Source organism: Megasphaera sp. An286 (assembly GCF_002163455.1).
GTDB classification, from domain to species: domain Bacteria; phylum Bacillota; class Negativicutes; order Veillonellales; family Megasphaeraceae; genus Megasphaera; species Megasphaera stantonii.
In genome coordinates this window covers 1-98,696 of the sequence record NZ_NFIY01000007.1, presented here as the reverse complement: position 1 = coordinate 98,696, position 98,696 = coordinate 1, and the positions used below count along the sequence as shown (strand labels likewise).

General features: G+C 52.8%; 94 protein-coding genes, 5 tRNA genes and 1 other RNA gene. 5 read left to right on the top strand and 95 right to left on the bottom strand.

What is annotated here, in order from left to right; translation table 11 throughout:
* Positions 1-315 precede the first annotated feature (315 nt).
* From B5F80_RS05085 to B5F80_RS05050, 8 genes are all read right to left on the bottom strand, one after another.
* Positions 316-570, bottom strand: coding sequence for a hypothetical protein (locus tag B5F80_RS05085; protein ID WP_087477735.1), 255 nt, complete (start codon positions 568-570; stop codon positions 316-318).
* A 227-nt stretch (positions 571-797) separates the two neighbouring features.
* Positions 798-1,073 carry a hypothetical protein gene (locus tag B5F80_RS05080; protein ID WP_087477734.1) on the bottom strand — a complete coding sequence of 92 codons (276 nt, stop codon included), beginning with the start codon at positions 1,071-1,073 and terminating at the stop codon, positions 798-800.
* An 18-nt stretch (positions 1,074-1,091) separates the two neighbouring features.
* A complete protein-coding gene (locus B5F80_RS05075; RefSeq protein WP_087477733.1) occupies positions 1,092-1,655 on the bottom strand; it encodes a DNA-3-methyladenine glycosylase I in 564 nt (187 codons plus the stop codon).
* 32 nt (positions 1,656-1,687) lie between these two features.
* On the bottom strand, positions 1,688-3,472 hold the full coding sequence (locus B5F80_RS05070) for a DUF262 domain-containing protein (protein ID WP_087477732.1): 1,785 nt from the start codon (positions 3,470-3,472) through the stop codon (positions 1,688-1,690).
* A 29-nt stretch (positions 3,473-3,501) separates the two neighbouring features.
* Positions 3,502-6,594 carry a type I restriction endonuclease subunit R gene (locus B5F80_RS05065; protein ID WP_087477731.1) on the bottom strand — a complete coding sequence of 1,031 codons (3,093 nt, stop codon included), beginning with the start codon at positions 6,592-6,594 and terminating at the stop codon, positions 3,502-3,504.
* Between the two features lie 112 nt (positions 6,595-6,706).
* Positions 6,707-7,903, bottom strand: coding sequence for a restriction endonuclease subunit S (locus tag B5F80_RS11260; protein WP_239386307.1), 1,197 nt, complete (start codon positions 7,901-7,903; stop codon positions 6,707-6,709).
* 15 nt (positions 7,904-7,918) lie between these two features.
* Positions 7,919-8,902, bottom strand: coding sequence for a site-specific tyrosine recombinase/integron integrase (gene xerA, locus B5F80_RS05055; protein ID WP_087477730.1), 984 nt, complete (start codon positions 8,900-8,902; stop codon positions 7,919-7,921).
* Between the two features lie 88 nt (positions 8,903-8,990).
* Positions 8,991-9,257, bottom strand: a complete 267-nt coding sequence (locus B5F80_RS05050; RefSeq protein WP_087477729.1) for a cytoplasmic protein — start codon at positions 9,255-9,257, stop codon at positions 8,991-8,993.
* Positions 9,258-9,328: 71 nt separating this feature from the next.
* Here B5F80_RS05050 and B5F80_RS05045 point away from each other — a divergent pair, with 71 nt between their 5' ends.
* Positions 9,329-9,874 carry a restriction endonuclease subunit S gene (locus B5F80_RS05045; protein WP_087477728.1) on the top strand — a complete coding sequence of 182 codons (546 nt, stop codon included), beginning with the start codon at positions 9,329-9,331 and terminating at the stop codon, positions 9,872-9,874.
* Here B5F80_RS05045 and B5F80_RS05040 read toward each other — a convergent pair.
* On the bottom strand, positions 9,871-10,401 hold the full coding sequence (locus tag B5F80_RS05040; protein ID WP_087477727.1) for a restriction endonuclease subunit S: 531 nt from the start codon (positions 10,399-10,401) through the stop codon (positions 9,871-9,873). The genes B5F80_RS05045 and B5F80_RS05040 overlap by 4 nt on opposite strands.
* A gap of 45 nt (positions 10,402-10,446) precedes the next feature.
* Entirely contained in the window at positions 10,447-11,952 is a 1,506-nt protein-coding gene (locus B5F80_RS05035; protein ID WP_087477726.1) for a class I SAM-dependent DNA methyltransferase, read from the bottom strand.
* A 168-nt stretch (positions 11,953-12,120) separates the two neighbouring features.
* Here B5F80_RS05035 and B5F80_RS05030 point away from each other — a divergent pair, with 168 nt between their 5' ends.
* A complete protein-coding gene (locus tag B5F80_RS05030; RefSeq protein ID WP_087477725.1) occupies positions 12,121-12,930 on the top strand; it encodes a helix-turn-helix domain-containing protein in 810 nt (269 codons plus the stop codon).
* Between the two features lie 61 nt (positions 12,931-12,991).
* On the opposite strand, the gene nhaC is transcribed toward B5F80_RS05030, so the two are convergent.
* From nhaC to B5F80_RS05015, 3 genes are all read right to left on the bottom strand, one after another.
* Positions 12,992-14,386: a Na+/H+ antiporter NhaC gene (gene nhaC / locus B5F80_RS05025; RefSeq protein ID WP_087477724.1), complete on the bottom strand. Its 1,395-nt coding sequence runs from the start codon at positions 14,384-14,386 to the stop codon at positions 12,992-12,994.
* Between the two features lie 20 nt (positions 14,387-14,406).
* A complete protein-coding gene (locus tag B5F80_RS05020; protein WP_087477723.1) occupies positions 14,407-15,591 on the bottom strand; it encodes an aminotransferase class I/II-fold pyridoxal phosphate-dependent enzyme in 1,185 nt (394 codons plus the stop codon).
* Positions 15,592-15,892: 301 nt separating this feature from the next.
* The gene (locus B5F80_RS05015) at positions 15,893-17,269 is read right to left on the bottom strand and encodes a pyruvate carboxylase subunit B (RefSeq protein WP_087477722.1); all 1,377 of its coding nucleotides are present in this window, start codon (positions 17,267-17,269) and stop codon (positions 15,893-15,895) included.
* Between the two features lie 287 nt (positions 17,270-17,556).
* Between B5F80_RS05015 and B5F80_RS05010 the strand changes: the two genes are divergently transcribed.
* Complete coding sequence (locus B5F80_RS05010; RefSeq protein ID WP_087477721.1) at positions 17,557-18,372, top strand: EFR1 family ferrodoxin; 816 nt, start codon at positions 17,557-17,559, stop codon at positions 18,370-18,372.
* Between the two features lie 85 nt (positions 18,373-18,457).
* Here B5F80_RS05010 and B5F80_RS05005 read toward each other — a convergent pair whose 3' ends face one another.
* From B5F80_RS05005 to lpxC, 31 genes are all read right to left on the bottom strand, one after another.
* On the bottom strand, positions 18,458-19,525 hold the full coding sequence (locus B5F80_RS05005; RefSeq protein ID WP_239386306.1) for a radical SAM protein: 1,068 nt from the start codon (positions 19,523-19,525) through the stop codon (positions 18,458-18,460).
* Between the two features lie 45 nt (positions 19,526-19,570).
* The gene (gene rnc, locus B5F80_RS05000) at positions 19,571-20,281 is read right to left on the bottom strand and encodes a ribonuclease III (RefSeq protein ID WP_087477720.1); all 711 of its coding nucleotides are present in this window, start codon (positions 20,279-20,281) and stop codon (positions 19,571-19,573) included.
* Between the two features lie 45 nt (positions 20,282-20,326).
* Positions 20,327-21,580, bottom strand: a complete 1,254-nt coding sequence (gene fabF / locus B5F80_RS04995) for a beta-ketoacyl-ACP synthase II (protein WP_087477719.1) — start codon at positions 21,578-21,580, stop codon at positions 20,327-20,329.
* Positions 21,581-21,615: 35 nt separating this feature from the next.
* Complete coding sequence (locus B5F80_RS04990; RefSeq protein WP_198643463.1) at positions 21,616-22,572, bottom strand: nitronate monooxygenase; 957 nt, start codon at positions 22,570-22,572, stop codon at positions 21,616-21,618.
* A 70-nt stretch (positions 22,573-22,642) separates the two neighbouring features.
* Positions 22,643-22,888, bottom strand: coding sequence for an acyl carrier protein (locus B5F80_RS04985; protein ID WP_059076793.1), 246 nt, complete (start codon positions 22,886-22,888; stop codon positions 22,643-22,645).
* A gap of 34 nt (positions 22,889-22,922) precedes the next feature.
* Positions 22,923-23,666 (bottom strand): 3-oxoacyl-[acyl-carrier-protein] reductase, encoded by a 744-nt coding sequence (gene fabG, locus B5F80_RS04980; RefSeq protein WP_087477717.1) that lies wholly within the window; start codon positions 23,664-23,666, stop codon positions 22,923-22,925.
* Between the two features lies 1 nt (position 23,667).
* Positions 23,668-24,609 carry an ACP S-malonyltransferase gene (gene fabD / locus B5F80_RS04975; RefSeq protein WP_087477716.1) on the bottom strand — a complete coding sequence of 314 codons (942 nt, stop codon included), beginning with the start codon at positions 24,607-24,609 and terminating at the stop codon, positions 23,668-23,670.
* 18 nt (positions 24,610-24,627) lie between these two features.
* Positions 24,628-25,629, bottom strand: coding sequence for a beta-ketoacyl-ACP synthase III (locus tag B5F80_RS04970; RefSeq protein ID WP_087477715.1), 1,002 nt, complete (start codon positions 25,627-25,629; stop codon positions 24,628-24,630).
* Positions 25,613-26,638, bottom strand: a complete 1,026-nt coding sequence (gene plsX / locus B5F80_RS04965; protein WP_087477714.1) for a phosphate acyltransferase PlsX — start codon at positions 26,636-26,638, stop codon at positions 25,613-25,615. Before plsX ends, B5F80_RS04970 begins: the two co-directional genes overlap by 17 nt.
* A gap of 12 nt (positions 26,639-26,650) precedes the next feature.
* Positions 26,651-27,193: a transcription factor FapR gene (fapR, locus tag B5F80_RS04960; RefSeq protein ID WP_087477713.1), complete on the bottom strand. Its 543-nt coding sequence runs from the start codon at positions 27,191-27,193 to the stop codon at positions 26,651-26,653.
* A 154-nt stretch (positions 27,194-27,347) separates the two neighbouring features.
* Positions 27,348-27,578 (bottom strand): PC4/YdbC family ssDNA-binding protein, encoded by a 231-nt coding sequence (locus B5F80_RS04955; protein ID WP_087477712.1) that lies wholly within the window; start codon positions 27,576-27,578, stop codon positions 27,348-27,350.
* 189 nt (positions 27,579-27,767) lie between these two features.
* Entirely contained in the window at positions 27,768-28,607 is an 840-nt protein-coding gene (locus tag B5F80_RS04950) for a YitT family protein (protein ID WP_087477711.1), read from the bottom strand.
* Position 28,608: 1 nt separating this feature from the next.
* Positions 28,609-29,025, bottom strand: a complete 417-nt coding sequence (locus tag B5F80_RS04945) for a hypothetical protein (RefSeq protein WP_087477710.1) — start codon at positions 29,023-29,025, stop codon at positions 28,609-28,611.
* A 15-nt stretch (positions 29,026-29,040) separates the two neighbouring features.
* Positions 29,041-30,303 (bottom strand): DUF3084 domain-containing protein, encoded by a 1,263-nt coding sequence (locus tag B5F80_RS04940; RefSeq protein ID WP_087477709.1) that lies wholly within the window; start codon positions 30,301-30,303, stop codon positions 29,041-29,043.
* Between the two features lie 131 nt (positions 30,304-30,434).
* On the bottom strand, positions 30,435-31,523 hold the full coding sequence (locus tag B5F80_RS04935) for an LptF/LptG family permease (RefSeq protein WP_087477708.1): 1,089 nt from the start codon (positions 31,521-31,523) through the stop codon (positions 30,435-30,437).
* A gap of 16 nt (positions 31,524-31,539) precedes the next feature.
* Positions 31,540-32,259 carry an LPS export ABC transporter ATP-binding protein gene (gene lptB, locus B5F80_RS04930; RefSeq protein WP_087477707.1) on the bottom strand — a complete coding sequence of 240 codons (720 nt, stop codon included), beginning with the start codon at positions 32,257-32,259 and terminating at the stop codon, positions 31,540-31,542.
* A 22-nt stretch (positions 32,260-32,281) separates the two neighbouring features.
* The gene (locus B5F80_RS04925) at positions 32,282-33,013 is read right to left on the bottom strand and encodes an LptA/OstA family protein (RefSeq protein ID WP_204246349.1); all 732 of its coding nucleotides are present in this window, start codon (positions 33,011-33,013) and stop codon (positions 32,282-32,284) included.
* 3 nt (positions 33,014-33,016) lie between these two features.
* Positions 33,017-33,571, bottom strand: coding sequence for an LPS export ABC transporter periplasmic protein LptC (gene lptC / locus B5F80_RS04920; RefSeq protein WP_087477706.1), 555 nt, complete (start codon positions 33,569-33,571; stop codon positions 33,017-33,019).
* Positions 33,543-34,484, bottom strand: coding sequence for a lysophospholipid acyltransferase family protein (locus tag B5F80_RS04915; protein WP_087477705.1), 942 nt, complete (start codon positions 34,482-34,484; stop codon positions 33,543-33,545). Before B5F80_RS04915 ends, lptC begins: the two co-directional genes overlap by 29 nt.
* A 20-nt stretch (positions 34,485-34,504) precedes the next feature.
* Positions 34,505-35,038 (bottom strand): HAD family hydrolase, encoded by a 534-nt coding sequence (locus B5F80_RS04910; RefSeq protein ID WP_087477704.1) that lies wholly within the window; start codon positions 35,036-35,038, stop codon positions 34,505-34,507.
* Positions 35,038-36,009 carry a KpsF/GutQ family sugar-phosphate isomerase gene (locus B5F80_RS04905; protein WP_087477703.1) on the bottom strand — a complete coding sequence of 324 codons (972 nt, stop codon included), beginning with the start codon at positions 36,007-36,009 and terminating at the stop codon, positions 35,038-35,040. Before B5F80_RS04905 ends, B5F80_RS04910 begins: the two co-directional genes overlap by 1 nt.
* Positions 36,010-36,029: 20 nt before the next feature.
* On the bottom strand, positions 36,030-36,875 hold the full coding sequence (gene kdsA / locus B5F80_RS04900) for a 3-deoxy-8-phosphooctulonate synthase (RefSeq protein WP_087477741.1): 846 nt from the start codon (positions 36,873-36,875) through the stop codon (positions 36,030-36,032).
* Between the two features lie 8 nt (positions 36,876-36,883).
* A complete protein-coding gene (gene kdsB / locus B5F80_RS04895) occupies positions 36,884-37,621 on the bottom strand; it encodes a 3-deoxy-manno-octulosonate cytidylyltransferase (RefSeq protein WP_087477702.1) in 738 nt (245 codons plus the stop codon).
* A 3-nt stretch (positions 37,622-37,624) separates the two neighbouring features.
* A complete protein-coding gene (gene lpxK / locus B5F80_RS04890) occupies positions 37,625-38,761 on the bottom strand; it encodes a tetraacyldisaccharide 4'-kinase (RefSeq protein ID WP_087477701.1) in 1,137 nt (378 codons plus the stop codon).
* 17 nt (positions 38,762-38,778) lie between these two features.
* The gene (locus B5F80_RS04885) at positions 38,779-40,134 is read right to left on the bottom strand and encodes a glycosyltransferase N-terminal domain-containing protein (protein ID WP_087477700.1); all 1,356 of its coding nucleotides are present in this window, start codon (positions 40,132-40,134) and stop codon (positions 38,779-38,781) included.
* 5 nt (positions 40,135-40,139) lie between these two features.
* The gene (gene msbA / locus B5F80_RS04880; RefSeq protein ID WP_087477699.1) at positions 40,140-41,891 is read right to left on the bottom strand and encodes a lipid A export permease/ATP-binding protein MsbA; all 1,752 of its coding nucleotides are present in this window, start codon (positions 41,889-41,891) and stop codon (positions 40,140-40,142) included.
* On the bottom strand, positions 41,878-43,032 hold the full coding sequence (gene lpxB / locus B5F80_RS04875; protein ID WP_087477698.1) for a lipid-A-disaccharide synthase: 1,155 nt from the start codon (positions 43,030-43,032) through the stop codon (positions 41,878-41,880). The genes msbA and lpxB overlap by 14 nt, the downstream gene beginning before the upstream one ends.
* A 13-nt stretch (positions 43,033-43,045) precedes the next feature.
* Positions 43,046-43,861, bottom strand: a complete 816-nt coding sequence (lpxI, locus tag B5F80_RS04870; RefSeq protein WP_087477697.1) for a UDP-2,3-diacylglucosamine diphosphatase LpxI — start codon at positions 43,859-43,861, stop codon at positions 43,046-43,048.
* Positions 43,862-43,997: 136 nt separating this feature from the next.
* Positions 43,998-44,810: an acyl-ACP--UDP-N-acetylglucosamine O-acyltransferase gene (gene lpxA, locus B5F80_RS04865; protein WP_087477696.1), complete on the bottom strand. Its 813-nt coding sequence runs from the start codon at positions 44,808-44,810 to the stop codon at positions 43,998-44,000.
* Between the two features lie 190 nt (positions 44,811-45,000).
* Positions 45,001-45,447: a 3-hydroxyacyl-ACP dehydratase FabZ gene (gene fabZ / locus B5F80_RS04860; RefSeq protein WP_087477695.1), complete on the bottom strand. Its 447-nt coding sequence runs from the start codon at positions 45,445-45,447 to the stop codon at positions 45,001-45,003.
* 12 nt (positions 45,448-45,459) lie between these two features.
* Positions 45,460-46,293: a UDP-3-O-acyl-N-acetylglucosamine deacetylase gene (gene lpxC / locus B5F80_RS04855; RefSeq protein WP_087477694.1), complete on the bottom strand. Its 834-nt coding sequence runs from the start codon at positions 46,291-46,293 to the stop codon at positions 45,460-45,462.
* Positions 46,294-46,486: 193 nt separating this feature from the next.
* Here lpxC and B5F80_RS04850 point away from each other — a divergent pair, with 193 nt between their 5' ends.
* Positions 46,487-47,293 carry a biosynthetic peptidoglycan transglycosylase gene (locus B5F80_RS04850; RefSeq protein ID WP_087477693.1) on the top strand — a complete coding sequence of 269 codons (807 nt, stop codon included), beginning with the start codon at positions 46,487-46,489 and terminating at the stop codon, positions 47,291-47,293.
* Positions 47,294-47,353: 60 nt separating this feature from the next.
* On the opposite strand, the gene B5F80_RS04845 is transcribed toward B5F80_RS04850, so the two are convergent.
* From B5F80_RS04845 to tkt, 44 genes are all read right to left on the bottom strand, one after another.
* On the bottom strand, positions 47,354-47,992 hold the full coding sequence (locus B5F80_RS04845; RefSeq protein ID WP_087477692.1) for a redox-sensing transcriptional repressor Rex: 639 nt from the start codon (positions 47,990-47,992) through the stop codon (positions 47,354-47,356).
* Between the two features lie 87 nt (positions 47,993-48,079).
* Positions 48,080-49,360, bottom strand: coding sequence for an O-antigen ligase family protein (locus tag B5F80_RS04840; RefSeq protein ID WP_239386305.1), 1,281 nt, complete (start codon positions 49,358-49,360; stop codon positions 48,080-48,082).
* Between the two features lie 85 nt (positions 49,361-49,445).
* Positions 49,446-50,750, bottom strand: a complete 1,305-nt coding sequence (locus B5F80_RS04835) for a folylpolyglutamate synthase/dihydrofolate synthase family protein (RefSeq protein ID WP_204246348.1) — start codon at positions 50,748-50,750, stop codon at positions 49,446-49,448.
* Positions 50,751-50,763: 13 nt separating this feature from the next.
* Entirely contained in the window at positions 50,764-53,427 is a 2,664-nt protein-coding gene (locus B5F80_RS04830; protein ID WP_087477691.1) for a valine--tRNA ligase, read from the bottom strand.
* 528 nt (positions 53,428-53,955) lie between these two features.
* Positions 53,956-54,648: a hypothetical protein gene (locus B5F80_RS04825; RefSeq protein ID WP_087477690.1), complete on the bottom strand. Its 693-nt coding sequence runs from the start codon at positions 54,646-54,648 to the stop codon at positions 53,956-53,958.
* Positions 54,649-55,024: 376 nt separating this feature from the next.
* Positions 55,025-55,855: an NAD(+) diphosphatase gene (gene nudC / locus B5F80_RS04820; RefSeq protein WP_087477689.1), complete on the bottom strand. Its 831-nt coding sequence runs from the start codon at positions 55,853-55,855 to the stop codon at positions 55,025-55,027.
* The gene (gene thrB, locus B5F80_RS04815; RefSeq protein WP_087477688.1) at positions 55,852-56,769 is read right to left on the bottom strand and encodes a homoserine kinase; all 918 of its coding nucleotides are present in this window, start codon (positions 56,767-56,769) and stop codon (positions 55,852-55,854) included. Before thrB ends, nudC begins: the two co-directional genes overlap by 4 nt.
* A gap of 2 nt (positions 56,770-56,771) precedes the next feature.
* Positions 56,772-58,058: a homoserine dehydrogenase gene (locus B5F80_RS04810; RefSeq protein WP_087477687.1), complete on the bottom strand. Its 1,287-nt coding sequence runs from the start codon at positions 58,056-58,058 to the stop codon at positions 56,772-56,774.
* 32 nt (positions 58,059-58,090) lie between these two features.
* Complete coding sequence (locus tag B5F80_RS04805) at positions 58,091-58,540, bottom strand: ACT domain-containing protein (RefSeq protein WP_087477686.1); 450 nt, start codon at positions 58,538-58,540, stop codon at positions 58,091-58,093.
* Complete coding sequence (locus B5F80_RS04800; protein ID WP_087477685.1) at positions 58,537-59,466, bottom strand: NAD-dependent epimerase/dehydratase family protein; 930 nt, start codon at positions 59,464-59,466, stop codon at positions 58,537-58,539. The genes B5F80_RS04805 and B5F80_RS04800 overlap by 4 nt, the downstream gene beginning before the upstream one ends.
* A 24-nt stretch (positions 59,467-59,490) precedes the next feature.
* Positions 59,491-60,339, bottom strand: coding sequence for a ChbG/HpnK family deacetylase (locus B5F80_RS04795; RefSeq protein ID WP_087477684.1), 849 nt, complete (start codon positions 60,337-60,339; stop codon positions 59,491-59,493).
* Positions 60,340-60,345: 6 nt separating this feature from the next.
* Positions 60,346-61,281, bottom strand: coding sequence for a ribonuclease HIII (locus B5F80_RS04790; RefSeq protein WP_087477683.1), 936 nt, complete (start codon positions 61,279-61,281; stop codon positions 60,346-60,348).
* A complete protein-coding gene (gene larC, locus B5F80_RS04785; protein ID WP_087477682.1) occupies positions 61,253-61,717 on the bottom strand; it encodes a nickel insertion protein in 465 nt (154 codons plus the stop codon). The genes B5F80_RS04790 and larC overlap by 29 nt, the downstream gene beginning before the upstream one ends.
* A 4-nt stretch (positions 61,718-61,721) precedes the next feature.
* The gene (gene larB, locus B5F80_RS04780) at positions 61,722-62,474 is read right to left on the bottom strand and encodes a nickel pincer cofactor biosynthesis protein LarB (RefSeq protein ID WP_162609100.1); all 753 of its coding nucleotides are present in this window, start codon (positions 62,472-62,474) and stop codon (positions 61,722-61,724) included.
* Between the two features lie 4 nt (positions 62,475-62,478).
* The gene (locus B5F80_RS04775; protein ID WP_239386304.1) at positions 62,479-63,312 is read right to left on the bottom strand and encodes an RNA methyltransferase; all 834 of its coding nucleotides are present in this window, start codon (positions 63,310-63,312) and stop codon (positions 62,479-62,481) included.
* Between the two features lie 74 nt (positions 63,313-63,386).
* The gene (locus tag B5F80_RS04770) at positions 63,387-63,851 is read right to left on the bottom strand and encodes an ATPase (protein WP_087477681.1); all 465 of its coding nucleotides are present in this window, start codon (positions 63,849-63,851) and stop codon (positions 63,387-63,389) included.
* An 11-nt stretch (positions 63,852-63,862) separates the two neighbouring features.
* Complete coding sequence (gene coaD, locus B5F80_RS04765; RefSeq protein WP_087477680.1) at positions 63,863-64,354, bottom strand: pantetheine-phosphate adenylyltransferase; 492 nt, start codon at positions 64,352-64,354, stop codon at positions 63,863-63,865.
* A complete protein-coding gene (rsmD, locus tag B5F80_RS04760; RefSeq protein ID WP_087477679.1) occupies positions 64,351-64,911 on the bottom strand; it encodes a 16S rRNA (guanine(966)-N(2))-methyltransferase RsmD in 561 nt (186 codons plus the stop codon). Before rsmD ends, coaD begins: the two co-directional genes overlap by 4 nt.
* Before the next feature lie 88 nt (positions 64,912-64,999).
* Entirely contained in the window at positions 65,000-65,623 is a 624-nt protein-coding gene (plsY, locus tag B5F80_RS04755) for a glycerol-3-phosphate 1-O-acyltransferase PlsY (RefSeq protein WP_087477678.1), read from the bottom strand.
* A complete protein-coding gene (gene der / locus B5F80_RS04750) occupies positions 65,620-66,951 on the bottom strand; it encodes a ribosome biogenesis GTPase Der (protein ID WP_087477677.1) in 1,332 nt (443 codons plus the stop codon). The genes plsY and der overlap by 4 nt, the downstream gene beginning before the upstream one ends.
* Positions 66,952-67,026: 75 nt before the next feature.
* The gene (locus tag B5F80_RS04745) at positions 67,027-69,003 is read right to left on the bottom strand and encodes a bifunctional 4-hydroxy-3-methylbut-2-enyl diphosphate reductase/30S ribosomal protein S1 (protein WP_087477676.1); all 1,977 of its coding nucleotides are present in this window, start codon (positions 69,001-69,003) and stop codon (positions 67,027-67,029) included.
* A complete protein-coding gene (locus B5F80_RS04740) occupies positions 69,000-69,614 on the bottom strand; it encodes a lysophospholipid acyltransferase family protein (protein ID WP_087477675.1) in 615 nt (204 codons plus the stop codon). The genes B5F80_RS04745 and B5F80_RS04740 overlap by 4 nt, the downstream gene beginning before the upstream one ends.
* Positions 69,611-70,282: a (d)CMP kinase gene (cmk, locus tag B5F80_RS04735; RefSeq protein WP_087477674.1), complete on the bottom strand. Its 672-nt coding sequence runs from the start codon at positions 70,280-70,282 to the stop codon at positions 69,611-69,613. The genes B5F80_RS04740 and cmk overlap by 4 nt, the downstream gene beginning before the upstream one ends.
* A 3-nt stretch (positions 70,283-70,285) precedes the next feature.
* Entirely contained in the window at positions 70,286-71,521 is a 1,236-nt protein-coding gene (locus tag B5F80_RS04730; RefSeq protein WP_087477673.1) for an NAD(P)/FAD-dependent oxidoreductase, read from the bottom strand.
* A gap of 17 nt (positions 71,522-71,538) precedes the next feature.
* A complete protein-coding gene (locus B5F80_RS04725; protein ID WP_087477672.1) occupies positions 71,539-72,255 on the bottom strand; it encodes a pseudouridine synthase in 717 nt (238 codons plus the stop codon).
* On the bottom strand, positions 72,227-72,829 hold the full coding sequence (gene scpB, locus B5F80_RS04720) for an SMC-Scp complex subunit ScpB (protein ID WP_087477737.1): 603 nt from the start codon (positions 72,827-72,829) through the stop codon (positions 72,227-72,229). Before scpB ends, B5F80_RS04725 begins: the two co-directional genes overlap by 29 nt.
* A complete protein-coding gene (locus tag B5F80_RS04715) occupies positions 72,786-73,514 on the bottom strand; it encodes a segregation/condensation protein A (RefSeq protein ID WP_087477671.1) in 729 nt (242 codons plus the stop codon). Before B5F80_RS04715 ends, scpB begins: the two co-directional genes overlap by 44 nt.
* A gap of 140 nt (positions 73,515-73,654) precedes the next feature.
* Positions 73,655-73,743: transfer RNA gene (locus B5F80_RS04710), tRNA-Leu, on the bottom strand.
* A 13-nt stretch (positions 73,744-73,756) separates the two neighbouring features.
* A tRNA-Cys gene (locus B5F80_RS04705) sits at positions 73,757-73,830 on the bottom strand.
* A 6-nt stretch (positions 73,831-73,836) separates the two neighbouring features.
* A tRNA-Gly gene (locus B5F80_RS04700) sits at positions 73,837-73,911 on the bottom strand.
* Positions 73,912-73,918: 7 nt separating this feature from the next.
* A tRNA-Phe gene (locus B5F80_RS04695) sits at positions 73,919-73,994 on the bottom strand.
* A gap of 6 nt (positions 73,995-74,000) precedes the next feature.
* A tRNA-Asp gene (locus B5F80_RS04690) sits at positions 74,001-74,077 on the bottom strand.
* A gap of 188 nt (positions 74,078-74,265) precedes the next feature.
* Complete coding sequence (gene rny / locus B5F80_RS04685; protein WP_087477670.1) at positions 74,266-75,801, bottom strand: ribonuclease Y; 1,536 nt, start codon at positions 75,799-75,801, stop codon at positions 74,266-74,268.
* A 163-nt stretch (positions 75,802-75,964) separates the two neighbouring features.
* Complete coding sequence (locus B5F80_RS04680; protein WP_087477669.1) at positions 75,965-76,384, bottom strand: regulatory protein RecX; 420 nt, start codon at positions 76,382-76,384, stop codon at positions 75,965-75,967.
* A gap of 2 nt (positions 76,385-76,386) precedes the next feature.
* The gene (recA, locus tag B5F80_RS04675) at positions 76,387-77,457 is read right to left on the bottom strand and encodes a recombinase RecA (RefSeq protein ID WP_087477668.1); all 1,071 of its coding nucleotides are present in this window, start codon (positions 77,455-77,457) and stop codon (positions 76,387-76,389) included.
* A gap of 11 nt (positions 77,458-77,468) precedes the next feature.
* A complete protein-coding gene (locus B5F80_RS04670; RefSeq protein WP_087477667.1) occupies positions 77,469-78,722 on the bottom strand; it encodes a competence/damage-inducible protein A in 1,254 nt (417 codons plus the stop codon).
* Between the two features lie 16 nt (positions 78,723-78,738).
* The gene (rimO, locus tag B5F80_RS04665) at positions 78,739-80,070 is read right to left on the bottom strand and encodes a 30S ribosomal protein S12 methylthiotransferase RimO (RefSeq protein WP_087477666.1); all 1,332 of its coding nucleotides are present in this window, start codon (positions 80,068-80,070) and stop codon (positions 78,739-78,741) included.
* Positions 80,071-81,117, bottom strand: coding sequence for an extracellular solute-binding protein (locus B5F80_RS04660; RefSeq protein ID WP_087477665.1), 1,047 nt, complete (start codon positions 81,115-81,117; stop codon positions 80,071-80,073).
* Positions 81,114-83,006: a YgiQ family radical SAM protein gene (locus B5F80_RS04655; protein ID WP_087477664.1), complete on the bottom strand. Its 1,893-nt coding sequence runs from the start codon at positions 83,004-83,006 to the stop codon at positions 81,114-81,116. The genes B5F80_RS04660 and B5F80_RS04655 overlap by 4 nt, the downstream gene beginning before the upstream one ends.
* A gap of 10 nt (positions 83,007-83,016) precedes the next feature.
* A complete protein-coding gene (locus B5F80_RS04650) occupies positions 83,017-83,424 on the bottom strand; it encodes a helix-turn-helix domain-containing protein (protein WP_239386303.1) in 408 nt (135 codons plus the stop codon).
* A 65-nt stretch (positions 83,425-83,489) separates the two neighbouring features.
* A complete protein-coding gene (locus B5F80_RS04645; RefSeq protein WP_087477662.1) occupies positions 83,490-85,955 on the bottom strand; it encodes a DNA translocase FtsK in 2,466 nt (821 codons plus the stop codon).
* Positions 85,956-85,974: 19 nt separating this feature from the next.
* A complete protein-coding gene (locus B5F80_RS04640) occupies positions 85,975-87,294 on the bottom strand; it encodes a replication-associated recombination protein A (protein WP_087477661.1) in 1,320 nt (439 codons plus the stop codon).
* An 86-nt stretch (positions 87,295-87,380) separates the two neighbouring features.
* Positions 87,381-87,558: non-coding RNA, 6S RNA (ssrS, locus tag B5F80_RS04635), on the bottom strand.
* Between the two features lie 214 nt (positions 87,559-87,772).
* On the bottom strand, positions 87,773-89,761 hold the full coding sequence (gene tkt, locus B5F80_RS04630) for a transketolase (protein WP_087477660.1): 1,989 nt from the start codon (positions 89,759-89,761) through the stop codon (positions 87,773-87,775).
* 184 nt (positions 89,762-89,945) lie between these two features.
* Here tkt and B5F80_RS04625 point away from each other — a divergent pair, with 184 nt between their 5' ends.
* Complete coding sequence (locus B5F80_RS04625; protein ID WP_087477659.1) at positions 89,946-90,707, top strand: HAD hydrolase family protein; 762 nt, start codon at positions 89,946-89,948, stop codon at positions 90,705-90,707.
* Positions 90,708-90,782: 75 nt separating this feature from the next.
* Here the strand turns inward: B5F80_RS04625 and B5F80_RS04620 are convergent, their stop codons facing one another.
* The 7 genes from B5F80_RS04620 to glpX form a co-directional block, all read right to left on the bottom strand.
* Positions 90,783-92,777: a SpoIVB peptidase S55 domain-containing protein gene (locus B5F80_RS04620; RefSeq protein WP_087477658.1), complete on the bottom strand. Its 1,995-nt coding sequence runs from the start codon at positions 92,775-92,777 to the stop codon at positions 90,783-90,785.
* 16 nt (positions 92,778-92,793) lie between these two features.
* A complete protein-coding gene (locus B5F80_RS04615; protein WP_087477657.1) occupies positions 92,794-93,081 on the bottom strand; it encodes a hypothetical protein in 288 nt (95 codons plus the stop codon).
* A 25-nt stretch (positions 93,082-93,106) separates the two neighbouring features.
* Positions 93,107-94,201 carry a rod shape-determining protein gene (locus B5F80_RS04610; RefSeq protein WP_275533089.1) on the bottom strand — a complete coding sequence of 365 codons (1,095 nt, stop codon included), beginning with the start codon at positions 94,199-94,201 and terminating at the stop codon, positions 93,107-93,109.
* A complete protein-coding gene (gene murA / locus B5F80_RS04605) occupies positions 94,158-95,432 on the bottom strand; it encodes a UDP-N-acetylglucosamine 1-carboxyvinyltransferase (protein WP_087477655.1) in 1,275 nt (424 codons plus the stop codon). The genes B5F80_RS04610 and murA overlap by 44 nt, the downstream gene beginning before the upstream one ends.
* 352 nt (positions 95,433-95,784) lie before the next feature.
* Complete coding sequence (locus B5F80_RS04600) at positions 95,785-96,117, bottom strand: type II toxin-antitoxin system PemK/MazF family toxin (RefSeq protein WP_087477654.1); 333 nt, start codon at positions 96,115-96,117, stop codon at positions 95,785-95,787.
* A complete protein-coding gene (locus B5F80_RS04595; RefSeq protein ID WP_087477736.1) occupies positions 96,111-96,353 on the bottom strand; it encodes an AbrB/MazE/SpoVT family DNA-binding domain-containing protein in 243 nt (80 codons plus the stop codon). The genes B5F80_RS04600 and B5F80_RS04595 overlap by 7 nt, the downstream gene beginning before the upstream one ends.
* Before the next feature lie 276 nt (positions 96,354-96,629).
* On the bottom strand, positions 96,630-97,595 hold the full coding sequence (glpX, locus tag B5F80_RS04590; RefSeq protein WP_087477653.1) for a class II fructose-bisphosphatase: 966 nt from the start codon (positions 97,593-97,595) through the stop codon (positions 96,630-96,632).
* Between the last annotated feature and the right edge of the window lie 1,101 nt (positions 97,596-98,696).

Below are 98,696 nucleotides of genomic sequence, written 5' to 3'. Positions count from 1 at the left end.
ATGTACCGGTTTCTTTTCTCTTGCCATGATACTAAGCCTCCTATGATTTAGATTGTATCATAGAAGACCTATACCTAGCAGTTATTTACAGAAAAAGCTTCACATAGTCGAACAACCAGAACAATCAACAATAACAACGTTATGTTCGTTTCGTTCATGGGCATCACCCCCATTCATTCGAAATGGATAGGGGCGATATAACCGCCTGCCGTTGTGTGTGTAATGCCTACGGCAACATCATATACGAACATATGATGTCATGTCAATATAGTTTACTATCTAACGCAAAGATATACGCTGCAAGAAGCTCAGGTCTTAATCCTCCCATCGGTCGTCGTCCCAATCGTCGTCATCGTCATCTTCCCAACGATCGTCATCCCAGTAGTCATCGTCATCGTCTTCCCAGCGGTCGTCGTCCCAGTAATCATCATCGTCAAAGGACTCCAACGCCGGCATGCCGCTTCCCCAAGTGGGCGATGATCCTATCCCCAAAGGCGACGTCATGGCAAAGGAAAGATTGCCCATCAGAAACCATACGGCGCACATCATCATCACTAACCAACGCTTCATAGTTCTTCACCTCTCTGTCAAAAAATAACAAGCCGCGTTATCTCAACATGGTACAGCCCATGTTGAATATCCCTTTCATCTCCTGTATATTACACATTGTACCATAAGAAAATAGCAAAAAAGAAGAATTATGCAATTTTCAAATGTAAAATTACAGTAAAATAACCTATTTCTTAATACAACAGCCTCGGAGTTCTTCATGAAGCTCCGAGGCTGTTGTATATTATTTACCATTCATCACTATCACCGTCATCGTATTCATCGGCAGAATAGCCATCGTCATGAGCCGCATCCAATTCGTCACGCCGTTCTCCCTGCCCATCGGCATAGCCGATTTTAAAATCTTCTGAGCCGTAATCCGGCCACTCGTCCCACAAGCCCATACAGGCATCTTCATAGCCCTTCGCATACCCTGCATCGTATTCCTCGTATGTCGCCTGTGACACCGCACTGCCGCAAATCCAGACGCATAAACATACTACCATCAATAACAATAGCTTCATATGCTGCACCTTCTTTATTTAATACGCCCCATCGCCGCAAGGACAAGACGCAATATGGTCGTTCAGCACGCCGGCGGCCTGCAAAAAGGAATACATAATCACCGGCCCGACGAAAGACGCGCCCCGCTTCTTTAAATCCCTGCTGATGCGCTCCGACAATTCCGACTGAGCCGGTATGTCCTTCTGCTCGTTCCAAGCGTTGCGAATCGGCTTCCCTTCCGTAAAATGCCAGACATAGGCATCGAAGGAACCGAACTCCTGCTGAATCTCCTGTACGACGCGGGCATTCTTCCGCACTGAAGCGATTTTCAGGCGGTTGCGAATCACATCGCCGTGAAGACGAATCTCCTCTAGCTCGTCGTCGGTCAGCGCCGCGCAGGCCGGTATCGAAAAATTCCGAAACGCCTTACGATACCCCTCGCGCCGCTTCAAAATCGTCAGCCACGACAACCCGGCCTGCGCCCCTTCGAGACACAGCAGTTCAAACAACATCGTATCATCATGACAAGGCACGCCCCATTCCGTATCGTGATACCCCCGCAGCAACGGGTCGCCTAAGGCCCATGGACAAATTGAATTCATGAGAAACTCCTTTTTCACTATAAAATTTGATATCACATATTCTTTTTTAATTCTAAATACGCTTTTTTGATGATTTGAGCCATTAAGGCTCGTCTTTGTTTTAAAAAGTCTGTATATTCTAAATATTCAAAATTTTTCGGCAGAGCATTTTGTTGGCAAGTAAGATTATATTTTTCTTCTCCCAATTTTTCACGATACTCCGTTACGTACTCTTGTGGATCCTTATCTGAAATATTAATGTTGGTGGCATAATCAACATAAGTAAAGTTAGCAATTTGATTTTTATCTCTATCGTACTTATAACCAATTTTATCCAAATAATTTTTAGGAAAGATATGATGTTTATCTATGATATTCTTATTTCCGCTCATTCCAATCGAAAAATACTTTGACAATGGAGTGGTACTAAATAACATAGGCGTCCCTAAAATATTCAAAGCAGCGACATACCCAAACCAAGTAGGAGAATTGGCGGAAGAGCTATTTAAATCTTCTGGCAAAGTATAAGTAAAATAGTCATCAGTAAATCTTGTATCTATTACTTGTTGCAAATACTGTACAAATTCTTCCGAACTTCGGATACTTCTTAAGTCAGCAAATTGCTTTTCAACTTCTGATTCCGTAGATCCAGTATAGAATCCAGTTACCATAGCCATAAATATCCATTCTTTAATAATGTGATGTAATACAATAACAGGTACCTTATATTCATATTTTCCAATCAAATATAATACATAAGAAAATACTATGGCGTTAGACGATGAAACAATAGTATCTTTTAAATACCCTGCGGAAAGAACTAAGTTAATGAAGTCATGCCAGTTATTTAAATCCGTAACTTGTTGTAATGCCTTTTTAAATAATTCCAAATTTTCATTTTGTTTTTCTACACTAAATTCACCTGTTTTTAAATTTTTCCCACGTAAAAGCATATATGCATATCGTAATCTAGCTCGGCTAAAACCTACCCCTACAACAGCCCGAATAATATGAGAAGGATCTAATTTTAAAATAGGATTATAGGATGTTCCATCTGCAGGAATCCACGAATCCGCACAAAATTTATTTATAGTATCATGTACTTCACTATCATATACAGACAATAAAGTTTCTATAAAATTTTTTTCCGTTAAATTTTGTCCACCAGAATTTACTCGAACAAAAATATCCGCAACATCTTCTTCGCTAGCATTGGCACTGATTTCTAAAGTAGGCAATGGAAATTTTAATAAATCTAAGATCCCGTTAATTCTTTCTTCTATTAAATCTTCTTCCTCATCAGTCAGACTATCTTTGCCATTTTTTCGATGCTTTTCATTAACATTCTTTATATATGATCTGCGGAATTTGGAAATGGTATGTTTTTGATCTGCCTCAAAAATATCACTTATGGCAGATATCCACTCTGCATCTTGTTCCTTAGGCTGAGTCCATACAGCAAACTCATTATTTAAAGGATTATAAGAAATCTTGATATTACGAGTTCTATACTTTTTATCTTTTACAGCAATACCATAAATCGCAGCTAAAAGCGCAGTTAAACGCTGCTGACCATCTATGACCAAATCTGCCGGCCTTTTAAATGCTTTTTCATTATCACCAATGTGATTAATTGCATCATAATTCTCAGGTGATTTCCAAAGCATAATATATCCAATAGGATATCCTTTGAGCATCGAATCTAATAAATTTCTTACCTTACTGTCAGTCCAAACAAATGGGCGTTGCAAATCTGGTAAACCAATTCTTCCATTTTTTACGTCATTCAATAAGTGGTCTACTGAGCTAGGTATATTTCTGAATAATTCTGCATTCATAATAATACTACTCCAATCCTAAATATACTTTAAAAATTCGTATGATCCGTCCATAACTCGCACTGCAGCATGACAGTCTTTACAGCGTCTTCTCTTCCTTCCGGCGGATATCCATATTTTTTCAGAAGGCGTTTCACCATCTTCCGCATACCGGCTCTTGCACTTTCTTTTTTCTGCCAATCAATGGTCCGATTTTTCCGTAAAAGTTCCGTCAGTTCTTTTGTGAGAGCAATTAATTGATCATGCTCATAAAAATCTTTTATCGCTTGCGGCTTAGTCAACGCATCATAAAACGCCATTTCATCGGCATTTAAATGTAATTCTTCCCCTTCCTTCTGCGCATTTTGTATGTTTCTAGCCAAATTTAACAACTCTTGTATTACTTCTTCATTAGTCAACATGCCGTTCAAATATCTTCGCATCGTACTCTGGATAATTTCAGAAAATTTTTCTGATTTTACCACATTAGTCTTACGATATACAGATACTTGTTCAGAAATCAAGCGTTTCAATAATTCAACCGCTAAATTTTTCTCTTTCATCTTTCCTACTTCTTCCAAAAATTTAGGGTCAAATAATGAAAACTCCGTATCTATATCTGAAAAAAGATTTATGACGCCGTCGCTTTTTATACTTTCTTTCAGCAAAGCATTTATTTTATTATTTAATTCAGGAAGAGTAATCTTTTCCCCTGTTCCTCTCGCGGCCAAACGCACAAGCATTACACGAACGGCTTCAAAATATGCCGCTTCCAAGCGCATCTTCTTATCGACAAGGCTACTGCACAAAGACAATGCCTGTTTTAATAATAACGCTTCCTTTATATAAACATATTGCACTCGTTCTTTTTCTGGTACATCACTCTCTTTTTGACTTTTGCCTAAGATAAAATTCACTCCGCCTGTAATAGCTTTTGCTTTCTCCAAATCATCGCCGGTCATGAACATTAAATAATTAAAGCCATGGAAGAAATCTCTGCATACAGATAATTTTTCAAGAAATCGCGGATATGCTACTTTGCTAATATCCGTATTACCGTAATTTTTTCTATCTCGTACCGTATAATCATTCATCGCCTGTTTCAAGGCCGATGCAATCCCCACGTAATCTACAATTAAACCGCCTTCTTTATCTTTAAACACTCGATTCACACGAGCAATCGCCTGCATAAGGTTATGCCCTTTCATGGGTTTGTATATATACATCGTTGCTAAAGACGGCACATCAAATCCAGTAAGCCACATATCGACGACGATAGCAATTTTCATAGAAGAATCATCATTTTTAAACTGTTTTGCCAGCTCATCTCTATACGATTTATTTCCAATAACGTCTCGCCACTCTTCAGGATCATTATTTCCTTGTGTCATGACTACATGTACTTTTTCTTTCCAGTCCGGCCTCATGGCTAATATTTGCCGGTATATCTTCATAGCAATAGGTCGAGAATAAGCGACTATCATCGCTTTCCCAGTCAATAACTGTGCGCGATTCTCTTCATAATGGGTAATCATATCGCTGACCAGAGAATGTATTGTTTGATCAGCCCCTAATATAGCGTCCATTTGACTTAATTCTTTTTTACTTCTTTCTACTACATAAGGGGAAGCCGTTTCCGCTACCCTATCGTATTCATCATCAATCATTTTTAAAATTTTTTCATCTAAATTTAGATGAATGACGCGGCTTTCGTAATAAACAGGCCTGGTTGCCCCATCTTCTACGGCTTGGGTCATATCGTAAACATCGATATAATCGCCAAAAACTTCGCGCGTATTCCTATCTTTTGCCGATATCGGCGTACCGGTAAAGCCAATATATGTAGCATTCGGTAAATTGTCCCTAATAATTCTAGCAGTTCCAATAATTGTTTTGGCAATGATATTTCCCGTATCATCTTGACGGGCAATAACTTTTTCATTCAACCCATACTGTCCGCGATGGGCCTCGTCTACCATGACAATGATATTTTTTCGCTCAGAAAGGGCGCTTCCGCTTTCTGTAAATTTCTGCATAGTCGTAAAAATAATACCGTTAGCTTGCCTGTCTTTGAGCAAAGCTTTCAAGTCATCCCTACTTGTTGCCTGCACAGGAGTCTGTCGGAGAAAATGGCGACATCGAATAAATTGACCATATAATTGATCGTCAAGATCATTACGGTCAGTAATGACTACAATCGTCGGGCTGTTCAATGCTTTCTGCAAATACTGAGCATAAAAGACCATGGACAACGATTTCCCGCTTCCCTGAGTATGCCAAAATACGCCGCCTTTTCCATCTGTCGCCACGGCTTTTTTAGTAGATTCAATAGCTTTTTTTACAGCAAAATATTGATGATATCCCGCTAAAATTTTAAACGTTTTCTTCTCTTCTTCATTTTCATTAAAACAAATAAAATTCTGTATAATATCCAGCAATCGATTTTTTTCAAACATCCCTTCAAAGAATACTTCAAAGGACACATACTGCGTATTCGTATAATTACCGTCGATGGTTTTCCATTCCATAAAACGCTCTTCATCAGACGTAATCGTTCCCGCTTTTGATACGGTCATATCACTCATGACACAGATAGCGTTATACACAAATAAAGACGGAATTTCATGCATATAATTGCGCAGCTGCCGATATGCCGCCGACGCGTCGGTTTCTTCCCTTGTCGGGGATTTTAATTCAATGACTACCAAAGGCAATCCATTGACAAATAATATGACGTCGATTCTTTTCGTAGAATACTCTACGACAGTCCATTGATTGGCAACGACAAAATCATTATTAGCAAGATGTTCGAAATCAAGGAGAATAACTAACGTAGATATTTCTTCTCCGTCGGCAAAATATGTCACAGGAACACCGTTTTGCAAATAATTCATAAAAAGAATATTTTTTTGCAGTAAGGTACCATTTTCAATGTTCCTAACTTTAGTAATAGCCTCATGTATAGCACACTCTGGTAAGTAACGATTAATCCGCTGCAATGCAGGCCATAACCTATCTTCATATAAAGGAGACTCGTACTCCCGCTCTACATCTGGTCCATAGACATACGTATACTCTAGCTGTTCGCTTAGTAATTGCAGCACTGCATTTTCATAGTTTGATTCCGTATAATATCCTGCCATGGCCATCACTCCTGCATTCCTTTAGATTGAAATAAATTCTTTATAAAGTATGGTTTCTATATTAAGTGCGCAATATCCTACTAAAACAAGAGAAAAACGATAATTTAGTGGCTTAGAGCTGAACGGCAGAGACATCAATCTTGCCAGACATGAGCCTTGGTAAGAGAGCGTCTCGCATGGCTTCAAGTCTCTGATTTTCTTGAATATTTAGTGCAATCTTTTTTCTGTATGCAATCATAACATCGGCGATATCAGATTGAGCTTGCATATCAGGTAATGAAAACTTTAGCTTTTTGAAGTCTTTCAACACTATGCGAGGTAGAGCAGATCCGGACACATAATTATCTCGTACCTCCTGCAACACATGCGGACTCTTCAAAAAGGCAAGTAGTATTTCAGTGTAGATGACTTCTGGATTTGGACGAAAAATTGCAATAGACGAGAGAACGGCAAGTTTTCTCCTCTCGTTGCAGACAAAAATCTCTTTCAGATAGCTGCCGTCTTTTGCAACAAGAATATCATTTACTTTTGGAACACAATCATTAGCTTCCATTTTTTGATAATCTTCTTCGCTTATGTGCTTACACGAGGTAAAGTTAAAATCATACTCATTCATATCTTTGACTGAAAGCATGGGAATGGAGGAAGTAGGATCATCTTTAGGACTAAAATGTGAACCATCAGTTACTTTGATACATACTTCGTCTAAAGTAACTTCTCTGGATGATGTGGCATATGTTTCAAGCCAATCCGAAAATATAGCGGCAGATTGCTGCTCTAAATTATCGTTTATCTCTGCGTTGCATTCAATTTTGCCGTCTAATCTATCAAGGATAGCCGAAATTCTTTTTTGATCTTCAATCTTACGAGGAATATAAACTCGAATAGATTTCATTGTTTTTCCAGAAATTTCCTTAAAGGTTGTCCCACTTCCCATTGATTCAATTCGATCTTTATTGTATTTCAAAAGATAATATAAAAATAACGGGTCAATACATTCATAAGGGATGATACTTTTGAATCCTTGATTCGTACAAAGACTTTGCTTAGCAATGGCAATATAACCGATGGGAGCTCGTGAAGTAAATAGAATTGTATTAGACGGCACCATTTGTGCAGAGCAAGAAGCAAGCCCTTTTTCCGTAATACTTCTTTCACCAAATGAAATATATCTACCTTTAAATGAGGATAGATCTTTAGGAGTAATCCACGCTATTTTTCCTCCATAATATTCCTCATGCTTAGTCGGTGGCGTTGCTCCTCCTACAACTTTTCCAATATCACCTAGAGTTGTCTCTATCCATTCCATCAAGTATTCACCTTCCTACCCAATATACTTTCTATGTGCTAGTTTTACATTCTGTTGTTTCACCATAGCATAATGCAACGTCGTATCAATTTTCTGATGTCCTAGCAAGTGTTGTACTTGCTCTATTGGCATACCTTTATCTATCGCTGTCGTCGCAAAGGTACGCCGGAATTTATGAGGATGTACCTTTGTAAGGTGTATTCGTTGTCCTAATCGTCTCAAGCAGGCTTCTACGCCGCCAATCATAAGGCGACTATGAGGTATTTTCAAAGACACAAATAATGCAGGATTCTCATCTGTGCGACTTTGTAAATAATTTTGCAAATGAATTTTCGTCCTAGCGTCAAAATACACCAGCCGTTCTTTATTTCCCTTTCCGCAAACGACACATTCCCGCTCATTAAAATCTATATCATCCCTATTTAGCAACACCAACTCGCCTACGCGCATTCCTGACGAAGCCAATAAATCGACAAGAGCTAAATCCCGCAGATTCGTACAGTTATCACGCATAAGCTCCAGCGCTTCATCGCTATACGTGTCTTTGACAATTTTTGCCGTTTTCACCTTATGAATCCGTCGGATAGGGCTTTTGATTATATAATCTTCGTCTTCAAGCCACGAAAAAAAGCTTGATAAAATACGGCGAATATTGTCAATCGTGACCTTACTGGAACCTCGCTCTACTTGATATGCAATCAAATATTTTCGCAAATCTTCTGTCGTTATTTGCTGCACTGTTTTGCCGATAGTTTCCAGCATAACGTCAATTGTCTTGCTATAATACGTCAATGTTTTTTCCGAACATCCTTCAATGCGTTTAGCTGAAACAAATAATTCTACGGTATTGAATTCGTCTACTGCCGCTCTTATTTCTTCTGCATTGACGGTTACCCCGTAAAATGCTTGATTCAGCACAATTTTTAGCTGAAGTAGTTGTTCGTTATTAAGATAGGGCAACATCTTCTGCTGGATCTCACAAATCAATTGTTCTTTCATCGTCATATCTCCTTTCAGTGATAAGAGAACGACGAGCAGCGGCAGTTCTTTTACTAATTCTCTCACCGCTGTTGAGAGATTTTTTACATCAAAACCACTTATTGTGCATTTTTTCTAAAAACGTTTTAGTAATAGGTAGTCCAGAACTTTCTCCAATAACAGCATCCACACCGCAATAAGGGCATATAGCTGTACCTATACTGTTATCATCAGCATACCTAGTAATTTCAATGGGAGAAAAAATTTTTAAACAATGGTAACAGCCACATCTACTATCATGTAAAAGATAAGGTTTATTTTGAAATGCATATTTATGGGCATTTGAAATATCTAGTTCACTATTGGGGAATTTCATCTTAACTCCTTTTACCATAATGTAAGATTAACGATAATTTACAACAACAGGCCCAAACAATATATTCATCCATGTTTATTACTAATGCTGATCCGTTATGGAAAATTGGACATCTTTCTGACCTTGTTTCAATTAAATATGGTAAAGATCATAAAAAATTAACTGATGGACGATTTCCAGTATATGGTTCTGGAGGTATAATGCGTCATGTAGAACGGCCTCTCTATAATAAAGAATCAGTTCTAATACCGAGAAAAGGTACACTCAATAATGTCATCTATGTCAGTCAGCCGTTTTGGTCTGTTGATACTATGTTCTATACTGAAATGCGCTTACCCAATGTTGCAAAGTATGTCTACCATTTTGTCAAATCAAAAGATCTTACCTCTATGAACGCTGGTTCTGCTGTTCCGAGCATGACGACCGCTATCCTTAATGCAATGGAGGTTGTCATTCCAACTGATTCAGCTCTTAAAGCATTTGAAGAAATTGTTTCTCCAATGTATAACGAAATACAGAAAAATGATGAACAATCTAGGACATTGTGTAGTATACGCGATGCTTTGCTACCACGGCTGATGTCTGGCGAGATTGATATCTCTAACATTCAGTTCTAAGCTGTTAAATTATCGTTTATGTTTTTCTTTACATTTATTGTTTCATCAATAGATCTCAAAAACTTACCTATTCTCTTTTGTTTTTCTAAATCAGGCAAATCTATTGCAAGTTCTTCAATATCTGATGGTTTAATTGCAGGATACGTTGAAGTACTTTGTTCTGCAATATTTTGCAAATATTCTATAACTTGCGCTTGTGTAAGAAAATAATAAATAAAATAAGGATCAGCTATATTTTCATTCACAGTAATTACAGCAAATCCTGTTGAAACCAGAAAATTTTCTTTCTCTGATTGAATGATCCCATAATGGTGTTGATTTGGTCTTACCATTGAATACAGAATGTCATTTTTACTCACTTTGCGTTTTGCCCGACTTGGCATTTTTTCCCATTCCGTATTATATCTCTTTACTTCATTAATTTGACCTTTATTAATATTTTGGGTATCAAGGTAATAAATTACTGGCCATTTTCCCTTAACAGAATATGTTTTTTTATTTATTTCACAAATATCTTTTAATCGCAAAATATTATCTCCTTATTTTTTATACTACAGTCTATTCACAAAAAATCATATATCATATCCAATCGTTCCTAATTGTTTCTTAATCTCTTCCTCTAATCTATGGGACTCTTTAAATAATTCAGACAATTCCTTCGTAAGCCGTGCCATTTTTTTTTCAAAAGGTTCTGTATCTTCTTCCAGCTCTTTAATCCCCACATACCGTCCGGGTGTCAAAATATAATCTTGCTCCGCAATATCCTCCGTCGTTACGACAGCACAAAAGCCTTTCTCATCCTTCAACGTACCGTCGACAAAGGCATGATACGTATCGGCAATCTTTTTGATATCCTTGGTATCGTCCAATTCCCGAAGTTTTCTCGTAACTAAGCTCCCCATGTCTCTGGCATCGATAAACAGCGTTTTCCCTTTTTGCTTCTTGTTTTTAGATAGAAACCATAGAGATACGGGAATCTGCGTCGTATAAAACAGCTGCCCCGGCATGGCGACTATACAATCTACTAAGTCGTCTTCAATGATCCGTTTCCGGATTTCTCCTTCGCCGCCAGATTGAGAGGATAACGAGCCGTTTGCCAATACCATGCCGATACGGCCGTTAGGCGCTAAATGCCAAATCATGTGCTGAAGCCAGGCAAAGTTAGCGTTTCCTGCCGGCGGTACGCCGTATTTCCAACGAACGTCGTCGCGCAATTTATCAACGCCCCAATCAGAAAGATTAAAGGGAGGATTTGCCATTATAAAATCCGCTTTTAACTGCGGGTGGCAGTCGTTAAAAAACGTATCTGCACTAAATCTCCCCAAATCCGCTTCAATACCGCGAATAGCCAAGTTCATCTGCGCCATTTTCCACGTTGTCGGATTAGAATCCTGTCCATAGACAGATATTTTATTAATATTTCCGCCATGATTTTCGATAAATTTTGCCGATTGGACAAACATGCCGCCCGAACCGCAGCAAGGATCGTACACTCGTCCGTTAAAAGGCTGTAGTACTTCGACCAATGTTTTGACCACACAGGCCGGCGTATAAAACTCCCCGGCTAGTTTCCCTTCTTGTTCTGCAAACTTAGCTAGGCAATATTCGTACGTCCTGCCTAAAATATCTTTTTCATTTCCAGAATCTACCATTTTTACATTGGAAAATAAATCTACTACGTCGCCTAAACGCCTTTTATCTAATTCAGGACGGGCAAAATTCTTAGGCAATATGCCTTTTAACTTCTTATTCTCTTTTTCTATGCTTTTCATGGCTTCGTCTATAACGACGCCGATTGTTTCCTTGTGGGCTGCCGCAGAAATGACGTTCCAACGAGCGTTTTCAGGAACAAAGAAGATATTTTCCGAAATATATTCATCTCTGTCTTCTTCAAATCCCGCACCTTCTTCGACCAATTCATTATATTTTTTCTCAAAACAATCAGAAATATATTTCAAAAAAATAAGCCCTAATACGACAGATTTATATTCCGACGCGTCAATATTACCGCGCAATACGCAAGCTGCGTTCCAAATTTTTTCTTCAAATCCAATATTTGCGCTATTTTTATTAGCCATAGTCATTCCTCTTTCATTTCAAATTATACATTCTGGTAATCCATGATACTTATAGTATACACATTATTCCTTTTTAATGCATTAGTTTCTCGCATAACACATGTATCTATACAATTCTTCTTACATTTTCTATAATAAAATCAACGATTGTAAAGGACGGAGCTATCTATGAAAGAAAAATACTATTATATCGGCGAGGTGTCATCTCTTCTCGATATTTCTACGCAGACCTTGCGGTATTACGACAAGATAGGTCTTTGCCGGCCGGCGAAGGTCAACGAGCAGAACGGGTATCGCCAGTATACGTACGACCAGATTCATTACATCGAGCGCATTAAGTACCTGCAAAAGCTGGGTCTGCCTCTGACGGAAATCCGCACAGCCTTGGACGGCGGCGGCACGGAACGGCTGACAGTGCTGCTGACGCAGCATAAAGAAAAGCTGCAGCGAAAAATTGCAGCGTTGCAGGACACAGTCGATACGATAGACTGGTACGTGTCGTATTACAATTATTTAAAGGAAAATGCCTTTCCCGATATTCCCTTCAAAAAGACCATGGAAACCCGCTATGTTCTCGCCGCGCCGATTTATCCGGGAGAGCCTATATACGGCGCGGCAGGCTACAGGCTGACGGAGGCGCAGAGCAAGGAGCCCTTCAAGCAGCTTGCCATGCTCCGCCAAAACGGCTACATCTTGGACTTTCATCGGCTACTGCAGAATGAAATATCCGCCTTGTATTACTTTATGTACATCAAAGAAAAGCCAGACTTTTCCCATCCCTATATTCAGGAAATACCGGGCGGGGAATATTTCTGCTTCCGCGTCAGGCTTTTGTCGGAAACTTGCAGCAATACCTGGTTCAAGACGTATTTCGAAGGCAACCCTTCTTCCCACCTAGTCGTCGCCGATGAATACGAAGACAATTTTTATGAATTTCAGCATTGTACCTACGAGGTACAGGTGCGTATCTCACCATAAGGAAACAGCCCCGCATATCCGACAGCATAGTCAGATATGCGGGGCTTCTTTCCTATCAGTATTAAGACTCAGGCTGCGCCGGCGGGATGCGTTCGATCGTAAAGCCGATGAAGCCGATAATAATGGAAATAATAGGCGTCAAATAGCACGAGAAGGCAAAGGGCGCGTAGGATAAGGTCGCGACGCCCAGCGTCGCCGCCATGAAAGCGCCGCAGTTGCTCCACGGCACGAGGGGGCTGACGGTACAGCCGGAGTTGACGACGCAGCGGGACAGATTTTTCGGAGCCAGGCCCTTTTCGGCGTAGCGATCCTTATACATACTGCCCGTTACGATGACCGACAGATACTGGCTTCCCATGAGCATTTCGGCGATGACGCCGGTCAGCACAGTCGCGCAAATGAGGCCGCCTACACCCTTGGCAATGGTCAGAACCTTATCCAGCAGCAGGGGCAGCATCCCCGACTTCTGGATGATGCCGCCGAAGCCCATGGCTACGAGGACCAAGGCGATGATAGAGCCCATGCTGACCATGCCGCCGCGGCTCAGCAGGCTGTCGATGACTTCCGAGCCGGAATGGGATTCGTAGCCGGAAAAGGCCACGCTGATGACGTCGGACAGGCTGGCGCCTTGTATGCCCATAGCCAGCAGGGCCGCAATAAAGGCGCTGATGAACAGGCCGGGAATAGCCGGCATTTTCTTGATCACCGACACGATGACGACGAGAGGCGGAATGAGCATGATGGGATTGATGACGAAGATACGGGATAATCCGTTCAAAATTGCATCGATGCCTTCGTTGTCAATGCTTGCGCCGCCGTATTGAAAGCCCAGGACGGCATAGAGGACCAAGGTGATGATAAAGCTGGGAACGAGGGGATAGACGACGTGCTTGATGTGCTCGAAGAGCTGGGCCCCGCTGATAGCCGCGCCGAGATTGGTCGTATCGGACAGGGGCGACATCTTATCGCCGAAATAGGCTCCGGCAACGACGGTCCCAGCGACCATTTCCAAGGGGATATTCATGGCCTGGCCGATGCCGACCAGGGCAATGCCGACGGTGCCGGCGGTGCTCCACGAGCTCCCCGTGGCAAAGGCTACGATAGACGTGAGGACGTAGGACATAGCCAGAAATACCGTAGGCGAAATGATGAGCAGGCCGTAGTAAATCATCGTCGGTACGACGCCCGATATGATCCATGTGCCGATCAAGATACCGACGATGAGCAAGATGACCAAAGCCTGCAAGCCGTCGGACATAGTTTCGAGCATAAATTTTTCAATATCGTCCCATTTGTACCCGGCCTTTAAGGCTACGAGACAGGCAATGGCCGTCGAAAAGACCAGAGGGATATGGGGGCCTGCACCCAGAAAATTCAGCGCGATGACTAAGCTGATAATCAGCGTGATGATGGGAATGAGGGCCAGGCCGACGGTCATATTTCGATACGTTGACATAGTAATTCCTCCTCGCCGCCTTATTCTTCAAAGACGCTCAGCGCCTGCGTAAAGTCGGCAATCAAGTCCTGGGCGTCTTCCAGGCCGACGGACACGCGCATCAAGCCGTCTGTAATGCCCATTTTCAGGCGTATGTCCCTGGGAACGGACGCATGGGACGACAAGATGGGATAGGACAGGGTCGTCGCATAGCCGCCCAAGGTCATGGCGTATTTGGCGATGTGCAGGCGGCGCATGAAGGCGTTGATTTTTTCCCGGTCTTCGGGCATTTCAAAGCTGAGCATGGCGCCGTATCCCTTGGAAAATAACCGCTTGGCAATATCATGCTGGGGATGGGACGGCAAGCTGGGATGGTTGACCTTCAGCACGTGAGGATGCTCGTCGAGGGCTTTCGCCAGAGCTTCGGCGTTTTTCAGCTGCCGTTCCATGCGCAGGTCAAGGGTTCGCAGGCTCCGTTCGCATAAATAGGACGAAAACGGGTCGAGAGTGCATCCCAGCAGAGCCTGCAGCTTGCAGGCCTTGTCGATGACCTCCTTCGACGCCGTAGCCGAGCCGCCGACGATGTCGCTGTGGCCGTTCATGAATTTAGTCAGGCTGTTGATCGTCACATCTGCACCGAAATCAATCGGCTTAATGACCGTCGACGTCGTGAACGTATTGTCTACGACGAGCTTAGCGCCGCAGTTGTGGGCGATACGGGCCACGGCCTCTACGTCTACGACGGCCATGGTCGGATTGGAAATGACTTCCGTATAGACGATCTTCGTATTCGCCTGCACGGCCTTCCGTACAGCTTCTATATCGGTAAAGTCAACGCACGTCGATTCGATGCCGTAGCGCTTGATGACGTCCAGAATTTCCAGCGTTTCGCCGTACAAATTGCTGTTGGCCAGGATATGGTCGCCGGCGTCGGCTAGGGACAGGAGCGTCGTCGTAATCGCCCCCATACCAGAGCTGCAGATCATGGACGCTTCGCCCCCTTCCAGATAGGTGACCAGTTCGGCCAGGGCATTACGGTTTGGATTTCGGATGCGGTTGTACGTGTAGCCTTTGACGGCGTAGTATTCGTTCAGTTCGTCTAAATCGGCTCCGCCGTGAAAAGCCGTCGTCAAGTAAATGGGCAGGACTTCCGGCGTGCTCAGCGTCCCCTTTACTTCCGCTCCCTGCATGATAATTTCCGTATCTCTGTTCATGTTTCGTTCCATGTCAATTCCTCCTGACAACTAGATAGTATACACCTGTAATGACTGCACTCTTTGCTATGACCGTATCATACCATTGAAGTAGAGCATAATGTCAATATATTTCGGCAAAAAAATACAGGAAAATGTGATGCTATCTATGCCAGAAGGACAACAGAGTCGGACAAAGGGACGGAAATTGTTTCTATTCCGTGCACACGGCAAAAGGAAAGGATCCAAGGTTATACTAGGCAATAAACTTTGCAGTGAGGCATATAAAAAACACCTGACAAACAGCTCGTCAGGTGTTTACTAGCATATGTAATTATCCCTGCGCCGCAGTGCTGCGCTTTTGCATGTCGCGGCGTTTTTTGAAGAACGGCAGGGCTACTTCCGGGAAGATGGCGTAGCCTAAGACGTCTTCCGGCGTAGCGTCGGGGAAACCTTCGTCGGCCAGGGCCTTCTTGGCCTTTTCCAGCTCCGGCTCCAAATCGTCGGCCGGACGGTGGCTGATGACCGGTTCGTCGCCGATGCACATCTTGCGGAATTCTTCCGTGATTTCACCGGGAACGCGGCCGTACTTGCCGCGGACGATGTCCCGCACTTCGTTGGTCACGATCTTATAGCGGCCGTACAGGACATTGAGCGCAGCGGCCGAGCCGGTAATCTGGCTCGTCGGCGTCACGAGGGGCGGATAGCCCAAATCGCGGCGCACGTTCGGCATTTCCGCCAGCACTTCGTCAAAGCGGTCTTCTGCGCCCTGCCCTTTCAGCTGGTTGTACAGGTTCGTCAGCATGCCGCCGGGAATCTGGTACTTGCGGACAGCCGGATTGATCTGGCTGGGCATAGTCAGGTTGAATTCGTCGGCCAGCTCCTTACGGACCTGTTTGAAGTGCTCCGTCAAGGGCCAGAGCCGTTCGACGTCGATGCCCGTATCGTAAATCGTGTTCTGCAGGGACATGACGACCGATTCTGTCGGCGGCTGGCTCGTCACTTCGCCAAAGGGCGACAAGGCCGTGTCGATAATATCTACGCCGGCTTCGATAGCCTTCATGTAGGTCATTTCGCCGAAGCCGCAGGTGCAGTGCGTGTGCAGCTCGATCGGTATGGACAAGTGCTTTTTCAGCATGCGCACGAGATTGTACGCGTCATAGGGGGACAACAGCCCCGACATGTCCTTGATGCACAGGGAGTCGACGCCCATGCGCTGCAGCTCCAGAGCGCCTTTTGTAAAGGATTCCATGGTGTGAATCGGGCTGATCGTATAGACGATAGCGCCCTGAACGTGGACAGACTTCGTGTCCTTCGCAGCCCGGATGGCTGATTCCATGTTGCGGGAATCGTTGAGGGCGTCGAAGACGCGGATAATGTCGATGCCATTGTCTACAGCTCTGTTAACAAATTCATACACGACGTCGTCGGCGTAATGGCGGTATCCTAAGATATTCTGGCCGCGGAGCAGCATTTGCAGGGGCGTCTTTTTGACGTATTTCTTAATCGTCCGCAGCCGTTCCCACGGGTCTTCGTCCAAAAAGCGCATGCACGTATCGAAGGTCGCGCCGCCCCAGCATTCCAAGGCGCCGTACCCTACTTCGTCCATCGCTTCCAATACAGGCTGCATCTGGCTCAGGCGCATGCGCGTCGCCGCGATGGACTGATGACCGTCCCGCAGTACCGTTTCCGTTATTTTTACTCTAGCCATATCACTATCCTCCGTTTAGTAATCTCTATGTAGTATCGGCTTGTTTCAAGCCTGTGCGTATGCAACTTAGCATATAATTATAATTGCAATTACTTTTTATTATACCATATTTTATCAAGAAAATCAGAAAAATTTCTTCGGCGGCAATCTAAAAAAGTCATTCTCCTGCCAGTATACGGCTGTATTTATTCTCATAATGTGGTACACTTATACTATACAATCATGGCGTCGACAGGGGTGTTATTCCAACTGCCATTATCCATACTCACAGCGAAAGGGGTTTTATTATGACAACATGCGCACGTATCATTACCGCCTATTTCAGCCCGACGAACACGACGAAAACCGTCTGCGAGACCATTGCCCAAGAGCTGAGCCGCACGCTAGGCATTCCCCACGAAAGCCGCAGCTTTACCCTGCCGGGCGAACGAACGGAACCGCTTGTGTTTCCTGAAGGCTCATTGGTCATCCTCGGCATGCCGGTCTACGCCGGCCGCGTGCCCAACTTCATGCTGAAATACCTGGCGCAGACAGAAGGAAACGGATCCATGGGCATTCCCATCGTCGTATACGGCAACCGCAACTACGACGACGCCCTCATCGAGCTCCGCGATATCATGGAAAAGGCCCACATCCACACCGTCGCCGGCGGCGCGTTCATCGGCGAGCATTCCTTCTCCCGCACCCTCGGCCAGGGCCGTCCCGACAGCCAGGACCTCAACAAGGCCCGCAGCTTCGCCCAGGTCGTAGCCAGCACGATTTCCAACGACAGATACCGCACGCCCGTGCCGGTCAAGGGTAACGTCCCCTATCGGCCGTACATGGTGCCGCAGAAGGCCGACGGCTCTCATAAGACCATTACCAAGGTCTTCCCGAAGGTCAGCGACGCCTGCACCAACTGCGGCGTCTGCGTCAGTGTCTGTCCTCTCGGCTCCATCGCGCCGGACTGCCATACGTACACGACGTTCTGTGTCAAATGCTGCGCCTGCGTCAAGGCCTGTCCCGTCGGCGCACGCTACTACGACGACGAAACGTATTTGTTCCATAAGAAACAGTTGGAAGAAACGTACGCCCGCCGTGCTGAGCCAGAAACGTTCATCTAACACTACCTCTTCAGCGACGTAAAAATACCGATATGCAAGGCTTGCCTGCCTATTGCATATCGGTATTTTTTATTCTCCAGGCCCTTCAGATTACACTGCCCTCTTTGACCCTGCCGGTATCCGCTTCGATGTATATCTTCCGTCTTCCGGCGGAAACGGCTACGACGCCTGGCAGTAAGGCGTCCGATTCCTTCCATTGTATGGCAAAGGAATAGCGGTTCCTCCCTTTTTTGACAGTAGTATTTTTATATCCCCGCACGCGCGACGTATCGCGGCGATTATACTCTACGACGACCTGGCCCGTATCTCCCAGACAGTCCAGGACGGCAAACATCTGACGGCAATACCGCCGCGTATCGACCATTTCGCCCATAGCCGGCGCATACGCGCCTGCCAGTACCTGAGCCGGGTCGTCCAGGTCTTCCGTCGCCTGCAGGCCCGTGCGGATGCACTGGATGCCCGCTTCGAGAAAGGCCTGCTTCATGTAAGCGGCCCGCAAAACCCCTTCGTGAACGGACAAAGGCGTATAGTCCCCCTGCCGGTACATGTCGGCCAGCTCCGTATCGGCAAGGACGACGACGGGATAGATGCGGGCTATGTCGGGCCGTAAGCGGCAAATCGCCGCCGTCGTGTCCCGCAGGCTGTCCCAATCCTCGCTGGGCAGGCCCGGCATGAGCTGATGTCCGACAGTAAAGCTGTTCTCCCGCAGCAGCGCCGTCGCCGTTACGACGTCCTGTGCCGTATGGCCCCGCTTGGCCTTAGCCAATACGATGTCGTCCATGGACTGAACGCCTAATTCGACAGTGGACAGGCCGTACCGCTTCAACCGAGACAATATTTCCTCGTCAATGCAGTCAGGCCGCGTCGAGCAGCGAATCGCCTGTATGCGCCCCTCCTGCAGGGCTTCACGAGCCGGAGTCAGCAGTTCCTCCTGCAAGGCCGCTGGAATGGCCGTAAAGCTGCCGCCGTAAAAAGCGACCTCCCAATGCCTTTCTTCAGCCGCGCTCGTCACGTATTCTTTAATCGTCCGAGCCACGGCATTGCCGTCGGGTACGCCGCGCCTCCCTGTAATGCGCCACTGGTTGCAGAACACGCAGCGGTAGGGACAGCCGATATGCGGAATGAAGATAGGAATAATCGATGTTTTCACCATAATACCTCAAACAAAAAAAAAAGGATGGGCTGAGCCGCATCCTTTCTATATTGCATGTAATCGTTTCAGAGCTTCGTGAGCGGCATGCTGTTCCGCATCCTTTTTGGTCTTGCCGGAGCCTTCGCCGAGAACCTTGCCGGCTACGATGACCTCCATGTAAAAGGTCTTATCGTGGTCGGGGCCTTCTTCCCGGCGCAGAACGTACGTGATTTTCTGCTCACCGTCGCGCTGGACAAATTCCTGGAACAGCGTCTTGTAATCTTTTCCGTAATCGCCGCTGGCAACGAGGGATAAATAATCTTTTAACTGATGCAGAATAAATTTGCGCGCTTCTTCATAAGACGAATCAATGTAAATAGCGCCGACGACGGCTTCAAACGCGTCTGCCAGTATGCTGGCTCGCTTGCGGCCGCCCGACGCCAATTCTCCTTTTCCCAGAAGAATGTAGTCCCCCATGTCGAAGGTAGCGCATACGGCAGCCAGCGGCGCTTCGCTGACGACGCTGGCCCGCGCTTTCGATAATTCGCCTTCCGGCATGTGGGGATATTGCAGGAAAAGATATTCGCCGACTACCAAGTCGAGAATCGCATCTCCCAAAAATTCCAGCCGTTCATTGTAATAACCGTGTTTTGCCTTATTTTCATTGGCATAGGATGAGTGTGTCAGAGCCTGGTCCAAAATCAACAGATTATGAAAAGAGGAAAGTCCTAAAACGTCAATGAATTTTTCTAACTGCTTTTTTCTACCTGTATCCATTCACATGATCTTCTCTAATCTATTTTGTATTTCGCATATCGACGCTTAGTCTACATATTTTCTGAACAGCAGCGTCGCGTTGTGGCCGCCGAACCCGAAGGAGTTGGAAATCGCCACGTTGACATCGGCGTCTACAGCTTCATTCGGCACGTAATTCAAGCCGAATTCTTTCAGTTCGTCGTCGATTTCCGCCAAGTTGATCGTCGGATGGACCTTGCCCGTTTCAATCGTCAAGGCGCAGACGATGGCTTCTACGGCGCCGGCTGCGCCGAGGAGATGGCCCGTCATGGACTTCGTCGAGCTCATGAGGAGATCTTTGGCATGATCGCCGAATACGCGGGAAACGGCCTTCGTTTCGTTCAAGTCGTTCAAGTGCGTCGACGTGCCGTGAGCGTTGACGTAATCGACGTCGTTCGGCAGGAGGCCGGCATCTTTAATCGCCAACTCTATGCATTTGGACTGCTGGATGCCTTCCGGGCCGGGAGCCGTAATATGGTATGCGTCGGCGTTGCTGCCATAACCGCTGATTTCGCAGTAAATATGGGCGCCGCGCTTCTTAGCATGTTCTAATTCTTCCAATACGACAATGCCTGCGCCTTCGCCCATGACGAAGCCGTCGCGGTCTTTGTCAAAGGGACGGGACGCATGAGCCGGGTCGTCGTTGCGCGTGCTCAAAGCCTTCATAGCGGCAAAGCCCGCTACGGCGCCGGGAGATACGGCGGCCTCCGTACCGCCGGCTACGGCTGCGTCGAGTTCGCCGCGCTGAATCATGCGGAAGGCGTCGCCGATGGAGTTAGCGCCTGTCGCACAAGCCGTTACGACACTAGCGCAGTGGCCTTTAAGGCCGAAGGTAATGGAAACCTGGCCGGACGCCATGTTGGCAATCATCTTCGGTACGACAAAGGGGTTGACGCGGGACGGTCCCTTGGCAAACAAGCCCTTATACAGGTTGTGGAGGGTTTCCATGCCGCCGATGCCCGTGCCGACGATCGTGCCGATGCGGTCGCGGTCTTCTTCGTCCAAATTCATCTTAGAATCTTCGAGCGCCAATTTAGCGGCCGCTACGGCGTACTGCGTAGACGGATCCATGTGGCGAGCTTCCTTCTTATCGATGCCGAAAGCAGCAGGGTCAAAATCTTTGACTTCGCCGGCAATGCGCGCGCCGTATTCCGTCGCGTCAAAATGAGTGATAGGACCGATTCCATTTTTGCCGCTGAGCAGCGCGTTCCAAAATTCATCCTTACCCATGCCTACGGGGGAAATGACGCCGACGCCTGTAATCACTACACGTTTTTCCAATATTTTCACCTCATCATCAAAAATCAAACCGTGAATCAATCGGGAATTTCATCCATTTCACGTTTAAGATATGCAAATATGTCTTTTACCGGCAGAATGTCATGGATTTCCTGCATTCTCCTGCCGGAGAACACCAAGCCCGTTTCGACGTCGCCTTGCTGCGCTCTCGTGAGGGCGCGGATAATGCAGTACTTATGGCTGCATTTTTTCAGGCACTGATCGCAGTGATCCGGCGCCGGCGCCGTACCGAGAAGAATTCGTTCGGAAAAGGGCGTCCGGATTGCCTGCCCCGGAAGGCCGACTGGACTATGCACCAATATAAAATCTTCAGGGCTGTTGGCCCGCAGATATACCTTTTTCAATTCGTCAGCGCCGTTGGATTCCACGCTGGCGGCAAACCGGCTTCCCATCTGAACGCCGTCGGCGCCTAAGCGCAGCATTTCGGCAATGTCTTCTCCGTGAAGAACGCCGCCTGCGCCGATGACGGGAATATCGACGGCTTTCCGCACTTCCGGCACGATGAGCCGGCTCGAGCGGTTGGTTCCCAGATGCCCGCCTGCTTCTGCCCCCTCTACGACGACGGCAGCAGCACCCAGGGTTTGGGATATTTTAGCTAGTTTAGCAGAAGATACGATGGGCACAATAGGCGTACCGCTGTCTTTTCCCCAGGCGAACATGTCCCGGGAAAAGCCTGCTCCTGCTACAACCAGGTCTATTCCTTCTTCAATTGCAGTGGTCACGATGCCTTTGAATTCGCGGGCCGCGACCATTACGTTTATGCCTATGATTCCAGTTGGAGCCAGTTTTCTGGCTAAGCGTATTTCATACCTTAATTCATCAAAGGGCATGCCAGAAGCCGCAATAAGGCCAATACCGCCTTCGTTGGCTACTGCTGCGGCCAATCGGGCTGTGGACAATCGAATTGCCATGCCGCCCTGGACGATTGGCACCTTTGCTACGAGCTTACCTATTCTTAATTCTGGCAGCTTCACTCTGTTTTCCTCCAATCAAGACACCATCAGGGGAAGCGCCACGGCTTCCCCATCCGGCCCTATTGCGTACTTACGCTTTCTTTTCCTTTTCGATGTAATCAACTGTATCTTTGACAGTTTTGATTTTTTCTGCAACATCATCAGGGATTTCGATGTTGAATTCTTCTTCGAAAGCCATGATCAATTCAACGATATCCAAGGAATCAGCGCCCAAATCATCGATGTAAGCAGCGTCCATTTTGACTTCTTTTTCGTCAACGCCGAGCTGTTCAACAACGATGCTCTTTACTTTTTCAAAAGTAGCTTCTTCGCTCATTTCCAATTCACCCCCTTTCAGTGGAATATATGTCTTACATTACCATGCCGCCGTCTACGTTTAAGACTTGGCCGGTAATATAGCTTGCGTTGTCAGAGGCGAGGAACACGACGGCCTTCGCCACTTCTTCCGGCTGGGCGACGCGGCCCAGGGGAATCGATTTGAGCATGTCTTCTTTTACGGCGTCGCTCAATACCGCCGTCATATCCGTATCGATGCAGCCCGGAGCTACGGCGTTGACGCGGATGCCCCGCGAAGCCAGTTCCTTGGCTACGGATTTTGTAAAGCCGATCATGCCGGCTTTTGCTGCCGCATAGTTCGCCTGGCCGGCGTTGCCCGTCTGTCCAACGACGGACGTAATATTGATGATCGCGCCGCTGCGCTGCTTCATCATCAGCTTCGTTACGGCCTTCGTGCAATGGAACACGCCCGTCAGGTTCGTATCCAGCACGGCCTGCCAGTCGCCTTCCTTCATGCGCATGAGGAGGCCGTCGCGGGTAATGCCGGCGTTGTTGACCAAGATGTCGACGGAGCCGAACTGTTCCTTTACAGCGTTTATCATATCGGAAACAGCCGCGTCGTCGGCGACGTCGCACTGCATTGCGACGGCTTCGCCGCCTTGTTCTTTGATGAGGGACAGCGTTTCTTCAGCTGCCGCCGCATTGCCGGCGTATATAACGGCTACCTTTGCGCCTTCTGCCGCAAGGGAGACGGCAATAGCCCGGCCGATACCGCGGGAACCGCCCGTAACGACGGCAGTTTTATCTGTTAAGAGCATTTTATCTAACCCCCTGGAAAAATTCAAGTGTTTTCTGTAAGGAAGGTATATCTTCTACGTTTTCGCTGTGAATCGCCCGGTCGATCTTGCGGTTAAAGCCGCAGAGCGTCTTGCCGGGGCCGACTTCTACGAAGGCTTCGGCACCGAAGGCCTGCATGGTCTTCGTGCAGTCGATCCAGAGCACGGGGCTGGCCGCCTGCTTGACCAGGGAAGCCTTAATATCGGCCGCAGCCGTTTCGATCTGGCCGTTTACGTTGGCGACGACGGGAATCTTGGCATCGGAAATCGTAATCGTGTCAAGCACTTCTGCCAAGCGTTTCGCCGCCGGCTCCATGAGCGTGCTGTGGAAGGGCGCGCTGACGTGGAGGAGGACTGCCCGCTTCGCTCCGGCCGCTTTCAATTCGTCTACAGCCGTTTCGACGGCCTTCGTGCTGCCGGCGATGACGATCTGGCCGGGGCAGTTGAAGTTAACGGCCTGTACTACGCCGCCCTGTTCGGAAATATGGGCGCAAATGTCCTTAATCTTATCTTCAGCTAAGCCCATGATAGCCGCCATGCTTCCTTCTCCCAGGGGCACGGCTTCCTGCATGAACTGGCCGCGGAGCCGTACAGTCCGCACGGCGTCGGCAAAGGAAAGGGCGCCGGCCGCTACGAGAGCCGAATATTCGCCTAAGCTGTGGCCTGCGGCGATGTCCGGCGTCACGCCTTCCTGTTCCAATACGCGGCAGCAGGCCGTGCTGGCCGTCAGGATCGCCGGCTGTGTATTATAAGTCTTCATCAATTCTTCATCGGGGCCTTCAAAGCACAGCTTCGTCAAAGAAAATCCTAATGCGTCGTCGGCTTCTTCGAAAAGCTGCCGCACGACGGCGTACGATTCGTATAAATCCTTGACCATGCCGACTTTCTGCGCGCCCTGTCCGGGGAATACAAATGCTTTTTTCATATTATCACCTCGTCGTCCTTATTTCGCATACCATTTCATTGCCAATCCGGCCCACGTAAGACCGGCGCCGAACCCTGCCAGCACGACGATGTCGCCGTGTTTCATGAGTCCCTGGCGGTTCGCTTCGTCAAGGGCGATGGGAATGGATGCTCCTGACGTATTGGCATATTTATCTATGTTGACAAACACCTTTTCCATCGGCAGGTGAAGCCGCTTGGCTGCCGACGTAATGATGCGGATATTGGCCTGATGAGGCACGAGAAGGTCTATGTCTTCATGAGACAAGCCGGCCCGTTCCAAGGCCTTTTCCGCCGTCTTTCCCATGACCTTGACGGCAAATTTGTACACTTCCTTGCCGTCCATCTTGATATAGGTCAGGTGCTTTTCCCGCGCTTCGTCCGTCGGCAGGATAGCCACGCCGCTGGACGGGATATTCAGGTACTGGCCGCCGTTTCCGTCGGCCCCCATGTCGGCTCCTAAAATACCGTAGCCCTGTTCTACAGGCCCCAACACGGCCGCGCCGGCCCCGTCGCCGAACAATACGCAGGTGTTGCGGTCCGTCATATCCATAAAACGGCTGAGGATTTCCGCGCCGATGACCAGGACGTACTTGCACATGCCGCTTTCAATGTACTGGGACGCCGTAATCGCTCCGTAGGCAAAGCCCGAGCAGGCGGCGTACAAGTCGAAAACGGCGGCGTTGACGGCGCCGAGGTTCTTCTGCACGATGCAGGCCGTCGACGGAATCGTCATATCCGGCGTCAGCGTGCAGACGATAATCATATCCAGCTGTTCCGCCGTGATGCCGGCCATTTCCATGGCCTGCCTGGCGGCGATAGTACACATATCGGACGTGTTGACGCCTTCCGGCGCAAAGTGCCGTTCGCGGATACCCGTCCGCTCCCGAATCCATTCGTCTGACGTGTCTACGATTTTTTCTAAATCGGCATTCGTCACGACTCTATCGGGAACGTAATGGCCTGTCCCCAATATGCCGGCCGGATTAGTTTTCACTATCATACTGTTCTACCTCTTCTTCCTCTATACTTTTGCGAATATGGCCTACTACGTCCTGCTGCGCCAATTCTCCCGCTACGCGGATGGCGTTTTTGATCGCCTTGGCTTTAGAGCTTCCATGGCAGATAATAAAGCTTCCGTCTACGCCGAGAAGAGGCGCGCCGCCGTACTCTGTGAAATCAAGACGTTTTTTTAAGGTTCGGAGGGCCGGATATACGGCCAGAGCTCCTAATTTAGCAATAAATCCGCTGCTCTTGATCGTATCCTTCACCAAGCGGATGATAAACATGGCCATGCCTTCGCCAAATTTCAAAATGACGTTGCCTACGAAGCCGTCGCAGACGACGACGTCGACGGTCCCTTTCGGAATATCGCGGCCTTCTACGTTGCCGTAAAAGGAAATGGTCTTCAGTTTTTCCAGCAGCGGATACGTCGCCTGGGCCAACTCGTTCCCCTTCGACGCTTCCTCGCCGATATTCAGCAGGCCGACGGTGGGCTTGCCTACGCCCAAAATGTATTTCGCATAGTGCGAGCCCATAATGGCTCCTTCCACCAAGTGCTTCGGTTTGCTGTTGGCGTTTGCACCCGAATCGAGAAGGACGGTAATACCCTTCTTCGAAGGAATCGGCGTCGCAATGCAGGGCCGTTCAATGCCCTTAATGCGGCCCAATCCCAGGAGAGCTGCCGTAACGGCGGCTCCTGTACTGCCGGGAGCTACGACGGCGTCGCAGGCGCCGTCCTTTACCAGCTGTGTCGCCACGACAATCGACGCGTCCTTCTTTTTGCGGATTGCCTGAGCCGGATGTTCTCCCATATCGATGACCTGGCTGGCGTGAACGATGGACAAATGCGAATTGTCCTTCGCGCCGTACCGGTTTAATACTTCTTTTATTTTATTAGTATCCCCTACTAAGACGACGTCCAGGCTATACGATTTGACAGCCTCAATCGCGCCCAGCACCACTTCTTCCGGTGCATAATCGCCGCCCATAGCGTCTACAGCTATTTTCATACTTACGCTCCATCATTCCAAAGATTCTATGATAAACTTTGTGCGAAATACTTCCTTCGCATTTTTCCGTATTTTCACCCATACATAGTATTTCTGATCGCGGCGGCGAATCACTTCTGCTACGGCGACGAGCTTGTCGCCTACAGTAACAGGCTGTTTGTATTTGATATTAGCTACGGCCGTAATGGCCACAGGCAGGTGCAACACGGCCTGGGCCAGCGAATTGGCCTGAGCATACAAGCATTGGGAGCGCACGATATGCGCTTCATCGACCATATCTTCCGTCGCTGTCATAATGGAAATCGCGCTCTGTCCAACGGTGCATTCCACGAGTTCGCCTACAAAGCCTGCATTCTTCTGCCGGGGCTGGGCCGCTTCCGCCTTCTGCTTGATGCGGATGCGCATTTCCGGAATCCCCAACGCCATGCGGTCCAAGCGGATAGTAGCTACGCTGACGGAAAATTCCTCCGCCAGTTCTTCGTCGTTCACGAAGGGGTCTTCTTCTATTCGCTTGCGCAGCAGGGCATGCCGCTTATCTCTTGCTATACGAACCATTTCATCACCTTTAAGCAATTTATGACCAAGTACTAATAGTACATACAACTAGAGATTATATAATGTTTCCTGAAGATTTGCAAGCAAAAACAAAAAGTATGCTTTCTCAGCATTCATATAATGGAACTGTCGAAAGCATACTCTTCACTCCTTTTTAGTATTTATCAAAATCCAATTCGTTCAAAACGTCGCGCAGTTTTTCCAATTCTTCCTTCGTCAGCGTAATGCCTTTCGTCATGGCCTGGTAGTCCGGGTCCCACGAGCGAAGGTCGAATTTCGGCGCGCGGTTGTTCCAGCTGATATAGGTCAGCTCCTTGCGCCAGCCGTCTTTATTTTCCGACAACGTGCCGCATACGTCTTCAATGTTAAAATTCAATTGTGCCATTGTATACCCTCCTAAAGACAAAACTTCATGTCTCTGATTATTTTTGTTTACAAAAAAACAAACATCAGCTACTATAATAGCAAATTTAACGCATCTGTCAATTATTAGTATACAATGAGTTATTCCATATCACAATCGTTTTGCATAACTATTTCTCCGTTATGTCAGATTGATATACTGGAGCCGCCCTTAATGATGAGGCGTCCGCCGTTTGAACAGGCCGCCGTGGGCTTCGCTGATATCAAAAATAGATATGAAGGAATTGGGGTCGATCTTGCGGACGGCGTCCTTTACCTTCGTCATTTCCAGACGCGAAACGACGCAGTACAAGATCTTCGTCGTTTCCCGCTTGTAAGCCCCTTCGCCGTTGAGCAGCGTAACGGCGCGGCCCATGTCCTGGGTCATGCAGCGGGCCATTTCGTCGTACCGCGACGTCACGATGAGCAGCCCCTTCATTTCGTCGAGACCGTTCGTCACAATATCGATCATCTTATAGGCAATAAAATAAGCTACCAGGGAGTACATGGCGCTGTCCCAGGAAAAGACGAAGCCCGAGCTGCCTAAGATGAACAGATTGAAAAACATGATGATTTCGCCTACGGAAAAGGGCGTTTTTTTGTCGGCAATGATCGCCAGTATTTCCGTACCGTCGAGGGAGCCGCCCCAGCGGATAATCAGGCCTACGCCGAGGCCGATGATAATGCCGCCGTAAATAGTCGACAAAAAGGGGTCCGTCGTCACCGGCGTATGGTGAATGAACTTGCTCCACCCGGACAGGCAGAGTACGGAAAATAAGGATTGTATCGTAAATACGACGCCGATTTTCTTATAGCCGATGATGAAAAAGGGAACGTTCAGCGCGACGATAAACACGCTGAAGCTGACGCCGGTCAGTTCGGCCGCCATCAGGGCCAGGCCGACGACGCCGCCGTCGATAACGTGGTTGGGCACCAGAAAAATATCCAGGCCGACGGTGTATATAAAAGCACCGAGGGCTAATCCAACGGCGCGGAATGCATATCCTGTCATATCATTCTATTCCCCCTTGCCTATGAATGTAACGGAGACCGATAATCCAGGCCACGAAATCATCGACCGGCTCGGGCGGATACTGCAGCGACAGCGGCACGAATCGCCGCCATCCCCGGCGGGGCGTATACTTGAAATACATAGCCCGGCCTTCGACGGTCGTGTTTTTCTCGTCGACGAGAGAAAAGGTCACGGCAGGGGCCTGCCGCCGTATCCACTGCTCGGCGACGGGCTGCAGACGCTTGTGGTTAGTTCCGTCGCCCATGACGATATGGGTAAAGCCATACTGCCCATACGCCTCAGTCAGATAGGCTTCCAGGTCTCCCGTCGGGATAATTTTTTTCTCCGCCAGGCTCCCGTCGCCGCCCAGCACGGCGACGCCCGTCTTTTCCGAGCCCGGATCGATTGCAGCTATCATTCGAATCTCCTTTGCTTATTGAATCGGCTCGACGATGATGTCGATGCCCAGAGGTCCTGCCGTATACGTGTCGTTCAGCGTGACGGCCCGCAGGACGATGTGTTCGCCGCTGAGCCCTTTGATGCGGGAAATGGTATCGAACATTTCCGTCGCCGACAACGCGCCGACGTTGCCGCTCAGCGGGTCGGGCAGCACGCCCTTGGCCTTGGCCTGCAGGTTTACGTCATGTAGAAAACGCATAACCTGCAATTCCGGATTATGAGCCGTTTCGCTTTCGTTCAGCTCCGTTTCGTATACAACGTCGCCTTTATGATAAATGAGGTTGTTGTCATGCATATCAATATGTACCAGGGCCGGTTCGCCGACCATGATATTGCCCGCCGCGATGAGGCGGATCAGCTTCTTGCCGCCGGCTTCGCCCTGCTGCAGGGCGCTGATGGCCGCGTTGAATTCGTCGGGCGCAATGTACACCATGACGGCATTTTCATCGGTAATGCCCAAATACCGGCAAATCATGGCATTGGTCTGCTGCATGGCCCGGCTCAATTCTTCCCGCGTCGTCTTGCCGTCCTGGCCGCTGCTGAGCACGACGCTGGACAAGACTTCTCCTACGCGGAACATGACGGTTCCCTCGCGGATATTGGTCATCGTTTCGTTGAGAATGCGGATGCGCTTGTCGAGCACTTCGATAGTGCTGACCATGCGTTCCTTCGTTTCTTCCAGTACGGCCAGGTCATGCTGCGCCGCATCCCGGTCCGCTACGGCCTTGTCTTTATCCTGCAGGGCTTTATCCATGGCGACCTGTATGACCGACAGCTGACGGGCCTTGTCGTCCCGAGCTGCCTGAGCCTGCTGCAAATCAAGCTGCGTCAGCCGGATTTCCTCGTTTTTCCCGTCCAGCTGCTCCTGCTGCAGCTGCAGCAATTCTTCGTTTGAGGCGATGAGGCGGTTTTTTTCATCCAGCTCTTTTCCCAAATCGCCGGCCTGCTTCAGCAGCTGGTTTCGCTGTGTTTCCAGCGCTTCGTTCTGCATCCGGAGCTGCTGCATTCCAAACAAGGCGATGCGCACGTTTTCTGACAATACGGACATGACGCCCAGCGTAACGGCGGCAATGCTGATGCCAGTCAGGATCGTGACGAGGATAGACGTATATTTAGGCCGAAGGCCGAATAATTTAATTTTCCGCTTGCCGACGCGCGAACCGATTTTATCGCCTAAATAGGCGATAATACCGCCCATGATGGCCAGCACGAACAGCATAATCCATCCGTATTCCATACAGCACCTCCTTGTATAATATTATCATATAACATAATACGCATTCTGTCATTCCCTATTTTTATAAGAAATGTCCATATAAAAAATGGGTTAGCAGCGCGGCTGCCTAATAGGACCGAGCTGCTAACCGTTTATTTCGACTTGCGGTATACGAGAACCGCGCCGGTAATGCCGCAGATGATATCGGGAAGGAACGCGGCCAGATACGGCGGTATCCGTCCGCCGTTGCCAAGGGCGTTCCCCAGCGTCATGATCGTGTAGTAAATAAAGATGACGACGACGCTGATGCCGAAGCCGATAGACGAGCTGCCGCGCTGCTTCTGCATGCCCAGGGGCGCGCCGACGATGGCGCACACCAGGCTGGCCAGGGGCAGGGCGAAGCGGTTGTACATTTCTACCTTCATCTTATTGGTATTGACGGCGTTTTCATCGAGAATCTGAATCTGTTCTCTCAGTTCGCGTATCGTCATTTCATCGGGGTCTTTCTGAGACGCGTTGATGCGGTCCGGCTTCTGCACGATAGGCAGGGCCTGATGATCGAAGGTCATCGTCCGTTCTACGCCGTCTCCGCCGGAAAGGTCGTAAATGATGCCGTCGTGCATGACCCATTTCGAGCCGTTCCAGTCAGCCCATTCGGCCTTTTCCACCCGTACGAGCGTATCGTTTTCAAATTCCTGCACCGTAAGGTCCGTCAGCATCTTCGTTTCCGAATTATACTGGCGGGCGTACATCAGGCTGGAAATGTTGGCGCCTTTGACGTTTTTGAGGACGATGTGGTCCTGCGTCGCCGGCGCGACGTTATGCTTGACTTCTTCGTTGATAATCGTGTTGTAGGCATTGTTAGCCCGGGGCACGACGTATTCGTTAAACACAGTCGTGCCGATGGAAATGAAAAAGGCAACGATGAAAATAGGCATAGCCAGGCGGGCGAAGTTCTGTCCTCCCGACCGCATGACAATGAGCTCGCTGGAGCTCGACAGCCGGCCAAAGGCCATCAGCGATCCCAGGAGGACCGACATGGGGAAGGTCACGACGATGATCGACGGCATAGCCAGCACTAAAATGCGGAAAGCCGCCCAAGCCGACGCGCCGTACGTATTGATCAGGTTGGCAATACGGTACAGCGTCCCCGTCCCGATGAACACGGCCGTAAAGGCGCAGACGCCGAACAAAAACGGGCTGATAAATTCTTTTAATATATACTTATCTAATATTCGCATTCTGTCTCCCTGCCTGTTACATTCTGAAGTCGTCGCCTAAATAGAACTTCCTTGCCACCGGGTCGTTGGCAATCATTTCCGGATTGCCTTCCAAAAGAATGCGACCTTCGCTTAAAATATAGGCTTTATCTACGATGCTCAGCGTTTCTCTGACGTTATGGTCCGTAATGAGGACGCCCATGCCGCGATTTTTCAGGTGGCTGATAATCCCCTGAATATCGTTGACCGCCAAGGGGTCGATGCCGGCGAAGGGTTCGTCCAGCAAAATAAAGGCCGGGTCCATGACCAGGCACCGGGCGATTTCCACACGGCGCCGTTCGCCGCCGGACAGCTGGATCCCCAAACGCTTGCGCAGCTTGATGATAGAAAATTCCTCCATCAGCGCTTCCGCTTTCCGGCGCTGTTCCCGCTTGCTCAGTTTCGTCGTCTCCAGCATAGCCAGCAGGTTTTCTTCGACAGTGAGCTTGCGGAAAATCGACGCTTCCTGGGGCAGATAGCCGATGCCGTAGGCTGCCCGCTTATGGATGGGCAGACCCGTAATATCCTGATTGCCGATGCAGATCGAGCCTTCGTCGGGATGCTCAATGCCGACAATCATGTAAAAGGTCGTCGTCTTGCCGGCGCCGTTCGGTCCCAGCAAGCCGACGATTTCCCCTTGGTTCACCTGGATGCTGACGCCGGCGACAGCGCGCTTTTCCTTATACATTTTTACCAAATTATGTGTTTGAATCAGCATACATTGCTCCTTGCGCCGCCGCTTATTCGCTGCCCGGTACGATGACGACGGTCGACCGGCTCATGGCCTGGGCGGAATTATCGGCCAAGCGGATCATGATGTTGTCGCCTGTCAGCGAATTGCCGTTCTGTACGGCGTTGACGTCTCCCGTCAGATGGACGACGCCGTCGTTCTTGCCCGGCGTCTGGGTGTACACGGCTTTCGTCGCATCGGCTACGAGATTGTCTGCCGGCGATTCGATATGGACGTCGCCCTGCCCTACGGCCTTGATTTCTTTAAACCAAGCGTCGATGCGGTCGGCCCACAGCCGGGAGCCCTGGGCTTCCAGATAGCCGTTGCCCGTTACAATGCCGTAATCTTTATCCAAATAGTATTCGACCTTATCGCCGTTTACTTTCTTATCCTGATAAATACCGCGCACGTCTCCTGTCGCAATGACGTAATTGCGGTTCGTCGAATGCAGCTTGTCTGCCGTCAAATGCATGTCTGGCTGCTGCACGACGACGTTCCCTTCCAAGTCGGCTTCTGCCGTCTTCAAGTTGTATACGGCCTTGTCGCCGTTCATCGTCGCCTTGTCGCGCACGATGACGACGTTGCCCGTCGCTGTCGCCACCTGGGTCTTGCCGTTGTATTCCAGCTTGTCAGCCGTCACGGATACGGACGGATTGTCCGCGGCCCAAAGACCTGCAGCAGGGATGCTCATGAGTCCCAACAGGGCTAAAGCAAGCATTTTTTTCTGTAATTTCTTCATCATAGCTTATTCTCCCTTGGTTACCTGCGCATGGCCGGTCAGCGTTACCTTATCCATACTGGTAGTCGTTTCAAACGCATCGGCGCGGAGGCTCGTGTTGTCGTGACGGTTCATGACGACCTTGCCGCCCTTTACCATATGCGTATTCATATTATAATACACACTGCCTTCAGTCTGCAATGTATCATTCCGATTTGTCGCCGCACTGACCGGCGGTTTGATTTCAATCGTATGCTTCTTGCGGTCTACAACGCCATTCGGCGATGTAATCGTCATTTCCGTGCCGTCTTCTTCATCGACGAGCAGGGCTTTAGGATTTGTAAAATACATGATTTCCGTCTGGGGATCGATCATAATCTTATCGGCTGTCAGCTTCCAGACGAGCTTGCCGTTTTTATTTTCCACCAGCTCGGAGCCTTCGAATTCGACGAGGTTGTCCGTCTTCACCTCAGGCTGCGCCACGGGCTCTTCCATCAGCGAGTACAATAAGGCGGCAAAGGCGATGACACATGCCGCGCCGATAAGTTTTCCTTTATTCTGCTTGAGTTGTGTTATCGTCACTGCCGTCTGCCTCCGCTCCTTGGTGCAACGCTATAATTTCTTCCGGCGCCGTGCTCCAGCGGTGCTGGAACCACAGCCATTCCGTCGGGTGATCTTTGATAAACTGTTCCGTCAGCACAGCCATCTTCCGGGTCAGCCGGGCGATATCTTCGTCCTTATTCCCCGTATCTTCATAATACATGACCTCGCCGATGACGACGCGGTGACGGTGGTGTTCGTCGTGAATCGCAAAAATCGGCAGGATAGGCGATCGGAATTTACGGGCGAACTGCGCCGGTCCCCGCGGCGTCGACGACATCTTCCCCAAAAAGGGCTGGGGAACGCCGTAAAATCCGCCGTCCTGATCGGCCAAAAATCCCAATATTTTTTTGCGCTTCAGGGCCCGCGCGGCGATGATCATTTCATTCCCGCCGCGGGCAAATACTTCCAGTCCCATCATTTCGCGATTTTCATTGAGGAGCCGCGTCACCTGGTCGTTCGGCTGCTTTTTGACGATAGTCGTCGTCGGGTAGCCGTACAGGGCCAGCGACGCGCCCATCCATTCCCAGTTGCCGATGTGGCCGGTCAGCACGATGACGCCTTTGTTTTCTTTCAGCGCCGCGTCCAGCCGTTCCGGATGCTCCAGCGTAACATACTGGGAAATATTATCTTTATTCAGCTTCGGCGTGTAGAGAATTTCCATCAGCGACTGGCCCAAATTCTGAAACAGGCCGTGCATGATCTGTTCCGCTGCGCCCCTATCGCATTCCATGCCGCGCATGATGTGGAAAATTCCGCGCTCGTACTGTTTTTTCAATCGCTTTCCTATAACCGGGCCTAAGGTTCGTCCCAAAGAAATAACGGCTGGATACGGAAGACAGCACAGCAACTTGCCTAATCCCCGCGCAGCGTGATACTGCCAATCCTTAAACACAATACAGACGCTCCTTTCTACTATTGAATCACTGCTGCCATGCCGCTCATATAGCGGCTGAGGACACTGTCCCACTGGTGCTGCTGTTTTAAAATATATTCGACCCACTCGCGCAGCGCGCCGTGGCCGCCGGCATAGGCCGATACAAAGGAGGCCGCCTCGCGCACCTCCGCGCAGCCGTCGGCCGGCGAAGCGCCGCATCCGGCATTCGCCACGACGGCCAGGTCATTCAAATCGTCGCCCATATAGGCGGCTTCCCCCATCGATATGCCCAGGTCCCGGCAAAGCTGGGAAAAGGCGGCCAGCTTGTCCGACGTATTCTGCATCACGTAGTCGATATGCAGATCCGCGGCCCGCCGCTCGACCATAGGAGAACGGCGTCCCGTAATAATGGCCGTTTTCAGACCTGCCGCCCGGGCCAGGGAAATCCCCATGCCGTCGCGGGCGGAAAAGCCCTTCATGGCGTCGCCGCCGGGGCCGTAGTAAATCGTACCGTCCGTCAGCACTCCGTCTACATCGAAGGCCAACAATTTTATGTTTCTCCAGCCGTCCATCAGACGACTCCCTGCCGCAGCAAGTCCGTCAGATGAACCATGCCGACGGCCTTGCCGTCGCCGTCGACGACGGGCAGTACCGTAATCGGGCGGGGCTGGTTCTTTTCCATGATATGAAGGGCTTCGGCAGCCAGCTTATCGCTCGTAATCTGACGGGGATTTTTAGTCATCATGGCGTCGACAGGCCACTGGAGGAAGTTAGATCCCGTTTCCAGACCGCGGCGAACGTCGCCGTCCGTAACGAGGCCGACGAGGCGGCCTTCTTCGTCGACGACCGACACGGCGCCCAATCCCTTTTCCGTCATCATGAACAGAGCGTCCTGCACGATGCTGTCTTCGGAAATGACCGGATTGTCATTGCCCTTGTGCATGACGTTTTCAACGGTCATGAGCAGCTTGCGGCCGAGAGCTCCGCCGGGATGATAAATGGCGAACTGATTTTTCGTAAAGTGATGGCACGACAGCAGGACGATAGCCAGGGCGTCGCCGAGAGCTAAGGCCACGGTCGTGCTCGTCGTCGGCGCTAATCCCAGAGGGCAGGCTTCCTTTTCGACGGATGCGTCGAGGATGACGTCGGAATTTTTAGCCAGCGTCGAGTTGTGGTTGCCTACGACGGCGATGATTTTAGCGCCGATTCGTTTCAGCGACGGCAGGATATTCAAAATTTCTACGGTTTCGCCGCTGTTGGAAAAGGCCAGGACGACGTCGTCTCCCGTTACCATGCCCAAGTCGCCGTGAATGCCTTCGGCCGGGTGGAGGAAAATAGACGGCGTGCCCGTGCTCGACAGCGTCGCCGACACCTTGCGGGCGATATGGCCCGATTTTCCCATGCCGGTTACAATAGTGCGGCCTTTCGATTCCATGATCATATGCACGGCATTGACGAAGTTTTGATCCAGCGTAGGAATGAGATTTTCAATGCCTTTTGCTTCTTGCTGGAGTACGTCTCTTGCTTCTGCTAATATATCCATCGTGATGTCACCTCTGTATATTATTTCGCCGTACTGACGCTTCTGCGGGTAATGTCGTTGATGGCGATCATATCGCGCAGCACGCCTTCTACTTGCGACAAGTATAACATATTCGGGCCGTCGCATAAAGCTTCGGCAGGATTATCGTGCACTTCCATAAACACGCCGTCGATGCCCGAGCCGGCTGCCGCTCTGGCCAGGTTGCCGATGTACTGGCGAAGGCCTGCCGATTTCGTGCCGGCGCCGCCAGGCAGCTGGACGCTGTGCGTTGCGTCGAACACGACGGGATAGCCGAAGCTGCGCATAATGGGGAAACTGCGCATGTCGACGACGAGGTTATGATAGCCCAGGCAGAATCCCCGTTCCGTCAGCATGATATTTTCATTGCCCATATAGGTGATCTTGTCGACGACGTTTTTCATGTCTTCCGGGGCCATAAACTGGCCCTTTTTTACGTTGACGCACTTGCCCGTCTTCGCCGCCGCTTCCAGAAGATCCGTCTGCCGGCAGAGGAAGGCGGGAATCTGCAGGATATCCAGCACCTCTGCCGCCGGCTCTACCTGCTCGATGGAGTGGACGTCGCTGACGACGGGCACGCCTAATTCTTCTTTAATATACTTCAAGGTGCGCAGCCCTTCCGTCAGTCCCGGGCCGCGGAAGGACGTGTAGGACGAGCGATTCGCCTTATCAAAGGAGGCCTTGAAGATATACGTGACCCCCAGGGATTCGCAGATCCGCTTCATTTCCCGGCCGATATTCAGCACCCGTTCCGTTTCTTCCAGCACGCAGGGGCCGGCCATGACGAAGAGCTTTCCGTCTCCGCCGACAGTCTGATTTCCTACGGCTACGCGTTTTACTTGTTCCATCATATGCGTTATTCTCCCTTTTGCGCGAAGTATGCGCGGATGTGTTCTAAATCTTCCGGCGTATCGATGCCGATAAACGTATGGTTTGTCTTGATTACCTTTATCTTATATCCATTTTCCAGAACCCGCAACTGTTCCAGCGATTCCACTTTTTCCGCCGGCGTCTGTTCCATAGCGGCGTACTGCAGCAGGAAATCGCGGCGGTAGGCGTAAATGCCGATGTGCTTATACGGGCGTATCGTATCGTCAAAGGCGTTGCGCGGATAGGGAATCAGGGATCTGGAAAAGTACATGGCTTCGTCTTTCTGATTCATGACGACCTTGACGGCGCTCGGCTCATTGTACTCTTCTTCTGCCAGCGGCGAGGCGACCGTAGCCATGGACAGGGACGGGTCTTCTTCAAAGACGGCACACAAGGCGTCGATGACGTCGGGCGCAATGAGAGGCTCGTCGCCCTGGACGTTGACGATGACATCGGCGTCAGGGAAATGAGCTACCGCCTCGGCCAGGCGGTCCGTGCCGTTGGCGTGGTCTTCCCGCGTCATGACGGCATGGCCGCCGAAGGAGACGACTGTGTCGTACACTTTCGGATTATCGACGGCGACGACGACTTGTTCCAGCTTCGCCGCCTTCGCCGCTTGTTCATATACGCGCTGCACCATAGGCTTGCCGGCAATATCGGCCAGCGGCTTGCCCGGCAGGCGCGTCGAGGCGTAGCGGGATGGGATGATGCATACAAATTTCATAACCTAACCTCCTATTACGTGGCGTAATACCTTATCTATCTGTTCTCCGCCCCTGGTAATCTCCAGCGAAATGCCCAGGACGTACAGGGGCAGATCGTATTGTCTGATCCATTCCGGATTGAGCTTTACGGCGTCCTTTTCCGTCGTAATCAGCACGGCGCCTGCGGCGTCTGCCGCCTTTTTCATCGCCGCCATGTCATCGGTTCCATAGTGATGGTGGTCGTCGTAACGCAGAGCCTGAACGACGTCATATCCAAAGGAGCGAATCGTCTGCTCAAAGGACGCCGGGTTTCCCAAGGCCGATACGGCGACGGCCTTCGTTCCCTTAGGAAGAGCCTGGCAGTTTTCCCGCCCCTTCATGCCGTTCCAGTCGCCGAAGGATATGCACCACTTAGCCCGATGGACCGATTCTGCAATGGGCGCGTCGGGATTATAGGCCTGTAACGTGCTGTACACGGCGTCAATGGCTTCCCGCGACGCCTGGTCGCATTTCGTAATAAGAAACAGGCCGGCCCGATTCAGGTGCTCCATGGGCTCGCGCAGAATCCCCCGCGGCAATACCTTGCCGTTGCCGAAGGGATTGGTCGCGTCGACGAGGACGATATCCAAGTCCCGATGCAGCTGCCAGTGCTGAAAACCGTCGTCCAGCAGCAAGACCTGCGAGCCGAACTGTTCGATAGCCATTTGTCCGCTCCGTCGGCGTTCCCGTCCGATGACGACAGGAATCCCCGGCAGGCTGCGGGCCATGAGGCACGCTTCGTCGCCGCCTTCCGCCGCCGACAGCAGCACCTGCCGTCCGTCGGACATGACCGCCCCGTCGTGTTCCTTCTGGGAGCGGTATCCCCGGTTGAGCAGGGCTACGCGGTATCCTTCCCGCTGCAGCCGCTGGGCCAGCATACAGGCTGCCGGCGTCTTTCCCGTCCCGCCGACGGTAATGTTGCCGAGGCTGATGACGACGGCGTCCAGCCGGGCCTGCCGTTCCGGATGGTCCGCATAGGAACGGTATTTTTTCTCGACGCCCTTCCGGTACAGGACGGCGGCACGCTCCAGCGCGCCCAGCACCAGCCCGTCCCAGCAATGGGAGGACGAGCCGTTCATCAAATCGAGAAAGTACGCGGCAAGTTTCGTGCGCAATGCCATATGCTCATCTCCGATGCTTACTTCTTGTCTACTTCATAATGTCCGTATACTTCGTCCAGCAGCCGCTGCAGCTCGTCGAGGTTCTTCTTGGTCGCCCCTTGATTTTCTTCGACGATTTCCAGGCAGTGGCGCTTCATTTCTTCCGCCTTTTCAGGGTGAATCAGTATATCCAGACAGGTATCGATAAACTCTTCTTCATTCCGCACCATGACGCAGGCGCCGCGGCTGCTGAGAAGATCGAAAATTTCTACGAAATTAAACATGTTCGGCCCGACGACAATCGGCTTGCCGTGCGCCGCCGGCTCCAGGATATTATGGCCGCCGATATGGGCCAGGCTGCCGCCGACGAAGATCAAATCGCCCAGGCTGTACACCCGGCCCAGCTCGCCGATCGTATCGAGGAGGACGCCGTCATATGGGCCGGCAATTTGCTTTCCCGCTACCATGTCGCTGCGTTTGACCATCGTCACGCCGTGCTTGACGCCTTCGTCGTAAATGAGGTCGGCCTGATGAATGTAGCGCGGCGCTATGATGAGCTTCGCTCCGGGGAAATGGTTCCGTATATTGCAGAACGCCTTGTATACCGACACGTTTTCCCCCTTATGGGTGCTGCCGGCAATCATGATGGGATAGGTGTTTTCGTCGAATCCCAGCTCCTTGAGGTAGCGTTTCTTTTCTTCATCCGTCACGATGCCGTAGGTCTGGTCGTACTTCGTATTGCCCGTGACGATGACCTTATTGGGGTCGGCGCCGATATCGATGATATATTGGGCGTCGATGCGGCTCTGCATGCAGAACACGTAAATCGTCGACAAGACGCGGCGCGTAAAGAAGGTAATCATGCGGTACCGGCTGGAGCTACGGCGGCTGATGCGCCCGTTCATCATCATGACGGGAATATTCTTGCGGGCCGCGATGCGCAGGAAGTTCGGCCAGATTTCCGTCTCGACGAGGACAATGGCCCGCGGCTTGACGATGGTCAAAATGCGGTCTGTCAGGTACGGCAGGTCCAGAGGGAAATATAAAATCCCGTCGGCGCCCTTGATAATCTGATGGGCCATGCGGAACCCCGTCGCCGTGACGACGGACACGATGATGACCTCGTTCGGATGGGTCTTGCGCATTTCCCGCACGATAGGGCTGGCCGCTACGATTTCTCCGACCGACGCGGCGTGTACCCAGATGGCGTGGCGGTTCGATATTTTTTCTTTTAAATCATCCGGCAGAAACCCGATGCTCTGTTTGATGCGCTGATAAAAGCCTTCTTCGCGAATCAGGCGGTAAATGAGCATGGGAATCAGCGTCGCCCAATACACCAGCAGCAGTACGTTGTACAGCCAATACATGGATTGGGCTCTCATATTTGTCTTCATGAATCTTATCCTTCTGCGTTATCTTTAAACTGCACGGCATACAAGTTCGCATACAAGCCCTTTTTAGCCAGTAGCTCTTCATGGGTTCCTTCTTCGGCGATATGGCCGTGGTCGATGACGACGATATGGTCGGCGTCGCGCACCGTACTCAGGCGATGGGCGATGACGACGGCCGTCCGGCCTTCCATCAGGCGGTCCAGAGCGGCCTGCACGATCTTTTCGCTTTCCGTATCGAGAGCCGACGTCGCTTCGTCGAGGATGAGAATCCGCGGATTCTTCAAGATAGCCCGGGCGATGGCGATGCGCTGGCGCTGGCCGCCGGACAAAGCGCTGCCCCGGTCGCCGACGATGGATTCATAGCCGTGAGGCAGGCTCATGATGAAGTCATGGGCGTTGGCCGCCTTGGCAGCCGCTACGATTTCGTCGTCGCTGGCGTCCAGCCGGCCGTAAAGGATATTTTCCCGGACCGTCGCGTTGAACAGCATCGTCTCCTGCGGCACCAAGCCGATTTGCTGGCGCAGTGAGGAAAAGGTCACGTCGCGGACGTCGACGCCATCGATGGTCAGGCGGCCGCTCGTCACGTCATAGAAACGAGGCAACAAGTTGGCCACCGTCGATTTCCCGGCGCCGCTGGGTCCGACGAGGGCTACGATCTGGCCGGGCTTGACGGACAGGTTGAAATCCGTAAGGGCCGGATGCTCCGCGTCATAGGCAAAGGAAATGTGGTCGAATTCGATGTGGCCCTGTACGGGCGGCAATTCGACGGCGCCTTCCTTTTCTTTGACGTCCGGTTCCGTGTCGAGGGTCTCAAATACCCGGTCGGCAGCGGCCAGGGACCGCTGGATATCGCCGTATATTTCGCTGATGCGCCGCACGGGATTGGCCAGGTTGATGGCGTAAATCAGGAAGGCGATGAGCTCGCCGGCCGTCATATCGCCGTCGATGACGCTCATGCCGCCGTACCAGATAATCCCCGTAATGGCGATGGCTGCAAAAAACTGAATGAACGGCGTCAGCATAGCCGTCAGCCGCGTCGTCTTCATGAGGGCCCAGAAGTTGTTGTCGTTCTGCTTGACGAACCGTTTGATTTCAAAGGCCTCGCGGTTAAAGGAACGGATAATGCGGATGCCGGAAATGGCCTCTTCCAAAAGGGCCGTAATATCGGCCATCTTGCCCTGCACTTCGTGGCCGGCCCGGCGCAATCGCTTGCCGAATACGTTGATTGTCACGACGACGAGGGGCACGATGACCAGGGTCAGCAGGGTCAGCTTCCAGTTCAGCACCAGCATCGAAACGAGGGAGCCGATGAGGATGACCGATTCCTGCACGAAGGATATCAGGTTGCCGGCAATGGCCGTCTGCAGCGCCGTGACATCGTTCGTCAGGTTGCTCATGATATTCCCGGTCTTGCGGCGGTCAAAATACGACAGCGATAAAATCTGCAGATGACGGTACAGCTTCTCCCGTATGTCGTTTACGATTCGCTGCCCGACGAAGCTCATGAGGTAGCGTTCGCCGAAATAGAAAAAGCCGCGCAGGAGGAACAATACCAAAATACTGATGACGATGAGGTTGAGCGTATAAATATCCTTATTCGCCAATACCTTATCGATAACGTCTTTAATCAGCCACGGCACGACGACGTTGCTCGCGCCGGAAAAGGCCATACAAATAACGGCTACGACGAGGCGTTTTTTATACGGCGTAATAAACCTCAACAAACGTTTATAGCTTTGCCAGCTGTTATATTGCTTCATTCGGATGGTTCTCCTTAGCAAAATGTAATATCGTCCGGGCGATGCGGCGTACGGAGCCGGCTTCGCCCATGGTGCGGCCTACGTCGGCCATGGCGTCCCGCAGCTGTTCCCAGCGCCCGGCATCGTGCAATAACGGCGCGACGACACTGGCGATGCCCTCAGGCGTCACGTCGTCCTGCCACAGCTCCGGCATGATGCGCCGCCCCATGATGATATTGGGAAGGCCGATATTTTCTATGTGAACTAATACTTTCGACAGCCAGTACGTAAGGGGCGCCACGCGGTACACCAAAAGGGTAGGCACCTTCATGAGGGCCGTTTCCAGCGTCGCCGTCCCCGAGGCGGCAATAGCCGCCGTGCTGACCTGCATCATATCGTATACATGGGTATTCTCACCGATCGTGACGGGAACATCATGCTCCCCTATGATTGCTTCCAGCACCGACGTATCGATCGTCGAAGCCCGCGGCAAAAGGCACTGCACATCGGGCACCGTTTCCTGTATCTTCCGTACGCCTTCCAGCATGACCGGCAGCAATCCCCGCACTTCCTGCATCCGGCTGCCCGGCATGAGCAGTATCGTCTTCTTGCTGGCATCCAGGCCGAAAAAGGCCTCCGCTTCGCCGCGGCTCATAGACGGATGGACCGAGTCGAGAAGGGGATGGCCCGCATAGACGACGTTCGTCCCCATGGCCTTATACATGTCCGCCTCAAAGGGAAACAGGGAAATAGCCAAATCGGAATACTTGGTAATCGTATGACCCCGGCTCTTGTGCCAGGCCCAGATCGTCGGCAAGATGTAATAGACGACGGTAATGCCGGCAGCCTTGGCCTTCTTGATGAGCTGCATATTAAAGCCGGGATAATCGATGCAGACCAGCAAATCCGGTTTTTCTTCCTTCATCTTCCGGATGAGAAAATCACGGAGACGGAAGAAAAAGGGAATCTTGCGCAGAATTTCGCCTACGCCGATAAATCCCAGATTTTTAATATCATATATGATGTTTACGCCGGCCTCTTCCATACGGGCTCCGCCCATGCCCAGCAATTCTACGCTGGGGTCCAGTTCCCGCAGGGCTTTCGCTAAGTTGGCGCCGTGCATATCGCCGGACGCTTCGCCGGCGGAAAACATGATTTTCATGAAAACTCCTCTGTCAGAACGTCTTATCTACGGCGCAGATGCACAAATCGTGGGCATTGGCCAGCTTCAAGACCTCTTCCTGTTCCACAAACAAGGTCCGCTCCGCTTCCATCGCCAGGACGGTGCAGCCGCTGTCCAGCATGGATTGAATGGTCTGCTTGCCTACGGCCGGCACGTCGAACCGCACGTCCTGATTCGGCTTGGCGACCTTTACGACGACCGATTTTCCCCGTCCCAGCTCGCCGCCGCGGCGGATGCAGGCGTCCGTGCCTTCAATGGCTTCGACAGCCATGACAGCCTTGTTTTTTACGACGACAGTCTGGCCGATATCCATGCCGCCCATGGCTTTCGCCGTGACGAAGCCAAAGCGGATATCGTCCTCTTCTTCCGGAGTGGGCCGGCGCTTCGTCAGCACGCCCGTCGGCGGCATGAGCGGCTTGAGGTACAGCGTCTGGTCGACGACTTCAATGCCGTCTTTTTCGATTTCTTCGACAATCGCCAGCATAATCGTATCATCCTTGCGGTTGCGGAGCTTTGCCAGCAGCTTAATAGCCCGCAAGTCAGGGAATTTCAGCCCCTTGAACAGGATTTCCTTCGTAACCTTGCCGATCATCGTGACCTTGGTCACGCCTTCCTTTTTCATGGTCTTAATGACCTTATCCAGCTTGGCCACGTTGATGGCGTAGTAAGCGTCGGCTTCTTGCTCCAACTCCGGCGCTACGCCGTCGACGACGGCGATGACTACAACTTCATGGCCCAGCATCTTGGCGGCGCGCATAAATTCTACAGGCAGCTGGCCTACGCCAGCGAACAATCCGACTTTTTCCATTGCGTATCACCCTTACAAATGAATAAAATATCCATTTTTATATTATACAAAAAAATGCGCCGTATGTCAGTAATACAGCACATATTACAAGAAAAAAAGGAGGCGAGAACGCATCTCCCTCCTTTTTTCGTATCCGTCAGTCTTTCGTGCCCCGGCAAATGCCCCGATCGGCATTGCGGAGGAACCGGAGAAAATGTTCAACTTCTTCCGAGCTGTCCAGCTCCTGTTCCATTTCGGCAATCGCCTGGCCTAAGTTCAAGCCGGAACGGTAGAGCAGGCGGAAGGCCTTTTTCAGCTCGCGCCGCACGTTTTCAGGAATCCCCGCGCGCGACAGGCCTACGCTGTTCAGGCCAATGCAGCGCGCCGGCTGGCCGTCGGCGATGACGAAGGGCGGGATATCCTGCACGACTTTGGCTAAGCCGCCGATCATGCTGTTTCTGCCGATCTTGACGAACTGATGCACGCCGGCGATGCCGCCGATAACGACGCGGTCTTCTACGACGACGTGGCCGGCCAGGCCGGCGCAGTTGCTCATGATGACGTTATTGCCGATAATGCAGTTATGGGCGACGTGGGTGCACGCCTGGAACAGGCAGTCGTTGCCGATCCGCGTTTCCTCTTCTTCGCCCGTAGCGCGGCTGACCGTTACGAATTCGCGGAATACGGAGCGGTCGCCGATGATGACATAGCTTTTTTCGCCTTTAAATTTCAAATCCTGCGGTTCCGAGCCGATGGACGCGCTGGGGAAGAACCGGCAGTTCTTGCCGATTCTCGTCCAACCGTCGATCGTAACATGAGCCATAATTTCCGTGCCGTCGCCGATGACGACGTTCGGGCCAATCACGGCATAAGGGCCAATTTTTACGCCGGCGCCGATCTGCGCCGCCGGATCTATAACAGCCGTTGGATGTATTATGCTTTGCCGCATAGTTTCTTTTTCCTCGGTCATTCAAGTCACTCCTCGCGTTCCTGCCGCCGCCACAGCAGGAGCTTGTTTAAATTAATCCCTCTCTACGGTATATAGTCGTATGTCAAAAAGAAAAATATGCCCTCTTTTTCACTTTAAAAACAGCACATTTTATTTACCTATCTCCCATTTTCGCCGTTTTTCTCTTACATCCGACAAAAATGCAATAAAATTATTTCTTGCTGTTCTGACCCGGCATGAGAGCGAATAAGTATTCGCCTTCGGCGCAAAGGGTGTCGCCTACGTGGCACTGCGCTTTTACCTTGCCCATGCGGCCTTTGATCTTTTCAATATCGGCGCGCATGATGACCTGATCGCCCGGATGGACGGGGTGACGGAAGCGCAGCTTGTCGATGCCCGTAAAATACGGAATCAGGCCGCGGTTTTCTTCCGGATAGAGCAGCGTGACGCCGCCGACCTGGGCCATGGCTTCCGCCAGCAGCACGCCCGGCATAACCGGCTGGCCCGGGAAGTGGCCCTGGAAAAACAGTTCGTTGAACGTCGCGTTCTTAATGCCGATAGCGTATTTCATCGGTTCCAGCTCAATGATGCGGTCTACGAGCAGCATAGGATAGCGATGAGGCAAAATTTCCATAATATCCGTTACTTCCAAAATCATATGAATTCCTCCTTAATCTAATTCTTCCGCAATTTTATTCGTCAGAAGACTGTTCAATTTATGGCTTGATTTTACGGCAATGATATGCCCCTTCAGGGGACGCCCGATCATTGCCATGTCTCCGATGATATCCAGCACCTTATGGCGTACCAGCTCGTCGTCGACGCGAGGTACCGACAGGCATTCCTCCTTGTCGTATACGACGACGTTTTCCAGGGTGCCGCCCTTGCCTAATCCCAGCTTCTTCATCATTTCCAGCTCTTCCGTAAAGGCGATGGTGCGGGCGTAGGCGATTTCCTTCACATAGGACTCCTTGGTGATTTCCGCGTCGAAAAACTGCACGCCCAGCAGCGGATGGGGGTTGATGGACGTAAAGGTGATGCGGAAGCCGTCGTACGGCACGATGGCGATGAACTTATCGTCTTCCTGCACGAGATGCTGCCGGCGCACGACCAATTCCCGCCGCGGCTCGTCCAGCTCCTTCACGCCGGCCTGTTCGATAAGTTCGACGAAATTCAGGCTGCTGCCGTCCGCTACGGGCGGCTCTGCCGAATCCATTTCTATGATGCAGTTATCTATTTGCAATCCGTTCAACGCCGACAATACATGCTCTACCGTAAACACCTTCGCTTCGCCGTCTTCCAGCGTCGTCGCCCGCATCGTATTGGTCACATTGGACAAATGGGCCTTTACGGACGGACGGCCCGGCAAGTCGGTACGGATGAATACAATGCCTGTATTAGCCGGAGCAGGGCACAGCACCATGTGGACTTCCTCGGCCGCGTGCAGGCCGATACCGCTGTACGATACGGACTTCGCCAAGGTAGTTTGCGCCACATTAGACATAAATATGCCCTCCTTTCTCTTGTTAGAAATAACATAGTTTCCCATACTAAATTATTATACATTATTTACAGGGGACTTGCCAATACTCGCAGCCGCAGAAATCGCGCCGATCCGCCCTCGCCGCCCGCATTTCTGCCTCCGTATTGCCTCGTCCGGCCCGACTTATGGTATAATAAGGAATCATGGAGGTATTATGAAGAAAAAATTACTGCTCGTCTTTTTGCTGGCCTTCGCCGCCTGCAGCTCCTGGAATCTGATCGCCGACTTTATTTCCGGCCCGGATACGGGAGGCCGCACGGAACGTTCCGCGCCGGCATCGTTTATATCGTCCTGGCTGACGCCGCTGAAACCGCTGGAAGAAAAGGCTTACGTCTATCTCCACTTTGAAGAGGCCATGGATGCCAAGATGGCCCGTATTCCCATGTACGTGTCCATCAACATCGTACCGCAGTTCCTGCGCCAGGCCGTCATCGCCACGGAGGACCGGCGGTTTTACAGCCACGGGGCCATCGACCCCATCGGCATCATCCGCGCCGCCGCAGTCAACCTCTATTCCGGCGAAACCGTAGAAGGCGGCAGCACCATCAGCCAGCAGGTCGTCAAAAACGTATTCCTGTCCCACGAACGAACGCTGAGCCGCAAGGTGCAGGAAGTCATACTGGCCTTTCTGCTGGAGCACTACTACAGCAAGGACGACATATTGGAAATTTATCTGAATACGGCTTACTTCGGCGCCAACGCCACGGGCCTCTACGAAGCGTGCCGTACCTATTACGGCATCGGCCCCGACGAGCTGCGCCTGTCCCAGTCGTCTATGCTGGCCGGACTGCTGCAGGCTCCGACCTATTATAATCCCCTGGAACACTACGACGCCGCCCGCAAGCGGCAGCAAGTCGTCCTGGCTCTCATGGCCGAGCAAGGCTATATCTCTGCCAGCCAGGCCACGCAGGCCTATCGCGACGACCTGGGACTCAGCGGAGACGGCAGCGAAACAAATTAATCCAACATCAAAAGAGCCTGGCGCATCGGCGCCGGGCTCTCTTACGTTCCCGCAGGACGGTCAGTCTTCTTTTTTATTGGTCAAATAATAGGAAATGCGGCTCAGGCCGATGGACAGGTCTTCGCGGAATACGAAGATATTGTCCGGCACGGTGAGGCGCAGGGGCGCGAAGGAAAAAATCCCCTGAATGCCCGCTTCCACCATTTGGTCCGCCACCTGCTGCGCGACGGCGGCAGGCGTCGTAATGATGCCGATTTGAATGCCTTCCTTCCGGATGACGTCCTTCATGTCGGCAATAGGCGTGACGACGACGCCTCCGACGTTCTGTCCGATAATCCGGTGGTCGACGTCGAACAGGCCGGCCGTACGGAATCCCAGGCGTCCGAAGGTCTTATAGTTAGCCAAGGCCCAGCCCAGATGGCCGATGCCGGCAATGCCGATTTTCCAATGCTGCTGCAGCCCGATGATTTCCACGATCTGCTGACACAGCTCGCTGACGTAATACCCTACGCCTTTCTTTCCAAACGCGCCGAAACACGTCAAATCCTTGCGGATCTGTTCCGGCGTAATGCCCAGCCGTTCACCTAATTTCTCGGACGATATAATATCAATCCCTGCATCTTGCAATAACAATAAATCTCTGTAATACAAGGGCAATCTTTCGATGACGGCATCTGATATAGCCTTTTTTTGTCTCATAGAAAAATCCTCCCAAAATTCAATCTATTCTTTTCAGCTATAACACGCCATTATAATTCTTTATAACACCCATACGAATATTATATATCATTGTGAATTATTTCGCAAACTTTTTTTCTTATTTTTTTGAATATCAATGAACATATTAGAAAATATGCCGCATAGCAGCCAAAAAGTAAGTGAAATTTGGGTACTAAATAAATCATAATCTCCTAACCCGCATACGGCCTGCGATATGACGGCGGCGCTCATCGTCATGGCCGCGGCCCGGTCGAAATGGGACAAACCGCCGCGCCGCAAAACCTTCAGTCCGTACCACCCGCAGCCCAGGAAAAACCACAGGAAGAAGAAAAATCCTGCCAGCCCCGTCTCCGCCGCAATGTTGAAAAACATATTGTGAGCGTGATAAATCGTAATGCCGGCCTGCTGAATAAACTCGTTGTACACGGGATACATATACTTAAAAGCTCCCCAGCCGATGCCCAGGACGGGATGGTCTCCCAGCATTTCCAGAGCGCCGTTCCACATGTCCAGGCGCATGGATACAGACGTATCGGCTTCGCTGTACGAAAAAATCGACATAAGCCGGTTCGTTACGCCGCCGCGGTAAAACAGCAGCACCGGCGGCACGAGGAGAAACAGCGACCACAGCCGCTTATCCCAGACAAATCCGAAGAACAGCACCAGCGCCGCCGCGCTGAGCCATGCACCGCGGGAATACGTCAGGATCAGACACAGGGACAAGGCGGCAAATAAGCCGACGTACAGCCAGCGGTGCGACCGATGGCCGGTGCAGATGGTCATCGAAGCCGTAGCCCCCATGACCATGAGGAGAAAAGACGACAGCAAGTTGGGATTGTACAGCGTCGAATACATGCGGCGCTGCAGGAGGGGAAAGGCTGAGTTGTCGACCCACGCCGCCTCTCCCAGCGTCAGCATGTGAGCGTACTGGTATAAGCCGTACAGGCAGACCACAGCTGCGCTGACGAACAGCCCCGTCAGCAGCAGATGGCGTTCAACCTGGCCGCGCACGAAGAAGATGACCAGCATATACAACAGGGCGTACTGCACGATGGTAAAGCAATAAAAGGCAAATCCCATCAGCCCGTGAGGCGAGCCGACGAGGGACAGCAGGGCCGAAAAGAAAAAGCCTGCCGCCGGCACGAGCAGGGGAATGGACGGCGCCGGGCCGAATCCGTATTTCCAGCCGCAGAAGACGGCAAAGACGACGGCCAGGGCCAGGCATATCTCCATGGCGATGAGATTGACCGGCATAAAAAAGACAGTCCCCAGAAGGGCATACACCACGCGGAGGCGTGCCCGTTCTGCGGGACTGCTCATCTTATATTGATTCATCACGGGGTTCATTATATCGCTCCTTTGCCTTGTATTATACTAAAAATAACACAAGGGGTCTAGAGCGCTCCGGCCTAGGCCGGACAAAATAGTCACCTTACTCCTGCCGATAGTTCTTCCGCAAATACCGCCGCACATCGCCCTGGATATACAGGGAGCCGACGATGCACAGGACCTCTCCGCCCTGCACGGCGGCAAAGGCCTTGTCCAACCCGGCGTCCAAAGAGTCCGCCCAGTCGGCGCGGCACGGCAGCAGGGCCGCCATCTGCCGCGGATCCGCCGTCCGCGGCGTCGGAGCCGGCGCGCAGACGACGTAATCGTCTTCATGGAACAATTCCTGCACCATGTGGGTGTAGTCCTTATCGGCCAGTACGGAGAAGAGAAATACCCTCTTCCGCGTGCCGAAGACGTCGTCGTAGGTCTTGCAGAACGTATCTATGCCGGCCGGGTTGTGGGCTCCGTCGATGACGACGTCCACGCCGCCGCAGCGCAGCACCTGAAACCGTCCCGGCCATTGTACCTGCGACAGGCCTTGTTCCAAAGCCGTGCGGGTCAGCCGCTTTTCATGGCTGGCAATGAGCAGCAGGGCCATGACGGCGGCGGCGCAGTTAACGCGCTGGTGCTTGCCCACGAGGGGAATCGTCGCCGTAATATCGCGGCCGTACCGCTCTCTCACCGTCACCATCTGCCCGACGGACGGATCGGCCGGCCCGGCGTTGCCTACGACGTCGAAGCTGCGGTCCAAAGCGTAGAGGCGGCTCTTCATTTCATAAGCCTTGCGGGCGATGACCGACAAGGCCGGTTCTTCTGCCGTCGTCACGACGGGCACGCCTTCCTTGATGATGCCGGCCTTCTGGACGGCGATTTCTTCTATCGTATTGCCGCAGTACTTCATGTGGTCCATCGCCACGTTGGTGATGACCGATACTTCCGGCACGACGACATTCGTCGAATCGAGAAGGCCGCCTAAGCCCACTTCGACGACGGCGTATTCCACGCCGACCTTGGCAAAGTACCAGAAGGCCGCTGCCGTAATCATTTCAAATTCCGTCGGCCGTTCCACGCCGTCGGCTACCATAGCTTCCACGGCCTGGGACACGACGTCTACGGCTTCGGCGAAGGCCTCCCGGCTGATGTCTTCCCTGTCGACGTGGATTCGCTCCGTATAGTCTTCCAGATGGGGCGACGTGTACCGGCCCGTCCGGATGCCGGCACAGCACAGGGCGCTGGCGATCATAGCCGTAACGGAACCCTTGCCATTCGTCCCCGTCACATGGACGGTCTTATATTTCATCTGGGGATTGTCCAGGCGCTTCAGGAGTTCCCGAATGCGCCCGAGCCCCATTTGGATGCCGAATTGGCTGGCATGTTCCAAATAATATATCGCTTCTTCGTAGGTCATACTATGCCTTCTTTTAGAGTTTTGCCAAATCTTCCAGACGCTTCGTGAGAGCGGCCATCTTTTCCGTATAATCGGCTAACTTGGCCTTTTCCTTTTCTACGACGTCTGCCGGCGCCTTGGCTAAGAAGCCCTGGTTGGACAGCTTTTTGTTGAGGCGTTCGATTTCTTTACCCATCTTTTCCTGTTCCTTATGGACGCGGGCCGTTTCTTTTTCGACGTCGATCAAATCCTTGAGCTGGAGGTATACTTCGATGCCCGGCACGACCGTTACGACGGCGTTTTCCGGCTTCGCTTCGCCCGGAGCCAGCAAGGTTACGTGGTCGGCGAAGGCCAGCGTATGGAAGTACGATTCGTAGGTCTTCAACGTCTTAGCCATATCGTCCGTCGCAGGAGCCATGATGACCGGAGCCTTCTTGCCCATAGGCACGTTCGATTCGGCGCGCATGTTGCGGATACCCTTGATAGCTTCCATGAGCGTATTCATCGTCGCGGCGTCGGCGGCGAAATCCCAGTGAGACTGCGCCTGGGGCCACGGCGCTACGATGAGGCTTTCCCCTTCGTGAGGCAGGTGCTGCCACAGGTGCTCCGTAACGAAGGGCATGAAGGGATGGAGCATTTCCAGCGTATGCGTCAGGACGTATACGAGGACGTACTGTACAGTCCGCTTGCTCCGTTCATCTTCGGATTTGTACAGGCGCTGTTTCGCCAACTCGATGTACCAGTCGCAGTAGGAGTTCCAAATGAAGTTGTATACGGCGTCGGCAGCGTCGCCCAATTCGAAGTTGTCGAAATCAGCCGTCACCTTGCGGACCGTGTCGTTGAAGGAGGTCAAAATCCAGCGGTCGGCCAGGGTCAAATCCGATTCTTCGGGCACAAAGGTTTCGTCGTAATCCGTCAAGTTCATGATGACGAACTTGGAAGCATTCCAAATCTTATTGGCAAAGTTGCGGTTCGCTTCGACCCGTTCCATGTAGAAACGCATGTCGTTGCCCGGCGTATTGCCCGTCACGAGGGTAAAGCGCAGGGCGTCGGCGCCGTACTCTTCGCATACGCCCAAGGGATCGATGCCGTTGCCCAGGGACTTGCTCATCTTGCGGCCCTGGCTGTCGCGGACGAGGCCGTGAATGAATACGTGGCGGAAGGGGACGTCCTTCATGAATTCGCAGGTCGTAAACATCATGCGGGCGACCCAGAAGAAGATGATGTCGTAGCCCGTGACGAGGACGCTCGTCGGGAAGAACTGCTTGATGTCTTCCGTCGTGTCGGGCCAGCCCATCGTCGAGAAGGGCCACAGGGCCGAGCTGAACCACGTATCGAGGACGTCCGGGTCCTGATGGATGTGCTTGCTGTGGCAGTGCGGGCATTCCGTCAAGTCCGTGCGGCTGACCGACGTTTCGCCGCAGTCGTCGCAGTACCAGGCCGGAATCTGATGGCCCCACCAGAGCTGACGGGAAATGCACCAGTCGTGGACGTCTTCCAGCCAGTGATTGTAGGTCTTGACGAAGCGGTCCGGCACGAACTGCGTTTCCTTGTCGGCGACAGCTTTCAAGGCGGCCGTCGTGAGGGGCTTCATCTTGACGAACCACTGCTTCGTCGAGAACGGTTCGACCGTCGTCTTGCAGCGCGAGCAGTGGCCGACGGCGTGATTCAATTCTTCGACGTGATCCAGCAGGCCCAATTCTTCCAAATCGGCGACGACGGCCTTGCGGCAGTCTTCGCGGGTCATGCCTTCGTACTTCGCACCGGCTTCGGCGTTCATCGTGCCGTCGAGGTTCATGATCATAATGGATTCCAGGTTGTGGCGCTGGCCCATTTCAAAGTCGTTCGGGTCGTGGGCCGGCGTAATTTTTACGGCGCCAGTACCGAATCCAATGTCGACGTAGTCGTCGGCAATGACTTCGACTTCGCGGTTTACGAGAGGGATGACGACCTTCTTGCCAATAAACCGCTTCATCCGTTCGTCTTCAGGGTTTACGGCGACGGCCGTATCGCCCATGATCGTTTCAGGACGGGTCGTGGCAATCATGATGTAGTCGTCTTCGCCGACGACGGGGTATTTGACATACCACAAGTGGCCCTGTACGTCCGAATGGTCGACTTCGATGTCGCTCAAGGCCGTATGACACTGGGGGCACCAGTTCGTAATGCGCTGGCCCTGATAAATCAGGCCTTTTTCATAGAGAGACACGAATACTTCGCGGACGGCGCGGGCGCAGATATCGTCCATGGTAAAGCGCTTGCGGCTCCAGTCGCACGACGAGCCCAGGCGGCGAACCTGCTGTTCAATACGATTGCCGTATTGTTCCTTCCAGGCCCATACGCGTTTCAAAAATTCTTCGCGGCCAATATCGTAGCGCGTTTTGCCTTCTTCCTTAGCCAGCTGCTGTTCTACCTTTACCTGCGTCGCGATGCCGGCATGGTCCGTCCCCGGAATCCAGGCAACGTTATAGCCTTCCATGCGCTTAAACCGGATGAGAATATCCTGCAGCGTATTGTCCAGGGCATGGCCCATGTGCAGCTGCCCCGTTACGTTCGGCGGCGGCATGACGATGCTGAAGGGCTTTCTCGACGGATCGGCGTCCTGATGAAAATACCCGTTTTGTTCCCAGAAATCATACCATTTCATTTCAATGTCGTTCGGCGAATACGTTCCTAAGCTTTCCTTGTTCCACTTCATTGCAAACCCTCCTGTGACCATAAAAAAGAGCGCCCCTTCGTCCTAAGATTCCTTAGGACGAAAGAACGCTGTATCTTCCGCGGTACCACCTAAATTGCCCCGGCTCGGCCGAAGCCCCTTCATCATGCAAATAACGGCTGCAATCCGGGCAGGCCTTTCCTCCTGCCGGCTCACGGGTGACGCGCCGCCCTTGCTATGAGTGCCTTCGCACCAATCCGGCACCTCTCTGCCATAGCGCCATGCAGCTTCTTCCGCTCATCGCTTTTGTGTTGATAAATATTCTAACAAGTTTGCAAAGTCTTGTCAATGATTTTGTATTTTTAGATAGTGTAAAGTTATTGTGGGAATTTTTTGACAGGCCATTTTTGATAGTTCTTTTAACCTGTTAATATTACTACTATAGTTACGTTATAGACAGCATACAGCAACGTGCTGACACTAGCATTACCGTTACGCTATATATTCTTTACTTTGTGCATTAAAGTTTTCCCACAATTATTTTACGCTATCACATTTTTATCTGAATAATTATTTCAATGTAATTGATATTCCATGAGGTTTATCTGGATTCATTGCATCGGGTAACTCCTTTAAAGTTACATGCAAATCGGTATCCGCTGTAACCTTTGCTTGAAAATGAGTCCCTGCCGGAAATTCAACATTCTTACCTTTCATAAACAATCCTCCAACAAGACTTACTACAGCAGCAACTGCCACAGCTCCACCATCACTTCCTGCCTCTTTCATTGCACTATATTGAAGTGGTACTCGAACATTATTTATTGTATTTACAGAATTTATAGTAAATTCCAATTTTCCTGAACGCCCGAACATACCTGACTTTTTCGCTTTTGTGACAACGCCTTCTACCGGAGTACCAGCAGGAATAACAATGACATCATTAATAATGACATGATCTAATGTCTTAAGCGGAACAGGGTTCCCTTTTTTCATCGTTTTTGAAGAAATATTCTCTGTTAATTCTATGTTTAAAATTGTTTCAGCTGGAATATATGCATTTCCTTTTGGTATTCGCCTTAAAATTTCTTGCTCTTTCTGTCGTTCTGCTTCCATAACAGCCGATTTAAACGGCTTATAAGTACTATTTTCACTACTAAGTGAATTACTCATTGCTGAAACAATAGACGAATTAATTGCCGGTATTATCATTATTATTGCGCATAAACTACATGCTATTGCTTTTTTACCTAATGAAGTCATAAATAAACACTCTCCAAAACTATTTTACAAATACGATTTCAGTTACCTCATGCTGACATATTAGTTACTATGCTCTCTGCCAATTTCTCATTATATATCTTATCGTTTTTGCACATTTGTTATGCAGCACATTTTTAAAGTAAATACATTCTAAAAAATATTTTAAAATATTATTATTTTTATTTCACATCTTTTAACTGTAGTGTTCTAATTGTCTAACCAATACACTGGAATCAAATCTTAAAGCACATTTCATATTTCTTCCCTACAGATACATGAATAATCAATTCCATCAATCTTTATCAGAACGTTATTTGCAGAATATTGCCAAAGGAAAAATATTAAACAGAAGTCTCCTTTAAGGCTATTAAAATTACTACATCTTCCCCTGCTTAAACAAGGTAATCATTTCCATAGTCAGGCTGGCCTGTTCCGGGTCGTCCGGCAGGTCGCGCCGTTCTACCCATTGGGCCGTCGCCAGCTCGTTGTGGTCGACGCGCAGGGTTTCGTCGCCGTCCAGGTCGCAGAAAAAGCCGAACAAGAGGGTGTCGGTGAAGCACCAGGGCTGGCTCTTATAGAAATGCAGGTTCTTGACCTTGACGCCTACTTCTTCCATGACTTCGCGATGGACGGTCTGTTCAATCGTTTCTCCCACCTCGGCAAAGCCGGCGATAAGAGCAGCCCGCGTATATTCCCGGCCGGCGTAGGTCGATACGAGAAGCTTATCTCCGTTGCGCACGGCAACGATGACAGCCGGGCAGATGCGCGGATAAATCATCGTATGGCAATGACCGCAGTACACCATGCGTTCAGCATCGCTGTGAGCCATCGGACGGCCGCACTGGCCGCAGAAGCGATGATTGCTGTACCAGTTGTGCAGAGACAGACCGGCCACGCCGGCGAAGGCCTGAAAGCGGGGCCGGGCGGCGCGCATGAAGTTGATGGATATATAGGCAAAGCCCTTGCCTTCCGGAATGTCTTCCAAGGCTAAAAAATAATTGATGTCGTCTTCACGGAACAGCCAGCGAAAGCGTTCTGCCGGCACGTCGGCCATATCGGCATAGGTCGGATAGGAAAAGGACTTGTCCTCTCCTTCCAGCCGCACTAAGACGGTCCGGCCCCGATAAGCGAGAATCACGCTGTCGTCCTGGACGGGGACAGGGCTGTATTCCGTATGGTATTGATGAGGCGCTATGTCTTGTATCATGGGAGAATCTGCGCTCCCTCGTTCCAGCATTTCAAGATATGGCCTTCCGAGTCGATGCCCCGTATCTTGAATTCGTTCATCATAGCTTCCATAATCGCCTGTTCGTTTTCTACGGCAAAGGCGATGAGCGTCGAGCCGGAGCCGCTGATCGTCGCACCCAGGGCGCCGGCGTCTTCGGCTGCTTTCAGGACAGACTCTCCGCCGGGAATGAGGCCGATGCGGTACGGCACGTGGAGCTTATCCTGCAGGCCGTATTGCAGCCGGTCGTACTGCTTCGTAACGAGGGAGGAGACGAGGAAGCTGACGCGGCTCACGTTGAACACGGCGTCCTTATAGGCGATTTCCTTAGGCAGAACGGCGCGGGCGTCTTCCGTAAATACTTCCACGTCGGGAGATACGGTAATGAAGGATAAATCATCTCCGACAGGCACGATGTTGGTCATGGTCTTGCCGCCGTCCATAATAGAAATCGTCAGGCCTCCCAGCAAGGCCGGCGCGACGTTGTCCGGATGACCTTCGATTTCCGTAGCCAGGGACAGCATGTCTTCCCTGCTCATCTTGGAGCCCGTCAAGGCGTCGCCGATGAGGATGCCGCCGATAATGGCCGACGAGCTGCTGCCCATGCCCCGTCCCGGCGGGATGCGGTTGACGAGCTTCACTGCGCCGCCTTTAGGCAGGGCCCCGCCGTTGTATGCGGCGGCCCGTTCCATAGCCTGGCCGACCATATTATCGGCAAAGGTTTCGGGAATTTCACCCTTTCCCAAGCCTTCGATTTCTACGGAAATAAACTCTTTATCATCTTCTGTAAAATATATTTCGTTGAAATAGTTGAGAGCGATGCCGACGGCGTCGAATCCCGAACCGAGATTCGCCGATGTGGCCGGCACCTGCACGTGCAGTGTTCTTGTCGTCATAATTATACCTCGATAACGCGGATCGCGTTGGCAATCTTGCGGACGCAGGCCAGGTCTTCAATTTCCTTCAAAGACTGGTTAACCAGGCCGGCCGCCGAGCTGTCGATCAAGATGACGATTTCGGCGATTTCCGTCGTCTCATCTTTCTGGATCAAAGAGCGGATACTAATTTTATGCTGCGCCAAGACAGCGGAAATGCTGGACAATACGCCGGGCGCATTGTCTACGACCATGCGCAGGTAATAAGGTGCGCAAATCGAGTCCTGCGGCTTCAGCTTCGGGTCGTGCCATACGAAATCGCGGCTGCCTGTAATGTTGATGTTGCAGTGGAGAATGACGTTCATGACGTCGCTGACGACGGCGCTGGCCGTCGGAAGGGACCCTGCGCCCTGACCGTAGAACATGACGTCGCCTACGCAGTTGCCGCGGACGTATACGGCATTATACGCGCCGCCGACATTGGCCAGCGGGTGTCCCTTGCGGATAAAGGCCGGATGGACGTTCAAGGATATGCCGTCCCCATCCTGGCGGGCGATAGCCAGCAGCTTAATGACATAGCCCATTTCCCGGGCATGCTGAATGTCTTCCTGGGCGATGTTTTCAATCCCTTCGACGGATACGTCGTTGAAGGTAAGAGCCGAATGGAAGCCCAGCGTAGCCAATATGGCGATTTTACGTCCTGCATCGTAGCCGCTGACGTCGTTTGTCGGGTCTGCTTCAGCGTAGCCCTTTTCCTGAGCTTCCTTCAGCGCCGTTTCATAGGACATGCCCGTATCGGTCATATTCGACAAAATATAGTTTGTCGTGCCGTTCATGATGCCGATGATTTCTTCCATCGTATTGCTGTTGAGAGAGGAGTACATAGGCCGCACGATGGGAATCCCGCCGGCGACGCTGGCTTCAAACTGGAAGTCTACGTTGCATTCCTTAGCCATCTTCAGCAAAGGCATACCATAGTCGGCAATGAGGTCCTTGTTGGCGCTGACTACGCTCTTGCCTTTTTTGAAGCACTGCTCAATGCAGTCCTTGGCAAAATCAGCACTGCCCATGACTTCAACGACAATCTCTATTTCGTCATCGTTGACGATATCGGCAAAGTCCGTCGTAAGCAAAATATCGCCGGGCAATTCCATCTGTTCATATTTCGGCATATCCCGAATCAAGACGCGCTTAATCGTAATTTCCGTATCGAGCTGTTCTTCAATCAGCGGGCCGTTCATGGCCAGCAAATCGATGACGCCTTTTCCAACGGTACCGCACCCCAATAATGCAATCGACACTTTTTTCATAATAATCCCCCTTCTGAATCTTGTCTATATTCTCACGCCTGGCCGATGATTTCTACCTTGCGGACGCCGGACAGATCTTCCAGCCGTTTAATCAAATCATCGACGGCAATGGTCATTTCCTTCGTTTCAATGGAAATGCTGACATCGGCAATACCCTGCAGCGGAATGCCCTGATTTATCGTCAGGATACTGCAGTTGCTTTCCGCTACGGCATTTAATATCTGCGACAACTCGCCTGGCTTGTCCAATACCATAAGAGAAATCGTCACGACGCGCCCTTGTGTTACATCGTGGAAGGGAAAGACGTAATCCTTATACTTATAGTAGGCGCTGCGGCTCAAGTCCATAAGGCGCACCGCTTCGTTGATCGTCGTCTTCTGATTATGCTTTAAAAACTCTTTTACCCGAATCGTCTTCTTAATTGCTTCGGGAAGAATATCTTCTCGTACTAAGTAAAATTTGTAGTCTTTTTCTTCCTTCATGTCTGTTTCCTCCCTGCAAAATAGAAATACGTCTGCTGCAGCCCCTCAAGCAGCTTAGTCACCGGACGCCAGCGCAGTGTCTGCTTCGCCAATGCATTATCCAGAGCCGAGCGGTAAATATCGCCGCTGCGGGCCTCTGCATAGGAAACGGGCACGGCTGTCTGGGAAAAATAAAACAGGATTTCCTTCAGCGCGTTAACCGTCGTTTCGATGTTGGTGCTGATATTATAGATTCCCGACGGCGCCGTTTCATCCATGGCGGCCATGTTGGCCCGGACGACGTCTTTGACATAAATAAAGTCGCGGGACTGATCGCCGTCGCCGAATATGGTAATCTCCCGGCCTTCTGCAATAGCGTCGGAAAAGATATAGACGACGCCGCCTTCGCCGTGGCTGCCCTGCCGTTCGCCGTAGACGTTGGAGTAGCGCAGAATTGCATAGGAAAGGCCGAACACGTCATGGTACATTTGAATATACTTTTCAGCCGTCACCTTCGTCAAACCATAAAAGGATGTTGGCTGAAGGGGCGCGTTTTCTGCCAGCGGCACCTGCACATTGTCCCCATATACGGCAGCCGAAGAAGAAAAGAGAAATTTTTTCACGCCAAACTGCCGGCATAACTCCAATACATTCAGCAGCCCCATGATATTGAGTTCTGCATCCTCACGGGGGTGCTCCATCGAATAGGGCACCAAGGTCTGCGCTGCTTCATGAAAGACGATGTCAAAAGCACCGTCTGCAAAAATACGGGCCAGCTCGTCCTTCTGCAATATATCCATTTCATAAAATACGGCCTGGTCATGGACGTGTTCCCGGCAGCCGGTACTCAAGTTGTCTACTACGACGACATGATGACCGGCTTCGACGAGACCGTCAACCAGATGAGAGCCAATAAATCCGGCTCCGCCTGTTACTAATATGTTCAATATATGTCACTCCCTGTACTGCATTTACGGCAGCTGGCCGTAATGGATTGGTTCTATATTCTGCTCTTTCATGAGCTGCCGTATGCGCGGCGAGATCAACGCATGAAATTCCTCTTCCCAATGATACCCCCAGGAAAAGGATTGGGAAAGAACCGCCGTGCTCCGCCCCGGATGCATCATGATTTCATGGACGCCGAAAGGCATATGCCGCAGGATATGCGCTAAGTTCGCCTCGGTCATATGACCGCCGTCGACCATGCCCCAAAAATAGTCCGTCGTCGTAAAGCGAAGACGCTTGACATCGGACATGGCTTTTCTCGCCAAATACGTCAAACCGTCCCGCCCCATGACGCGGCCCGGACTCGCCGCCATGACTTTAAACGAATAGGATTCCTTCGGAATGCGGAGACGATGGAGGCCGTATTTTTTCATCAAAGCCTGCACGATCTTCCACACCGGCGGCAGCATATGCATGTGCTGATGGCTGTCGACGTGGGTAACGTTCAGGCCGGCGCTCATGATTTTTTCCATCTGCGCATCCAGCTCCCGATATACCTGCTCGAAGTCTATCCGGCCCGTCCACATATGCTTTACGAGAGGGACGTAGCTTTCCGGCAGCAATCCGTTGTCGTCGACTAAGGTCGGAACTTCTTTCGGCGATAACACCGTCGGCAAGGCGCCGACAAGGCACAAATGAATGCCGACGCCAAGCCCAGGATATTGCCGCGCCAACGCGGCGGCCTCGTCAAAGGCCGGCCCCGACGCCAGGAGCGATGTGCTCAGCAGCAGTCCTTGCTCATGGGCTTCTATGACGGCCCTGTTTACTTCCGTATGAATGCCGAAATCATCGGCGTTGATAATTACTCTGTTCATCTCAGGTCACCGTAAAAAATCGAAATTTTTAAAATTCAATTTCCCTACGCTGGACAATTCACCGTCGCCGTAAGTCTTTCGAAAGGCGGCAATAGCCGAAGCGATGCCCATATAGGCTCCCTTGGGAAAGGTCATGCCGTACTGCTGAGCCAAACGGGCCATGGCGTCGACGAAAGCCTGCCGGGCCAGGATAGATGCCGCCGCGACGGCCGTATCCCGTTCGCCCTTCGTAACCTGGATGATTTGATGTGACGATGCTTCGTCTTGCAGCTCAGCTAAAACATATTCCTCTTTACCGAACTTATCGACTATTATACATGGACATTCGTATTTTGACAATAGTACACGTATGTTATGTCCATGTATACTGCCCAGGAGATGGTTTAAATTTTTTCGTCTTTGCTTAAAGGCCTGGTACCGGGCGTTATATTCCTCCGGCATGAGAACGGAGACGACGCAGCGGTCTCCCAGCATCTCCCGTATCTCTGCAGCCAGACGGGCAATCGCATCGTCCGTCAGCATCTTGCTGTCGCAGACGCCGAGACGGCGGAGCGGCGCTTCTTCATCGGCCTGAATCAGGCAGGCCGCCGCGACCAGCGGTCCGAATACGTCGCCCTTCCCCGATTCGTCGCAGCCCATCCAGCAGGAAATTCCCTGCGGATGCAGCCCCTCTGCACTGTACAGCGGAGCTGCAGCAGGATCCGCCGCCTTTTCTCCCGTCGTCAGAGCCGTTAAGGTCTGTTTCAGCGCTCCGTCTTTTCCCTGCACGACGACGGACAGGCCCTTTTTACCGTAGTAAAAATTGACCGTCCCTTCGGCCGTACCCTGGGCGCAGACGACTTGATGCCCATAATTTATGTCCTTTTCCCGCACGCAGCGAATCTGCGCCGCAGCGAGCTTGCGTTTAAAATCTTCAACAATTGGTTGCAGTTTTACATCCATATAGTCTATACGCCTCTTCCTTCGCCTTTCGCTGCCATTCCTTCAGCGCCGTCCCGGTCCGCGCGGCAGCGGCACGGCAGTCGTCGTATTCGGCGGAAATATTCATAACCTTTCCGTCGTAAGAGGTTATCTTGCAGCGAATCTGTTCGCCGTCTACGCAAACCGTCTCGATTTCCCGGCTGCAAATCGTGCGCCGGACAGGAAAATACCGGATGCCGATGGACGTCGTTTCGGCAAAAATAAGAGAAGCCGCCGCCTCGATCATCTCTTCCGGGCACAATACGCACAGCATAGACGCCATGCGGCATTTCTTCATCATCATGGGCATAGCCCACACGTCGTTAACGCCCAAGTCCAGCAGCTTTTGGAATACGTATTCCATGTTCTGCGGATTCATATCGTCAATATTGGCTTCTATCTGCCACAGCGTTTCCATGGCCTCACCTCATCCGATTGATCATATCGGCCATGCGGCCGGCGCCGAAACCGTTGTCGATATTGACGACGGACACGCCGGCGGCGCAGCTGTTGAGCATAGCCAGCAGAGCTGACAAGCCATGGAAATTAGCGCCGTAGCCGATGCTCGTCGGCACGGCGACGACCGGTTTGTCGACGAGGCCGCCGACGACGCTGGCCAAGGCCCCCTCCATACCGGCGACTACGACGCAGACGTTGGCCCGGCGAATGTCTGCGCTGCGGTTCAGCAGGCGGTGCAGGCCGGCGACGCCGACGTCATAAATGCGCTCTACCGTATTTCCCATGATTTCCGCCGTCAATGCCGCTTCCTCGGCGACGGGAATATCGCTGGTACCGGCAGTGATGACGGCGATAACCCTATCGCCGTTGACGACGGTTTTATCCTTAAACTGGTAAACCATGCGGGCCAGTTCGTCGTACTGCGCGTCGGGAATGTCCGGCATGAGGCGGTCGTACACTTCCTTCGAAGCCCGCGTACCGATGACATTGTCATACTGTTTCATGAGAAGTCCCAAAATCTGTACGGACTGCCCGACAGTCTTCCCGGCGCAGTATACGACTTCAGGAAAGCCGCACCGCTTCTGGCGCTGCAAATCCAAATTGGCAAAGCCTAAATCCAGGACAGACGGCTCATCGCTTCGAAGAGCCGCGGCGGCTTCGTCCAGCGACAGGGCGCCGTCCTTATATTGCTGCAAAATCATTTTGATATCGGTCATAACACTACTCCTTAAATCCATTCGCTTCCCAGGCCTTGTACAGGACGATGCCTACCGACATGGACAGGTTCAGAGACTCCGTATTGCTGCGCATGGGAATGGTCAGCACGTCGCGGCACTGCTTCAAAAGTCCTTCGGACAGGCCGTTTCCTTCGTTGCCGAAGGCCAATACTACCGGCTGGCCGTAGGCGGCTTTTTCATAAGATATGGTCCCCTGCGGCGCCGTACCGAATAAGGCCCGCCCGTTTCGCCGGCAAAAGGCCAGCAGCTGTTCTTCATCTACATCCTGCACGATGGGAAGCTTAAATATAGCGCCCATAGCGCTGCGTATGGTCTTATCATTGTACACGTCGACGCTGCCTTCGCTCAGCAAAATCGCCGCAGCGTTCGCCGCAGCCGCCGTCCGGATGATCGTCCCTAAATTTCCCGGGTCTTGGACGGCCTGCAAATACACGACAGCCTGACGCGGCGCAAGGCCGCCCAGCTCGTCGAGAGACACCGTGACGTACGGCAGCATCGCCGCGATGCCCTGCGGCGCTTTCGTGTCCTTCAGCTTGTCGTACACACTGTCCGTCACGGAAAAAAACGTCCAATCCAGGGCCCGGCCCATGTCGTATATTTCCTGAAACTTCTCGTGGTCCCTGCCCTTCGGCGAAAGAAAGCAAACGGCGCGGCGAACGCCGCTTTCCGCCGCGTCCCTGACGACGCGCATTCCCTCGACAAAGACCATCCGCTCCTGCTGGCGTCCCTTTTTCTGCTTCAGCGAGCAGGCTTTTTTAATCCATTGGTTGTCGCGGGACGTAATGGATTTCATCGCTTCATACTTGTTTTCCTGCATATCTGACTCCTCTGCCCATAACTTAAATAAGTGCAATACCCCTCTGGATATTGCACTTATACTGCGTATCTGCCTTACTTCGTCTCATCCTGCCGGTTGGACTGCAGTAAGCTGTCGCGGTTCTGCTTGATGCTGGACAAGGTCTTTTCCAACGTCGATTCGACGTATTTCAAGACGTCGCCGGCGTATGTAATGGAACTGCTCTTCAATTCTTCCGAAGACTGATTGGCGTCCAGAATAATCTGATTCGCCCGTTTCTGCGCCTGGCGCACCAGTTCGCTTTCTTCCGTCAATTTGGCAATATAGTCCTTGGCCTGCGCCACCATGCTGTCGGCATGATGCTGCGCGTCGGCAATGATCTTATCTTTTTCGGCCAGTACCTTTTTCGATTGTTCCAGCTCAGCCGGCATGGATTCCTTCAAGTCGTCGATGATCTGCAGGAGTTCTTCTTCTTCGATCATCTTTTTATTTGTAAAAGGAACCTTCGATGCGTTCATTACCAAGCTTTCCAAATCTTCCAACAATTTATCCGAATTCATGTCTTCCACCCCTACGCCTGATATTTATCTTTGAACTTTTCTTTCAACTTCTGTTCTACGTACTCGGGCACCATGTCGTCGAGCTTGCCGCCGAAGCACGCCAGTTCGCGGATGCCTGTAGAGCTGATAAAGGAATACTTTGTACTCGTCATAATAAATACGGTTTCAATATCCGGTTCGACTTTTTTCATGAGCAGCGCCCGCTGGAATTCGTATTCAAAATCGCTGAGGGCCCGCAAGCCGCGTATAATGATCGTCGCACCGTGTTCGATGGCGTATTCGTTCAGCAAGCCATGAAAGCTGGCTACTTCGATATTGGGAATATGACGCGTCGTTTCCCGAAGCATGTCTTCCCGTTCCTCCATCGTAAACAGCGGCTTTTTCGACGGATTTTCAAATACGGCGATAATAAGCTTATCTACTAATTTGCTGCTGCGTTCAAAAATATCAATGTGTCCATTCGTCACGGGGTCGAAGCTGCCCGGACAAATTCCGATTTTCACGATTCAATTCCTCCCTGATGCCTGCGGATAAAGGCGATGCGCGTATCCTTTCCATAGGCTTTTTCTCTGATGATCTCATACAGCAGGCTGTCTGCTATCTCTTCGTCCCTGCTGTGTTCCATGAGAAGTAATCCGTCAGGAGCCAGCAAATCGTATTGACATATTAAAGCAATCGTACTATTCACCAAATTCTTATTATACGGTGGATCCGCAAAAATATATTGAAATTGACGTCCCTGCAGCCGCGCCAAGGCCTTGCCGGCCTCCATGCGGAGGATTTCATACTGCCCGCCAAAGCCGCACAATTCGGCGTTCTGCCGAATCAGGGCCTGCGTGTAGTGGTCGATAAACACGCAGTGCGCCGCGCCGCGGCTCAGGGCTTCCAGGCCCAAGGCTCCCGTGCCGGCAAAGATGTCCAGCACAGAAGCACCTTCCAGCACGCCGTTGGCCAATATGTTGAACAAGCTTTCCCTCGTACGGTCCAGCGTCGGCCTCGTCAGCATGCCTTTCGGCGATTTCAATATTCTCCCTTTTGCACTGCCGGATATGATTCTCACATAATCACCTGCTCGTACACAAACAATTATACACGTTTTTCTTTACATATCAAATAGCAAAGGCCCATAAGAAAAAGAAAATTTTTCCTTAGTTTTTCTTGATTCTCTCTACCTTCAGCTCCCGTCCCTGCATGAGGCGGATGATGTTGTCCTTATGGCGCACGACGACGAGGACGGCCGCAATCAAACCGAATATCGTAAGCGGCAGGGGCTCGTCGAAGAAGTACATCAAAACCGGCACCAGTACGGCGGCGACGATAGAGCCGAGAGATACGATGCGCGTCGCCGCGACGATAGCACACCATATGGCGAAGACGATGAGCGTTTCCCAAGGAGCCAGGAACAAGATGATGCCCAGACCGGTGGCCACGCCCTTGCCGCCTTTAAATTTCAGGAAAATAGAGCAGGAATGGCCGACGAGAGCCACGCAGCCGCCGAGCACCATGAGGTAGATGCGCTGGTCTTCCGGCATGGCCATCGCCGAAGCGGCGACTTGCCCCAAATACACGCCGAGCATACCCTTGGCGACGTCCAGGATGAGGACGGCCAGGCCGCCGGCGGCGCCGAAGACGCGGTAGGCGTTCGTCGCGCCCGTATTATGGCTGCCGTAGTCCCGCGGGTCCGTATGGTAAATGGCCTTGCCGATGACCAGGCCGCTCGGAAAGGAGCCCGCGATATACGCTAAGAGCAAGCAAGCGATTCCCATCATCATAGGGCGTCACCATCCTTCTTTCCCCGCAGTATCAGGCGAATCGGCGTACCTTCAAAGCCGAAGGTTTCGCGCAGCCGGTTTTCCAAAAAGCGCAGATAGGAGAAATGCATGAGCTGCGGCTCGTTGACAAACAAAATGAACGTCGGCGGCTGCACGGAGGCCTGCGTCATATAATAGATTTTCAGCAGCTTGCCGCCCTTGGCCGGCGGCGGATTGGTCAGCTGGGCGTCTTCGATGAGCTCGTTCAGTACGCTCGTCGACACGCGCATATGCTGCTGTTCCGATACGAATTTGACCATGTCGGCCAAACGGTTGATGCGCTGCTTAGTCAGGGCCGAAGCGAACAAGATCGGCGCGTACTGCAGGAACGCCAGCTCGCGGCGGATGTCTTCTTCGTACTTCTGGCTCGTCTTGCTGTCCTTGGTCACCAGGTCCCATTTATTGACGACGATGACGCATCCCTTGCCCGCTTCGTGGACGTAGCCGGCAATTTTCTTATCCTGTTCCGTTACGCCTTCGACGCCGTCCAGTACGAGGACAGCCACGTCGCAGCGGTCTACGGCCCGCAGGGCGCGGACGACGCTGTACCGTTCGACGGGAATGTCGATTTTCCCCTTGCGGCGCATGCCTGCCGTATCGATGAGGACGAACTTAGATCCTTCGTATTCCCAATGGGTGTCGATAGAATCGCGGGTCGTGCCGGGCATATTGCTGACGATAACCCGGTTCTGCCCCAGCAGGGCGTTGGTCATAGATGATTTGCCTACGTTCGGACGGCCGACGAGGGCGATGTGTATCGTTTCTTCGTCGTCTTCTTCATAGGGCACGTTTTTGATGTGCTTTAGCACTTCGTCCAGCAGGTCGCCCAGGTTCATGAGGTTGACAGCCGAAATGCCGATGGGATCGCCCAGGCCGAGGCTGTAAAATTCATAAATGTTCATGGACAGCTCTACGCTGTCGATTTTGTTGACTACCAAAATGACCGGCTTGCCGCTGGAGCGGAGGATGCGGGCGATATCTTCATCCTGAGGCTGAACGCCGGCTTTCCCATCGACGACGTACAGGATGACGTCGGCTTCGCGGATAGCCAGCTCTGCCTGATAGCGCATGCTCGTGAAGATATGATTTTCCGAGTCGACGAATTCGATGCCGCCCGTATCGATCATAGTAAATTCCTGATTGAGCCATTCTGCGTCATAGTAAATGCGGTCCCGCGTGACGCCGGGAATATCCTCTACGATAGAAATGCGCTTCTTGACAATAGCGTTGAATAACGTCGACTTGCCTACGTTCGGCCGGCCGACGATAGCTACTAACGGTTTATACATACCAGTTTCCTGTTGTCCTTTCTTAATATGAAAAAAGGATAACCGGGCATGCCGGCTATCCCCCTTCGTTGAAAATTATTCGCCTTCTACAGCGTCGTCGGCTGCTTCGGCCTGTTCTTGTTTGTCCAGATAGTTGCGAACTTCCTGTTCTTCTTCATCTTTCTGAATAGCCAAGACACTCAAGGATATTTTCTTTTTATCCGTGTCGATGCCGATGATCTTGACGTTCATGACGTCGCCGATGTTGACCAGGTCTTTAACGACGGCGCCGCGTTTTTCCGTCAGTTCGGATACGTGGAGCAAGCCCTGGAGTTCAGGATCGATCGCTAAAATAGCGCCAAAGGGAAGGAGCTTCTTAACTTCGCCTTTTACGACGTCGCCGACTTCAAATTTTTCGATAGCGGCAATCCAGGGATTCTTCTGAAGCGCTTTCAAAGACAAGGAAATGCGGTTCCGTTCCTGATCGAATTTCTGTACCAATACGTTAAGCTTTTCGCCGACCTGAAGAACAGCGTCGACGGAGCTTACGCGCTTCCAGGAAATGTCGGAAATATGGAGCAGGCCTTCTACGCCGCCCAAGTCGATAAACGCGCCGTACGGCATGATTTTAACGACTGTGCCTTCGAGAACTGCGCCTTCTTCGATATTCTGCAGCGCTTCAGCCCGTTTCTGTTCCCGTTCTGCTTCCAAAACGGCTTTACGGGACAAGACGAGACGGTTTTTGTGTTCGTCAATGTCGATGACTTTGACCTGGAAGGTCTGGCCGACGAGATTATCCAAAGATTTTACGAATTTAACGTCGCCCTGGGACAGGGGAATAAATCCGCGCAGGGATTTGATGGAAACGACAAGGCCGGCCTTGTTTGTTTCTTTGCCTACGCATTCGACGAGCTGATCGTTTTCAAAAGCGTCGCGAACTTCTTTCCAGTCTTCGACTTTCTTCATCTTGACGAGAGACACGACGATAGAGCCTTCTTCTTTAATATTGTTGGCAATTTCTACGGTCAGTTCGTCGCCGACGTGAATGACGTCGCTGGCTTTTTCCGGAGCAGGAACGGCAATTTCCTTCTTCGGCAGAATGGCTTCTGCTTTCGTACCGATGGAAACATAGGCAGCATCATCGTTCACAGAAATAACCGTGCCCTTTACCACGTCGCCTTTCTTTGGATTTTCTTCATAGTCGTACTGATCCAACAATTCTTCACTCATTACTTCTGTGCCTTCAGCTTGCAAATTTTCCATAATATCAACAACCTCCTGTATTATCCAATCCGGTGTGGAAGCACCGGCTGTAATGCCTATATGATTCATACCACGAAAGGCCGCCGTGTCTAATTCAGCCGCCGTTTCAATATGGTATGTAGGGCAACCCTGTTCTCTGCATACCTGCGCCAGCCTTCCCGTATTGGCGCTGTTCCTGCCGCCGACGACGATCATGGCGTCTACCTTGCCGGCCAATTCCACAGCGGCGTTCTGGCGCTGCTGCGTCGCCGTGCAGATAGTCATGTGCACGTCTAAATCGTTCGTCTTCGTCTTCAGGATTTCGGCAATGCGCTTGAATTGCTCTTGGGAAAAGGTCGTCTGGACGACGACTCCCAGTGATTCAGAAAAGGGAATTTGTTCTGCTTCAATTTCCCTATCTATTATAATAGCACGATTTGCCCCCCATTGTGAAATACTAATTACTTCAGGATGGGCTTTTTCGCCTATAATTACTAAATTTTTTCCTTCTTCGACGATTTTTTTCGCGTCTTGCTGTGCTTTTTTGACATGGGGACACGTCGCGTCGATGACGCGTATGCCCCGCCGGGAAGCTTCTTCATAGACGCTGGGGCCAACGCCGTGCGAGCGAATCAGGACCGTTTCGCCGTCGCCCACTTCGTCGAGAGAATCGACGGGAGCCACTCCCTGTGCGGATAGACGGGCTACGACCTGTGGGTTATGAATGATAGGCCCCAGGGTTTTCGTCCCCGTTTCCGCCTGCGACGCCATGTCCACGGCCCGACGCACACCGTAGCAAAAACCGCAGGCCTCGGCAATAGTTACCTTCATTTTTCTGTCCCTCCATGCCGATTTAGCATAGCTAAGACAATTTCCCGAATTTCTTCTGAAAATTGCCGTATCGCTTCCTTATCGGCCTTTTTATCTGCCGGCGGCATGACCGGTTCGCCGAATACGATCTGTACGGGTCCCGTTTTCTTCGGCAGCTCTCTCGAATTGACAACGACTGCCGGAAGGACCGGCACACCTGCCTTGATGGCAATGCCGGCGAAGCCGTCGTGAAACGGCCCGAGTATGCCCTGGCACTTGCGCGTCCCTTCGGGAAAAATGCCGAGAACGCCGCCGCTTTTCAGCACGCGGAACGATTCTACGATGGCCTTTTTATCGATGCGGCCCCGATGGACGGGAAAGGTATGGACATACCGCAGAAACCAATTCATAATCGGGTTGCGGAACAGCTCTTCTTTCGCCATGAAGTGGATGAGGCGATGGCGCACCGCCGTTCCCAGCAAAGGCGGGTCGAAGTAGCTGGCGTGATTGCACACGATGATAAAAGGCCCCTCAGCCGGAATATGCTCTTCGCCGTAGACTTTCATGCCGATGAGTGTGTAAGTCACGAAGTTGAATATCCGGCGGATAATCCAATACGAAATGGCTTTCATCGACAGCGCTGCTGAATTAAATCGGTAATCGCATCGGCCGTTTCTTCCAGATTTAATTCGCTGTTGTCGAGAAGGATCGCGTCGTCGGCCTGTCGCAAGGGACTGACGGCGCGGTGAGAATCCATATCGTCGCGGGACGCTATGCTGGCCGCAATGTCCTCCAGCGTTTCCGTACCGCCTTTCGCCTGTACTTCCAGGTAGCGGCGGCGGGCCCGCGATTCGACGGACGCCGTTAAGAATATCTTCAAATCGGCCTTCGGCAGCACGACGGTGCCGATGTCGCGGCCGTCCAAAATGACGCCGCCTCCTTCGGCCATGTTCCTCTGTAATTGTACCAGTTTTTCCCGTACGACTGCAAGAGCTGAAACGGAAGATACGCGAGAAGATATATCCTGCGTGCGGATGGCGTCGGTAACTTCCCTTTCGCCGACGAACACGCGGCATTTGTCTTCCAGCGGCTCCAGCCGAATGTCGATGCGCTCCGTCAGCGCCCTGACGGCCTCCGCGTCTCCTATATCGATTTTTTCCTGCAGCATCGCCCAGGTAAAGGCCCGGTACATCGCGCCCGTATCAATGTACAAATACCCCAGTCTCTTGGCCACCAGGCGGGCGGCGCTGCTCTTTCCGGCTCCGGCCGGCCCGTCGATGGCTACGGTCAAACGTTCCATCCCTTATTCCTCCTTTGCCGCTGCCATGCCGGCTACGTAGCCCGTCGAAAAGGCAGCCTGCAGATTATATCCGCCTGTATAGGCGTCTATGTCCATTACCTCGCCGGCAAAATACAGTCTCGGCGTCAGCTTGGATTCCATCGTCTTGGGATTGATTTCCCGCACGCTGACTCCGCCGGCCGTAACGATGGCTTCCTCGATAGGCCGCGTCCCCGTAATCGTCAGGGTCAGCGCCTGCAGCGAATCGACCAGATCCTGCCGCTGCTCGCGGGAAATCTGGTTGACCTGACAGCGGCCGTCGATGCCGGCCTGTTCCAGCACGATGGGAATGAGCCGCTGCGGCAGCAGGTCTTTCATGGCGTTTTCCGCTTCCTTGCGGATGTATTTCTGGAAATCGCGCTGTACGCGCTGATCCAGCGTTTCCTTAGACAAGGCCGGCTTTAAATTGATGCGCAGCTGCATGGGATATTGGCATTGCTTCTTGTGCGCCGCCGCCGCGCTGAGCATGAGGATAATCGGCCCCGATACGCCGAAATGAGTGAAAAGCATTTCGCCGAACTGCGAGGCGAGCATCTTCCCCCGCTTCCACAAGGAGGCCTCGACGTTGCGCAGCGACAAGCCCGACAAGGCATGAGGCCACGTTTCCTTCGTCGTAAAGGGAATGAGCGACGGCTTGAGCTCTGTCACGGCATGGCCCAGGCTCTTAGCAAAGCCGTATCCGTCGCCGCTAGAACCCGTGACGGGATAGGACATGCCGCCCGTCGTAATAATGCAGGCATCGCCTTCATACTGCCCGGCCTGCGTACGGACCGCAAAAGTATCGCCCCAGCGCTGCACGGCCGTCGCCGCCTCGTTCAGGCGGATATGCACGCCGGCGCGGCAGAGGCGGTCGTATAAGAGCTTGCGCACTTCAATGGCGCTGTCGGACTGGGGAAAAACGCGGCCGCCGCGTTCTACCTTCGTTTCCAGTCCCCACTGATGCAGCAAGTCCAGCAGGTTTTCATTGGAAAACTGGCCGTAGGCGCTGTACAGGAATTTCCCATTTCCCGGCGTATGGGCGACGAACTCGTCCATGGCGCAGGCATTGGTCAAATTGCAGCGGCCCTTGCCGGTAATGCCCATCTTTTTTCCGACAATATTATTTTTTTCCAGCAGCGTAACCGACGCGCCCTGTCCGGCCGCAGCCAAGGCGGCCATGATGCCGGCAGCGCCGGCGCCGATGATAATGACGTGTTTCATCAGACGTTCCCGCCTTTTTATTTGTATTTATACAGTTCAGCGACTTCTTCAGGCTTCAGGCTGCGGTACGAGCCGCGCTTGACGCCGCTCAGGGTCAAGAAGGCGTACTGGACGCGGCGCAAATTGTGCACCTGAAAGCCGAAATGCTCGATCATGCGGCGTACCTGGCGGTTTTTCCCTTCGTGAATCGTAATTTCTATCGTCGTCAGGCCGCTCTTGCTGTCGAAGCCGACGTAGTATACGTCAGCAGGAGCTGTCATGCCGTCTTCCAGCGGTACGCCGTCGGCCAGATTCTGCAGTATCGTATCGGAAATGCGTCCTTTGACCTTGACTTCGTAGGTCTTATCGACCATCGTGCTGGGATGCATGAGGATGTTGGCCAGCTCACCGTCATTGGTCATGAGCAGAAGGCCTTCCGTATTTTGGTCCAGCCGCCCTACGGCGTAAATGCGGTCCTTTTCCTTGCGGAAATAATCCATGACCGTCGGCCGGCCCTGGTCGTCGCTGGACGTCGTAATAACGCCCTTGGGCTTATTAAATAAGTAATAATGCTTGGGCTGCGCTTCCAGCCGTTTGCCGTCGACGAGGATGATATCCTTATCGGGATTTACCTTCGTCCCGAGCTCGCGGACGATGACGCCGTTTACCCGGACCCGCCCGTCTAAAATCATCTGCTCCGATGCGCGGCGCGACGCGATGCCGCAGTTACTCATTACCTTCTGTAGCCTTTCCATCTATATCCTCCTGTATCTCTTCGCCGGCAGGCGCCGTCAGCTCCGGCGGCACGCGGCCGGCCAGTTCTTCCAGCGAATCCATGCCGATGCATTCCAAAAAATATGCCGACGTGCCGTACATGATCGGCCGTCCCGGACTATCCTTCCGTCCCAAATCTACGATCAGCCCCTGCTGCAGCAGAGACGATAAAATGCGCTCCGACGACACGCCGCGCAGCTTTTCGATATCGGCCCGCGTGACAGGCTGCTTGAAGGCCACGATAGCCAGTACCTCCAAGGCCATGGGCGACAGCTCCGCCGCGCCTGTCCGCACCCATTTGACTGCGTCGTACAGCTCGGGCCGCGTGACCAGCTGATACCCTCCGGCAACGCGGATAAGCTTGAGGCCGCGCCGTTCGTCGAGGACCTGCTCCAGCGCCGAAGCCGCCGCTTCCGTTTCTTCGCGGCTCCAGCCCGTGTGGGCGCAAATATCGGCCGCCGTCATAGGCTGGCCGCTGAGAAACAGCAGCGCCTCGAGCAGCGCTTCCGGCTTATGCGTACGCGCCGGCATACCGCAAGGCAACGGCATTCCCATCCTCTCCCTCCGAAACAGTATGGCAGGTTCCCAGCTTTATGAGCTCCAATACGGCCAGGAAGGTGACGACGAGCTCGACCTTGGAGCGGCACCGGCGGAATACGGCCAGCACGGAAGCCGGCCGCACCGTTTGGCGCAGCTGGTACACGACGCGCTGCATGCACTCTTCCACGCTGTATATTTCCTGCCGGATATGAACCTCCGGCGGCTTTTTTTCTTCCAGCGCCCGATATACGAGGCGAAAAGCCCGATACAGGGCGTCGCGCTCGATTTTCCCGACAAAGCGGGCCTGATAGGGCATAGGCGTCGCCGGCCGTTCCAGCATATGGCTCCGCTGCTCCCACAGCGCGCCCATGACGCCGGAAATTTCTTTCATCCGCTTGTACTCGACGAGCTGGCGGACTAATTGGTCCTGCAAATCCTCTTCGTCCTCTTCCGGCTCCGCCTTAGGCGGTTTAGGCAGGAGCAGGCGCGACTTAATCTGCAGCAGCGTCGCCGCCATGACGAAAAATTTGCTGGCGTAATTGACGTCGAAGCCGTCGAGCTGCGCGACATAGGCGTTGAACTGATCGGTAATCTCCGCGATGGGAATATTGTAAATATCGACTTTGTTTTTTTCGATTAAATACAGCAGCAAATCCAAAGGCCCTTCGAAATCAGATACTTTGTACTGATATGCTTCCATACAGACCGCCATTCTTATATTATAAATTAAATGAAAGAATATTACAAAAAAGGTTTGGATTTCCATCCAAACCTTTTAAACATTCTGTAAGACGTGCCGGCTGAAGCCAACGTAACACTCACAGTACTGTGTTATTCATTTGGTGCCGGGGACCGGAATCGAACCGGTACGGATATTTCTATCCGACGGATTTTAAGTCCGTTGCGTCTGCCAGTTCCGCCACCTCGGCACGACGAGAAATATGGAGGCGGCACCCAGAATCGAACTGGGGATGAAGGTTTTGCAGACCTCTGCCTTACCGCTTGGCTATGCCGCCATATTATGGAGCGGAAAACGAGGCTCGAACTCGCGACCCCCACCTTGGCAAGGTGGTGCTCTACCACTGAGCTACTTCCGCATGTAGATGGTGCTCAGGGACGGAATTGAACCGCCGACACGGGGATTTTCAGTCCCCTGCTCTACCGACTGAGCTACCTGAGCAAAATATGGCGACCCCGATCGGATTTGAACCGACGATCTTCGCCGTGACAGGGCGACATGTTAAACCGCTACACCACGGGGCCGTTTCATACTTATCGGAACCTCTCGCGTTCCGACAAAAAGTATTCTACCATGTCCCACTCGTTTTGGCAAGCCCTTTTTTTCATTTTTTTTATAATTTGCCCATTACGTTTCCCGAACTCCTTTGGCCCCCTGTATCAGGCGAAAAAAATCCCCTGCCCGGACAGGGGCAAGGGACTTGTATTCCATATTATTTTGCATAATCGATCATTCGCGTTTCCCGAATGACGACGACTTTGATCTGACCGGGATATTCCAGTTCGGCCTCGATCCGCTTGACGATGTCGTGAACGAGGAGAACGCAGTCCGATTCGTCGATCTTTTCCGGTTTAACCATGACGCGGATTTCGCGTCCGGCCTGTATGGCAAAGCAATCTTCGACGCCGTCGAAAGATTTTGCGATTTCTTCCAGTTTTGTCAATCGCTTCAGGTAGTTTTCCAGCGTTTCCCGTCTTGCCCCCGGCCGCGCCGCCGATACGGCGTCTGCCGCCGACACGAGGACGGCTTCGATGCTCCGCGGCTCTTCGTCGCCGTGGTGCGCGGAAATACAGTTGATGCTCAGCTTGGATTCGCCGTACTTCTTGGCGACTTCCGCGCCGATAGATACGTGGGTGCCTTCCAATTCATGATCCAGGGCTTTGCCGATATCATGAATCAAACCGGCCCGCTTGGCCAGCGTTTCGTCTACGCCGAGCTCGGCGGCCATAATGCCCGCCAGCTGGGATACTTCGATAGAATGGCGCAGTACGTTCTGGCCGTAGCTCGTACGGTACCGCAGACGCCCCAGGATCTTGATGAGTTCCGGATGCAGGCCGTGAACGCCTGTTTCATACGTCGCCTGTTCGCCGGCTTCGCGGATCTTCTGGTTGACTTCCTTGCGGGCTTTTTCCACCATTTCTTCAATGCGCGCCGGATGAATACGTCCGTCGGCGATGAGCTTTTCCAAGGCGATGCGGGCGATTTCGCGGCGAATGGGGTCGAAGCACGACAAGATGACGGCTTCCGGCGTATCGTCGATGATGAGGTCGACGCCCGTCAGGGTTTCGATAGCCCGGATATTACGGCCTTCCCGGCCGATAATACGGCCTTTCATTTCGTCGTTCGGCAGGGATACGACGGAGACCGTCGTTTCCGCTACGTGGTCGGCAGCGCAGCGCTGAATCGCCGTGGCAATAATTTCCCGCGCCTTTCCTTCGGCTTCTTCCTTCGCTTCGTCTTCCATCATCTTGATCATTTGAGCCGTTTCGTGCTTTACCTCCGACTGCACGTTGCAAAGGAGGAGCTCCTTCGCCTCGTCGTATGTAAGGCCCGAAATCCGTTCCAGTTCAGCCATTTCCTGAGCGTGAAGCGCTTCGATCTTCTCCTGGATTTTCGTCACTTCGTCTTCCTTACGCTGCAACGATTCCTCTTTCTTTTCTATGGACTCAAATTTCTTGTCTAAATGTTCTTCCTTCTGCAGCAACCGCCGTTCCATGCGTTGTAATTCGCTGCGGCGCTCCTTATTTTCCCGTTCGGCGTCCGTACGCAGTTTATGCACTTCTTCCTTGCCTTCCAGGACCAGTTCCTTCTTGCGGGCTTCCGCGTTCTGCTGCGCCGTGGAAATAATCCGCTGCGCTTCTACTTCGGCCTGGCCGATCTTGCCTTCGGCAATGTTCTTGCGGTAAATATACCCTGCGCCTACGCCTATGACGCCGCAGACGATTGCTGCGACAATGCTAGCTAACATGTACTGATTTCACCTCCCCTTCATCAAAAAAAGCCGAACGGCAGTCCGGCTTTTTTATATGAGTATGTGTTGTTTACGTCATCTTCAAAAAACCTACAATTATGCAAAATATTTGACCAGTGTCAACCGGCTCATTTAATTGTAAAATTTTTTGATAACTATGTCAAGAATAAAAGTCATCCACGACGTTTCGAATCACCGAGGGTGAAAAGCCGCGGTATTGAAGAAAACGGGCGATTTTCCGCGCGTCCCCTCCGCCTTTGAAGCGCTGGGCCACCAACCGCCGCGCCGTTTCGTCCTCGTCGGGCCGCTCCAGCTCGTCGGGAACGGGAAGGTCCCGGCGGCGCAGGCAGTTGACGATGTACAAATGGCCGTACCGGCCCTTCTGGGCATACTGCTTGTACACGGCTCGGGCCAGGCGCTCGTCGTCGACGAACCGCTCCTCCTTCAGCTTGGCGATGACGGCATCTATTACCTCGCCGTCGGCATCATGCCGCTCCAGCTTGCGGCGCAGCTCGCCTTCGCTGAGAAAGCGGACGTTCAGCAGGCGCAGCGATTTTGCATAGGCTTCCTTATAGTCCATGCTTATTCGCCGTCAGTTTCTGCCAGCGTGTCGGGCAAGTCGTCGGCCTGCATCGGTTCTTCCATCACGTCTTCAAATTTTTCCGGCTCGGCGGCTAAGGTATCGCGGATAATCTGTTCAATTTCGTCGGCAATGTCGCCGTGCTCTTTCAGGAATACCTTGACGTTTTCCTTGCCCTGGCCCAGCCGTTCGCCCTTATACGAATACCAGGTGCCGCTCTTTTCGATGATGTCCATGGACGCGCCCAAATCGAGAATCGTCCCTTCGCGGGAAATACCCGTGCCGTACATGATGTCGAATTCGCAGTTTCGGAACGGCGGCGCGACTTTATTTTTTACGACCTTAACCCGGGCCCGGTTGCCGATGACGTCGCCGCCGGCCTTAATGGCTTCGCCCTTGCGGATTTCCATGCGGATAGAGGCGTAGAATTTCAGGGCCCGGCCGCCCGTCGTCGTTTCGGGGTTGCCGAACATGACGCCAACCTTTTCACGGAGCTGGTTGATAAAGATGACGATGGCCTTCGATTTAGCGATAATGCCGGTCAGCTTACGCAGGGCCTGGCTCATGAGGCGGGCCTGCAGGCCGACGTGGGAATCGCCCATTTCCCCTTCGATTTCCGCCTTCGGCACCAGGGCGGCTACGGAGTCGACGACGATGATGTCTACAGCGCCGCTGCGTACCAGTTCTTCCGTAATTTCCAGAGCCTGCTCGCCGTTGTCCGGCTGGGAAATGAGCAGCTCCGCCGTATCGACGCCGAGATGACGGGCATAGACCGGGTCTAAGGCATGTTCCGCGTCGATGAAGGCCGCAATGCCGCCGCTCTTTTGGGCCGAAGCGATGGCGTGAAGGGCCAGCGTCGTCTTACCGGACGATTCGGGGCCGTAAATTTCGATGACGCGGCCGCGGGGATAGCCGCCGACGCCGACTGCCAGGTCAACGGCCAGGGAACCGGAAGAAATGACTTCCATATTCATCTTGTCGGCTATATCGCCGAGACGCATGATCGCGCCCTTGCCGAAATCCTTCTCGATCTTGCGCATTGCGTTTTCAAGCGCAGTTTGTTTCGCATCCATAATATGTCTCCTTATTCTCCTTGTTTCAAGATATATTGAACGGCATAATAAATGGCCCGAGCCGCCGCCCGGCGCTTGACCTCCGCCCTGTCGCCGGGATAGATGTCGCGATGGGATACGGTGCCCCACGGCCCGTCTATGCCCGTATATACGAGGCCTACAGGCTGCTCTGCCGTACCTCCGTCCGGTCCGGCGATGCCCGTCGTGCTGATGGCGACATCCGAGCCGTACAGCCGCCTGCTGCCCTGGGCCATTTCGCAGGCCGTCTGGGCGCTCACTGCCGTATACCGTTCCAGCGTCTCATGAGATACGCCGAGTATCTGTTCTTTCATTTTGTTGCAGTACGTACCGGCCGAACCGCGGAAGTAGGCTGACGCGCCGGGCACGTCCGTAATCAGGGAGCCGACGAGGCCGCCCGTACAGGATTCAGCCGCGCTGATCGTCAAATTCCGGCGCAGGGCTTCCCTCCCCAATACGTGAGCGACTGTTTCATCGTCGTAGGCTACGGCCGTCCGCTGCAGGCGGCGGCGCATTTCTTCTTCCAGCGGCGACAGCATGGCCTTAGCCTCCGCTTCCGTCCGGGCCCGCGCCGTAATGCGCACTTCGACGAATCCCGGACGGGCGTACATGGCAATCGTCGGGTTTGACTGCTTCGTCACTAAATCCATGAGCTTTTCTTCAATGAAGGCCTCGCCCATGTCGTAAATCTTGATGTACAGCGACTGGATATAGCCCTGGGAGCCAAAGGTACGAAGCAAATAGGGCTTCAGCCGGTGCTCGTACATCCAGCGCATTTCCGTCGGCGGCCCCGGCAGGTGGACGAGGAGCTTGCCGCCCTTATGGATGGCTACGCCCGGCGCAGTGCCGGCTCCGTTGGAAAAGATATCGGCTCCGGCGGGAATCATGGCCTGACGCTTCTGGTTTTCCGTCAGCTCCCGGCTGGGATGATGCTCCTTCACCCACTGGAGTATGCCTTCGACGATGTCGGGGTGATATTCCAGCGGCGCATCCATGACCTTGGCGCCGACGATTTTCGTCACGTCGCCCTGCGTCGGCCCGAGGCCGCCCGTCGTGATGACGATATCGGCCCGCGCCAGGGCCGTGCGGAATACCTGCTCCATCCGCTCGGGATTATCGCCGACCGTCGTGTGGTATACGACGGAATAGCCGAGCCGATTGAGTTCTTTAGACAAATACCGCGAATTCTCGTTGACGATTTCTCCGAGCAGCAGCTCCGAGCCCGTCGTAATAAGTTCTACTAACACTGAATTCACCTCGCCGTCATACCAGCTCCGCCACTAAATCGTAGGCGAAGCCCTGAACGATGCGCACCTGCACCATATCGCCGGGCTGCACCGCTTCCGCATCTTCCAGATAGGTCAGGCCGTCTACTTCCGGAGCCTGCACCTCGATACGGCCTACGGCCTGACGCACGCCGCCTTCTTCCTGAATGCTTTCGACGAGGAAGGTATGAATCGTCCCTTCCAGCTCCTGATTGCGCCGTTCCGATACCTTGGCCTGGATGGCCATAAGGGCGTGATACCGTTCTTCCTTGACGTCTTCCGGAATCTGGCCGTCCATCCGTGCCGCCGCGGTGCCTTCCTCCTGGGAATAGGTAAAGACGCCGACGTCGTCGAATTCCGTTTCGTCGACAAAATCGCACAATTCCTGGAATTCTTCTTCCGTTTCACCGGGGAAGCCGACAATAAAGGTCGACCGCAAGGTCAGCTTACGTCCATGGCTGCAAAGCTTTTTCATCAAATTGCGCACGTCTTCTTCCGAATCGCGGCGGTTCATGCGTTTCAGCACGGACTGGGAAATGTGCTGCAGCGGCAGGTCGACGTAGGGGCAAATCTTCTCTTCTTCGACGATGAGATTCATCAATTCATCCGTAAAATAAGACGGATATAAGTAAAACAGGCGGATCCAGCGGACGCCGTCTATTTTAACCAGCTCCCGCAGCAAATCGGGCAGGAGAGACCGGCCGGCCAGATCGACGCCGTAGCTCGTCGTATCCTGGGCGATGATATTAATTTCCTTCACGCCGTCGGCTGCCAGCTGCTTTACCTCTTCAACGACCGACGCGACGGGACGGCTGCACAAGCGCCCCCGCACGTGCGGAATGATGCAGAAGGAACAACCGTTGTTGCAGCCTTCGGCGATCTTGACGTAGGCGCTGTACGACGGAGTCGTGCGCATGCGGCTCGTGTGCTCGTCATACAAGTGGCTGACGTCGTCCATGAAGCAGGCCCGTTCGCCCTGATTCGCCGCCTCGACGGCCTCCCATATCCGGTCCCACGAGCCCGTGCCCAACACGGCGTCGATTTCAGGCATTTCCTTCAGCAATTCTTCCTTATACTGCTGGCTGAGGCAGCCCGTCACGATCAGCAGGCGGCATTTGCCCGTCTTTTTATATTCGGCGGCCTGCAGAATCGTATTGACCGATTCTTCCTTCGCCTTTTCAATAAAGGTACACGTATTGACGATGATGATATCGGCTTCGGCCAAATCGTCGGTAATTTCCATCTGTTTATCGCGGAGAATGCCCAGCATTACTTCCGTATCGATGAGGTTTTTCGAGCAGCCCAGGCTGACGAATCCAATTTTTTCCATTTACGGCTCCTTTCCGAAGCGGACCGACTTAATCCACCAATCCTGCAGGGACCGGCGGCCTTCGGCCGTATATTGTTTTTTCACAGGGAACAGCGCCAGGCCGTCCCCTTTCGCGTCCAGGACGTTCTTTCCCGTATCGCTGGTATAGGTCAAATAGATGTGATTTCTGCGCAGGATAGCGTCTACGTCGTCCGAAAACAGCCAGTTCAGGAAGGCGTAGGCCATTTCGCCGTCGGTGCACCACTTGGTAATAGCCGCGCCGGTCAGCCAGTACGACGTGCCGTCGCGCGGATAAATAATATAGATCGGCGCGCCGTCTTTGCTGTACTGACGGGCCATAGCCGCGTCGACGACGCCGGCGTCGGCGTCTCCTCCGGCTACGATGCGCACGTTCGACGACATAGACTGGGAATAGGACGTCACGTGGCGCTGCAGCTCGCGCAGATATCTTCCCGCGCCGTCTCTGCCCCGCATTTCCACAAAGGAGCAGAGGAAATCGCCGGCCATATCCATGGCCGCCAAGTCGGGAAAGACGAGGGTCAGGTTCGGGTCCTGAAACAGTTCGTCCCACGTCTGGGGGGACAATCCGTTGCGTTCATAATAGCTGCTGCTGATGATAAACACCATGGGATTCAGCCACAGTCCGGTCCAATACCCGCCGGCATCCTTCAAGGCCGGCGGCACGGCGTCGGTCTGAGGCGACGTATAGGCCTGAAGCATGCTGGCCTTCTTTTGATCCTGCAGCACTTGCTCCGACGCGATGATCATATCCGGCGGCGACGCCAAATCCGGCGTCTTCAGGAGCCGTCGGATCTGCCCGTCCGTGCGGGTCTGTACCTGCACGCGCCAGCCCGTCTTTTTATAAAATTCGTCGGCCAGTCCTTTGTTTACGTCGTCGGGCATGGCCGAATACACGACGAGATGCCGTTCGGCTTCATACGCGGCCTGCTCCTCCGCCTGCTTTTGTTTTTCCCATACGTAGCAGCTCAGTCCCAGCAGGGCCAGGATGAACACCGCCACGGCCATCAATGGCATATATCGTTTCATTTTCTTCCCCTCGTATCCCTGCGCCTCGTCTTCTTCGGCGGCTGCAATCTGCCGCCGCGGCGCTGCGGCGTCTGTTCCGGCCGCGCCCCTTGAAGACGGCGCGGCGGAATGAGACATTTCGGTCCAAAACCGATGAGATCTCGCCGTCCGGCCTGGCACAGGGCCTTGTACACGATGTCGTAGTTCGCCGGGTTCTTATACTGCATAAGAGCCCGCTGCATCTGCTTTTCTTCCGGCCTGCGGGCGACGTATACCGTTTCGCCCGTCAGCGGATTCATTCCCGTATAGTACATGGCTGTCGACAAGCTGCCCGGCGTGGGAATAAAGTCCTGCACCTGCTCGGGCTGCATATGCATGTCCCGCAGAAATTCGGCCAGCTCCACGGCGTCGCGGAGCGTGCAGCCCGGATGGCTAGACATAAAATACGGCACGAGGTACTGTTTTTTGCCCAGCTTGCGGTTCGCCTCGTCAAACCATTCCTTAAATTTCAAAAAGGCCTGTACGTCAGCTTTTCCCATCAAGTCCGTCACGTGCTTGACGACGTGCTCCGGCGCTACTTTCAGCTGGCCGCTGACGTGATACTGACACAATTCTTCAACGAATTTCTTATTATGATCCGCCAGTACGTAGTCATACCGCAGCCCCGAGCGGACAAAGACCTTTTTCACGCCCGGAACCTGCCGGATTTCCCGCAGGAGTCGGCGGTAATCCTCATGGGACGTATCGAGATTCGGGCAGACTTCGCTGCCGATGCAGTGGCGGTTGCGGCAAGCGCCGGATATGCGCTGCTTGCCGCAGGCTTCATGACGGAAATTGGCCGTCGGGCCGCCGACGTCGTGAATGTATCCTTTAAAGTCAGGCAGCTCGGTCATCCGCTTCGCTTCCCGCAACAGCGATTCGTGGCTGCGGTGCTGGATAATCCGGCCCTGATGGCTCGTAATAGCGCAAAAGTGACAGTGGCCGAAGCAGCCGCGCTGGCTCGTCAGGCTGAACTGTACTTCCTGCAGGGCCGGCACGCCGCCGGCCTCGTCGTACATGGGATGCCAGCGCCGCTGAAAGGGCAGCTCGTAAATGGCGTCCATTTCCTCCGTCGTCAGCGGCAGGGCCGGCGGCGTCTGCACGACAAAGCGGTTTTCCGACGGCTGGATAATCGTCCGGCCGTGATAGGGATCCTGCTCTTCATATTGGATTTTAAAGGCCTCGGCAAAGGCTTTTTTGTCGTCCCGGACCTCTTCATAGGACGGGCACATGACGGCTTTATCCGACAAGGGCGCGCGGCTCGTCACATAGCAGATGCCGCGTATGTCGTACATTTCCGCCGTCGTCTTCCCTTCGGCCAGGGCATCGGCAATCTCGGCGACGGACCGCTCACCCATGCCGTAGCTTAAAATATCGGCCTTGCTGTCCAACAAGATCGAATGGCGGACCTTATTGGACCAGTAATCGTAATGGGCGAAGCGCCGCAGACTGGCTTCAATGCCGCCGATGATGATCGGCACGTCCTTATAGGCTTCGCGCATGCGGTTGGCGTAGACGATCGTCGCCCGTTCAGGCCGGCGTCCCGTTTCTCCTCCCGGCGAATAGTTGTCGCGGCTGCGGAACTTCTTCGCCGCAGTCTTTTCATTCAGCATGGAGTCGAGATTTCCCGCCGTAATCAACGCCGCCAGGCGCGGCCTGCCCAAAGCCTTGAAAGGCTCTGCGCTGTGCCAGTCCGGCTGGGATATGATGCCGACGCGGTATCCCCGGCTCTCCAGGACGCGGCCGATGACCGCCGCGGCAAAGCTGGGGTGGTCGACGTAAGCGTCGCCGTTAATATATACGAAGTCGAGTTGGTCCCAGCCCCGTTCTTCCATATCCCGGCGGCTGGTCACTAAAAATTGACTGCTCATACTTCTCCTCTTATATCATAATCCACACAATTAACAGCAGGAACAGAATCACGCCGGCAATAATCGTAATTTCCGGCCATTTTCCATTTCTGCTTTTTTTCTTCCCTTCCTTGTGTTTCGTTCGTTTCTTGTCTTTGCCCCGGCGTACGGGCACGGCGGCCCGCACCTCCGGCTGCGGCGTCCGCCCGGTCAGGGACGCCTTATAGGTGTCCACCAGCGCGCCGCCGTCCATTCCCAGGCAGTTTCCGTAATTCCGGATAAAGCCCTTGACGAAGACGACGCCGGGAATATCGTCATATCTATCTTCTTCCAGCGCGGCCAGGTACTGGCGCTTGATATTCAACGCATCGGAAATTTCCTTCAATGTCCGCCCCTGCCGTTCCCGTTCCATTCGTAAAACTTCTCCAACAGTTGGCACTCTATCCCCTCCTCTTACGTTGTATCTTTTTATTATATACCATATGGCAGAAGATGGGAACTGTTCTACATATTGCTCAAATATTTCTGCTGCACCTCGTCGGCAGTCATCAATATATCTCTGGCCTTGCTGCCGTTATTCGGGCCGACGATGCCCATGGCTTCCATCATGTCAATCATGCGGGCGGCCCGGGTGTAGCCGACGCGGAACCGGCGCTGCAGCATGGAGGCCGACGCCTGTCCCGTTTCCAGCACCATGTCGATAGCCTGGGGCATGAGGTCGTCTTCAAAGAATTCGCCTTCTCCGCCGCCGTTTTCTTCCTGGGCCTTCTGGACGGACTCGCTGTACTGCGGACGGCTCTGGGCTTTGATGTATTCGACGACCTTGTCGATTTCCCCGTCGGAAATAAACGCGCCCTGGACGCGCAGGGGCTTCGATGCCCCCATGGGATAAAAGAGCATGTCGCCCTTGCCGATGAGCTTTTCCGCGCCGGCCATATCGAGAATCGTCCGCGAATCGACCTGGCTCGATACGGCAAAGGCAATGCGGCTCGGCACGTTGGCCTTAATCAAGCCGGTCAGCACGTCGACAGACGGGCGCTGCGTCGCCAGGACGAGGTGCATGCCGCAGGCCCGGGCTTTCTGAGCCAGACGGCAAATCGATTCTTCTACGTCGCTGGACGCGACCATCATCAAGTCGGCCAATTCGTCGATGATGATGACGACGAAGGGCATGGCCGTTTCCGGATGCAGCTCGTTGTACCGCGAAATATCGCGGGTCTTCGTGTCGGCAAACCGCTTGTAGCGGTCGTCCATTTCCCGCACGGCCCAGCGAAGGACGCTGGCCGCTTTCTTGGGATCCGTCACGACAGGCGTCAGCAAGTGGGGCAGGCCGTTATAATTCGACAATTCGACGACCTTCGGGTCGATGAGGATCAGCTTGACGTCTTCCGGCCGCTGCTTAAACAAGATGCTGGCGATGAAGGTATTGATGCATACGCTCTTACCAGAACCCGTCGAGCCGGCCACGAGAAGGTGGGGCATCTTCGTCAAATCGGCGATGACCGGATTTCCGGCAATGTCCTTGCCCAGGCTGACGGGCACGCCGCCGGCGGCCAGGCGGAAGGCGTCCGTGTCCAATACGTCACGGAGCATGACGCCGGACAATTTTTTATTCGGCACTTCGATGCCCACGGCGGCCTTGCCAGGGATCGGCGCTTCAATGCGGATATCCGTCGCCGCCAGCTTCAAGGCCAAATCGTCGGCCAAATGGACGATCTTGCTGACCTTGACACCTGCCGCCGGCTCTAATTCATAGCGCGTAACGGCCGGGCCCTGGCTGGCGTTCAGGATTTTGGCGTCGATGTTGAAGCTCTGCAGCGTTTCCTGCAGGATGCGGGCGTTCTGCCGCACTTCGTCGCTCACGCCGCCGCTCTGCTCCTTGCCGTGCTGCAAAATAGACAACGGCGGCAGGCGGTACGTCCGTTCCCCCTGCGCCTTGGGCACTGCGCTGGCTCCGACCGGGCCGATATCGGCCGCCGTCGCCGTCTGCTCTACTTCGACGGGCTTGATGTGGGCCAGCTCTTCGTCCAGCACGTCCGTCGTATCAGCGAGACACGGCCGTTCGTCACCGGCCTCTTCAGCGTCACAGTTCTCATCTTCCAGCTCATAGGCCCGTTCGTCTTCCGGCAGCTCATAAGCCTCCTCCCGGACTATATCGGCATCGTCGGCCAAATCGACGCGCGCCGCGCCGCTTTCAGCATATACAGGCGTATAGGCCACGTCGTCTTCCCCTTCCCCTTCAGGCGGCGCAGGCTCCAACGGCACGGGCGTCTTCGGCAGGTCCAAGGCCGCCCGTTCTTTTTCTTCTTCCTTTTGAAAATCAAAAATATGGGGCCGGTGCCATTCTTTTAAGGCCGTAGACGCGCCCTGCAGGCCTTCGACGGCCTTGTCCGACATTTTGGACACTTCCTCCGACGCCTTATGCGACACAATCGTCACGGGCTTGGAAATAGACCATTTTTTCCATATAATCGCCGTCACGACGCAGGCGATGATGAGCACCAGCACGGCGCCGAACTGTCCCAGGAGCTCCCGCAGGGCCGAAGACAGCACCGCCCCGATGAGGCCGCCGCCGACGCGCAGGCTCGCCGGCATAAATTCCGTCCCTTCAGGAATAAAGACGACGTGAATCCAGGTCAAAAATAAGCTGTATATCCAAAACCCGACCAGCCATTGCTTCGTAACAGGGCAGGCCTTGCGGACCATGATGTACTTCAGCCCCAGCACGATGAGGGACAGGGACGCGACGATGCGGCCGAAGCCAAAGCCATAGGCCAGCAGCCCGTCCAGGGAATAGCCGACGCTGCCCGTGTCGACGCCGATAATACCGATCGTCGCAAAAATTCCCAAAAAGATACAGACCAATCCGATAATTTCAAATTTCAGCAGGGACGTGCCTTGCTTCGCCGTCCCCGTTTTCTTTCTCCGTCCCGCCGTCCGGCTAGTCTTGCGGGTCTTACGTTCTGCCATTCCATTCACCTTCTATATCTCACTTGCCGCCCCGCCGTTCTCGCCAGCGCGCGGCTATGTCCTTTTCCTTGCCGTAAGCCGACGGCTTGTAATAGGTCTTGTCTTTCAGCGGGTCCGGCAAATACTGCTGTTCTACCCAGCCGCCGGGGAACGAATGGGGATACTGATACCCCTCGCCCCGTCCCAGGGAAGCGGCGCCGCTGTAGTGGCTGTCCCGCAAATAAGCCGGCACGTCGCCGCAGCCGCCGCGGCGCACGTCGGCCAGAGCCGCGTCGACAGCCATGTAGGCGCTGTTGCTCTTCGGCGCGCAGGCCACGTACACGACGGCTTCCGCCAAGATAATCCGGCCTTCAGGCCAGCCGACGAACTGCACGGCCTGAGCCGCCGCGTTGGCAATGACCAAGGCCTGCGGGTCGGCCAGCCCTACGTCTTCGGCGGCGCAGATGACCAGCCGTCTGGCGATAAAGGAAGGCTGCTCGCCCCCTTCGATCATGCGGGCCAGATAGTGGAGGGCCGCGTCGGGGTCAGAACCGCGCATACTCTTGATGAAAGCCGACGCCGTATCGTAATGGGCGTCGCCCTTCTTATCATACGTATACACCTTGCGGCCGGCCACCTTTTCTACGACGTCATGGCCCAGCTCTCCCCCGTCGGGCACGAGCATCGCCGCCTGTTCCAGCAGGTTCAGCCCTACGCGGGCGTCGCAGTCGGCCAGGCGGGCAATCGTCCGCAGCACCTCTTCCGACGCGGCGAGGTGATGAACGCCCAGCCCTTTTTCCGTATCCCCCAGGGCCCGCCGCAGCACAGCGGCGATAGCCTCTTCTGACAGTGGCGACAGGGGCACGACGCGCAGCCGCGACAGCAGGGGCCGGTTGACTTCAAAATAGGGGTTCTCCGTCGTCGCGCCGACGAGGATTACCGTACCGTCTTCCACATAAGGCAGCAGGACGTCCTGCTGTCCCTTGTTGAAGCGATGAATTTCGTCGATAAATAAAATCGTCCGCCGCTGATACAGGTGTACGGCGTCCTTCGCTTCCTGAATAACCTTGCGCAGCTCCGCCGTGCCGGCCGTGACGGCGTTCAGCCGGACGAAGCGGCTGTTCGTTTCGCAGGCGATAACGTGAGCCAAGGTCGTCTTGCCCACGCCCGATGGCCCGTACAGCAGCAGGGACGGAATGGTATCGCGCTCGATCATGGCCCGCAGAAACGTCCCCGGCCCGACAATCTGTTCTTGTCCGTATATTTCATCTAATACCTGCGGCCTCATCCGGACGGCTAAGGGCTCAAAGGATGCCTTCTGCCGCTCGCTGGCCATAGAAAATAAATCGTCTCCGCTCATTTGTTTGCTCCTCAGACTAAATAGAACGCCGCCAAGAAATCTTAGCGGCGACATGTATGTAAAACGTACGTATTATGAACAAGAAAAGAAGCCCCACCATGCCGTTTATAAACCGAGTTTTGAGCCTGCCTAAGCAGGTGGGTGTCCTCCTACAGAGGTCAGCAGTCCAGTGAAGGCATTGCTTCGCTATGCAGAGTCCGGACTCCCAATGTAAAAGATGTTGGTTCAAAACATCGAGACCATTTACGTACACAGTAGGGTTTTCTCTTGTTCCTAGTATAATAAAAAACGATTGTAAAATCAAGCCTTGACAATTTATTCCTCTTTGTTCCATGCATATTTCTTATGCATTTAAGAAATACTTGTACGAAAAAGCAAGGAATATCTTGTATTGCAGGACTTGATAAACGAAAAAAGCTGCCGGGACGAGCCGTGCAGCTTTTTCCGTCACATCGGGACTATGTGAAATAGGTCCCTATTATTTTAATACGCTCTTTACCGTGTTGGCTACGTTTTCTGCTGTAAAGCCGAATTTTTCGAAAAGCAGTTCTGCCGGAGCCGAAGCGCCGAAGCCCTGCATCGTAACGGTCGCGCCGTCGAGGCCGACGTATTTGCCCCAGCCGAAGTCGGAAGCCGCTTCTACGGCTACGCGGGCGCGGACATTGGCCGGAAGGACCTGAGCCTTGTAGGCGTCGTCCTGCTGTTCGAAGAGTTCCATGCAGGGCATGCTGACGACGCGGACGTCGACGCCTTCTTTCGCCAGCATATCCTTGGCTTCTACAGCCAAAGATACTTCGGAGCCGCTGGCGATGATGATTGCGTCAGGCGTTTCCTTCGCCGCGTCGGCTACGATATAGCCGCCCTTCAGGGCTTCCTTGCTGCTGCCGGCAAGCTGCGGCAGGTTCTGTCGGGTCAGGACGAGAGCCGTCGGCGTTTCCTGGCTCGTAACGGCCAGATACCAGCCGGCAGCCGTTTCCGTCGCGTCGGCCGGACGGAATACGTTGACGTTCGGCGTAGCCCGGAGCATAGCCAGCTGTTCGATCGGTTCGTGCGTCGGGCCGTCTTCGCCGACGCCGATGCTGTCGTGGGTCAATACGTAAGTCGTCGGCAGCTTCATCAAAGCGGCCAGGCGAATCATCGGCTTCATGTAATCGCTGAATACGAAGAAGGTGCCGGCATAGGGACGGAGGCCGCCGTGGAGAGCCAGGCCGTTGGTCATGCCGCCCATAGCCAGTTCGCGGACGCCGAAGTGGAGGTTGCGGCCGCCATAATTGCCCTTGCTGAAATCGCCGGCGTCGTCCATGTACGTCTTATTGGACGGAGCCAGGTCGGCGCTGCCGCCGATGAGCTGCGGCACGAGGTCTTTCAGGCGGTTGATCATGATGCCAGACAGGTTGCGCGTGGCCTGCGGCTTGTCGGCGTAGGCCCAGAAGTCTTCATTTTCCAAGAGAGCCTGCGCGTCTACGGCGCTGTGGAAGGCGTCCCATTTCGCTTTCATATCGGGATATTTCGCTGCGTAGTCAGCAAACAAGGCGTTCCAGGCATCTTCTGCCGCCGCGCCCTTTTTGCTCAGTTCTTCGTAATGAGCGTAAACTTCGTCGGGAACATAGAACGGTTCCGTGCTTGGCCAGCCGAGGTTTTCCTTCATGGCGACGATGTTTTCTTCTCCCAATGGCGAGCCGTGAGCCGAAGCCTTGCCCTGCTTCGCCGGGCAGCCGTAGCCGATCTGGGTATGAATCGTAATGAAGGACGGATGTTCCCTATCGGCTTTCGCTTCTTCAATAGCTTTGCCGATAGCTTCCAAATCGTTGCCGTCGGCAACGTCCAGCGTCTGGAAGCCGAAGGCCTGCATCCGTTCCTGCACGTTTTCCGTAAAGGCGATATCCGTGCCGCCTTCGATGGAGATGTTGTTGCTGTCGTACAGGACGATCAGCTTGCTCAGGCCCAGCGTGCCTGCCAAAGAGAAGGCTTCCGAGGAGATGCCTTCCATCATGCAGCCGTCGCCGCCGAGGACGAAGGTGTAATGGTCAACGACGGGATATTCGGGCTTGTTGAATACGGCTGCCAAATGAGCTTCGGCCATTGCCATGCCGACGGCCATGGACATGCCGGCACCCAGGGGGCCCGTCGTAGCTTCTACTCCGACGGTGTGGCCGTATTCGGGATGGCCCGGCGTCAGGGAGCCGTCCTGGCGGAACTGCTTCACGTCGTCGAGGGTCAGGCCGTAGCCGAAGAGGTGCAGCAGCGAATAGAGCAGCATGGAGCCGTGGCCGCCGGACAAGATAAAGCGGTCGCGATCGGCCCATTTCGGATTTTTAGCGTTGTGCTTCATATGGTTAGCCCACAATTCGTATGCAATCGGCGCGGCGCCCAAGGGAAGGCCCGGATGGCCGGAGTTTGCCTTTTGGATGGCGTCTGCCGACAACACGCGGATTGCATTTACACAAGTCGTGTCAATTGTACTCATGATTTACTCTCTCCTTTATACATTCCTTATAAACATACATACCTTTATTATGGTAAACCCCGGCGATTCTGTCAATCCTCAATTCACAAAAAACAGAGACCGCTGCAGAATCGCCTTCATGTTCTCCGCCGGATAGGGTATAATGAAAACCGTACGGACATCTTGTCATCAGAAAGGACCTGTCATGGATAAAAAATATTTCTTTTTCGATATCGACAACACCTTAGGCCTCAGCATTTCCAGCATCATTCCGGCCGATACGGCCTACTGCCTGCGCCAGCTCCGGCGGCGGGGCCATTTCGTTTCCATCGCCACGGGCCGCCTGCAGTGCGACGCCCAGCATTTTGCCGACCGCTACGGCATTCCGGCCGTCGTATCCGACGGCGGCAGCAGCCTGTCTCTCGACGGCGAAATTTTGGAAATGGAAGGGCTGCCCCTGGAACCGTGCAAAGCCCTCCTGCGCGAGCTGGATGACCGCCGCCTTCCCTGGGCCGTCGTGACGGACAACACGATATGCCGCTATACGCCCTACGTCGACTACCCCTGTGCCGACCCGAAGAACTACATGAAAACGGTCGTGCGCCCCGTCGCTATCGACAGCCTCGACGCAGTCTATAAGATTACCTACGCCCGGCCGGCAGACGAACAAAACGAGCCGGACCGGCAGGGCCTTCCGCACCTGACCTACTTAGACCATACGTACCTCGTCGAGCCGACAGATAAGGGAAAGGGCATTCTCAACATGCTGAAGCGCGTCGGCGGCAGGCCCGAAGACGCCGTCGTCTTCGGTGACGGGCTGAACGACATTTCCATGTTCCGCAAGCCCTTCTTTTCCATCGCCATGGGCAACGCCAAGGCGGAGTTGAAAGAACGGGCCGACTATATTACAGACGACAACGACAAAGGCGGCATCCTTCATGCCTGCGTCAAATTCGGCTGGATATAACATGTTATAGGCACTACGACAAAATGGGCAGACCTGCGGGCCTGCCCATTTTTAGCTTTCTCTATAGAGTTGGCATTACATCCTCGACGCCAGGTCTACCAGGCGAAAGACGTCGTTTTTCTGTCCGTCGCCGCCGTCCTGTCCGCCATGAGGCGCGTCTTTCTTATGTTCCCTTGGCTTTTCATCTTCAGCCTCTTCGTCGCTGGCCGCCGCAGCTTCGTCAGCTTCTTCGCTGATGACGGCCTTCGCTTCGTTGAGCTGATGATTTTTAGCCAAGAAGGCGTCGCGCTCAGCCGGAGATACGACCTTAATCGTAATCTGCCCGTCGCCCTTGACGATGTAAGGCGTAGCGATAGACGACTTAGCGTCTTCCCTGTCGCCCGTATCGTTCAGTCCGCGCTTGTCGGGCTTGACGATATCCTTATTCTGCACCGGCGGTTCTTTGCCGCGGATTTTTTCCTTCACGACCTTTTCGCCGCCGTCGTCAATCATGCTGACGCCTTGCTGCAGGATTTCGATAACCAGATCGTTATTGGCGTCTTCGCCTTCGATGGTTTTCTTCAAATCGGCGAAATCCTTGTAATGGCGCAGCCGTTCGAGAATTTCGTCGGTCAGGTTGTAGCGCTGCTTTTCAATTAAATACGGCAGGGGGATCACGCCGCCGCCGCGGATTTCCAGGATCATATCGCCGAGGGGCTGGTCCTTGGGGACGGTGAAGCTCATAGTCTTTACCTCATCGGCGCCGCGGTACGGGTGAAGCTTGACCCGGAAATACACGTTGTCGCCGGGGCTGACGACGACGGGGGCCGCCGTCGCGTCGACGATGCGCGCTTCTTTCTTAGCCTGCGTAATGTCGACGTTCATCTCGATATCCAGTACGGGATAGTCGATGAATTCGTTGTGCTTAAGTATATCCAGCACGTTGTACAGCTCGTCGATGCTCTTCTCGTTGATATTGTCGACAGAGTAGTACATGTTGTGACGGCTGATGTCCTTATCCCGGCCGTTAGACGACCGGATCGTATAGGACAAGGTCGCCGTGCCGCCGCCGCTGCGGTCAATGGTCTTGTTAACCGTGTTGTACACCGTCGTGGCAGCCAGGACCGGCGTCAGCTCGTTGTCTTCAATGATCTTGACCCGCTTGACGTTATTCGCGCCCGTATCGGTGTCGCGGATATTGATGGTCACGGGGATGCCCGCCGTCAGCCGACCGTACAGGCCGGCAATGCCTGCTCCCCGGTCCTGATTGATGCGGCCGATTTCCGCGCCTACGGACCCCAGCTTGAAGGAACTAGACATATTATTGACAATCGTAAAAATATAGGCGTTGTGCATGAAGTAATTCATGCTGCCCTTTTTCAGGAACGGATGGCCGAAGGCGACGATGTTGTCGCCGTCTACGTAGGTCACCGTGCCGATAGCGCCCATCTTCATATCGCCGTTAACCAGCGACGCGGCTACGGAGCTGCCCGCTTCCAAAGGCGCAGGCGCTTCGTCGGCCGCCGCCGAGGCCGTATTGACGGGCATGAAGTTGTACTGCGGCAGCTTGGACGTCATCCATTCTGTCGACACGCCGTCGAAGCCGCTCACCATGAGAGGCGTCGCGATGGGAATCAGCGACGATTCCCTGGCGTTGAACGGACGGATTTCTTCCTTCGTCGGCACGTTCCACAGCTTGAGCATATCGCCGATAGGCGTAATCATGCCGACGCGGGAATTCGTAAAGGACCAGCCGTAGGCGATGGCCCCGACGAGCTTGCCGTCGATATACACGGGGCTGCCGCTCATGCCCTGGGCGATGCCGCCCGTTTCCTCTATGAGCGGCCCGGAAAACTTCGCCAGTATCAAATCGCCGGACGGGCCGCTGTTTTTCATGACTCCCAGTATTTCTACGGGAAATGTTTCTATCGTATTGCCATGAACTACCGTCTTAGCGTATCCCGTCATACCTTCGCGCACTTCGCTGACGTTCATGAAGTCCTGGGCAAAGGCAGTGAGAGACATAGCGCAGCAAACGGCAGCCAGGCATGTCCGCGCGGCGAGACGCCGCAGCATGCGTAATCGTATCATTAAGATTCTTTTCCTCTTATTTCTCTTCCACAATAATTACGGCAGTTCCCCGCTTGACAGCCGTTCCCGGGGCTACCAAAACCTGCTTTACGATGCCGTCGGAGGCGGCCCGCGCTGCCGGCATAGGGCCGGCCAGGGAATCGACGGTCAGCAGGACGTCGCCCTGCTTCACTGCCGTCCCGGCAGGAGTAATGGAAACGACCGTTCCGCCTAATACAGACGGATACGAAACGTCGGCGGCAAAGGCCGCCGCGGCGCTCATGCACAAGGCAGCGGAAACCATCAGGGTACGCAGCCATTTCATGTCAAATCCCTCCTTAGATACACGTTTATATATCTTCAAAACTATCTTTCAGCTGATTCATGGCCTGGAGCGACTTGCCGGCTCCGTTAGCCACGCACAGCAGCGGCTCGTCGCACAGGTATGCCGCCATGCCCGTCGTCCGGGAAATGAGGCGGTCCAGTCCGTCGAGGAGCATGCCACCGCCGGTCAGGACGATGCCGTGGTCGGCAATATCTGCCGCCAGCTCGGGCGGCGTCTTTTCCAAAATGGACAGGACGGCCCGCAAAATCCGCTGTATAGGCTCGTCCAGAGCCCGGCGGATTTCCTGGGAATCGATGTCCATGACGACGGGCAGGCCCGTCTCTGTACTGCGGCCGCGGACGTCCGCCGTGAGGCTGCGGCCGTCGGGCAGGGCCGTGCCGATGAGTATTTTCAGCTCTTCCGCCGTGCGGCTGCCGATGGTAATATGCTTTATCTTTTCCAAATAATGGATAATCGCTTCATCAAAGGTATTGCTACCGATGCGCAGGGATTCGCTGATGACGATGCCGCTGAGGCTTAAAATAGCCACGTCCGTCGTGCCGCCGCCGATATCGATGACCATGGAGCCGTTCGATTCGGCAATATCGAGACCTGCGCCGATAGCCGCCGCCAAAGGTTCCTCCATGACGACGGTTTTGCGGGCTCCGGCCTTGCGGGCCGCTTCCATGACGGCGCGCCGTTCGACATTCGTAATGCCCGACGGCACGCAGATAATGACCCTCGGCTTGAAAAACAACGCCTTGCCAATGGCCTTGCGGATAAAATACTGCAGCATGTACTCCGTCGCGTCGTAATCGGCGATGACGCCGTTCTGCATCGGATGGTAGGCGTGAATATGCCGCGGCGTCCGCCCCAGCATCGACTGGGCTTCCCTGCCGATGGCGATGACCTGGTTCGTCGCCTTGTCGACGGCGATGACCGCCGGCTCGTTGACGACGACGCCCTGATGCTTGACATAGACGAGGACGTTCGTCGTACCCAGATCGATCGCAATATCACTTCCCAGCCAGTTCGCCAGGGACAGCGAATGCGCCAGGCCGGAACGGGCTTTTTTCTTAGTTTTCTTCTTCGTCAATATTGACCCGAACAATATCAGCACCTAACCTTTGTAATTTCAATACGAGATTATCGTAGCCCCGGTCGATATGGTACAAGTACCCGACTTCCGTTTCGCCTTCAGCGACGAGGCCTGCCAGGACGAGAGCCGCGCCGGCGCGCAGGTCCGTCGCGTTGACCGCCGCCCCTTTGAGCTTCGGCACGCCTTCTACGATAGCACTGCGTCCTTCAATGCGGATCTTCGCCCCCATGCGCTTAAATTCGTCGACGTGCATGAAGCGGTTTTCAAAGACCGTCTCCGTAATGACGCTCGTGCCCTGGCAAATCGTCGCCAAGGCCATGAACTGAGCCTGCATATCGGTCGGGAAGCCGGGATAGGGCAGGGTCTTGACGTCGGCAGGACGCATGGGCAGATGCCCGATGACCCGAATGCCGTCGATATCCTCGATGACCTCGGCCCCTACTTCCTTCAATTTCGCCACGACGGGCTTCAAATGCTCCGACAAAGCGTTTTCTACGAACACGTCGCCGCCGGACATGGCCGCGCCGATCATAAAGGTGCCCGCTTCAATTCGGTCGGGAATAACCGAATGCGTCGCGCCGCGCAGCTCCTTGACGCCTTCGATGCGGATGACATTCGTGCCGGCACCGCGGATATTGGCACCCATGCTGTTCAGATAGGTCGCGAGGTCAACGATTTCCGGCTCTTCTGCCGCGTTTTCCAGGACGGTCTTTCCTTCGGCCAGCGAAGCGGCCATGAGAATGTTTTCCGTCGCGCCGACGCTGGGGAAATCGAGGTAAATCTGCGCCCCCTTCAGGCCGTTGGGAACCGTCGCTTCGATGTCGCCGTTTTCCAGGTTGATGACGGCGCCCATCGCCTCGAAGGCCTTCAGATGCAGGTCGATAGGCCGTGCACCGATGGAACAGCCGCCGGGCAGGGAAATCTTCGCCCGGCCTTTGCGAGCCAGCAACGGCCCCATGACCAGGAACGACGCCCGCATGCGCCGCACGAGATCGTACGGCGCCGACGTCGACGACAAATTCGACGCGTCGATTTCCAATACGCCCTTCTGCGGATTTTCTATATGAACGCCAAGAGATTCGATGACGTCGCAGACTGTATGGACGTCGTCTAATTTCGGAATTTCCGTCAATGTGCTCTTCGTCGTTCCCAGCATGGATGCGACGATAATCGGCAGCACGGCATTTTTAGCCCCGCTGACGCGAACAGTACCCCTTAAGGGCTTTCCACCATGAATAACCAGCTTCTCCAATTCCGGTGCCTCCTAAACAGAATTCGATATATAAGACAGGCAGGATGCTTCGGCAACTCAAAAGATGCGGCACTCTGCCTATTGTGATTTTATTTACTATCAAGTCATTGTACCATAAAAGGTAGGAAACTAAAAGAGGCGGACAGGGAAAAGATAAAGCTCTTACAAGCAATTTACCTTATGTAAAAGGATTTGTTATATATCATACTGCATCTTCGGTACGAAAGGAGCCGCCCGCTCCAGTACCGGCCCGTTCTTTCTGATCCAACTGTTACGCTCCTTCCCCTACTGTAAAGTAAAAATGGGGCTATCGCACGAAGATGAAATAATTCTTCTTTGGCGACAGCCCTGTTTATACCGGGGTATCAATCTCAGCGAATATAATGTTAATAACTTGTTGCAAAATATCGTCAGGTATTTGCTCTATGACTCGATAAGTTCTCGCCTCTATATCCAGCGCCCGGATATGCTCGCATAAAATGCATCCCGTGGTTTTCGTTCTTTCATCCAGCGGCACATGCAGAGGGAAATGATTCATCGTATTTGTGATAGGGCAAACAATTACCATGCTCGTCTTTGCGTTGAATGTGTCATTGCTAACGACAACGGCTGGACGATACCATGCCTGTTCATGTCCTGCGCGGGGATTTAAATTTACTTTGATAATTGTTCCTTGTTTTACCATATTTCCTTACCTACCGGGTCGCCCCAATCGATCGTTTCTTTTTCGTATGTGCCGTCATAATTAGCAAACAATTCCTCAATCGTCTTCCTCTTGTGCGTTTTGATGATCAGGTTGCCGTCCTGCGCAGACATTTCCACCACTTCGTTATCATCCCAATCCAGTATATCAATGATATTCTTCGGGATTCGGATGCCTTGAGAGTTACCCCATTTTTGAATTTTTACCGTAACAGCCATGCCTCTCACTCCCTTCTGTATATACATAGTATATACTACAAGAAGAAGAGCGTCAACGAATTTAAAATTCCACCGCTTCATACTTCAGCTCAAAAACGTCTTTTGGCATTATCTGCACAGTATCTTTGGTTCGGGCCGACTGCAAGTAACTGTACAACTTTTTATTTTATAATACTATTAGTCCTGAACAATAGCAGTATCTACTAACCAAGAGTTTTCTAATTGCAAAAAAGAGACTCCCTTGTGAGGAGTCCCTTCGCGTTATGCCGAACAGCATTACAAGTGAATGCTCCATTTCGCGCTCTTGTCGAAGCGGTGGAACGTGTCGATAAAGCGAATCGTGCCGCTCTTATAGCGCATGACGACGGAGTTGGTGCGGGCGCCGCCGCCGAAATACTGGACGCCGCGCATCATCGGCGTGTTCGTAATAGCCGTCGCCGAGAAGATGCAGTCGTCGCCTTTGACCAAATCGTCAATCGTCATGACCTTGTTGAGATCCATGATGCCCATTTCGTAGCACCGCTTCCGTTCTTCTTCCGTGTACGGAATCAGGCGGGCCTGCATATCGCCGCCGAGGCATTTGAGAGCCGCCGCGGCCAGTACGCCTTCCGGCGCGCCGCCAATCCCCATAAGGACGTGAACGCCTGAGCCTTCAATGCCTACGTCGACAGCCGGCGATACGTCGCCGTCCGTGATGAGTTTGATGCGCGCGCCGGCGTCGCGGCAGTCGTTGATGATTTCCTGATGCCGTTCGCGGTCGAGGATGACGACGGTCAGATCGTCAATGCTCCGTTCCAGCCCTTCGGCAATGCGGCGCAGGTTTTCCTGCACGGGCTTGTTCAAATCAATACGCCCCTTGGCGCGCGGCCCGACGCAGAGCTTTTCCATATACATATCCGGCGCGTGGAGCAGATTGCCCTTGCCGGCGATGGCGATAACGGCGATAGACCCATCCTGACCCTTTGCCGTTAAATTCGTCCCTTCCAGAGGGTCGACGGCAATATCCACCGGCGTGCCGCCGGCGCCGACTTTTTCGCCGATATACAGCATCGGCGCTTCGTCCATTTCGCCTTCGCCGATGACGACGGTCCCGTCGATAGGCACGCTCGACAAGATCGAATGCATGCCGTCGACAGCCAGCTGGTCTGCCCCCATCTTGTTGCCTTTCCCCATGAGTCGGCCTGCTTTAACGGCCGCCGCTTCCGTAACGCGAACGAATTCCAGTGTGAGCACTCTGTCCATATTCCTGCCTCCTGTTGCTGTACGATTAAGCCGGAGCCTGTACCTGTCCGCAAATCCGCCGGCTCGCCGGACCTGCGGCAGCATATCCCGCATCGTGCGATGCCTTTCTTGCTGTACTACTTCTACGCTGTCTGGATAAAGTCCTGCCCTAGGATTTGTATAAATATAGTACACTTTATTTAAGAGAAAGCACAAAAAAACGCCTGCCGAAGCAAGCGCCGCTTATGCTAAAAACGTAACTAGACGTTCTGTATGTAATTGACATCCTCCGCTCCGTCCCGTACACGATACAAAGAGGTGATGCGTACATCAAACGGCAGGCGGTAATCATGCCCCGGAAGCAGGGTAATGCGTATGGATTCTATCAATGCTACTCTAGTCTTACTGATAGTGTTGTTCTATCTCATTTCGCATAAACAAAAGTAGCCGCTCTGCTCCCCAGCAACTGCAACTACTCTTGTTCGTAAATAAATGGGGGCTAACCGTTTGTCGGCGCAGCACCTTATTTTTTCATCTTTATTGTACGAGATGATGGGATGTCCGTCAAATATCTTTTCTGTATAAGACAATGTCAAGTTGTTGTGGGGACAGCGTAAAATAATTGTGGGAAAACCTTAGTGTACAAAAGTTAAAGAATATATAACGTAACGAGAATGCTAGTGTCAACACGTTGCTGTATGCTGTCTATAACGTAACTGTAATAGTAATTTAACAGGTTGAGAGAACTATCAAAAATGGCTTATCAAAAAAATTCTCACAACAACTTTACACTATCACACTAACCGATGTACTTGTCAGCTCTATGATAACTCGGTATAATAAAGTTGAAAAAGGCATAGCACCGACAAACGGCTGCAGCCTCTTATAATCAGCTAGATGTAATTGCCAATCGTTGGGAGCTGCTGGCAGTTATCTCTTTTGTAACAAAAGTACCCATACGATACGAAGGAACAAAAAGATATTCATATCGTTCATGGGCATCAAAAAAGAACGGTTAATTGTAAAATGAATTTGAACAGGTAATCAAAAAACAAAAATCCATAGTGAAGCTTCATGTTAAAATGGTTTTGCGAGAAATCATCAACAAAGGAGCAATCACTA

What these genes read in the sequence shown, in the direction of transcription:
- xerA (WP_087477730.1), bottom strand. Translation starts at nt 8,902, where the DNA reads ATGAAAGAACAATTGATTTGTGAGATCCAGCAGAAGATGTTGCCCTAT.
- B5F80_RS04595 (WP_087477736.1), bottom strand. Translation starts at nt 96,353, where the DNA reads ATGGCTGTTACGGTAAAAATTCAAAAATGGGGTAACTCTCAAGGCATC.
- B5F80_RS04835 (WP_204246348.1), bottom strand. Translation starts at nt 50,750, where the DNA reads ATGACCTACGAAGAAGCGATATATTATTTGGAACATGCCAGCCAATTC.
- B5F80_RS04615 (WP_087477657.1), bottom strand. Translation starts at nt 93,081, where the DNA reads ATGAAATGGCTGCGTACCCTGATGGTTTCCGCTGCCTTGTGCATGAGC.
- recA (WP_087477668.1), bottom strand. Translation starts at nt 77,457, where the DNA reads ATGGATGCGAAACAAACTGCGCTTGAAAACGCAATGCGCAAGATCGAG.
- B5F80_RS04905 (WP_087477703.1), bottom strand. Translation starts at nt 36,009, where the DNA reads ATGGATATATTAGCAGAAGCAAGAGACGTACTCCAGCAAGAAGCAAAA.
- B5F80_RS05070 (WP_087477732.1), bottom strand. Translation starts at nt 3,472, where the DNA reads ATGAATGCAGAATTATTCAGAAATATACCTAGCTCAGTAGACCACTTA.
- fabZ (WP_087477695.1), bottom strand. Translation starts at nt 45,447, where the DNA reads ATGATTTTGGAAGTAACGGATATTATGGAAATTTTGCCTCATCGCTAT.
- B5F80_RS04645 (WP_087477662.1), bottom strand. Translation starts at nt 85,955, where the DNA reads ATGGCAGAACGTAAGACCCGCAAGACTAGCCGGACGGCGGGACGGAGA.
- B5F80_RS04680 (WP_087477669.1), bottom strand. Translation starts at nt 76,384, where the DNA reads ATGGACTATAAGGAAGCCTATGCAAAATCGCTGCGCCTGCTGAACGTC.
- B5F80_RS04745 (WP_087477676.1), bottom strand. Translation starts at nt 69,003, where the DNA reads ATGAAGGTAACTATTGCCGAGGCCTGCGGTTTTTGCTACGGTGTGCGT.
- B5F80_RS04655 (WP_087477664.1), bottom strand. Translation starts at nt 83,006, where the DNA reads ATGAGCAGTCAATTTTTAGTGACCAGCCGCCGGGATATGGAAGAACGG.
- nhaC (WP_087477724.1), bottom strand. Translation starts at nt 14,386, where the DNA reads ATGTCAACGTATCGAAATATGACCGTCGGCCTGGCCCTCATTCCCATC.
- lpxB (WP_087477698.1), bottom strand. Translation starts at nt 43,032, where the DNA reads ATGAAAATCATGTTTTCCGCCGGCGAAGCGTCCGGCGATATGCACGGC.
- B5F80_RS05045 (WP_087477728.1), top strand. Translation starts at nt 9,329, where the DNA reads ATGTTTATTACTAATGCTGATCCGTTATGGAAAATTGGACATCTTTCT.
- glpX (WP_087477653.1), bottom strand. Translation starts at nt 97,595, where the DNA reads ATGGACAGAGTGCTCACACTGGAATTCGTTCGCGTTACGGAAGCGGCG.
- B5F80_RS04740 (WP_087477675.1), bottom strand. Translation starts at nt 69,614, where the DNA reads ATGAAAGCCATTTCGTATTGGATTATCCGCCGGATATTCAACTTCGTG.
- B5F80_RS04825 (WP_087477690.1), bottom strand. Translation starts at nt 54,648, where the DNA reads ATGACTTCATTAGGTAAAAAAGCAATAGCATGTAGTTTATGCGCAATA.
- der (WP_087477677.1), bottom strand. Translation starts at nt 66,951, where the DNA reads ATGTATAAACCGTTAGTAGCTATCGTCGGCCGGCCGAACGTAGGCAAG.
- B5F80_RS04940 (WP_087477709.1), bottom strand. Translation starts at nt 30,303, where the DNA reads ATGGAATACGGATGGATTATGCTGTTCGTGCTGGCCATCATGGGCGGT.
- rny (WP_087477670.1), bottom strand. Translation starts at nt 75,801, where the DNA reads ATGTTAGCTAGCATTGTCGCAGCAATCGTCTGCGGCGTCATAGGCGTA.
- msbA (WP_087477699.1), bottom strand. Translation starts at nt 41,891, where the DNA reads ATGAAGCAATATAACAGCTGGCAAAGCTATAAACGTTTGTTGAGGTTT.
- cmk (WP_087477674.1), bottom strand. Translation starts at nt 70,282, where the DNA reads ATGGAACGTTTGACCGTAGCCATCGACGGGCCGGCCGGAGCCGGAAAG.
- B5F80_RS05015 (WP_087477722.1), bottom strand. Translation starts at nt 17,269, where the DNA reads ATGGCTAGAGTAAAAATAACGGAAACGGTACTGCGGGACGGTCATCAG.
- B5F80_RS04885 (WP_087477700.1), bottom strand. Translation starts at nt 40,134, where the DNA reads ATGAAGACAAATATGAGAGCCCAATCCATGTATTGGCTGTACAACGTA.
- fabD (WP_087477716.1), bottom strand. Translation starts at nt 24,609, where the DNA reads ATGAAAAAAGCATTTGTATTCCCCGGACAGGGCGCGCAGAAAGTCGGC.
- B5F80_RS04945 (WP_087477710.1), bottom strand. Translation starts at nt 29,025, where the DNA reads ATGATAGCTGCAATCGATCCGGGCTCGGAAAAGACGGGCGTCGCCGTG.
- plsY (WP_087477678.1), bottom strand. Translation starts at nt 65,623, where the DNA reads ATGATGATGGGAATCGCTTGCTTGCTCTTAGCGTATATCGCGGGCTCC.
- B5F80_RS04830 (WP_087477691.1), bottom strand. Translation starts at nt 53,427, where the DNA reads ATGAAGTGGAACAAGGAAAGCTTAGGAACGTATTCGCCGAACGACATT.
- B5F80_RS04925 (WP_204246349.1), bottom strand. Translation starts at nt 33,013, where the DNA reads ATGATGAAGAAATTACAGAAAAAAATGCTTGCTTTAGCCCTGTTGGGA.
- nudC (WP_087477689.1), bottom strand. Translation starts at nt 55,855, where the DNA reads ATGATACAAGACATAGCGCCTCATCAATACCATACGGAATACAGCCCT.
- B5F80_RS05050 (WP_087477729.1), bottom strand. Translation starts at nt 9,257, where the DNA reads ATGAAATTCCCCAATAGTGAACTAGATATTTCAAATGCCCATAAATAT.
- B5F80_RS04715 (WP_087477671.1), bottom strand. Translation starts at nt 73,514, where the DNA reads ATGGAAGCATATCAGTACAAAGTATCTGATTTCGAAGGGCCTTTGGAT.
- B5F80_RS05080 (WP_087477734.1), bottom strand. Translation starts at nt 1,073, where the DNA reads ATGAAGCTATTGTTATTGATGGTAGTATGTTTATGCGTCTGGATTTGC.
- B5F80_RS04845 (WP_087477692.1), bottom strand. Translation starts at nt 47,992, where the DNA reads ATGAGACAAAAAAAGGCTATATCAGATGCCGTCATCGAAAGATTGCCC.
- B5F80_RS04970 (WP_087477715.1), bottom strand. Translation starts at nt 25,629, where the DNA reads ATGATAGTGAAAACTAATCCGGCCGGCATATTGGGGACAGGCCATTAC.
- fapR (WP_087477713.1), bottom strand. Translation starts at nt 27,193, where the DNA reads ATGGTTCGTATAGCAAGAGATAAGCGGCATGCCCTGCTGCGCAAGCGA.
- B5F80_RS11260 (WP_239386307.1), bottom strand. Translation starts at nt 7,903, where the DNA reads ATGGAATGGATAGAGACAACTCTAGGTGATATTGGAAAAGTTGTAGGA.
- rnc (WP_087477720.1), bottom strand. Translation starts at nt 20,281, where the DNA reads ATGGATACAGGTAGAAAAAAGCAGTTAGAAAAATTCATTGACGTTTTA.
- B5F80_RS05020 (WP_087477723.1), bottom strand. Translation starts at nt 15,591, where the DNA reads ATGGAACGAAACATGAACAGAGATACGGAAATTATCATGCAGGGAGCG.
- B5F80_RS04955 (WP_087477712.1), bottom strand. Translation starts at nt 27,578, where the DNA reads ATGGCACAATTGAATTTTAACATTGAAGACGTATGCGGCACGTTGTCG.
- lpxC (WP_087477694.1), bottom strand. Translation starts at nt 46,293, where the DNA reads ATGTCTAATGTGGCGCAAACTACCTTGGCGAAGTCCGTATCGTACAGC.
- B5F80_RS05010 (WP_087477721.1), top strand. Translation starts at nt 17,557, where the DNA reads ATGACAACATGCGCACGTATCATTACCGCCTATTTCAGCCCGACGAAC.
- thrB (WP_087477688.1), bottom strand. Translation starts at nt 56,769, where the DNA reads ATGACGACAAGAACACTGCACGTGCAGGTGCCGGCCACATCGGCGAAT.
- B5F80_RS04620 (WP_087477658.1), bottom strand. Translation starts at nt 92,777, where the DNA reads ATGATACGATTACGCATGCTGCGGCGTCTCGCCGCGCGGACATGCCTG.
- B5F80_RS04910 (WP_087477704.1), bottom strand. Translation starts at nt 35,038, where the DNA reads ATGGACGGCTGGAGAAACATAAAATTGTTGGCCTTCGATGTAGACGGA.
- B5F80_RS04660 (WP_087477665.1), bottom strand. Translation starts at nt 81,117, where the DNA reads ATGAAACGATATATGCCATTGATGGCCGTGGCGGTGTTCATCCTGGCC.
- B5F80_RS04775 (WP_239386304.1), bottom strand. Translation starts at nt 63,312, where the DNA reads ATGCAGGAAAACAAGTATGAAGCGATGAAATCCATTACGTCCCGCGAC.
- lptB (WP_087477707.1), bottom strand. Translation starts at nt 32,259, where the DNA reads ATGCTGATTCAAACACATAATTTGGTAAAAATGTATAAGGAAAAGCGC.
- larB (WP_162609100.1), bottom strand. Translation starts at nt 62,474, where the DNA reads ATGACCGATATCAAAATGATTTTGCAGCAATATAAGGACGGCGCCCTG.
- lpxA (WP_087477696.1), bottom strand. Translation starts at nt 44,810, where the DNA reads ATGACCGAGGAAAAAGAAACTATGCGGCAAAGCATAATACATCCAACG.
- B5F80_RS05035 (WP_087477726.1), bottom strand. Translation starts at nt 11,952, where the DNA reads ATGGCTAATAAAAATAGCGCAAATATTGGATTTGAAGAAAAAATTTGG.
- B5F80_RS05065 (WP_087477731.1), bottom strand. Translation starts at nt 6,594, where the DNA reads ATGGCAGGATATTATACGGAATCAAACTATGAAAATGCAGTGCTGCAA.
- B5F80_RS04840 (WP_239386305.1), bottom strand. Translation starts at nt 49,360, where the DNA reads ATGAACCCCGTGATGAATCAATATAAGATGAGCAGTCCCGCAGAACGG.
- lpxK (WP_087477701.1), bottom strand. Translation starts at nt 38,761, where the DNA reads ATGGCATTGCGCACGAAACTTGCCGCGTACTTTCTCGATTTGATGAAC.
- B5F80_RS04935 (WP_087477708.1), bottom strand. Translation starts at nt 31,523, where the DNA reads ATGCGAATATTAGATAAGTATATATTAAAAGAATTTATCAGCCCGTTT.
- kdsB (WP_087477702.1), bottom strand. Translation starts at nt 37,621, where the DNA reads ATGAAATTTGTATGCATCATCCCATCCCGCTACGCCTCGACGCGCCTG.
- fabG (WP_087477717.1), bottom strand. Translation starts at nt 23,666, where the DNA reads ATGCTCTTAACAGATAAAACTGCCGTCGTTACGGGCGGTTCCCGCGGT.
- B5F80_RS05030 (WP_087477725.1), top strand. Translation starts at nt 12,121, where the DNA reads ATGAAAGAAAAATACTATTATATCGGCGAGGTGTCATCTCTTCTCGAT.
- B5F80_RS04600 (WP_087477654.1), bottom strand. Translation starts at nt 96,117, where the DNA reads ATGGTAAAACAAGGAACAATTATCAAAGTAAATTTAAATCCCCGCGCA.
- tkt (WP_087477660.1), bottom strand. Translation starts at nt 89,761, where the DNA reads ATGAGTACAATTGACACGACTTGTGTAAATGCAATCCGCGTGTTGTCG.
- B5F80_RS05085 (WP_087477735.1), bottom strand. Translation starts at nt 570, where the DNA reads ATGAAGCGTTGGTTAGTGATGATGATGTGCGCCGTATGGTTTCTGATG.
- B5F80_RS04985 (WP_059076793.1), bottom strand. Translation starts at nt 22,888, where the DNA reads ATGAGCGAAGAAGCTACTTTTGAAAAAGTAAAGAGCATCGTTGTTGAA.
- larC (WP_087477682.1), bottom strand. Translation starts at nt 61,717, where the DNA reads ATGGAAACGCTGTGGCAGATAGAAGCCAATATTGACGATATGAATCCG.
- B5F80_RS05075 (WP_087477733.1), bottom strand. Translation starts at nt 1,655, where the DNA reads ATGAATTCAATTTGTCCATGGGCCTTAGGCGACCCGTTGCTGCGGGGG.
- B5F80_RS04850 (WP_087477693.1), top strand. Translation starts at nt 46,487, where the DNA reads ATGAAGAAAAAATTACTGCTCGTCTTTTTGCTGGCCTTCGCCGCCTGC.
- scpB (WP_087477737.1), bottom strand. Translation starts at nt 72,829, where the DNA reads ATGGGAATGCCGTTGCCTTGCGGTATGCCGGCGCGTACGCATAAGCCG.
- B5F80_RS04805 (WP_087477686.1), bottom strand. Translation starts at nt 58,540, where the DNA reads ATGAAGGAAGAAAAAGACTACAAATTTTACTTAGTACGAGAAGATATT.
- plsX (WP_087477714.1), bottom strand. Translation starts at nt 26,638, where the DNA reads ATGAAAATAGCTGTAGACGCTATGGGCGGCGATTATGCACCGGAAGAA.
- B5F80_RS05005 (WP_239386306.1), bottom strand. Translation starts at nt 19,525, where the DNA reads ATGGTGAAAACATCGATTATTCCTATCTTCATTCCGCATATCGGCTGT.
- B5F80_RS04790 (WP_087477683.1), bottom strand. Translation starts at nt 61,281, where the DNA reads ATGGATGTAAAACTGCAACCAATTGTTGAAGATTTTAAACGCAAGCTC.
- B5F80_RS04725 (WP_087477672.1), bottom strand. Translation starts at nt 72,255, where the DNA reads ATGGAAAGGCTACAGAAGGTAATGAGTAACTGCGGCATCGCGTCGCGC.
- lpxI (WP_087477697.1), bottom strand. Translation starts at nt 43,861, where the DNA reads ATGGAAAAAGTCGGATTGTTCGCTGGCGTAGGCCAGCTGCCTGTAGAA.
- B5F80_RS04730 (WP_087477673.1), bottom strand. Translation starts at nt 71,521, where the DNA reads ATGAAACACGTCATTATCATCGGCGCCGGCGCTGCCGGCATCATGGCC.
- rimO (WP_087477666.1), bottom strand. Translation starts at nt 80,070, where the DNA reads ATGGAAAAAATTGGATTCGTCAGCCTGGGCTGCTCGAAAAACCTCATC.
- B5F80_RS04950 (WP_087477711.1), bottom strand. Translation starts at nt 28,607, where the DNA reads ATGACAGGATATGCATTCCGCGCCGTTGGATTAGCCCTCGGTGCTTTT.
- B5F80_RS04795 (WP_087477684.1), bottom strand. Translation starts at nt 60,339, where the DNA reads ATGAACAGAGTAATTATCAACGCCGATGATTTCGGCATTCATACGGAA.
- B5F80_RS04640 (WP_087477661.1), bottom strand. Translation starts at nt 87,294, where the DNA reads ATGAGCGGAGACGATTTATTTTCTATGGCCAGCGAGCGGCAGAAGGCA.
- kdsA (WP_087477741.1), bottom strand. Translation starts at nt 36,875, where the DNA reads ATGGAACAAGTAAAACGCGTAGCCGTAGGAAATCAGACTGTCGGCGGA.
- B5F80_RS04810 (WP_087477687.1), bottom strand. Translation starts at nt 58,058, where the DNA reads ATGAAAAAAGTGTCGATTGCATTATTGGGGTGCGGTACCGTTGGAAAA.
- B5F80_RS04625 (WP_087477659.1), top strand. Translation starts at nt 89,946, where the DNA reads ATGGATAAAAAATATTTCTTTTTCGATATCGACAACACCTTAGGCCTC.
- B5F80_RS04770 (WP_087477681.1), bottom strand. Translation starts at nt 63,851, where the DNA reads ATGAATTCGGATAAATTGTTGGAAGATTTGGAAAGCTTGGTAATGAAC.